This window comes from Billgrantia desiderata (assembly GCF_900108215.1).
Lineage (GTDB): Bacteria > Pseudomonadota > Gammaproteobacteria > Pseudomonadales > Halomonadaceae > Halomonas > Halomonas desiderata.
Genome location: NZ_FNVC01000021.1, coordinates 1 through 95,283 on the forward strand (window position 1 = coordinate 1; position 95,283 = coordinate 95,283).

Genomic DNA, 95,283 nt, shown 5'->3' on the forward strand with positions numbered 1-95,283 from the left:
CGAAGTGCAGTAAACGAGCACCACCCAGACACGACGACGCCCGCCATCGGTCGATGGCGGGCGTCGTCGTATGGGCTTGGGTATTTTAGGGAAGCGCTGAACAAATCGACGAGCGGGATGAAGCGGCTAGGTTCGTTCCCTACGAACCAACGCACTTCCCACATCCCTGTGGGTCGCAAGGCGCACGGAGCACAGTACCGAGCGAAGCGACAAACAGCCGTAGGCTGGCCCCGAAGGGGCGAGAAGCCGAAGGCTGCGAGTCAACCGGAGCCTATGGGGTATAGGTGAGGATTCCGACGGTCCGACGCTTCGGCACCGCGCAACGCAGTGATTCGCTCGCGCAGGCATTTGTGCAGTGTTTCCTTAGCGTCGCAGCAGGTAGCGTCTGATACCGGCCAGGACCAACACGGCCGTTCCCGCGCCCAGGGTGTTGGCCAGGATATCGGCCCAGTCGCCGCCGCTGCGGCCAGGCACGGGGATCTGCAGGTATTCGATGCAAATGCCGTAGAGCACCACGGTGATGAAGGTGCGCACCAGCGGCAGCCCGGCCAGGCCGACCAACCCCGCCAGGCCGGCATAGCCGACGAAGTGGTTGAACTTGTCCCATGGCAGGTTGGTGGGCATCTCGTCGCCGGGGGTCAGGCTACCGATGGCGATGGCCACGGCCGCCAGCACGGCCAGCACCGTCCATAGACGGTGGCGCTTTCTATCTTCACCCCAGGCAAGCCGCTGGAGCCAACGAGACTCAGGCATTCTGGTACTGGATGGCACGGTGGTAGCTCGGGCTCAGGTCGTGCAGCGCCTCCATGAAGGCGGTGACGTTGTCCGGGTTGGTGAACTGGCTGATACCGTGGCCCAGATTGAACACGTGCCCCGGCCCCTGGCCGTAGCTGTCGAGGATGCGCCCCACCTCGGCACGAATGGCCGCCGGCCGGGCGAACAGCACGTTGGGATCGAGGTTGCCCTGCAACGCCACCTTGTGGCCTACCCGGGCGCGCGCATCGGACAGTTCAGTGGTCCAGTCGATACCCACGGCGTCCGGCCCCGCCAGGGCGATGTCCTCGAGCCACTGACCGCCGTTCTTGGTGAACAGGATCACCGGCACGCGGCGTCCGTCGTGCTCGCGGATCAGCCCGGCGACGATCTGCTCCATGTAGCGCAGCGAGAACTCGAGATAGGCCGGCGTGGAGAGCACCCCGCCCCAGGTATCGAAGATCTGCACCGCCTGGGCTCCGGCGCGAATCTGCGCGTTGAGATAGTCGGTGACCGCGCTGGCCAGGGTGTCGAGCAGGTCGTGCATCACGCTGGGCGTGTCGTAGAGCATGGTCTTCACGTGGCGGAAGTCCTTGCTCGAACTGCCCTCCACCATGTAGGTGGCAAGCGTCCAGGGGCTGCCGGAGAAGCCGATCAGCGGCACCCGGCCGTTGAGCTCGCGGCGGATGGTCGACACCGCCCGCATCACGTAGTCCAGGTCGCGCTCGGCGTCGGGTACGCTCAGGGCCGCCACGTCCGCGGCCGTGCGCACCGGCTTGCGGAACTTGGGTCCTTCACCGGTCTCGAAGTAGAGCCCCAGCCCCATGGCGTCGGGGATGGTGAGGATGTCGGAAAACAGGATGGCGGCATCCAGCGGGTAGCGCTCCAGGGGCTGCAGCGTCACCTCGCAGGCCAGGTCGTGGTTGCGGCACAGGTCCATGAAATCGCCGGCTTCGGCGCGGGTCGCACGATACTCGGGCAGGTAGCGGCCGGCCTGACGCATCATCCATACCGGCGTGCGGTCCACCGGCTGACGCAACAGGGCACGCAGAAAACGATCGTTCTTGAGATCCATGCAGGCAGTCATCCACAGGAAATGTCGCCACATTGTAGCGCATCCTTTTCTACGCGGCTTGACCCGGGCCAAGATCGGCGACACCGCCCATTCGTGAGCCGCGCCGGCGTTCCTGCTAGAATGCGGGATTCACTTCCGGCATCGCCGTGGTCTTGACCGAGGTACCCCGTGACCATTCGATTCATCGCCTCCTCTCGGCTGCCCACTCCCTGGGCCACCTTCACCATGCACGGTTTCGAGGACGAAGCCACCGGCAAGGACCACATCGCCCTCACCCTCGGCGACGTGGCCGACGGCGAGCCGGTACTCGGTCGGGTGCATTCGGAGTGCCTGACCGGCGACGCCCTGTTCTCGATGCGCTGCGACTGCGGCTATCAGCTGCAGGAGGCGCTCAAGCGCATCGCCGACGAAGGCCGCGGCGTGCTGCTCTACCTGCGCCAGGAAGGTCGCGGTATCGGCCTGCTCAACAAGATCCGCGCCTACCACCTGCAGGATCAGGGCGCCGACACCGTGGAAGCCAACGAACAACTCGGCTTCGGCGCCGACCTGCGCCGCTACGACCTCTGCGTGCCAATGCTCGAACACCTGGGCATCCAGAGCCTGCGGCTGATGACCAACAACCCGCGCAAGGTCGATGCCCTGACCAAGGCCGGCGTCACCATTGCGGAACGCGTGCCCCTGACCACGGGTCTCAATCCTCATAACGAGCAGTATCTCTCCACCAAGGCGGGCAAGCTCGGCCACATGATGGCGCTGGGCGACTTCACCCAGGCCGGCGACGTGGACATCGAACGCAAGCCCTGAGCCAACGAAGCAGCGGGGCGCTCCTGACGGAAAAGACCCCATGCCAGAAACGCAGCGCACGCTCAATCAACGCCATCACTTCCTCGAGGAACTGCTCAACAGCATCAGCCACGGCATCGGCGCGGCGCTGAGCCTGACCGGCGTCATCGTGCTGCTGGTGCTGGCCAGCATGGCCGCACACGTCGATCCGTGGAAGATCGTCGGTATCAGCCTCTACGGCGTGACCCTGGTCCTGCTCTATACCATCTCGACTCTCTACCACGGCGTTCGCCACCCCCGGCTCAAGCGGCTGTTCCAGCATCTGGACCACTGCGCCATCTACCTGCTGATCGCCGGCACCTACACCCCCTTTCTGCTGGTCAACATGCGCAGCGCCACCGGCTGGACGCTGTTCGCCATCGTCTGGGGGCTGGCGCTGGCCGGCATCGCCTGCAAGCTTGCCTGGCCGCATCGCTTCACCGCCCTGCGAGTCGCCATCTACCTGGTCATGGGCTGGCTGATCGTCTTCGCCGGCGACACGCTGAGTGCCAACCTGCCCACAGCCGGCATCGTGCTGCTCACGGCCGGCGGCATCACCTACACCCTCGGCGTGGTCTTCTTCGCCATCAGCGCGATCCCCTTCAACCACGCCATCTGGCACCTGTTCGTGCTGGGCGGCAGTACCTGCCACTACTTCGCGGTTTACGCCGCGGTGTTGCCGTTCGGGGGGTGAGGCGCGGCCAGCCTCAACCGCTCCAGCCGGGCGTAGAGGTATTCGGTGAAGAAGCCATGCATGAGGAAGCGCTGGCTCAGGTTCCACGGCCCGACCAGGTAGTGCGGGTACTTGTTGTAGGCCATCTCGGCCAGGCTCGGGTCGCCGATCAACTGGCCGACGCGGATGGCGATGGACTGGTCGAGGTTGAAGCCATTGATCGCGTCGCGGTACTCCTCGCGGGTCAGCAGCAGGCAGAACAGGCACATGAACAGCGCATGGGCGCTCTCGAAATCGAGCACCTGGGTACGCCGCCGCGGCAGCTCGAAGTCGCTCTCTGCCAGCGGACGCCAGTGTGCCCAACTGATCGCCTGCGGCGCCAGGGGTGCCGGGCGCTGCCGCCAGTGGCCCATCTCCTCGATCGCCCGGAACAGCTCCTGGTCGTGCTTGACGAAGCTGGCGTCGAGCATGTCCTCGATGCGGCTCGGATAGAGCGTGAGCGGCTCCACCGAGACCTCCGGGCAGTTGTCGATGAGGAAGTTGAGGATGTTGGACTCGGTGGCGAAGTGGCGCAGGATCAATTGATTGGCGCTGGGGCTGACGAAGTGGGTGCAGAACCAGCAGATCAGCCGCTGCAGCAGGCCGTGAGCGCGAAACTGTGGCAGCGGCAGGCGCTTCACGAACCAGATCAGATGCAGCAGCACGGCCAGCAGGAACTGCAGCAGCGGGCGCAGCGACCAGCGCGTGGGGCGCTCCAGGTCGTCCAGCCACAGCCGCACCGCCGCCGGCTCGATGGGCAGGGAGTCGTCGACTGCCAGCGCACGCAGGAAGGGGCTGCGCGGCCTCGGCCGGGTATCAGCCATGCTCGATCTCCTCCAGCTGCAGGGCGTAGAGCCGCGCCACCACCCGCGCGGTGCGCAGGATCGCCTGCTGCTGCTCCGGCGTGCGGCAGACCCGATCGATCAACGTATAGAGCTTGTCCAGGTGGGCGTCGTCGTTCTCGCCGTGGTAGCGCATGAAGCAGGTGTAGCGGCCGTCGCCCTCGGTGGCCTCGTCGATCCGCCGCGCCCAGTCGCTGGCCATCTTCTGCCCCAGCCCTTCGATGATCCACATGGCACCGATCAAATCCACCGGATTGGGCTGGCTGGCGCGATACATCATGAAGGCGTGCAGCGCCTCGCTGCCGGCGTTGCGCCGGCCGGCGCGGATCTCCTCCAACGCGCCGCCTGCCGCCACGAAGTCCGCCTCCAGCATCTCGTAGTCGCGATGCTCCTCCTTGGCGTGACCGATCACTTCCGAACGCACGTCGGCGTAATCGCGCTCGAAGCTGGAGGCGCCACGGGTGATCCAGCGCGCGCCCTCGATCACCTGCTGGCGCAGGTGCAGCAGCAGGTTGCGGTAGTCCTCGCGGGTGAACCTGCCGCGCTCCAGGCGCTGGATGATCGGCACCCGCCCCAGCTGGCGCTCGAAGTCGAACCACACACGCATCAACCCTTGCAGGCACTCCTGCCCCAACTGGGTGGTGATCTTGCTTTCCATGGTTACTCCTCCACGACCGTGAGCTGCATGTAGACGTTATTGAAGCGACCGCTCTCCGGCACCATGCACAGGATGGTGTCGCCGGCTCGATGACTCTGGGTGCGCCGGAACTCATCGAGCATGATGAACATCGAGGCGCAGCCGGTGTTACCGCGGGTATAGAGATTGGTGTACCACTTCTCCTCGGGGATGGCCGCGCCGGCCTGGGTCAACATGTGGAAGATCTTGCCGCGGAAGTAGTGCGACGAGTAATGGCACAGCACGTGGTCGATCCGCCCTACCTCGACCCGTCCCTCGTCGATCAGCCGCAGCAGGCTGTCCACCCCCAGCTTGACGATGTTGTCGAGCAGGCGAACGTCCTGGCGGATCAGCAGGGCGCCGGCGGCCTCCGCCTCGGCGTAGGTGGCGAAGTCCTGCCAGCTGCGCCCATCGCTTTCGGCGCGACCGACGCTCATGCACACCGGGTAGGCGTCGGCGTGGGAGAAGCCGCGAATCCAGTCGATGCGGAAGCAGCGCCGGCGCGGCTCGTTTTCCAGCAGCAGCGCCCCGGCGCCGTCCGACAGCATCCAGCGCAGGAACTCGGCATTGAAGTCGACCTCCTGCGCCACCGCCTCGTAGCGGCTGGCCTTGAACAGCCGCGAGGCCAGCTCGCTGGCGATCACCAGGGCATTGTCGTGCTCGCCGGCCTTGAGCCCGGTGTAGGCCGCCTTGAGCGCCATCATGCTGCTCGAGCAGATGCCGTGGCTGCTGTGCAGCTCCACATCGGCCACACCCAGCTCGGCCTGGACCATGCTGCCGAACCCCGGCAGCACCAGGTCGCCCTGGCTGGTGGCCACGCTGAGCATCTCGAGCCGCGACTTGTCCAGGTAGCTGTCGTCGAGGCAGGCCCGGCCCGCTCGGGCGGCCATCTCGCCGTTGCTGATCAGGGTGTTGTGCTCGGCATCGATGGCGTAGTGGCGCTGGCATATGCCGTTGGACTGCAGTATGCGGCGCTTGAGCCGGCTCGGTTTGCCGTGCACCAGGCCGAGCACCGCCTCGATCCGCTCGTTGTCCACCGGCTCGCCAGGCAGGTAGTGGCCAGTACTGGTGATATAGACGCTCACGCGGGGTTGCCTCCGTGCTTGAGGTAATGACGCAGGCAGCGCAGGTTCTCCTCCATGTAGGGAAACACGCACAGCAGTGCCATGAAGGTCAGGTAATAGGGCAGGTAGCGCTCGCCGCCATGGGGCACCTCGACGGGAATCAGCCGCATTTGCCCGGCCCAGTCGAGGGAGACGAGATCGATCACCACCGGCCAGTTGATCACCATGATCATCGCCAGCATGTAGAACGGCAGGCTGGCCAGGTAGCTGTGTGCGTGCATCTCCCAGATGCTGATGTGACGCCGGGGAGCGGCGTAGTGCACGTCCCAGTGAGCCACGACCTCATGCAGCACCCAGGCCAGCAGGCAGATCAGCAGCACCAGCACGTTGATGCGGTAGAGCAGGCACATGAGGATGGGGATGCCCACCTGAATGCCCATCGCCGAGTGCATCAGGGTCTCTTTCAGCCCCGAGGTCTCCTCGATGTGCGTGGCACGGTGGCAGCACCAGTCGACGAAGCCGGCAATTCCCCATAGCGGCAGGAAGACGTACAGCAGGACATGGATCAACAGCGTGTGAGTATCCATGGCGATTTCCTCTGTTTCAGCGACTCTCACAGCGTTTCTTGCAAGGCGCTTACGTTTCATGGATGATGTTAGGAAACACTGTTCGATAACTAATATCCACCAGGCGCACATCATTTGCAAGCGCCAATCGAATGGAACGAAACATCATGAAACAGGTAACCCACAGGCGAGGCCCGGCTTCGGATAGCGCAGCCGCACCGCAGGCAGTTCGGGATCGCTACCCCGATGCCCTGCGTGCCGGCGCGCTGCTGGTGGTGGTATTCGGCCACTGGATCGCCACCCTGCCGCGACTGGAAAACGGCCTGATGACCACCACCGACCACCTGCTGCTGGTATGGACCTGCGCCGGGGTGCTCACCTGGCTGCTGCAGGTGGTGCCGCTGTTCGTCTTCGTCTCGGCCGCGGTCAGCGCCGACGGCGCCCAGCGTCGGCTGGATCAGGGCCAGCGCCAGCTGCACTGGTGGGCGGGCCGGGCACTGGGTCTGGCCCGCCCCACCGTCACCTACCTGGCGGTGCTGGTGGCCTTCGTCCTGCTGGCGGCCTACACCGGCGGACGCCTGCTCGGCCCGCTCAACCACTCGCTCACCGTTCACCTCTGGTTCCTGATGATGCTGCTGGGCGTGCAGGCCCTGCTGCCGCTGAGCGTGTGGGCCGACAACCGCTGGGGGCTCAAGGCCGTGGCAGGGCTGCTGCTGATCGCCGCTGCCGTGGACCTGCTGCGCGCCGGCATTAGTACTCCCGGCGAGCTGCTGGAGCTGGGCACTCGCGTCACCGCCAACGGTGGCGGCATCGGCTGGCTCAACGCCGCGGTGGTCTGGCTGCTGCCGCAGCAGCTCGGCATCGCCTGGAAGCGCGGGCGCTTCTCCGGCCTGGGCTGCGGCCTCGCCCTGCTACTGCTCGGGCTGGTGTGGCTGGCCGCCGCCGTGGCCTCGGGCTACCCCGTGGCCATGGTCGACGGTGCCTTCGGCGTGCCCAGCAACCTGCTGCCGCCCACTCTGGCGCTGGTCGGCGTGATGTGGGTTCAGGTAGGCGCCGCGCTGACCTTCGAAGCCCCCGTGCGCCGCCTGCTGGAGCGCCGCCGAATCGACCGGACGGTGACGATCCTCGGCGCCCTGGGCATGCCGCTCTACCTCTGGCACAAGCTCGCCGAACTGCCGGCCGCCTGGCTGGGCGAACGCCTGGGCCTGCCCATCGACGCCGGCATACCGGGCGAGGTGGGCTTCTGGCTCGGCCGCCTGTGGTGGATTGCGCTGTGCATCGTGGCCGTTGCCCCGGTGATGATCGCGGTGGTGACCTTCGAGATGCGCCGCAAGCGCGATGTGGTTTCCGCCACCGCCGCACCGGTCATCCTCGCCGGCGGCGCGGCGCTGCTCGGCGGCATCGTCGCCAGCCTGGCACTCGGCGCCCTGCCCGGCGCCATCTTCGGTCTGGCCGGCGTTGCGGCTGCCTCATGGCTACTGCGCGTCCATCCACAGCCGCCAGCGTCAGCGCTCGACGCTTCCCTCTCCAAACAGAAGGAGGTTGAATCGAGCTCCTTGTAAGCCATTTCTTACAAATTTCATCGGCAATTTCTTACAAGCCGCTTGCCCCAGGTTAACGTCGCCGAGCACTGTTAGTTGGCAAAGTAAAACCGTACTGAGCACGGAGGCTCAGCCAGGGACGACCGAGTCAGGAAGACTCACTATCCAGGGATGCTCGGGTGGAAGGATGCTCGAGGTGGAGGTAAGGAAGCGAAGATCCAGCCCGGCCGCAAGGCCGGGCTTTTCGTTTGTCCTACCCGCTGTTCCTACCCGACAAGTGTGCTGGCAGGCCCAACACCATCAGTGACACCGGGTAATATTCAAGCCACCACACCCTGATCGCGATAAGCCTCGGCGAACACTTCTTCGATGGACTGCTGCTGCGGGTCGCGCTGGCGAATCCGCCGAACCTCTTCCGACAGACGCACCAGCTCCTCGCTGGGCTTGGCCCACTGCTCCTTGGGGAGCGGCTTGGACCATTCCACCATCTCCGGTGGCAGCGACTTGGTGCCGGAGCGTCTGAGTAGCCACGTTTCCAACTCAGCCAGATAGCCCGGCAGGGTCCAGAAAGTGAGCAGGTGATAAAGGTACCAACCCAAGGTGTAGCACCAGCCCACCTCTCCGTTACGGCGGCGACGGTGAAGCCGGCGATGGGCGTTGCGGATGGTATGCGCTCCCTCCCAAGGGGGATCCCCCTCTTCCCGGATGGACAGCGGGCTCTGGATCTCATCGAGCGTGTTGATCTCGTACTCCATATAGCCGCGAAGCGCTTCCCATTCAGCAAGGGCCAGAGGCAAAGCCGGCGTCATGAACTCCGTTTTCACCCACTGGTTGGTACCGGGCAACACATAGCCGATCCCCATACCGTACTGTTGCTGCACGCCATATTGAGTGACGCCACGCGTCTCGAATACCCATACGCGCAGCGACTCCCAGGGCACGAAAACCGGCGCCTCATAGCCCTCACCGTTCTTCTTTTCCGGCACAAAGCAGACCTCACGTCGCTGTCGGTGAAAACGTGTCGGAATTACCTTTTTGCGCTTTGAATGGACGGAAATAACACCCCAAAGGCCAGCAATTAGCACAGTGGCCGACATGTATAGGCCATTCCTTATAAAGCCATCAGAGAGAGCATTGAAGAGTCTTTCCGACATAAATGGTGATAGAACTAGAGGCATCACAACAGCCACTAGAAGAAACCCCTTAAAGGCTCCCCCCAGAACTAGTTGGTTGCCAAAAACACCGGGCCAGCCAGCGCCATAGTCTAGCCATGTATCGTTGAGCTCGCTGACTGCCCCTTCGTTTAGCGCCGGCTCTCCCGTCGGGAGGGGTAGCGGCGCCAAGAAGGCGATACGACCCCCTGGTAAAGGCTCGACATCGCCGGCGCGTTGAGGTTGGGTGGGGTCGGGCCTAGAAAAGCCTTTGCGTGGATTGGCCATCGTCAGGCTTCGACACCCTGGCGACGATAGGCCTCGCTGAAGATCTCCTCGATGGAACTGAGGGGATTCTCCGCGCGTAGTCGGCGCACCTCGGCCGATAGGCGCACCAATTCCTCGCTGGGCTTGGCCCACTGTTCTTTGGGGAGTGGCTTGGACCACTCTTCTACTTCCGTCGGACGCAGCTTGGGGCGGCTTTTCATCAGCCGCTTGGCTTCCCACTCGGTCAGGTAACCGGGCAGATTCCATAGTTCAATGACATGGTAGGCATACCAGAAGAAAGCGAAGATCGGCCCCACTTCCCCATTGGCTCGGCGCTCGCGCATTCGGCGGCGCGCATTGCGCAGCGTATGCACCCCTTCCCAAGGTGGATCGTCCTTGCCCCTTGGCAGGTGGGGGTCCTGAATCTCATGCAGCGAGTGGACCTCGTAATCCATATAGGCGCGGATCGCCTCCCAGTTACTGATCGCCAAGGGCAAGCCCGCGGACATGAATTCGAGTTTCAGCCACTTGCCCGTCTCCGGGTGGGCGTACCCGACCCCCATGCCGTACTGCTGTTGCACGCCATACTGAGTGGCTCCACGCGCTTCTACCACCCAGGCCATCAAGGATTCCCATGGCACGTAGACAGTTTCCTGCGTATCGGTCAGGGTAAAGCAGACTTCCCGGCGCTGACGATGGAAGCGGACGGGGATGCTGCGTTTTAAGCGATTCATACCAACGTAATAACCAAGATACGAAATTAGAAAAATCGCTAGCCCGCCAATTATTCCTGTCCAGAAAAAAACTCTAAAAAATAAAAAAAAATCGTCTGAGGAAATATCCGGTATCAGCAGACCAACAATCATGGGGAAAACCAAAACACATATCAATACTATTCCACACACCCCCCCCGTAATAGTCTGCCACACAGATACATTTGGCCACCCACCCCCGAAATCCAGCCAAGCGTCATTAAGCTCACTTACCGCCTTGCTCATATCCAGGGGCGGCTGACCCGTCGATAAGGGCAAGGGCGACAGATAGGTAATTCGCCCACCGGGCACAGCCTGTATATCACCTGCACGATGGGGCTGGGATAGCTCAGGCTGCGGCAAATCCGGCACCTTGTTACGCATATTAAAATTCCTGTTTGTCTCTCACATATAATTCTTTAAACGGTCATAGCATACCAGCTTCCTGGGTCGCCTCGGCGTGGAAATTCTGAAGGGGTATAGCGCTTGCTGCTGCCAACCCCACCGCGTGGGTCGACATAGATATAGACATCGCTTGCCTGATAGCTACCTTCGTCATCAAGGCGCTCCAACCGTACCCCGACCACCCAGCGTTCGGTCTCATATCCCTGGGGTGTCTGCCGGTGGGCCGGGGCCTGTCCCGATAGGGTGATGTGACCACCCTTTTCATCCATGCGGATCACTAGCGCTTCCGCCATCTCGGCGGTCGCTTCCAGCCAGTGCTCGGGCGCCCGTACCGTTCCTTCACGCTGCCATATCTGCATGGGTTGCACCTGCCAGGCCTGGAGTGACAGTCGCACTGGCGGTTTGCCCACAAGGGGTGGCTGCAACGCCTGGAGAGTTAGTCCGGGCAGGTGTAGTTCAATTAGATAGCCGTCGGGGCTACGTAGCCAAGTGGGTCGCCAATTCTCCGTATAGACCTCTTCCAAAGTAATATGGGCGGCTTGACTGATACGCCTTAGCTCGCTGAGATAATGCTCAAGAGATTCATCGCCCTCCTCCGCTCCCCAAGGAGAGTGCAACAGCCATTGATCGTGCTGACTGATATTGTGGCGATTATATAGCCAGGTCCCCCCGAGCTGTAACACCGAAAACGCTAGGCCTATGGCATTAAAACGCACGAATACCGATGCCAGATGAGGGCCTGCTATTGCCCATGTCATCCCGCCCCTCACAGCGAGACCTGTACTGATAGTGGAGTAGAGCCCATACCCGTGCGCACCCATCAAACCGGCATCGCCTACCATCGCTAGTGCGGCCGCGCCCTGTGCATTGCCGTTACCACTGCGCACAGCATCTTGCCAATTAACTCTGTTAGCGTACAAGCCAAATGCCGAAGCAATAAATCCGAACCCATATCCAGCATAGCCAAGCGCATGATGCATTCGCCCTAACTGGGTATATACACCACCTGCCCGGCTGGCATTGAGAGCAGTACCAAAGGCACGCGCCTGAGCCTGAAGCGCTGTATCTCCAATACTTTGGGCTGCTAAGAAACCCGCTGCTGAAGTAGCAGCGATTGCTCCGGACAGTCTAACAACTGCTTGTATTTTTTCACTATTATCTTCACCATCCCGTGCTGCCTGGAATGCCTTTGCAGCTGCCCAGAGCCCCACCGCCTGGCCGACAAATACCAGTAATCCAACACCATCCCCCAATAGTCCCGCTGGCGGAGCGCGATAGATTCCCTGCCGGAGATTGCTGGTCAGCCTTCCAACCGCTGCAGCCTTTCCGGCATCGTCGAATTCAAGCACCAAGCCAGCTCTGCCACTCTCGCCTTGCGACAAGATGAGATCATCGGCTCCCACCTCACCGACCGGACTAAGGGCAGCAGCCAAGCGATGCTCGTTTGCCTCCAGCTGAGCCTGTACGCTGCGACGCTCAGCCCGGACTCGATCACGCTCTGCCCCTGAGGCCTGTCGCCGTCTATTGTTCAAGCTAGTCAGACGCTCTCTCAGCAGCAGGGTGTCTTCAACCAACGCTATCAGTTTCTCGAGACTAGCCGTCGAGAAAACCAAACGCGCTCCGTTCTCTTTAGCTGCATCGACGATACGTGCCCATACCGCAGGCGGTTTCAGCTGACGGAACAGGTCTTCCAACTCCGGCATGTTGAAACCACTCTGCCCGGTGGCCTGTTGCATGTGCTGTATGATATTGGCCAAGCCCGCACCCACTGCCGGTGTCAAGTTGGCTCTCGCACCATTTGCCAATATCTGAACATTTTCAGGCAGTTCCCTCAAGTCGGGAAGTTTTCCACTCTCTGCCTCTTTTAACTTATCCACCCAGCTATCAAGGTGCTTCAATATGTTATAGCCTGCAGAGATGAGCGCAGTATAGTTCTTCTTAAGTTCGGCTTGCTCCTGCAAACTCCGAGTATGAAACAGAGGGCGATCGTACTCAGGATGATCCGTCAGCCATTGTGTAACCCTGTCAACCACCTCATCGCTTCGACATATGTCTTTCACACAGGAATATTCAGCCGAAAACGCTTTCTCTATTTGCTCTTCTTGATCGGAGTCGAAGTACCAGGCCGCCAGATGGAAATAGTTGGAGCACAGCATTTCAGCTCGATCACGGCTGATCGTTTCGAGTAGTGTATTCCAGCGCGATAGCTTTGGCCGCTGCTGCTCAAGAAATTGATCCATGTCGCTGCGGCGAATGAGGTCATTGACACCGCGCTGGCCAAACGACGCTCCTTCCAGAATGTCACGAACACGCCTGCTGTTGGTCCGCTTCAGCCCCAGCAAGGTATCCAGGTGCTGTTCAAGGAAGCCACTATCCGCATCGGCCATCGTTTCTCTAGCATGATATCGGCGAATCTCGGTCTGCTGCCGCTGCAGGATTGCCGAGGCGTTGGCTCGGTTAGCGCCTCGGCTGACCTCAAGCAGCCTAGCTCTGAGCTCATCTGGCAAATCAGGATCATAGGAGCGGGGAAGCTGTTCCTCTCCGTTGAGATAATTCAGAACTGCTTGCCGCGTACGCTCTCTATGCGGCTCATCCAGCCTCTCCAGATCATTCCAAAGAGCACTCTCAGGGGAGCCTTCTTCGCCAGGAACCAAGGAAGCCATGGTTTCTGCCGTCAGCTGCGTGATGGACTCGATATAACAGCCGAGCAGGTAGTTGCGCTGAGTGCGCTTTTCATCTTCTTCCGTCCACTCCTCAATCCACCCCACTACGTTGTCTTGGTACATCGCCAGGTCACGCATGACGCCGATGTCATCCCGCACCACCAAGCACAGGCACTCGTCACGGTCCTCGACCTCATGCTGCTTGAGCAGCTTGCCAAGGCGAGACTTGTGGTAGTAATGGTCGTTTTCCCAGTGGTAGGCCTCGCCTTCCTGCTCATGGCCGCCTTCGGGCTGCTCCAACTCGACATCTTCGGCGAATTCCGCGACCCACTCTTCCGCCTGGGCCGTGGTGATCAAGTGCTCGCCGCCCCCTGTGACGGGATTGGCGCCCGAAAGATCGACTGCCTGCATGAAGGCATCACGATCTTCCTCGCTCTCCAGCACCTGGGCACGCTTGGTGTCGGTCCACTTCACTTCAGAGAAGCAGACATAGAGGGTTCGATCCGTCTCGTATTCGAGCTTGCCACCGGTAATCTCATCACCCTGGTCACGAAACTCGTACTCGGCGAGTTCGTTGGTCTCGCCATCGAGCACATAGAGATAGCCGTTACGCAGCAGGCGAATGCCCAGCGGCCGCGCACTCAGGGTGTAGGGCGTGGAGCATCCGGGTACCAGCTCCTCGACCAGGCCATAACGCAGCGGCAGCAGCTGCACCTTGCCGCTGATCAGCGGGCAAGTGGCGCCTTCCTCGCTATCGCGGCAGGGAAGCTCATAGGCGGCCAGGGCACCATTATCGCGGTCATCATTGGGTCGCTCGAAGGCAGACATGTGACATGCTCCCTATGTCGTAACGTAGGATTGTGAGGTTGTGGCCGCGCTCAGAGCAGCCTCGAGACGCTCGATTCCGCCCAGGCGTTTATCGCTCAACTCGTGATAAAGGGGGGTATCGGTATGGCCATGCCACGTCAGGGTTCCTAGCCGAGCCATCAGGGTGCACAGCAGCGCCCATTCGCGAGGCGTGTTGAAGCCCATGTCGCGGGCTTCGCCGATAACCCGCTCAAGACAGGCATATCGCTGCGATTTCGCCGCGTCCGGCAACCAATCGTTGCAATGACGCTCGACGAAGCACAGCAGTTGGCGTGTATCTCGACGCAGATCGCATGCCTGGAGCCGGGCAAGCTGCACTTCCGACAGCCGGTAGCCTTCGCTGTCCAGTGCAATGGGTTCGGCTTGCACTTGAGCGGGCGAACCATAGCCCCACTCTTCCGTCACGGCATTGGGCGCGACCAGCTGATCGATAGCCCCCCAAGGGACATGTGCCGGTGAGCTTTCAGCGATTAGCAGAGCTGACATGACGGCTGGATCGGCCAGACGCAGCAGCATCGGAACCCCGCCGGGGTGTACGACCTGCACCAGGCGGCGCAGATGATCGGCCACTTCCAGCAGGCTGGCTTGGCCGATGATGAGATAACCCCATTCCGGCTCGAGCCCCTCCTCGAGGAAACGCTGCAATACCGGGTCATCAGGACCAGATAGCCGCACCAGCCAGGGAGAAACGTTACTGACCGTCGCCCAAGGGGTTCCCGCATAGAGCAGATCGGCTTCCAATCGCCCCTCGGACCATTCATAAAGCCGTCGCGGTAGTTCCTGGATACGCACGCCATCGAGCAGCAGGTATACGTGCTGTTCGACGGGCCAACGCCATGGGCCACCCGTCAGCTCTTGGGAAAATGGCCAGCTCACCATATCCGTCACGCGCTACCATCCTTTTCGCATACGGGACACAGCGCTTTCTGTTGCAGCAGCGCCGCTTGCTGAGGAGCCTGTATAGGGGTGAACTCGGGTGCCGCTTCCGCCTCCCGCGGCAGCGCCGGTGCCTGAGCGGCCTGACCGCTGCCGGAGCCGGGGCTGCCTCCGGAGTTGATCTTGACCTGGCTGCCGACGATAGTGACGCCGCTGGGGTCGAGCTTGACGAAGCTGCCTCCGGCCTTGAGGGTGATCTCGGCGCCGGCTTCGATCACCACCTTCATGCCCGCCTTGTGGTGGATCTCCTGGCCGGCTTCGACCAGTTGGGCGCGGCCGTACTTCTCGTGACGGCTGGCGTCGACGATGAGGTGGTCGTCGCCGTCGATCTGGGTGTGGCGGCTGCCGTGCACCGTCAGGTGATCGTCAGCATGGATCTCACCGATGCGGTCGTGGTGCACGGTGAGGAAGCTGTCGTTGCCGATCTCTTCGGTGCGGTCGTTGTTGGTCAGCAGCTCCAGGTCTTTCTGGGCGTGCAGCCAGATCTGCTCTTCGCCGGCCTGGTCCTCGAAGCGAAGTTCGTTAAATCCTTCGCCTTTGTGACTCTGGGTGCGGATGACGGTACGCGTCTTGTGCTCGGGCAGCGCGTAGGGCGGCGTGTTGACGGCGTGGTAGGTGCGCCCGGTGATCAGCGGTTGATCCGGGTCGCCCTCGAGGAACGACACCACCACCTCATGCCCAATCCGGGGTATCGCCATGCTACCGTAGCCGCCGCCGGCCCAGCCCTGGGAGACGCGCACCCAGGCGCTGGCGGTTTCATTGGGTTCGGCGTAGCGATCCCAGGGGAACTGGACCTTGACCCGGCCGTGCTCGTCACAGTGGATCTCTTCGCCCTCGGGGCCGACGACGAAGGCGATCTGCGGGCCGTCGACGCGGGGCTTGGCGTTGGGCGTGGGGCGCCAGGCGCGGTCGGCGGGGGTGAGGATCAGTTCGTTGTCGAACTTGGTCATGCCCATCCCTGCCGCGTCACCTTGAGTGACACCGTCTTCTTCCAGGGCCTGGGGCTGGCTGCCGGTGTGCTTGACCTTGACCACCTGCCAGTCGCGGTTGAGTTCACTGAGGTCGTGGTCGGTGAGGGTGAACTTGACCCCGGGGGCGAGCTCGGGCAGGTCGCTCTCGGCGGCGCAGGTCAGGGCGCCGCTTCTGAGGTGTTCGAGACGGATGCGGGTGAAGGCATCGCCGGAGGCGTCGGCCTTGTAGCGCCCGGGGTAGTCGTAGTGTTCGTAGTCGTCCCTTTGGGCGTGCTCTTCCAGGTCACCCGCAGCGTGCTCGTGAAGCTGCGCATAGGCGGGGTTCTTGAACGAGTAGTCCTTGAGCGTGACCGAGGCCGGGGCGACCCGGGCAAGCTGCTGGAGCTTTCGCACGTGGCGGCTCGGCGGGGTGCCGCCAGCGCGACCGTGGTAGGTACGCTCGCCCAGGTGGGCCAGGGTTTGGGGCGCATCGGCGAACACCAGGCGGTGGGCGCCATTCGGCGCGTCTTCGAATTCGTGGAAGTAGAACAGGCCCTCTTCGGCAGCCAGGCGCTCGACGAAGGCGAGATCGGTTTCCCGGTACTGCACGAGGAACTCTCTTTCCGGCAGTTCGCGGGTGACGGCGAAGGCGACGTCGGTGAGGCCACGCTCGTCGCACAGCGTATTGAGCACGGTGAGCGGCGAGACCTCCTGGAAGATGCGCGAGTTGTGGCGCAGGTCGAGGCGCCACAGCGCCGGGCGGGCGACCAGGGAGTAGAGGGTACGGCGATGGCCGCGGTCGCCACGACCGAACTCGCTGACGATGGCATGCACCCGGCGCAGCACCTCGCCGTCCTGCCAGATCGTCAGGCTCACCGGGCGGTCGAGCAGCTCGGTGGCGGAGAGGCTGCCGTCGCGGCTGGCGAAACGCACCTCGAGGTGGAAGGGCTGCGAGAGTGCCTCTTCCAGGGTGAAGTCGATCACCGCCAGTTCGGCGCTGTCGACCCCGGCGAGATCGAGGGTGAACTGGAGTCCGGTGCGGTCGGCCATGTCAGCTGCCCTCCCCGCTGGCGGAACCGATCACAACGCCGCCGCAATCGACGGCGTGGCCGGTGAGCGCTGCCGGCTTGCCATCGATCAGGATGGTGCCCGAGCCCTCGGCAATGGAGCGCGGGTGCGAGGGGTGCTTGGACTTGTCGTGCGGGGCCAGGGGGTCGCCCAGGCGCGCTGCCGGTTTGCCGTCGATGATCACGGTCGGGCTGCCGGCGGTGACCGGCGTCGGCGGAAAGCCGTCGTGGTCGGTGCCGATGTCACCCACGAGTACCAGTTTGCGTCCCATCTGTCGTTCTCCTGTCGCTATTCGCCTAGTCCCACTCGGCGGGCGCTTCGAAGCTGGCCACCTCGAAGGCATTGACGTGCATGCGTGCGAAACCGGCCTGCTCCAGGCTGCGCACCGCCGACTGGCAGGCCAGCGGCAGCCGGGCATTGAGCGGTACGCCGTTCAGGCTGAGGCGCGCCGCCCGCAGCAGGCGGGCCCCATGTCCGCTGCCCTGCCACTCGGGCTCGACGAAGAAGAAACGCAGCTGCCAGGCCGCTTCGTCATCCGGCCGGCACGCCAGCAGCATGCCCAGGGTAGGGCCTTCGCCGTGGCGCAGCTTGAGCAGCCGCCCCTGCCAGCGGGCGATGTTGCCGCCGTCGCGCTGCAGCCACTGGCCGTGCTGCACGGTGAACTCCAGCGCCCGGCGCAGAGTGGCCAAGCGGGTCTCGTCGCGCAGTACCCAGGGCGAGTGCCCCTTGGTATCGGCGCGCCGGGCCGCCTCGAGGAAGGCGTCGATGTCTTCCATCGAGGCCTCCTCCAACCCTTTCACCGCCTCTTCCGTGCTGGCAGGCGCCGCCGCCTTGCGGCGTTCGCCGCCGAACAGGCGCTTAAAGGCTGCCAACATCGAAGCCTCCTTCGGCATACAGCGCGGTGGGCAGTTGGAAGCCGGCGACCAGTGGGCGGGTGAAGGGGTTGCGCGAGCCGGTGGCGTAGAGGCGATAGCGCGCCGTGCCGCCGTCGACCTGGAAACGCAGCTCCAGGTCGCGCTCGCCGGCGCTGGTGATCTCCGCCTCGTCGAGCAGGCGGAACCAGGCCCAGGCGCCGTCACGGCTGAGGCTGCGCGGCGAGCGGTTGACCTGGCTCGGCACCAGGGTGATGCGGCTCTCGTTGCCGCCGCGCAGGGCGTTGGGCCAGATCATCGAGACCCGCGAGCTGGCGCTGTGGGCGTAGTCGATGATCTGTCCGTCGATGTTGATCACGCTGCGGCGCTTGTCGGCGCTCAGGCTCACCGGCTCCAGGGCGAACTCCACGTCGAGCACGCCGTCGCGGCCGAAGTAGGCCTGGCGGATCTGCTCGGCGCGCTGGAAGGCGGTGAACACGCTCTGACGCAGCAACGGGCTGCCCTCGGCATCGACCAGGAACTCGGGCGCCTCTTCGATGAAGGGCCGCAGGTTCTCCTGGTAGAAGCGGTCGAGGATGCCGCCGCCGGCGAAGAAGGCCTCGAAGTCGGCCAGCGCCACCTCACGCGAGGCGCTGGGCACCAGCGGGTAGCGACCCGCCAGACGCTCCTGATAGGGCCCCACCACCTCGTCGAGCCACTGGTGCTCCAGGTGGCGGATGGCGCTGGCCATCATCAGCTGCCAGCTCTGGTCGGCCAGGCTGTCGAGCATGCGACCCACTGGGGCCGGGGTGTTCTCGGCAATGCGCTTGAGGTTGTGGATGGGGTCGCCGCCGCGCAGCGCCAGACGGTCGCGGGCGCTGAGGAAGGCCGCCCGGCCCGGGTCGCTGGCGCCCTGTACCTGGCGCAGGTAGTCGCGCAGCTCGCCGATGGCCACCTTGATCTCGGCAATGTCGGCCGGGTTGTCGCCGCGGGCGTCGAGCAGCGCGTTGAGGTCGCGGAAGTTGCGCTCGATCTCGCCGGCCAGGCGGTAGCGCGGCGAGCGCTCCAGGGCCTGGCGAGCGGTCTCGTCGTCTTCCGGCAGCTCGGGGTAGAGCCGGGTGTGGCGCGCCACTTCGCCGAGCAGGCGATCCAGCGGACGGCTGGCGCCGAGCAGGGTGTCGGCCACGAACACGGCCTGGTCGATGTCGGGCAGCGGTACCAGATAGAGATCGTCGAGCACCTGACGCCAGGTCACGTGGTAGTCGCTGACGTAGCGCTCGTGCAGGGCGTCGCGCAGCTGGCGCTCGTCGGCGGCACTGAAGGCGATGTCGTCACGCTGGCCCAGCACCCAGAGGTCGATCATCGCCAGCTCGGTGGCCTGTTCGATCTCCTTGAGGAAGTAGCCCTCGAAGCCGTCGCGGGTCACCAGGCTGGGTACCTGCAGGCGCTCCAGCTCGTCGTCGCGGGCCATGAATACGGCGTTGAACGACGGACCCACGCCCTGCGGGAGTTCGAGCACCGCGCCGCTGCGGGTGGAGCTCTCGGCCTTGAGGGTGGCATAGACCCGCTCGTCCATGGGCTGACGCGAGAGTTCCTCCTGAGCGGCTTGCAGACTGCCGCGCAGCGCCGCCATGGCCTGCTCGGCGTGGCGGTCGCCGGAAGCGATCTGGCCTTCGAGGTCGGTGTGCGCCATGGCATAGGCGAGGTGGTCGAGCAGGCGCTCCTGCACGCTGCCGCGCTGCGGGAAGGCGCGCTGCCAGCGCCGCGCCATGTAGGCTTCGACCCGCTCGGGCTGACGCCCGCTGGCGTCGGACATCATGCGCAGCACGCGCAGCAGGGCCAGCTTCTCGTTGCTGCCCGCCTCGGCGCGGTTCATGTCGTCCATGATGCCGATCATCAGCGAGGGCAGGAAGTGGTAGCTGAGCATCGCCAGATAGGCGCTCTCCACCTGGCGGCCCACGGCGTGGCCCTGGTAGAGGCCCATGTCGGCCAGCCACGGCAGGTGCTCGCGATAGTCGCCGAACTCCAGGGTGGCGGCGCGCAGCCGGTCGAGGGGCTCCAGCAGCGCATAGCCGGTGGGGTCGTCGCTGCGCAGCTCGTCGGGCTGGGCGGCGAGGAAGGCCTCGGCCTTCTCCTCCACTGCGGCCAGCGCCTGGGTGTTCTTCTGGTAGAAGTGGCTCCAGCCGCCCACCAGCGCCAGACCTCCCACCAGGCAGGCAAAGGCGCTGGTACGCCGCAGGCGACGCCGCCTCCGGGCGGCACGGGCGTTGTCGCCGGCCAGTCCCGCCTCGGGGTAGATCACCTTCTCGAACAGCTCCTCGGTGAAGTAGAGCGCACTGCGCGCGGCGCGATGGGCCGGCTGGGTGGTATCGGCCATGCCGTAGCGGCGCGCGGCGGCGTCGACGAAGGGGTCTTCCGGCACGCCCTGCTGGTACACCGAGGTGAAGTAGGTGCCACGCACCATGGCGGCGGTGGAGTAGCGGTCGCTGGAGAGCGCCTCGCGCAGGAAGCCGAGCAGCACGTCGCGCAGGCCGGCCAGCTGGCGCACGAAGCGGAACACCGACTCACGCTCCTCGCGGTCGCGGCACTCGGCCAGCAGCGTGGGCAGGCTGCGATTGAGGCGTTCGAGCATGGCATCGTAGGCGTTGGCGAACTCGTCGGCCCACTGGTCGATACGCTCGACGCTCTCGGCGCTGAAGGTGAAGCCCAGCGGCGCCCGGCGTGCGGCGCGCGAGTAGTGACGGAAGAAGTCGTCGAAGCCGTGCAGCAGGTCCATCTTGCTGAAGGTGACGTAGACCGGCAGGCGCGCGCCGTGGCGCTCCATCAGTTCGCGCATGCGCGCACGCAGCAGCGAGGCGTAGGCCTTGCGCACCGCCACTCGGGCATCGCTCAGCCGCGCCAGGTCGAGCACCAGCACCACGCCGTCCAGCGGGCGCTGGGGGCGGTTGTACTCCAGCCAGCCGACAAAGTGATCCCACAGCCGGCTCTGCATCTCCTGGGGCTCGCCCCCTTCCAGCGCACCCTGGGTCAGCAGCTCGCCGTCGGGGTCGATCAGCACCGCCTTGTCGCCGATCCACCAGTCGAAGCCGTATTGATTGCCCTTCTTGCCCTGACCGGAAGCCTTCATCACGTGGGTCAGCGCGAAGTTCTGGCCGGAGCGGTTGATCAGGCTGGTCTTGCCGGCGTTCTCCACGCCCATCACCAGGTACCAGGGCAGCTTGTAGCGTGCGCCGGGACCGGCACCGAGGTTGTCGAGCAGCTCATGCAGGGTGGCGTTCAGCGTCGCTTCCTGCTGCTCCACCTGGGCCAGTACCGGGTCGAGCTGCAGTTGCTCGTTGTGGCGCCGCTCTTCGCTCACCTCACGCAGCCGGCGGGCGAGGCGGATACCCCACACCACCGCCACCAGAGTGGCCAGCGCCAGGGTGGCCAGCAGGCGGTTGAGCCATGGCGCCAGCGGGTAGCTGTCGCGCACCTGCCACATCGGCCCCAGCCACCAGATGGCCGCGACCAGCGCGGCCAGCAGCAGCCACCAGAGCACGGCAGTGAGCTTGCTCGCCTGCTTGCCGATACCCTGAGCCTTGTTGCCGTGCATCTTGGCCCGGTTGAGGTTGCTTTCTGCCCTGGAGGCGCCGGGTACCCAGCGACTCAGACCGGACTTCACACTTTTCCACATGAGCCTTAGCCCTCGTCCCTGTCGATGATGATGATGATGATGTTGTAGGTCGTGATGTTCATTTGCCCTTCCCCACCGCCCGCTCGAGCCGCTCGAGCAGCGCCGGTTCCCACTGTTCCAAGCCCAGGCCGGTCAGCGACTCGCTTACCGCGCGATAGTGCTGGGTAGCCAGCGCCGCGAGGCCGGCATCGCGCAGCAGGTCGGCGCTGGCCAGCCGCCAGTAGGCGACCTCCCGCGGCGAACGGGCCTTGGCCAGGCCGCGGTCCAGCCCTGCCAGCGCCGCCTCGAGGCCCTCTGCAGCGAGTTTTTCGCGCGCCTCGGCGAGCCCCTCCTGCCAGGGGTCGCCGCCGCCTTCCGGGCCACCGGATGCCGCACCGGCCGGCATGGCCTGCAGCCACTGCCGGGTCTCGTCGTCGACGAAGGCGCTGCCGTCGTTGAAGGTCAGCGCTTCGATGCCGGGCAGACGCTCGGCGAAACGGCTCGCTTCGTCGCGAATGGCCGCGGCGCAGCGCGGGTGGCCGAGCCGCTCGGCGGCGCTCGCGCTGAGACGATGTCCTTCCAGCCAGTAAGGGCTGACCGCCAGGCTGTTCTCGATGCGCTTCCACAGCTCGGCGTCGGCGCCGCGGGAGAGCGCCTCGCGATACTCCGCCACCCGGTCGGCGGCTGGCGGCGCCAGTTCGGAACGGACGCCGTCGCGGGTGGCCGGCAGCGCCTGAATCGCGTGCCAGATGGCATGGCGTCGCAGCCGATAGCCGAGCGGGTCGCCAACCGACTGCTCGTTGAGGAAGTCGGCCATCTTCAGCAGCGCCTGGCGGTTGCCGCGCTCGTTGCCCGCTTCCAGGCGCATCTCGGGCAGCTTGGCCGTGGGCGCAGAGGCGCCGCCCACTACGGCACCGGGCGTGACTTCCTCCCGTGACGGCGCGGTGGCGGGCGCCGCAGCCTGGCTGGGGCGGGCCTGACGCAGCAGGCGCTGCAGGTCCACCAGCGGTTCGTCGGGAAGCTCGAGCCCCCGGGCCGCCGCCAGCAGCGCCTCCAGAGCGCCTTCGCAGGCCTGGTGCTCGTCTGCCGCGTTGTCGAAATCGAGGGTTTCCGCCAGCGCCAGCGCCCGCTGGGCGAACTGACGAAACAGCCGCGGCCGCAGCCGCTCGCCCTGCACGCCGCCGTAGGGGTAGGCCTGGCTCCACCAGCCTTCGAGACTGCCGGCGAACAGGCGCAGCGAGAGGGCGAAGCGCACGCCGTCGCCGCCGCGCTGCAGACAGTGCAGCAGGTGGCCCAGCACCTTGAGGTCCTTGCCGGTTTCACTCAGCAGGCGCACGGCGCGGGTCTCGGCGCCCTCCCAATCGACGCCGCCGTGCTGCAGCGAGCCGATCTTCATCATCTCCTCGTCGAGCCAGGCATAGTCGGCGCTGTCGACCACGGGCTTGCCCACGCCCTCCGGGGGGAGTGCGGCCAGCAGGCCTTCCAACTGTGTCTCGTTGACGATTCGCATCTCTACCTCACCAGCGACAGGCGTCGCGCAGCGGCTGAATCGCCTGGCGCAGCCCGGCGGTCTCGAAGCGCAGGCCGTCGAGGGTGGCCTGGTCGCTGCCCAGTGCCAGTTCATCGGCATCCAGCAGTTGCTGCAGCGTGGCGATGGCCGGCAGCCCCCGGCCGCCGCTGACCACGTAGCCACCGTCGCGGGCCTGCCATACCTGCTCCAGTTCGCGTCCTCCGGCCCGCAGGCGTACCTGCACCCGGGGGGCGTCCAGCGCCTGCGGCAGGTGGATCTGGAAGCGGGTGATGGTCTTCTCGCAGGCGATCACCAGCTGCGGCCGCGGCGGCACGCTGCCCAGTGCCGGGGCGCTGATGCGCACGTCCTCGCCCTCTTCGCGTACCAGTAGCCCCATGTCGTCACCCTCGCGCTCGGCCTCCTGGGCGTTGATCGCATGCCACAGGGCGGGACGCAGGTCTTCACTCACCGCCGCATCGTCGCGGGTCAGGAACAGGGCGTCGTAACAGCCCAGCCGCTCCAGGCGCGAGGGCTCGGCCGCGCACTCACGGGCCTGAGCCACCACGGCCTCGGCGGTGTCGCCCCAGGCGTCGGCGGTAACGATCAGGCTCACGGCCAGCACCAACCATGGCGCGCGACGGAAAACAGAGGTCGAACTCATTTGGCATCCAGTTCCAGCAGTCGGCACTTGTGTGCCAGGGTGCGCTTGGGCAGGCCGAGGCTCTCGGCCGCCAGGGCGCGGTTGCCATCGAACAGCAGCAGGCGCTGACGAATCAGCTCCGCTTCGTAGTCGCGCAGGGCGCGACGCAGGTCCTTCACGCTTTCGGCACTCGCCTTGGCGGGCGCTGTCGAGACGCTACCGTCGTCATCGGCCTCGGCATCGGCCTGGGCGGGCAACGCCTCGGGGGCGACATCCTCGCCGGGGCGGGTCATGGCGCAGGCGTAGTCGATCAGGTTCTTCAGCTCGCGCACGTTGCCCGGGTAGTCGCGCTCGCGCAGCTGGCGCAGCGCGGCTGGGGTGATGCCCATCTCGCCGCGCCCCTCACGGATACAGAAATCGGCAACGAAGGCTTCGGCCAGCTCGGCGATGTCCTCGCTGCGTTCGCGCAGCGGCGGCAGGGTCAGCGGAAACTGACCCAGCCGATAGTAGAGATCGGCGCGGAAGCGCTGGTCGCGGATCCGTTCGCGCAGCGGCTGATGCGTGGCCGCCACCAGGCGCAGATCGGCGCGCCGCTCCTCGCTCGAGCCCAGCGGCCGGTAGCGGCCGTTCTCCAGCACCCGCAGCAGCTTGGCCTGCAGCGGCAGCGGCATGTCGCCGATCTCGTCGAGGAACAGGGTGCCGCCGTCGGCCTGACTGATCAGCCCTTCACGAGCGCGATCGGCCCCGGAGAAGGCGCCCTTGGCATGGCCGAACAGCTCCGATTCCAGCAGCGACTCGGGAATCGCCGCACAGTTGATCGCCATGAAGGCGCCTTCGCGCCGTCCCGAGAGGCGATGAATGGCGCGGGCCACGCGATCCTTGCCGGTGCCGGTCTCGCCCTGCAGCAGCACCGCCAGATTGGTCTCCGCCGCCCGTACCACCTGGCTGCGCAGCGCCTGCATGGCCTTTGAGCCGCCCAGCAGATCCGCAGCCAGGCGCTCGGCCAGGGCCTGACGCCGGGCGCCGTCGCTGAGCTGGGCCAGCGACTGGCGCAGGCTCGCCTCGCGCTGGCGCTCGCCCTGGTGGCGGGTGAGCCCCGCCCACAGCCGGCACAGCAGCGCCTCGAAGGCGGCGAACTCGCCGTCCGCCTCGAGCCGGGCGAGGCTGGCCGCTTCCCCGGCCATGGCCAGGGCACCGAGCCACTCGCGCTTGCCGTCCAGCGCCCGCAGCGGACGCACCACCAGCTGCAGCCCGCCGGAAAGCGCCGCCACCTGGGCCTGGAAGTCGGCGTGGTCGAGCCGCGAACGCGCCTCCAGCAGGCCCAGGCGCAACGGCTTGCCCTGGCGAATGGCATGGGCGTAGGGGTGACGGAAGTCGTCGCAGTCGAAGCGCACGTCATTGCCGTCGCTGCCCAGCCAGCGACCGCTGCCGTCGAGGTAGAGACAGCTGACCCAGGCCAGCGCGTGGCTGGCCTGGAGAATGCCGCCGGCACAGGCACGCAGCTCGGCGGGCGAGGCGCTTTCGACCAGCGCCAGCGCACGCGCCATGCCATCGAGGCCGGGCCCCGTCGGCAGGTCGCCTTCGCACCAGCGCATGTCGATCGCCTTCGCCGTCATCGCCTACACCACCTCCGCAGTGAAGGCGCCCGCCTCGTCGACGCCCAGGGCCACCCGGGTCACCGGCTCGCGCCGCGCCAGGCGGTCGAGCAGCGCCCGCGACACCGGCGGCAGCAGCTCGCCGTCGATCACCGACTCGAGCATGCGCGCGCCGTTCTCGCTGCGGGTGGCGCGAGCACAAATGGCGTCGCGCAGGGCCTCGTCGAGCACCACTTCGGCCTGGCGATGGCGCGAGCGGATACGCTCGGCCAGGGTGTCGAGCTTGGCCGCCACGATGTCGCGCAGGGTGTCGGCACCCAGCGGGAAGTAGGGCACCACCTCCATGCGCGCCAGCAGCGCCGGCTTGAAGAAGCCTGCCAGTACCGGGTAGAGCGCGTCGTCCAGCGCTGCGGGCTCGTCGGCGTGGGCAACGATGGCCTCAAAGCCGAGGTTCGAGGTGAGGAAGAACACCACGTTCTTGCAGTCGATCAGGCGCCCTTCCCCATCGGCCAGCTCGCCCTTGTCGAAGGCCTGGTAGAACAGGTTGAGCACGTCCGGGTGGGCCTTCTCGACCTCGTCGAGCAGCACCACCGAATAAGGGCGCTGACGGATCGCCTCGGTCAGCAGACCGCCCTCGCCGAAGCCCACGTAGCCCGGCGGCGAGCCGATCAGCCGCGACACGGTGTGCTTCTCCTGGTACTCGGACATGTTGATGGTGGTGAGGAACTGGCGACCGCCGTAGAGGCGCTCGGCGATCTGCACCACGGTCTCGGTCTTGCCCACACCGCTGGGGCCGACCAGCAGGAAGGCGCCCAGCGGGCGACCGGGACGGCGCAGGTCGGCGCGGGCGGTGAGCAGGTGGCGATGCACGCGCTCGATGGCCACGTCCTGACCCTGCACCAGCCGGCCGAGATGCTCGGGCAGCTCGGTAAGACGGGTCAGTTCGTCGCTGGTCATGCGCTCCACCGGCACCCCGGTCCAGTCGCCGATGACCTGAGCGATCTGCGCCTCCTCGACGCTGGCGTTGACCAGGGCGAACTCCTGCTGCAGCTCGGTCAGGCGCGCCTCGTGGCGGGCCAGGGCTTCGTGCGGGTCCTCGGCGGCGACAGCAGCCTCCTCGGTGCTCTCGCCAGTCCCTGCTTCGGGGCTCTCCTCAAGGCTTGCCTCAAGACCTTCTGCAGGGCTCGCACCGGCGGCATTCGCTGTCGTCACGCCCTCGCTGGCCACCTCGGCCTCGGCAGTCGCAGGCTCGACCTCGGCGTCGTCCTTGCCCGCGTCGAGCAGCTGACGATGCAGGGCGATGATCGCGTCGACGCACTCGCGCTGGTCGACCCAGGCCGCCTCGAGCCGCTCGACCTCCTCCTCCAGACGTGCCAGGCGGGCGTCGAGCTCGGCCTCGCGGGCCGGGTCGGGGCTGCGCCCCAGCAGGCGTTCGCGGTCGAGCTGTTCGCGCTCGCGCTGGGCGGAAATGTGCTCGCTCTTGAGGTGGCTGAGCCGGCGCGGCGGAGTATCCAGCGCCTGGGAGAGCCGCGCGCAGGCGGTGTCGAGCACATCGATGGCCTTGTCGGGCAGCTGGCGGCCGGCCAGGTAGCGCGCCGAAAGCTCGGCGGCGGCGCGCAGGCCGCTGTCGCCCACCAGCACGCCGTGGGCGTTCTCGTAGGTGTCGCGCAGACCGCGCAGGATCATCAGCGCCTGGTCGACGCTGGGCTCGGCCAGGGCCACCGGCTGGAAGCGCCGGGAGAGCGCCGGGTCCTTCTCGAAGTACTTCTTGTACTCGCGCCAGGTGGTGGCGGCGATGGTGCGCAGTTCGCCGCGGGCCAGGGCCGGCTTGAGCAGGTTGGCGGCGTCGCCACCGCCCTCCTGATTGCCGGCGCCGATCAGGGTGTGGGCCTCGTCGATGAACAGCAGGATCGGCCGCGGCGAGGACTTGACCTCCTCGATCACCGCCTTGAGGCGCTTCTCGAACTCGCCCTTGACCGCGGCACCGGCCTGCAGCGCACCGAGATCGAGACTCATCAGCTCGACGTCGGCCAGCGCCGAGGGCACGCGGCCTTCGACGATGCGTGCGGCAAGGCCCTCCACCACGGCGCTCTTGCCCACCCCGGCATCGCCGATGACGATGGGGTTGTTCTTGCGCCGACGCCCGAGGATGTCGAGCATCTGGTCGATTTCCGGATCGCGGCACAGCACCGGGTCGAGCTCGCCGCGCCGGGCCTGCTCGGTGAGCGAGGTGGCAAAGCGTGCCAGGGCGCTGTCGCCCTGAGCGGCCTGGGCCGGACGCCGCCCGGCGTCGCCAGACTCGGCGCGGGGTGCTTCGGCGGAGTCGGCGGCCAGCCGCTCGAAGCCGCGACGCAGCCCCTCACGATTGATCTCGGCCAGCAGCGCGGCGCTGCGCGGCCCCACATAGCGCCCGGTGTTGTGCAGCAGAGCGGTGAAGATCAGGCCGCTGCGCAGGCTGTCATAGCTGAATTCGGTCGTGGCCAGCAGCCAGGCGTCCTGCAGCAGCTCGACCAGCAGCGGCGAGAAGCTCGGCGTGGTGACGGCCAGGTCCCGCGGCGGGCGAGTCTCCTCGGCCAGCCGTGCGCGCAGCTCGTGGAGGTCGACGCCCTGCCCTTCGAGCAGGCAGCGCAGGTCGCACAGCGGCTGATCGATCAGCGCCAGCAGCAGGTGGCCGGCGGTGACCTCGGGAGCCTGCTGCTCGGCGCACAGCACCGCGGCCTGCTCCAGGCCTTGACGGGAAACGGCGTTGAGACGGCCGATGAGCGCGGGAAGCTCTACCCTGAGCATGGGATCTCCTAACGGTAAATCTGATCGAGAAGGGTACCGACCTGGGCCGCTTGTTGATCGAGCGTCCAGGCGAAGCCCAGGTAGGCGCCGACCATGGCGACGGCGAACAGCGCGAACACGCCCCACACCGGCATGCCGCGACCGCGGTGGCGCCGCCCCGGCATGACGTTGTCGAGCGGCCGGGTCAGGCTGTCCTCGGGGGTGTCGCTGAGGGCCGCCAACTGGTCGCCGAGGGTGCGCACGATGTGCTCGTACTCCTCGCGGCCGTGGTCCATGACCTTGTAGCGCCCTTCGAAACCGAGACACAGGCAGAGGTAGATGAACTCCAGCATGTCGCGGTAGCGCTGCGGCTCCTGCTGCAGCCGGGCGAGGATCGAGAAGACCTTCTCGCCGCCCCAGGTCTCGTTGTGGAAACGCGTCAGCAGCGAGTGCTCGGCCCAACTGCTCTGGTGCCCCCAGGGGGTGCCCATCACCGCCTCGTCGATGAACGAGCAGAGCACGTAGCGGAAGGCCAGCAGGGTGGGTCGGTCGTAGCCCTGCTCGGTGAGCTCCACCTCGATGGCGGCGATCTCGTCGACCACCTGACGGTAGAGCCGGTCGAGGTCGCTCATGCCGTCGAGCTGGCGCACCCGCAGCACCATGCCCAGCAGCGAACTGGCGGCGTCGGCCAGCGGGTTGAGGTTGTAGCCGCGCAGGCGGAACCAGTACTCCTCGTCGGCGTCGAGCTGTTCGGCATGGCTGTGGATAAGCCGCTCCAGCCCGCGCTCGTCGATGCGGTCCTCATGGCGGGTGGGGGCATAGCGCGCCACGGCGCCAGCCTCGGGTTCGTATCGCGTGGTGGCAAGTTCTTGCATGGCTTAGCTCCTGATCGCCCAGAACTGCATTTCGAGCCCGGGGAATTCGCCCGCCACATGGAAGGCGAAGCCGCTGGCACCGTCGAGCATGCTCCAGGCCTGACTCTGCCGGTCGAGCCGGAAGTAGCTGTAGCCGGCGTGGTAGGGCAGTTCGCGCGGGGCCACCGGCAGCGGCTCCAGCGGCACACCGGGCAGCTGCAGGCTGATGAGGTCGCGGATGCGCTCCACGCTTGCCACCTTGGTCTGCTGCAGGAACAGCTTGCGCAGCCGCTCGTGGGGCATGTCGGCACGCACCGCGAGGATGAAGTCGGCGCTGTCGAGCAGGGCCGGATCGGCCAGCGGCGCCACCAGCAGGCCGTAGCGGCGCGACTGCAGCTGGATCGCCAGCGCACGCGGCTCGAGCACGGTGGAGAGCGCCTGGCGCAGGCTCTGCATCAGCATGCGGAAGGCCCGCTCGGGGTGGTCGTGGTCGTAGGCCGGATACTCCGGCGGCAACCGCGACTCGTCGGTGAAGGTCGTAAGTTCGCTGGCGGTCTCCAGCATGGTGGCGAACAGCCGCTCCGGGTGCAGGTGACCCAGGCGCGCCAGGTGCTGGAAGCGCGGCTGGGCGCGGTTGAGCAGCTGCAGCAGCATGAAGTCGGAGACGTCGGCCACGCCGGCCTGGTGCGGCGAGGCGAGGCGATGGGCGATATTGCGTGCACGCTCGCGCATCAGCCCGGCCATCTCGCCGACGAAGCGCTGCAGCACCGGCGCCGCCTGCACGTTGAGCAGCGTGGGGATGAACTGCTCGTCGAGCACCAGGCTGCCGTCGGGACGCCGCTCGTGGATGCGCGCCACCGCCAGGCAGGTGTAGGCGCTGCGGTCGTCGCGCTCGAGCAGCAGCCTGGGGGCGACCCGGGCAACATCGAGAATCGCGGTATCGCCGTCGCGGGAGTGCAGATCGCGCACGCTGCGCTGGGCCAGGCGATAGCGGGTCGGCAGGTCGTCGTCGGGCCAGCGCACCTCGCCCACCGCATCGGTGGCCAGCGGCAGGCAGAGGTAGACGAGCTGGTTGGCGATACCGGCGTCGTCGATCTCCAGCGGCTGCGGCTCGATGTCGTCTTCGGGCAGCAGGAACGCCGTACCGTCGGGCATCACGCCGCTGGCACGGCTGATGGCGATGCGTCCGAAGCTCAGGTATTCGGCGTTGAGTTCCAGGGTCTGGAAGCCGTACAGGGCGTGGCTGATGCCGCGCAGGCGCGCCTCGAGCAGACCCTCGAGGCTGCGCTGCTGCTGCTGGAAGTGCTGGGGCTTGATGAACAGCCCCTCGCTCCATACCACTCGGTTGCGGCTGGCCATCAGTCTTCCTTCCTCAGCTCGGCCTCGTCGGCGCGCAGATGCACCAGCAGGTGGTAGTCCTCACTGCGCGAGGCGACCCGGACCACCTTCTTCCATTCGGTCTGGTCGGGGTTGTTGTAGAAGGCGATCAGCCCGATGTAGCGGGTCTCCTCATCGATGTCGAACGGCTCGTAGAACTTCCACTGCCCCGGCAGCAGGGTGAAATCGTCATGCGACAGATAGTTGGTGCCCAGGGCACCTTCCAGGTCGTTGAGCAGCTGCTGGTGGTCGGCCGCCATCAGCATCGAGTCGTCCTTGAGCTGCAGGATCTGGAAGCGCAGCGGCGTTCCCTCGCCCTCGAAGTTGGGATTGACGTCGGGCTCGGCGAGCATGGCCAGGTCGACTCGGGTCGGGCGGTCTTCGGGGTGGCCCACCGGGATCGAGGGATCGCGGATCACCTGCCAGGTCTTGCCGATGGTGGTACAGCCGCTGAGAACCAGCGCCAGCAGCAGCACCGCCAGCCAGCTCAAGGTGCGCCCCGAGGCCTTGCTTGCGCGCAAAAGTCTTGTACTCATGTTTCCTGCGTCCCGTCTTGTTGTGTTCACTTGGCTTCGCGCTGCTGACGTCGCACCGATTGGTCGTAGGCCTGCTCGAACACCTCCCAGAACAGCTTGGCGAAGCCCTGCTGACGGCCGGAGTTGAGCTCCTGGTAGTAATGGCGATACATCTCCCACGCCCAGCTGTCCTCGTCGTCGAGGCGGTTGCCGGCACCGCGGTAGGCGTGGAAGCGCTTGAGCAGGGCATCCGGAGCGAAGGCGTCGAGGATCGCCTGCAGCGCCTCGCCGATGGCCTCCTCCACCGCCGCCTGGTGCTGCCCCTGATGGGTCAGGCACTCGGTGACGGCCGCCGGTGCCGAGAGGTGCACCGGACTGCGGCGGGCGGAGAACAGCGTCTCCACGGTGTCGCGGTAGGGTTGGCCCAGGCGCAGCGGGTTGTCCTCGATCGGCTGCAGGCGGCGGTCGCGCAGCGGATAGCGGCTGTCGTCCTGGGCACGGTGCAGCGCCTGCAGGCCTTCGATGGCGGCGCGCAGGGTCTGGCCGGCCTCGGCCAGGAAGTTCTGCTGCTCTTCGCTGTCGGCAAAACGCAGCTCGGCGCCCAGGGCACGCAGCAGCGGATCGCTGCCGACGGAGCCGGCGCCGACCGGCACGCTGTCCTGCCAGCGCTCCTCGAGCTGTTCGCCTACCGAGCGTTCCAGATCGTCCAGCAGCCCTTCGTCCATTTCCCGGTTCATCTTGGTGTCTTCCTCGTATCGTCGATTGGTCGGCGCCGCTGCGCGCCACTCCAGAGAGCCGTGCTGTCCCGTGTCGCCATGCCGCTGCTCGGCCAGCACGCCGAGCAGCGCATCGTCATCGCCTTGCGCCGCATCATGCTCGTGAGCCAGGGCCGTGAGCGGATCGCGCTGGCTGGCGCCGGGCGTGGCCTCGCCCAGGGCTTCCAGCGGGTCGTCGCGACGCGGCGGCGGAAAGGCGGCCGAGGGCGCGGCCCGGTAAGGCACCACGCCCTGCTCCGCCAGCACCTCCTGCTCGTCGTCGACCAGCGCGGCAAGCGGCTGGGCGCCGGGCAAGCCGGCCTGACGGTCGCCCAGATGCACGCGCACCCGGTACTCGCCGATCCCCAGCTCGTCGCCATCGCGCAGGGCGACCCGACGATCGCGGCCCAGCGGCAGCGTGGCTTGATTGATGAAGGTGTGGCCGCTGCGGTCGATCAGGCAGAACTGGCCGTCGGCCCGGAGGATCTCGGCATGGGCCGGGCGGATCCGCCCGGCGTGGTCCTGCAGCAGCCAGTCGTCGCTCTCGGCGCTGCCCAGGGTGCCCCCCGAGGCCGCAAATACGTAGCTGCTGGTGGAGCGCCCCTCGAGCCGTTCGCTGTTGAGCACCACCAGGGTGACAGCGCTGGCGGCGGCCTGGGGACGGGAAAGATACGTCATCGCGTTACCCTGTCATCTGAATGCGCACCCGGCGCCGCCCTGCGGCGGCACCGGCTTGGGGATTGACGAAAGTGGTCCAGCCGAGCTGGCAGCAGCCGTGGTCGCCAAGACGCATGGGCTGTACGGCGCTCTCCAGCAGCTCCAGTTCGAGGTCGTAGGCCAGCGGCTCGCGCAGCACGAAGCTGACCAGGGTCTTGAGCGGCGCATGTTCACGGCCGTCGGGCAGGAAATCGCGGAAACGCGCCAGGCTGAGCCCCTGCAGGCACAGGGCGAACTTGCCGCCCACATCGGCGACCCGCTCGCCGGCCACCATGTCCTCGCCCAGGGTCATGGCGCCGAGGCCAGTGCGGCTGCGCTGATCCTCGGGAATCTCGACCCAGCGGTGCACCCACTGCTCGACGCTCACGTCGTCGAGGTCGAAGCAGTGGCCGACCACGCTCTCGACCACCTCGGGCGAGCGCGAGCGCCCCGCCAGCAGGCCGGCATAGGCGAGCATCTTGCCCCAGTTGATCGGCGTCTCGCCGCGCAGCTCCTCGTCGGCCAGCCCCACCAGGGCGAACACCGCGGCGGAGAAGCCGTCGCTGGCGCCGTCCTGGTAGCGCACGTAGTGGCGATACTTGCGCCAGCTGCGATGCACCAGGGTCAGCAGGCGGTGGTTGAAGAAGTCGAGGAAATCGCGGGCCACCCCTTCGTGGTGGGCCGCCTCGTGGGCCAGCGATTCCAGGTAGTAGCCGGGCAGCGGCGACTGGGCCCCCTGCAGGCCGAAGAAGCTGACTTCCAGCGCGTATTCGCCGCTCGGGCGGGACTCCAGCGCCACCACGTCGCTGCCTGGGAAGCCCAGCGACGCCGAGGCGCTGAAGCGCACTCGCTCGCGGCCGGGATGCACGTCGGCCACGCGCTCGAGATCGTCTTCATGGTGACGATGCAGCAGCTCGACGAGCTGGTAGAAATCGTAGCGCCGGGCCCCCTCGATCAGGGCCAGCGGCGCTAGATCAGGGGTTGTTGGCCCGACTGTAAGGTCCATGCGTAACGTTCCTGGTTGTGACGATTGACGACGTGGAGTTCGTGGAACGAGTTGATGCTGGCGTAGAGCGAGAAGAATCGTGCCAGCACGCTGCCGAACAGATAGAGGCTGCCCTCGTCGCCGAAGGCCTCCTGATCCAGGGTCATCACCGAGCGCAGGCCGCGTACCGGCAGACCACGCTTGAGTCGGTCGATGGAGCGGGTCTCGATGTTCAGCACACCGGCGAGACGCTTCTGCGACACCCGCTCGGCCTGACGGTCGACCAGGGCGCGGAAGTCGTAGGCGCGCAGCACCGAGCACAGTGCATCGCGCTCGAGCAGCGACAGATAGTTGAGCGAGAGGTTGGAAATCAGCGTCCACAGCAGGCTGCCGTCCAGGGTCGGACGCAGCGCCGGGGTGGGCCGGGTGATGTTGCGATAGGCGGCAAACACCGGGCTGGTGTCGGTGGAAGCGATGATGTCGCCTACCGCCAGACGCTCGGGCAGGGTGCGGTTGCTGCAGGTCAGGCGCAGCGAGATGGTCTCGCGCATGCCGACGCAGGCCTGCTCGTCGCCGCGCACGAAGGCGATGTCGTGGTCGAAGCCGTCGCCGCGCAGGCTGTCGCGCACCCGCACCCGGAAGTAGCGCGCCTCGCGGCCGCGGTCACGCTCGATCTGATGCTGGAAGCTCTCGAACGGCACGTACTGACGCGGCTCGCCGCGCATCTTGCCGCTGTCGCCCTCCAGCCAGCCCTGTACCGCATCGACGCTGAACACCTCGTAGTGCTCCGCCGCGCGGCTGCTGGGCCGAATGCGGTACTCGCTGCGCTCGCCGTTGAGATCGATGGGGTCGGCGTCGTGGCTGAACAGGTTGATCGCCGGGGCGCAATAGAGCGCCAGGTGTTCGTCGCGAACCTTGGCGTCCGCCGGCAGCGTGCGCGAGAAGACGAAGCGCAACACGATACGCGAGGCCTGGCGCGGCGGCAGCAGGCGGCCGAGCCCCATCAGATCGACGAAGTGAAAGGCCTCGGGAAAGCACAGGTACTCCTGCAGGATGCGATAGCCCTGATGCACGTTGCGCGGATAGGGCAGCAGCGCATGCTCGCGCTCGAAACCCACCGGAGCGAGCATGTCGCGGGGCAGCGGTACCACGGCGCCGTCGATCTCCAGCTCCAGGCGCGACAGGTAGTGGCCCAGCCACAGATAGAGCGTGCGTGCGGTATAGCCACCGCCGCCCAGGTGCAGACGCAGGTTGTCGATGCCCAGCGCATCCAGCGACTGATCGCCGTCCACGTCGAGGGCCAGCTCGACGATGGAGGATTCGCGGGAGTGTCGCGCCTCCACGCCGGCATGCATCAGCGGGTAGAGCGCCACGTCGTGGCAGATACGGAAGCGACAGGCGGTGCCGTCGATGGGCCGCGCCGCCAGGGTGGTGCCGGCGGGCACTTCCTGACGTCCGCTGAGAGCCCCCTTGTTGGGCGTGAACTGCATGATCGTCATGCTCGGCACCGGGCGCAGATAGTTGGGCCACAGCATGGAGATCAGCGAGTGGGTGAGTTCGGGGAACTCGTCCTCGACCTTCTCGCGCATGCGCCCGGTGAGAAAGGCGAAGCCTTCCAGCAGCCGCTCGACGTCCGGGTCCGTGCTGCGCTCGGAGAGGAAACGGCTGAGGCCGGGGTTGGCCTCGGCGAACTCCCGCCCCTGCAGCTTCAGGTAATCGAGCTCATCCCGGTAATAACGATTGAGCATGCACGCCTCGCTTCCTGGCTGGGGCTAATCGGCTTGGGTACTCAGTTCAGGCACTGGTAGCGTTTGTCGTTGAGCAATAGATCGATGGTGGCCTGGCCCTGGTCGCGACCGAGATCCACCGTGGCGTGCACCTGGAAGCGCAGCTGCAAGGGGTCGCTGCCGCGTGGCAGCGACTCCACCTCCACCTGCCGCACGCGCGGCTCGAAGCGCTCGATGCACTGACGAATGGCGCGCTGGATGTTGCGCTCCAGGTCGAGCACGCCGATGGTCGCGTCGTTGAAGTCGAGGAGCCCCAGCTCCGGGGCACATTCGCTGTGCCCCGGGTGGCTGTTGAGCAGATCGACCAGATGGCGCTTGATGGACTCGACGATCTCGGCAAGGCTCGCCTCGGCGCCGCTGGCTTCCGGTCGCTCGGGAGTCGCCAGACGCTCGAACAGCCGGTTGCCGAGCACGCCGCCACGGTGGATCGTCATGGCCGCGTCCTCCCCTTACTCCTTGTCCAGACGGCCCACCAGTGACAGCTCGAAGTTGGCGCCCATGTACTTGAAGTGCGGGCGCACCGCCATGGAGACCTGATACCAGCCCGGATCGCCCTCGACGTCGGAGACCTGGATCGAGGCGGCGCGCAGCGGACGACGGCTGCGCACTTCGGCCGGCGGGTTCTCCTGGTCGGCGACGTACTGGCGAATCCACACGTTGAGCTCGCGCTCGAGATCCTGACGCTCCTTCCAGGAGCCGATCTGCTCGCGCTGCAGCACTTTGATGTAGTGCGCCAGGCGGTTGATGATGAACATGTAGGGCAGCTGGGTGCCGAGCTTGTAGTTGGTCTCGGCGGCCTTGCCCTCGGGGGTGTTGGGGAAGACCTTGGGCTTCTGCACCGAGTTGGCCGAGAAGAAGGCGGCGTTGTCGCTGCCCTTGCGCATGGTCAGCGAGATGAAGCCCTCTTCGGCCATCTCGAACTCACGGCGGTCGGTGACCAGCACCTCGGTGGGAATCTTGGCCTGCAGCTGGCCCAGCGCCTCGTAGGTGTGTACCGGCAGGTTCTCCACCGCACCGCCGCTCTGCGGGCCGATGATGTTGGGGCACCAGCGGTACTTGGCGAAGCTGTCGGTGAGGCGCTCGGCGAGCAGGTAGGCGGTGTTGCCCCACAGATAATGCTCGTGGCTCTCGCTGACCGTCTCGCGGTAGTGGAAGGTCTTGACCGGGTTCTCCACCGGGTCGTAGGGCATGCGCAGCAGGAAGCGCGGCGCGGTGAGCCCCAGGTAGCGGGCATCCTCGGACTCGCGCAGGCTGCGCCAGCGGGCGTACTTGGGCCCCTCGAAGATCGCCTTGAAGTCCTTGATGTTGGGCAGCTCCTGGAAGCTGTCGATGCCGAAGAAGCTCGGCGCCACCGAGGAGAGGAACGGTGCGTGGGCCATGGCGCCCACCGCGGCGGTGAACTGCAGCAGCTTGATGTCGGGGGTCGAGGGCGAGAAGTCGTAGTTGCCGATGATGGCGCCTACCGGCTCACCGCCGAACTGACCGTACTCGGCCGCATACACGTGCTGGTAGAGCCCGCTCTGGCTGAGCTCCGGCGCGAACTCGAAGTCCTCCAGCAGCTCCTCCTTGGTGGCGTGCAGCAGGTCGAGCTTGATGTTCTGGCGGAAGTCGGTGCGATCGACCAGCAGCTTGAGCCCGCGCCAGGCCGATTCGATCTGCTGGAAGCCGCGATCGTGCAGGATCTCGTCGACCTGACTGCCGATCTTGCGGTCGAGCTCGACGATCATGCGGTCCACCACCGCCTTGTTGACCTGCGGTGCCGCATCGTCGCTGCGCAGCAGCTCGGCAATGAAGGCGGCCACGCCCTGCTTGGCGATGTCGTAACCGTCCTCGGACGGCGCCAGGCGGGTCTGCGCCATCACCTGATCGAGAAGGGAACCCTCGGCCTGGGCCTCGGCGGCCTGCCCCTGCGTCTGTGCCATTTCGCTCATTGTACGTGCCTCGAATCTTTTGCCTGGCCGGGAACGTCATGCGCATGTCGGCGCGCTCCCGGAATGCCTCAGTGACGCTGGAGCCTCAGCTCTCGGCGTCGTCGCGAGTGTCCAGCAGCTCGAGTTCGGCGAGCAGCTGCGTGCGCGCTTCGTCGCTCTCCATCAGCTTCTGCAGCTGGTCACGGAACGCCGGCACGTTGCCCAGCGGCCCCTTGAGCGCCACCAGCGCCTCGCGCAGCTCGACCAGCTTGCGCAGCTCGGGCACTTGGCGTGCCACGCTGTCGGGGGTGAAGTCCTCGAGCGACTTGAATTCGAGATTGACCGGCAGGTCGCCGGCGTTCTCGCCCTCCTCGAGGCGATTGGGCACGCTGGCCGTCAGGCTGAGACCGGCCTCGCGCATTACCGACTTGAAGTTGTTCTTGTCCACCGAGAGCTTTTCGCGCGCCTCGATCGGCGTGGCCTCGGCACCGCCCTTGAAGTCGCCTACCACCAGCAGCTTGAGCGGCAGCTCGGTTTCCGCCTGCTGGTCGCCGGTAGCCGGCACGTACTTGATGTTGATGCGCTCTTTCGGCGCAACGGTTCCTTCCTTCGCCATTGGAGAAGCTCCCTGATGGACCGCCTTGTTTGGAATCGCAACAGCTGAATCGCTACAGCTGCGTCGACAACGCACCACGCCCTGTCCGCATCGGCCCACTCTCAGGCAGGCAGATGCGGTCAGCATTCAGGTGAGAAACGTTATCGCCCTTGCTCGTGAGGCGAGAGAGTAATCAGGCTTTTGAAATGTGCCAAACGGCCCGGTCGGCCGGTTGACGGTTACAGTTGGGATACAGGACGTCGTTTCGGCTTACACGCAATCCGCCACAACTCCCGCGGCGACGCGGGTCGTTTCTGAATGCAGGCCATTTACGACAAATGGGCGAGCGAATTAACTACAAGGCTTGTAGGAAATCGCTTACACAAATATAAGAAATATAGGGCAAATTGATACGCCATTCGCTTCACCTCGACGTGCGATGAATGGCATTAGCGGTACGGGAAGAACCAGTAGCCCTCAAACGAATCGGCCGGGCAAAAGCCCGGCCGGTTCCCTTTCCGCGACAAGACCTCAACCCAGGCGTGCACGAATCGCCGCTTCGATACCGGCAGCATCGAGACCGCACTCGGTCAACAGTTCGGCGGGCTTGCCGTGCTCGACGAAGGCGTCGGGCAGGCCCAGGTTGAGCAGCGCAGCCTGCACGCCCTCGGCGGCAAGCAGCTCGTTCACGCCGCTGCCGGCACCGCCGGCTACCGCATTCTCCTCCAGGGTGACCAGCAGCTCGTGGTCGGCGGCGGCGGCCAGAATCGCCTCGCGGTCGAGCGGCTTCACCGAGCGCATGTTGAGGTGGGTGGCATCAAGGGATGCGGCGACCTCGGCGGCCGGACCGTTGAGGCTGCCGAAGGCGAGCAGGGCGACCCGCTTGCCGGGCTCGGCGCCGCTCTCGCGGCGCAGCTCGGCCTTGCCGATCTCCAACGGCTCGAGGTGCGAGGGTATCGCCACACCCGGCCCGCTGCCGCGGGGGTAGCGTACCGCGGCGGGGCCCGGATGATGATAGGCAGCGCTGAGCATGGCGCGACACTCGGCCTCATCGGCCGGGGCCAGGATCACCATGCCGGGCACGCAGCGCAGGTAGGAGAGATCCATGCTGCCGTGGTGGGTGGGGCCGTCTTCGCCCACCAGGCCGGCGCGATCGATGGCGAAGGTGACGTCGAGTTCCTGCACCGCCACGTCGTGGATCAACTGGTCGTAGCCGCGCTGCAGGAAGGTGGAGTAGATCGCCACCACCGGCTTGGCCCCTTCACAGGCCATGCCGGCGGCCAGCGTCACCGCATGCTGCTCGGCGATGGCCACGTCGTAGTAACGGTCGGGATACGCCTTGGAGAAGCGGATCAGATCGGAGCCCTCGCGCATCGCCGGGGTGATGCCGATCAGGCGCTGGTCCACGGCGGCCATGTCGCACAGCCACTCACCGAAGACGTTGCAATACTTGGGTTTTTTTCTAGCGGGCACCACCGGCGCAGAGCTGGGGGCATCGCCATTCTTTTCCAGCTTGGTAATGGCATGGTAGCCGATGGGATCGGCCTCGGCGGGCAGGAAGCCGCGCCCCTTGCGGGTCTTCACGTGCAGGAACTGGGGCCCGTCCAGGTCGCGAATGTTGCGCAGGGTCTGGATCAGGGTCGGCAGATCGTGGCCGTCGAGCGGGCCGATGTAGTTGAAGCCCATCTCCTCGAACAGCGTGGCCGGGCTGACCATGCCCTTCATGTGCTCCTCGGTGCGTCGCGCCAGCTCCAGCGCTCCCGGCAGGTGCGACAGCACCCGCTTGCCCTCTTCGCGGATGGCAAGGTAGGGCTTGCTGGAGAGAATGCCGGCCAGGTAGCTGGCAATGCCGCCGACGTTCTCGGAGATCGACATCTCGTTGTCGTTGAGCACCACCAGCAGGTTGGCGTCCAGGTGGCCGGCGTGGGCCAGCGCCTCGAAGGCCATGCCGGCGGTCAGGGCGCCATCGCCGATCACCGCACAGACGCGCCGCTTGTCGCCGCGGGTGGCAGCCGCCAGGGCCATGCCCAGCGCCGCCGAGATCGAGGTGCTGGAGTGGCCCACGCCGAAGGTGTCGTAGGGCGATTCGGCGCGCCGCGGAAACGCTGCCAGGCCGCCATACTGGCGAATGGTCGGCATGGCCTCGCGCCGGCCGGTGAGGATCTTGTGCGGGTAGGCCTGATGGCCGACGTCCCATACCAGGCGGTCGTGGGGCGTCTCCAGGGCATGGTGCAGCGCCACGGTGAGCTCCACCACCCCCAGGCCGGCGCCGAAGTGACCGCCGCTGCGGCCCACGCTGTAGAGCAGGTAAGCGCGCAGTTCGTCGGCTACCTGCAGCAGTTGGGCACTGCTCATGGCGCGCAGTGCCGCCGGGGTGTTCAGCGAATCGAGCAGCGGGGTTACCGGGCGCTCGACAGGGATTATGTCGTAGAGCTTCATTGCGATTCGGTCGTCCTGGCTGTCATGCCGTATGGCGGCTAGTGGTCGCGCTCGATCATGTAGCGGGCCAGCCGGGCCAGCGGGTCGCCCGCCTCGCCCAGCGGCGCCAGCGCCGCCAGCGCTTCGTCGGTCAGCTCTTGGGCCCGGCGACGAGCGCCTTCCAGTCCCAGCAGGGCCGGATAGGTCGGCTTGTCGCGGGCGGCATCGGCACCCGATGCCTTGCCCAGGGTCTGGGTGTCGCCGATGACGTCGAGAACGTCGTCGTGTATCTGAAAGGCCAGACCGAGCGCCTCGGCGTAGCGATCCAGCGCCGCCACACGGGGATCCTGTTCGGGCACGGCCGTCAGCGCCCCCATGCGTACCGCGGCGCAGATCAGCGCGCCGGTCTTGTGGGCGTGCATGGTGGCCAGTGCCTCGACGTCAGGGTGGCCGCCAACGGCCGCCAGGTCCAATGCCTGCCCGCCCACCATGCCGTCGCGACCGGCGGCCACCGCCAGCGTGAGAATCAGCGCCGGCAGGCGCGGGTGTGCGGCACGGGCGAGCACTTCGAAGGCCAGGCTCTGCAGTGCATCGCCGGCAAGTATCGCCGTGGCCTCGTCGAAGGCACGGTGCACCGTAGGCTGCCCCCGGCGCAGGTCGTCGTCATCCATGGCCGGCAGGTCGTCGTGCACCAGCGAGTAGGCATGGATCAGCTCGACGGCGGCGGCCGGGGCATCGAGCGCCTCGTCGCTGGCCCCGAGCGAGCGTCCGGCCAGGTAGACCAGCAGCGGGCGCAGGCGCTTGCCGCCCACCAGCAGCGCGTGGCGCATGGCGGCTTCCAGACGCGGTGCCGGCGGCTGGCGCTGCTCGAAGGCGCGCGCCAGGAAGGCATCGACCCGGGCGCGGTCGACCGCCAGGGTGGCGGAGAGGAAGTCAGTGCTCACTGTCGTCCTCCGCGCTCGGGGCAGCGAAGGGTTCGAAGTCGATGCCACCGTCGGGACGCTCGACCAGGGTGCGCACGCGCAGCTCGGCCTCGTCGAGACGACGCTGGGCATTGCGGGTCAGGCGTACGCCCTGTTCGAAGGCGGCAAGCGAGCCTTCCAGCGTCAGCTCGCCCGACTCCAGCCGCTCCACCAGCTGCTCCAGTCGCTCTACGGCAGCGGCGAAATCGACCTCGGCTTCATCGCCCGCCATCTCGCCCGTCGCTTGCTTGTCACGCTCGGCCATGACACCCCTACTTGGTCACCGCTGTTTTCAGGAGGCACAGTATACACGCACAGCCCTATACGCACTGCCCCAGGGGTCGTCTGCCAGCGCCGAGTCACGTGCAGCGCGCTCATCTTCGCGACGCAGCATTTTCATCTTGACGCGTATCGGTTGTGTTAACATGAGCGCCCTGTTCCCAGCCTGAACACCGGATGGCACCACCCCGTTTCGGCACCCTCCGGTCTTCCAGCACAGCACGCGGCGTACCAAGAAGGGGTTGATTCGACCATGGCCAAAACGTCCCTGGACAAGAGCAAGATCAAGATCCTGCTGCTCGAGGGCGTCCACCAGAGCGCGGTGGACAATTTTCTGAATGCCGGTTACACCAACATCGAGCACCTGCCCACCTCGCTCGACGAGGCGGCGCTGATCGAGAAGGTGCGCGATGCGCACTTCCTCGGCATTCGCTCACGCACTCAGCTCACCGAGCGCGTGTTCGCCGCCGCCGAGAAGCTCAATGCCGTGGGCTGCTTCTGCATCGGCACCAACCAGGTCGACCTCAATGCCGCCCTGATCCGCGGCATCCCGGTATTCAACGCCCCCTACTCCAATACCCGTTCGGTGGCGGAGCTGGTGCTGGCCGAGGCCATCATGCTGCTGCGCGGCATCCCCGAGAAGAACGCTCGCGCCCATCAGGGTGGCTGGCTGAAGAGCGCCAAGAACTCCCACGAGGCCCGCGGCAAGACCCTGGGCATCGTCGGTTACGGCAACATCGGCGCCCAGCTCTCTGTGCTGGCCGAGTCGCTCGGCTTCAACGTCATCTTCTACGACGTGGTGACCAAGCTCGGCATGGGTAACGCCAACCAGGTGGCCAGCCTCGAGGAGCTGCTGGCGCGTGCCGACGTGGTCAGCCTGCACGTGCCCGAGCTGCCCTCCACCAAGTGGATGATCGGCAAGGATCAGCTGGCGCTGATGAAGCCCAGCGGCATCCTGATCAACGCCTCCCGCGGCAGCGTGGTGGTGATCGAGGATCTGGCCGAGGCGCTCCAGGCCGGCCGTCTCTATGGCGCCGCCATCGACGTCTTCCCGGTGGAGCCCAAGGGCAACGACGAGGAGTTCGTCAGCCCGCTGCGCGGCATCCCCAACGTGATCCTCACGCCCCACGTCGGCGGCTCGACGCTGGAAGCCCAGGAGAACATCGGCATCGAGGTTTCCGAGAAGCTGATCACCTACTCCGACAACGGCACCACCGTGACCTCGGTGAACTTCCCCGAGGTGGCGCTGCCGGCCCACCCGGACAAGCATCGCGTGCTGCACATCCACGACAACGTGCCGGGCGTGCTTTCCGAGATCAACCGGGTGCTCTCCGAGAGCGGCATCAACATCTCCGGGCAGTACCTGCAGACCAACGACAAGGTCGGCTACGTGGTCATCGACGTGGACAAGGCCTACGGCGAGCAGGCGCTCGAGGCGCTGCGCAAGGTCAATCACACCCTGCGCGTGCGGGTGCTCTACTCCGAGACCAACTTCGAGGAGTGAGCAAGCGGCTCACCGCGATCAGACCGCCGCGCCTAGCGCGGCGGTCTGCGTTAAAGGCTCTGAATGTCGATGACGTAGCCGATGATCGGGTAGCCGGCCTGCTTGGCCGCCTTCTCGGCTTCCAACTGGGCCTCGAGCTTGGAAATGCTGGTCGAACGGTGCTCGAAGACGGTATCGGCTTCCAGCTTGCGCGTCCTCACCGCAAGCCGGACCAGGTGTCCTGTCTTGTAGGACTGGGCGGACTGCTCGGCTGCCCCCGCCCTGGCGCTGCTCTTCTTCTTGCCACGTCCCTTGTGTCCGCTCGCCTTGCCGATCGGCAGGTCACGGGCCGGCGACGGCTCGTGGCCGGGCTTCATGAAGGCATCGATCTCGCGCTTGATGCTCCGCTCGAACTCGCTCAGTTCGTCGCTCATTCGTCCTCCAATGACAGATGTTCGCGCCCCGTTTGGAACATATCAGAACCTCTCCGCAGAAATTGCTAACCCAGGTTATGTCCGACAAAAAGCGCCGCGCCTCAGCGCTGACGACGGAACGTCAGGAACTCGGCAAGGGAGCCTCGCTCAGCGCCTGCAGGTAGCGCGCCGGGCCGCCTGACCGTAGCAGCAGTCGCAAGCCCACCCACAGGCTCACCTGATTCGCCGTCAGCACCATCCGGCCAGCCTCGTGCTGCATCGTCTCGACCAGCTCCAGGGTGTTGATTGCCGTGTCGGGCACCAGCAGGGGATTGCGCGACGCCCTGTGCTCGCTGGCAAAGTCGCTCACCGCCGTGACGATGTCGAGCCGGTGGGAGTCGGCCGCGTAGGGGCAGTCCAGCGCCTGCAGATTTTCCACCTTCACGCCACTGTCGTGCAGGAATTGCACCAGTCGTTCCGTGACCGCTGGCGGGTAGGGGCTCAGCAGGTCGACCCGGGACTGGTCGAGGGCGGCCAGGGCGGCGCGAAATGCCAGAGCGGTACTCGTGACGGGCACGCCGAGCCGCTGCGAGAGCTCGCGGGACTGGGCGAGAGACCACTCCAACCCACCGATGAAACTGCCGCTGGTGCAGGCCCAGACCACCGCCCGAGCCGCCGAGTCCCTGACCAGGGGCTCCCCCACCGCAGCGAGGCGGTCGGTGGCGCCAAGCGCCATCAGGGCGGTGTGTTCATGATGACCATCGCTGATGACCTTGCCCACGGCGATGCTCGGCAATCCATTGGCGACAGGGTCGCACTGCCGGTCCAAGCCATACCATTCGTAATCGGGCGGGCCATCCTCGGGTAGCAGGATACCCAGACACTGCGTGTCTTTCATCAATACCTCCCGGTCGCTGGGAATGGAAATGTCGGCCGGTTAGACGCGACAGCCCTTGCTGTGCTAATCATTTCTTTTCAAAACGTATACTGCCGCCTTCACAAGGAAAAGTGCATGCCGACTAGCGCCGCCTACCTGATCGTAGTGCTGGTGTGGGCCACCACGCCACTGGCCATCAAGTGGAGCGCCGAGGCGGGAGCGCCCGTAGGCAGCGTGCTGCTGCGCATGGCGATCGCCTTGCTGGCGGGGCTTGTGGTGCTGGTGGCAATGCGCCGCGGACTGCGCAGGGACCGGCACGCCATGGCCAGCTACGCGGCAGCGGTTCCCGGGGTATTCGGGGCCATGGCCTTGAGCTATCACGCCTCGATGACGCTGCCCTCCGGCATGATGTCGGTGATCTTCGGCATGGCACCGCTGATCTCGGGGCTGATCCTGCAGCTGCTGCCCGGCGCCGTGAAGCTGCGTCGCTGGCACTGGTTCGGCTGCACCCTCGGCCTGGCGGGGCTGGGCGTGGTGTTTGCCGACAGCCTGGTGCTGGGCAGCGACCAGTTGCCGGCCCTGCTGATGATGGTCATTGCCGTGACCCTGTTCAGCGGCAGCGGTATCGCCGTGCAGCGGGTGGCGGCCGGGCTCGGCCCACTGGAGCAGACCCTGGGCGCGCTGGCCCTGAGCCTGCCCTGTTTCTTCATCCTGTGGCTGGCCAGCGGCGAGCCCATGGCGATACCGCTCAGCACACGCGGCCTGTGGTCGGTGATCTACCTGGCGCTGTTCGGCTCGCTGCTGGGCTTCCTCTGCTATTTCCTGATCCTGTCGCGGCTCTCGGCCGCCAGCGTGGCCCTCGTCACCTTGATCACCCCGGTGCTGGCGCTGGGCCTGGGCATGACGCTCAATCAGGAACAGCCATCGTCCTCCATGCTGGCGGGAGCGGTGCTGATCCTGGTGGCGCTCGGCGCCTACCTGTTCGGCGACCGCCTGGCTCGACTGAAGGCCGAGCGTGAGGCCATGCCCTCCTGAGCCGACATGAATCCCGGCTTTGCCTAGAATAAGGTCTGCATCACCTCGACCACTTCCAGCCGCTCATCGACGCGGCAAACCCGCCGCCACTTGTCGAAGGTCAAACAGGGATGTGATGCGCCGAAGGCGACGATGTCGCCGACCCGCACCCTGCCGTTGCCCACCTCGGGCTCATCTTCGTCCTGAGGCAGATGCACGAAGGCGTGCTGATCCATCAGCTTGGTCACGCGCCACCCAGCCACCGAAAGCGTGCGCCCCGGTCGCTCGTCGCCTTCGCGGTAGCGGCGCAGCGGCTCGGGCAACTGGTCGTGGCCGATGTCGCGCTTGCCCATGCCGACGATGGCCAGCCCCGGCTCCGGCAGCGACAGCACCTGGGCGAACACTTCGAGCGCCGGCTTGAGCCCGCGCTCGAGTTCCGGCCGGCGTCCGAGGATGTCATGCTGGGCCTGACGATAGATGCCGTGGTCGTGCACCACGTAGCAGCCGGGGCGCAGCACCGGCACGAACTGCTTCCCCAGATGCGCCTCACGGAACACCTCGGCGATCATGTCATACCAGGCCGAGCCGGAAGCAGTAATCAGCGGCTGGGGGCTCTCGATCAGCGCGTCCTTGTCCAGCGCCTGGGCCGCTTCCACCAGCTGCCAGGCGTAGGCGCGCACGGCACGCTCGGGCTCGTTGCCGTGCACCACCCCTTCGTAGCCTTCGAGCCCGCAGAGCACCAGCGCCTGCTCGCTGTCGATGCGCTCGGCGAGCGCCATCACATCGTCGGTATCGCGGCAGCCGCAGCGCCCACCCGGCACGCCCAGCTCGATCAGCACCTGGAGACGCAGGCCGCGAGCGGTGAAGTAGCGGGCCAGCTGGTCGGCGTTCGCGACGCTGTCGACCACACAGTAGAAGTCGGCGCCCGCCTCGATGAGCTCGGCGACGATGGCCATGTTGGCTTCGCCGACGAGCTGGTTGGCCATCAGCAGACGGTTGATGCCGTGGCGGAAGGCTGCCCGACACTGCGGCGCGGTAGCCAGGGTGATGCCCCAGGCACCGGCGGCAAGCTGACGCTGGAACAGCTCGGGGCACATGGTGGTCTTGCCGTGCGGGGCCAGCCGCGCGCCGTGGTCTTCACAAAAACGCTGCATCCAGGCTAGGTTGTGGGCCAGCGCCGGCTCGTGGATCACCGCCGCCGGCAGGCTGACGCCCGACAGCAGGCTGGTCCCGACTTCCGGCATGCCTTTGTGCTGGGTCTCGAGGTCGGAAAACGTGTGGTTCATGCTTCACTCTCGCTGGGTGGACACAGGAAGCGCGGCACACCGCCTTTGGTCGCAGAGGTATCGAAATGTGCACGTGTCAGGCTAGTCTGGTGCAGGGCACGTTGCTACAGGATACGACAATGACTACTACCGTCGACGAGCGCCCGGTAATTCGTCGCGACCACCGCGGTGTCGCCACCCTGACGCTGAACCGTCCGCACCAGTTCAATGCGCTGTCCGAGGCTCTGCTCAAGGCCCTGGGCGGCGAGCTTTCCCGCCTGGCCAACGACGGTTCGGTGCGCTGTGTGGTCATCGCCGCCGAGGGGCGCGCCTTCTGCGCCGGGCACGACCTCAAGGAGATGCGCGCCACCCCCGACAAGGCTTACTACCAGGCGCTGTTCGCCCAGTGCGGCGAGGTGATGCAGCGTATCGTCGAGCTGCCGGTACCGGTGATCGCCCGGGTACAGGGCCTGGCCACCGCCGCCGGCTGCCAGCTGGTGGCCAGCTGCGACCTGGCGGTGGCGGCACGCTCGGCCCGCTTCGCGGTGTCGGGCATCAACGTCGGGCTGTTCTGCTCGACCCCCGCGGTGGCGCTGTCGCGCAACATCGGCCGCAAGCGCGCCATGGAGATGCTGTTCACCGGCGAGTTCATCGATGCCGAGCAGGCGCTCGACTGGGGGCTGATCAATCGCGTCGCCGACGACGAGGCGCTGGACGAAGTGCTCGAAGCGCTCACCGCCAGCCTGTGCGCCAAGAGCGCCGTGGCCCTGCGCACCGGCAAGGCCCTGTTCCAGCGTCAGCTGCAGATGCCGCTGCGCGAGGCCTACGCGCTGGCCGGCGAGACCATGGCCTGCAACATGATGGCCGAGGACGTCGCCGAGGGTATCGATGCCTTTATCGAGAAACGCTCGCCCCAGTGGCGCCATCGCTAGCCGCCCCACCCTGCGAAAGAAGAGTGGAAGCCATTTCCGCAATCGAGACAAGCTCGCGCCGAGCGGGTATCCTGTTGCAGGCCTTGCGGCCCAGGTCAACGCAGAGGATATACGCAGGTGAGTGAAGTCAAACGCAGAACGGCGGGGCGCCCGCCCGGCCCTGGCAAGAGCGCCAGCGGCCATAGTCAGTCGCTGGTGCGCGGCCTCAATCTGCTCGAGCGCCTGGCCGCCACTCCCGGTGGGCTGGCGCTCTCCGAGCTGGCGGAGATGGTCGACCTGGCCCCCTCCACCACGCACCGCCTGCTGCAGGCGCTGCAGGGGCAGGGGTTCATCACCCAGGACGCCGCCCTCGGCGTATGGAAGATCGACGTCAAGACCTTCCGTATCGGCAACAGCTTTCTCGAAGCGCGCGACTTCGTTGCCGCCAGTCGTCCCTTCCTGCGCCGCCTTACCGCCCAGACCGGCGAAACCGCCAACCTGGGCATCCGCGATGGCGCCACGGCAGTGTTCCTGGCCCAGAGCGAGTCGCCGCAGATGATGCGCATGATCACCCGGCTCGGTTCCCGCGCGCCGCTGCACGCCTCAGGAGTGGGCAAGGCGCTGATGGCGTGGCTGCCCGACGACGAGTTCGAACGGGTGCTGGCCGAGCGCGGCCTGGCGCGAGTCACCGAGAACACCTTGCATACCCCCGAGTCGCTGCGCGCCAACCTGGCTGAAGTACGTCGCCAGGGCTTCGCCTGCGACCGCGAGGAGCATGCCATCGGCTTGCACTGCGTGGCCGCCTGTCTGCACGACGAACACGGCACGCCGCTGGCGGCGATCTCGGTATCGGGCCCGGTGGCACGCATTCCCGAGTCGCGGCTGCCGGAGCTGGGTGAGCTGGTGCGCGACACCGCCGCCGAAATCACCGCCCGCCTGGGCGGGCGCGTGCCCAGCCCCAGCGAGGCATCGGCAGAAGAAGCATGAAGCGGCGTCTGGTGCCGGCCTAACCCTTGTCGCCGATCCGTTCCAACTGACGCTCGAGCTTGCGCATCACGTTGAGCAGGTCGCGGTACTCACCGGCGGTAAGGGTCGCCACCAGCTCCGCCTCCCAGGCCTGAGCCTCGGGAATCAGCTTGGTCAACAGCTTGCGCCCGACAGCGGTAAGGTGCAGATCCTGCTGGCGCTGATCCTCCGGCGCCGGCGTACGGCTGATCAGGCCACGCTCCTCCAGCGCCTGGATCGCCCGCGACACGCGGGCCTTGTCCATGTTGGTATAGGCACAGATCTTCTTTGCCGTCAGCTCGTCGCAGTGGCTGAGCCAGGCCAGTACCCGCCACTGGGCGATATTGAGCTGATAGCGCTCCTCGTAGAGCTCGGCCAGCGCCTGGCTGATGCGATCGGCCAGGCTGTTGAGCCGATAAGGCAGGAACTGGTTGAGATCCAGCTCTTGCTTGGTCGGCGGCCCGGCCAGGTCCTCGTCGCCCTCCATGGCGAGACCGGCCTGGCGTTCTTCTTCTGCATTCATCTCGAGACTCCTCACCCCGCGCTTGGCAGCGGTCAATAGAGCAGTTGCGGCAGGAACAGCACGATACCCGGGAACACCAGCACCAGCAACGCGCGCGCCATGCCGGCCACCCAGAACGGCGTCACGCCGCGGAAGATCGTGCCCGTGGAGACGTCCGGCAACACCGCCCGCAGCACGAACACGTTCATTCCCACCGGCGGCGTGATCAGACTGATCTCGATCACGATCACCACCAGGATGCCGAACCACACCAGGTCGAAGCCGAGCCCCGCCACCACCGGGAAGAACACCGGCACGGTGAGCAGCAGCATCGACATGCTCTCGAACACGCAGCCGAGCAGCACGTAGATGGCCAGTATCACCAGAATGACCATGAACGGAGCGATGTTGAGCCCGTTGACGAAGGCCAGCAGGTCGTTGGGCAACCCCGCCCGGTTGATGAAGTTGGCAAAGATCAGCGCGGTGAGCACCACGGCGAACAGCATGGCGGTGGTGCGCACGGTGTCCATCAGCACGTTCATCAGCACCTGAGGGGTGAGCGCCCGCCGCAGCAGGGCGATGATGAAGGCGCCCATGGCGCCGATGCCCGCCGCCTCGGTGGGGGTGAACACGCCGAGGTAGATGCCGCCGATCACCAGTACGAACAGGGCCAGGGTGCTGCCCACGCTCTTGAGCGCCTGGAAGCGCTCGGGCCACGGTACCTTCTCGCCGGCGGGGCCGGCGTCCGGGTCGCGCCACAGCACCCACTTCACCGCCACCAGGTAGAGGATGATGCCGAGAATGCCGGGAATGAAGCCGGCGGCGAACAGTTCGCGGATGCTGGTTTCGGTGAGAATGCCGTAGATCACCAGCATCACGCTGGGGGGAATCAGGATGCCCAGGGTGCCGCCGGCAGCGATGGAGGCCGAGGCCAGGGTGTCCTTGTAACCGTACTTGCGCATCTGCGGCATGGCGACCCGGCCCATGGTGGCGGCGGTGGCCAGACTCGAGCCGCAGATGGCACTGAAGCCGCCGCAGGCGACGATGGTGGCCATGGCCTGACCGCCCTTGCGGTGGCCGAGGAAGCCGTTGGAGGCGCGGAACAGCGCATCGGACAGCCCGGCGTGGGAGACCAGGTTGCCCATCAGGATGAACAGCGGGATCACCGACAGGCCGTAGTCCATGGCGGTATCCACCACGCGCCGCGCGGCCATGGCCTCGGCGGCGTTCCAGTTGCCGGTGAGGAAGTAGAAGCCGGCGAAGCCGACGATGCCCATGGCAAACGCCAGGGGGACACGCAAAAAGGCCAGCAGCAGCAGGGCGGCGAACCCATACAGCGCTTCAGTCATGATCGCCTCCCTTGCCTTTCTCGGGGCTGAGCGGGCCGCCGCGTTCGAGCACGCCCACGCCTTCCAGCAGGTAGCCGATGGCGCGCAGCAGTGTCAGCACGGCCGAGACGGCCAGCATGACCGAGATGAGATAGATGAGATAGCCGTTGGGGATGCGCAGAAACTCGGTCACGTCGCCCCACTCCATGGCGCGCTCGGCCAGCGCCCAGATGCGCCGCGCCATGATCCACAGCGCCCCGGTGACGATCAGGTTGACCAGCACCTGGCGGATCCAGATCAGGCGCGCCGGAAACACGCTGTCGAGCAGATCGACGCTGACGTGCTCCTCGCGCCAGCACACCACCGGCAGCGACAGGAACACCAGCGCGGCCAGCATCAGCTGAGTCAGCTCGACGGTGCCGAGAATCGGCGAGTTGAAGAAGTAGCGTCCGGTCACGTCCGCCGTGGTCAGCAGCATCATGGCGAAGAGGGTGGCACCGGCCACCCCCTCCAGCGTCAGCTGCATGACACGACCGACCCGCAACCAGAGCGTGGACGAGGTCGGCATGGTCAAGCCTCCAGATAAAGGTGCAGCGGGTTACTGGCGCACGACGCGCTCGGCGATACCTTCACTCTCGGCCGCCAGGGCCAGTTGCTCGCGGAAGTGCGCCAGGGCCGCCTCGGCATCGACGCCGCGATCCGCCACGGCATTCGACCACTCGGCGATCAGCTGCTCGGTCACACCGCGCAGCCGCTCGATATCCGCTTCGGGCGCCTGGGTGAAGGTGGCGCCGCGCTCCTGGCCGAACTCGACCCCGCTCTCGTCGGAAACGTCCATCATGTAGCCGAACAGCCGCGACAGGTGCTCACCGGAAACGGCCTCGATCGCCTCGCGATCTTCGGGCGAGACCTGATCCCAGAACATCGGATTCATGACGATGGCGAAGCTGCCGCGATAGAAGCCGCCATCGACGGTCAGGGTGTGCGGCGCCACTTCGGCCACACGGAAGCTGCGCAGGCTCTCCAGGGTCAGCATGGCGCCGTCGACCACGCCCTGGGAGGCGGCTTCGTAGACGCCGGTGGGCGGCAGCGCCACGCCGGTCACGCGCATGGCGTCGGCCAGCCCGCTCATCACCCCGCCGCCGACCCGCAGGCGCTTGCCCGCCAGGTCGTCGATGGAGCCGATCTGGTCGCGGGTGAAGATCTGCCCCGGCCCGTGCACGCCCATGGCCAGCACGTCGACGCCGCGATGCTCGCCCGCCTGGGCCAGATATTCCTGATGCGTGTGCCAGTAGGCCGCGGCGGCATCCTCGGAGGAGAACTCCTCGAAAGTGGGGAATTCCGGCAGTTGGGTGGCCAGGAAGCGGCCGGCCATGTGGGCGTGGAAGATCCAGCTGGCATCGGCGATACCGTCGGCGACGATCTCCATCTGCGCCGCCGGCGGGCCCATGTCGTGCACCACTTCGACGGTCACGCGGCCTTCGGTGGCGTCCTCGATCCAGGCTTTCCAGGTCGGCCAGACGATGGTGTTGACGCCGTGGTTGGGGCCGCCCCAGGTGCTGACGGTGATGGTGGTCTGGGCCAGCGCAGGCGTGCCGAGGCTGAACCCGAGCGCCGCGACGGCGCCGATCATGAGGCGGTTGGTGATTTTCATTGTGTGCTCCTGGTCGTCACGGGTGGCGCACTCGCGCCACGTGATGGCTTTGTGTTGTTGTAATGCGAGCGTCGCTGCCTTCGGGTGCACTCGCCGGGGGCAACGCAGCCTATGTTTTGTCAGCCTCACCTTGCCGCTAGTTAATTTCCTGTGCAACTAATTTTGCAACGATTCGTTATTAGACTTAGGTCGCAAAAAAACGTTAAACCCATGATCCAAGGCAAATTCCGGCCATTTTCCCGCCGCTTGATTTAGGGATTGGTCCGTGATTTGCTGGACATATAGTTTCAAACAAAACTATGCTGAACGACATTCCGGCACCACTGGTGGGCGGGACACGGCCTACGTGACGACCCTGACGACCCTGGAGGAACCATGAGCAAGAAGTTCGCTTCCCACGCCGATACCGAAGAGAAGCAGGTCAGCTTCACCCAACTGGCCGAGGGCCTGTACGCCTATACCGCCGAGGGCGACCCCAACACCGGCGTGGTGATCGGCGACGACAGCGTGATGGTGATCGACACCCAGGCCACGCCGATCATGGCCCAGGACGTGATCCGTCGGATTCGCGAGGTCACCGACCTGCCGATCAAGCACGTGGTGATGAGCCACTACCACGCCGTGCGCGTGCTCGGCGCCTCGGCCTACGGTGCCGAGAACATCTATGCCAGCCAGCACACCTACGACCTGATCGTCGAGCGCGGCCAGCAGGACTACGAGTCAGAGGTCGGCCGCTTTCCGCGCCTGTTCAAGGGCGTCGACTCGGTGCCCGGCCTGACCTGGCCCAACATCGTGTTCCAGCAGGAGCTCACGGTGTTCATGGGCAAGCGCGAAGTACGCATCATCCACCTCGGTCGCGGCCACACCAAGGGCGACACCATCGTCTGGCTGCCCGAGGAGAAGGTGATGTTCTCCGGCGACCTGGTCGAGTACGGCGCCACCCCCTACACCGGCGACGCCTATCACGAGGACTGGCCCACCACCCTCGACCGCCTGCAGGCGATGGCCCCGCAGAAGCTGGTACCGGGGCGCGGCGAGGCGCTCACCACCCCCGAGCAGTGCCAGGAGGCGATCCAGGGCACCCGCGACTTCCTCGCCGACATGTACGGCAGCGTCAAGGCGGGCAAGGCCGCCGGCAAGTCGCTCTCCGAGTGCTACGCCGAGACCTACGCCAAGCTCAAGCCGAAGTACGGCCACTGGGTGATCTTCGACCACTGTCTGCCGTTCGACATCACCCGCTGCTATGACGAGGCCGGCGGCGAATATCCCGACCCACGCATCTGGACCGCCGAGCGCGACACCGCCATGTGGCACTCGCTGCAGGAAGTGGTCGAGAACCAGTAACGACACGATACCCCGGGACGTCCCGGAACAGACCTGCCGCCGGGACGCCACCCGGCGGCAGGTGCCGAGGGGAGCACGATGCCAACGACCTACAACAATCCCGTCTATCCGTACCGGCGCCCACCGGAGCTCGACCGCACCGACGTGCGCCACTGCCCGGTGGTGATCGTCGGCGCCGGACCCACCGGCCTGGCCATGGCCATCGACCTGGCCCAGCAGGGCATCGCCAGCGTGGTGCTCGACGACAATAACACCGTCAGCGTCGGCTCGCGGGCGATCTGCTTCGCCAAGCGCACCCTGGAGATCCTCGACCGCCTGGGCTGCGCCCAGCCAATGGTCGACAAGGGCGTGACCTGGCAGCGCGGCCGGGTGTTCTTCCAAGCGCGTGAGGTCTACGACTTCGACCTGCTGCCGGAAGCGGGCCACCGCATGCCCGCCTTCATCAACCTGCAGCAGTACTACTTCGAGGAGTACCTGGTCGATCGTGCCAATGAGCTCAACGAGCTGATCGACCTGCGCTGGCTGCACAAGGTCACCGCAGTGGACAGCCAGGCCGAGCGCAGCGAGGTGCTGGTCAGCACCGAGGACGGCAACTACCGCCTCGCCTGCGACTACCTGCTGGTGGCCGACGGCGCCAACAGCAAGATTCGCGACATGCTGGGCCTGGAGAGCAAGGGCCAGGTGTTCCAGGACCGCTTCCTGATCGCCGACGTGATCATGAAGGCCGACTTCCCCACCGAACGCTGGTTCTGGTTCGACCCGCCCTTCCACCCCAACCAGTCGGTGCTGCTGCACCGTCAGCCGGACAACGTCTGGCGCATCGACTTCCAGCTCGGCTGGGATGCCGACCCGGAAGAGGAGAAGAAGGAGGAGAACATCCGCCCCCGCGTGCAGGCGATGCTCGGCGCAGACGTGGAGTTCGAGCTGGAGTGGGCCAGCGTCTACACCTTCCGCTGCCGCAAGATGGACAGCTACATCCACCGGCGGGTGTTCTTCATGGGCGACGCCGCCCATCAGGTATCCCCCTTCGGAGCCCGAGGCGCCAACGGCGCGCTGCAGAGCACCGAGAACCTGGCCTGGAAGCTGGCCCGGGTGCTCAAGGGCCAGGCCCCGGAAGCGCTGCTCGCCACCTACGACGACGAGCGCCAGCACGGCGCCGCCGAGAACATCTTGAACTCGACGCGGGCCACCGACTTCATCACCCCCAAGAGTCGCGTGAGCCGCCTGTTCCGCGACAGCGTGCTGGAGCTGGCCGAGCACTACCCCTTCGCCCGCCGTCTGGTCAACAGCGGTCGCCTCTCCATGCCATGCCGCTACGACGGCTCGCCGCTCAACGGCCATGAGGCCGAGGGCCTGCCCCTCGAGCTGCGCCCCGGCAGCCCGGCCAAGGACGCGCCGATCGGCCTGGCCGGCCGCCGCGCCTGGCTGCTCAACCAGCTCGGCGAGCGCTTCGTGCTGCTGCTCGATGGTCGTGTCGACAGCGCCCGGGCCGAAGCCCTCAGGGCCGAACTCGCCCCGCTGCTCGAGGAGCGGGCCGACCTCGACCTGCTGGTCGTCGGCCCCGCGCCCCACGCCCTGACCGAGCTGCCGCGCAGCCGCCAGGTCGAGGACGTGGAGAACCTGATCGGCGAGCGCTACGGCCTCGGCGCCGGCATCGCCTACCTGATCCGCCCCGACCAGCACGTCACCGCCCGCTGGCACACCGTCACGGCGGCCGCGGTCGGCGAGGCGATGGACCGCGCCCTGGGCGCCTATCTCGCTCCTTCCACCGTTCAGGGAGGCACCCATGCCACGGCTTGAGCTCAACCCCAACTTCACCGACCCGGACGCCTTCTATGCCGCGCTGACCGAGCTGCATCGCGAGCGCAGCGAGGCCGAGAGCGAGCGCATCAATGCCCGGCTGATCCTGCTGCTGGCCAACCACATCGGCGACCAGCAGGTGCTCGAGGAGGCGCTGGCCATCGCCGGCCAGGCCACGACACAGCCAAGCGAACGGCTTGAGTCAGCAAAAGATTCGACAGGACGTTGAAACAGAGGACCCCCAACATGACGACCCAGACGCTCGAGTACCAGAGCGGTTTTCGCAACCACTTCGCCAGCGAGGCGCTGCCCGGCGCGCTGCCGAGCGGGCAGAACTCGCCGCAGAAGTGCGCCTACGGCCTCTACGCCGAGCAGCTCACCGGCTCGGCCTTCACCGCGCCGCGCCACGCCAACCTGCGCAGCTGGCTCTACCGCATCCGCCCCTCGGTGGTGCAGAGCGCCTATACGCCGCTGGAGAACGGCCGGGTAGCCACCTCGCCGCTGGCCAGGCCCGCCGCCGACCCCAACCAGATGCGCTGGGATCCGCTGCCGATTCCCGCCGAGCCCACCGACTTCGTCGACGGCCTGCTGACGATTGCCGTCAACGGCGATGCCGGCACCCAGGCCGGCTGCGGCGTGCACGTCTATGCCTTCAACCGCGACATGACCGAGCGCTTCTTCTACGACGCTGACGGCGAGCTGTTGATCGTGCCGCAGCAGGGCACCCTGCGCCTGCGCACCGAACTCGGCGAGCTCGAGGTCAAGGGCGGCGAGATCGCGGTGATTCCCCGCGGCATGAAGTTCCAGGTGCGCCTGGCCGAGGGCTCTGACGCCGCCCGCGGCTACGTCTGCGAGAACTACGGCAGCCCCCTGGAGTTGCCCGGCCTCGGCCCCATCGGCGCCAACGGCCTGGCCAACCCGCGCGACTTCGAGAGCCCGGTGGCCGCCTTCGAGGACATCGAGGGCGACTTCGAGCTGGTGGCCAAGTTCTCCGGCCGCTTCTGGGTGACCAAGCTCGGCCATTCGCCGCTCGACGTGGTGGCCTGGCACGGCAACTACGCGCCCTACAAGTACGACCTGGCCAAGTTCAACACCATCAACACGGTGAGCTTCGATCACCCCGACCCCTCGATCTTCACCGTGCTGACCTCACCCTCCGACACCCCGGGCATGGCCAACATCGACTTCGTGATCTTCCCGCCGCGCTGGATGGTGGCCGAGAACACCTTCCGCCCGCCCTACTTCCATCGCAACCTGATGAGCGAGTTCATGGGCCTGATCCACGGCGAGTACGACGCCAAGGCCGAGGGCTTCCTGCCCGGCGGCGCCAGCCTGCACAACTGCATGTCGCCCCACGGCCCCGATGCCGAGACCTTCGAGAAGGCCTCCAACGCCGAGCTGACACCGCAGCGCCTGGATGCGACCCTGGCCTTCATGTTCGAGAGCCGCTACGTCTACCACCCGACCGAAGCGGCGCTGAACGCGGACATCCGCCAGCGCGACTACGTCGACGTGTGGTCGACGCTGCGCTCGCACTTCGATCCCAGGCAGCCTTAGAAGGCCGAGAGACGAAACGCTGAACCGGACGGAGCCGACGAGCTCCGCCCCTGACGAAAGGATTGAGCCAAGATGAAACTCGCCACTTTGAAAAACGGCCGCGACGGCAAACTGCTGGTGGTCTCCCGCGACCTCACCCGCGCGGTTTCCGCCACCGACATCGCCGCCACCCTGCAGCAGGCGCTCGAGAACTGGGACGCCGTCAGCCCCAGGCTGGAGGCGCGCTACGCCGAGCTCAACGACGGCAGCGCCGAGGGCGCCTTCAGCCTGGATCAGGGCCAGTTGCACTCGCCGCTGCCGCGCAGCTATCACTGGGCCGACGGCTCCGCCTATCTCAACCACGTCAAGCTGGTGCGCCAGGCCCGCGGCGCCGAGCTGCCGGAGAGCTTCTGGAACGACCCGCTGATGTACCAGGGCGGCGGCGACAAGTTTCTCGCCCCCACCGAGGAGATCGAGGCGGTCAGCGAGGAGCACGGCATCGACTTCGAGGGCGAGATCGCGGTGATCACCGACGACGTGCCCATGGCGGTCACGCCGGAACAGGCCGCCGGCCACATCAAGCTGATCATGCTGGTCAACGACGTCAGCCTGCGCGGGCTGATTCCCGGCGAGCTGGCCAAGGGCTTCGGCTTCTTCCAGGCCAAGCCGGCCTCGAGCTTCTCGCCGATCTGCGTCACTCCCGACGAGCTGGGCGATGCTTGGCAGGGTGGCAAGGTCCATCTGCCGCTGACCGTGCATCTCAACGGCGAGAAGTTCGGCGAGCCGGAGGCCGGCCCCGACATGATCTTCGGTTTCCCCGAGCTGGTCGCCCATGCCGCCCGCACCCGCTACCTGGGCGCAGGCGCCATCATCGGCTCTGGCACCGTCTCCAACCCCGACCCCGACGGCGGCCCCGGCAAGCCGATCGTCGACGGCGGCGTGGGCTACAGCTGCCTGGCCGAGGTGCGCATGGTGGAGCAGATCCTGCACGGCGCGGCCAAGACGCCCTTCCTGCGCTTCGGCGACCGGGTGCGTATCGAGATGTTCGACCGTGCCGGCAACAGCATCTTCGGCGCCATCGACCAGCAGGTGGTCAAGTACCAGCCGAAGTGACGCGACACAAGGAGCCACGCATGACCACGCTATATGGCTATTTCCGCTCCTCGGCGGCGTATCGGGTGCGTATCGCGCTCAATCTCAAGGGGCTGGCGTACGAGCAGGTGGCGGTCAATCTGGTCAAGGGCGAGCAGCGGGCTGAGGAGAACCTGGCCCGCAACCCCCAGGGGCTGGTGCCGGTGCTCGAGACCGACGACGGCACCCGGCTGACCCAGTCGCTGGCGATCTGCGAGTACCTGGAAGAGCGCCACCCCGAGCCGGCGCTGCTGCCGGGGGACCCCGCGGGCCGCGCCCGGGTGCGCTCGCTGGCCCAGCTGGTGGCCTGCGAGATCCACCCGCTCAACAACCTCAAGGTGCTCAAGTACCTGGTGCACGAGCTGAAGCTGGACGAAGCGGCCAAGCTGGCCTGGTACCGCCACTGGATCGCCGAGGGTTTCACCGCGCTGGAAGCGAGGCTTTCGGGCGAGGCCGCCACCGGCGCGTTCTGCCACGGCGACAGCCCGAGCCTGGCGGATGTCTGCCTGGTGCCGCAGGTATTCAATGCCGAGCGCTTCGAGTGCGACCTCTCGGCGTATCCGACGATCCGCCGCATCGCCGAGCGCTGCCGCGCGATGGAAGCCTTCGCCAAGGCCGCTCCGGGGGCACAGCCGGATGCAGGTTGAGCAACGCCGCGCTAATTAGGCTATATTAAGCAAGCTAACGACTGGCGGGCGCCGCCCCTCCCTGTTCCGAGCCGGAGCGGGAGAAGCGGCGCCCGTCGGTCGTTGTCTTTCGCCCCCGAGCGCCCTTCGAGACGCCCTTCGAGAATGAGGTCAATGTGCTGAGGCTGAAGTCCCCTGCCACGGTGATCACCTTGGCGGCCCTGACCGCGCTGGGCCCACTGGCCACCGACATGTATCTGCCGGCCATGCCGGCCATGGCCGAAGCGCTCGATACCGGGCCCGATCAGGTGCAGCTGACCCTAAGCCTGTACATGGCCGGCTTCGCCGCCGCCCAGCTGTTCTGCGGCCCCTTCTCCGACCGCTTCGGGCGCAAGCCGGTGATGATCTTCGGCTTCAGTCTGTTCCTGGTGGCGAGCCTGCTGTGCGCCTTCGCCCCCAGCATAGAATGGCTGCTGGCCGGGCGCTTCCTGCAGGCGCTGGGCGGCGCTACCGGACCGGTGCTGGGGCGGGCGGCGGTACGCGACATCTACGGCCCCCTCGAGGCCGGACGCATTCTCTCCTACATGGCCAGCACCATGTCGCTGGCCCCGGCGGTGGCGCCCATCGTAGGTGCCGGTCTGCTGCTGCTGTGGGGCTGGGAGTCGGTGTTCGTGCTGCTGGCACTCTACGCCGCCGCCATGCTGCCGCTGCTGATCCTGGCGCTGCCTGAGCCGCTGCCGCCGGAGCGGCGTCAGTCGATCCACCCCAAGGTCATCGTGGCCAATTTCCGCATGCTGCTCGGCCAGCGCACCTTCATGGGCTATACCCTGACCAACGCGGCGGCCTTCTCGGGGCTGTTCGCCTATCTCTCGGGGTCGTCGTTCGTGCTGATCGACTTCCTCGGCGTCTCGCCGTTCCAGTACGGGCTGTTCTTCACCCTGATCGTGGCCGGCTTCTTCGTCGGCACCCTGCTCAGCGGCCGCTATAGCCACCGGCTGGGCCGCGAGCGGCTGGTCGGTCTGGCCAGCCTGATCTGTGCGCTGGGCGGCAGCTTCATGCTGATCCTGGCGCTCTTCGGGGTGTATGCCGCCTGGGCGGTGGTCGGCCCGCACGTGCTGTTCATGGTCGGCATGGGCATCTTGATGCCGCAATCGATGACCGGCGCCCTGGCGCCCAACCCCCACTGCGCCGGCTCGGCCTCGTCGCTGTTCGGCTTCCTGCAGATGAGCATCGCCGCCGCGATCGGCAGTGCCGTGGCCCAGTTGCACGACGGTACCTCACGCACCATGGCCATCGTGGTGGCGCTGGGCGGCCTGATGGCCGTGGCCAGTTTCCTGGGGCTGGTGCTGCCCGCCGAGCGGGCCATGAGGGTGGAGCAGGCCGAAGGGGGCAAGCCATGAGTGCTGCCTCGCCCCCCAGCCGTCTCGTCATCCTGCTGCTGGCCCTGGCGGGCTTTGCCAGCATGGCTTCGATGCGGGTCACCGATGCCATGCTGCCGGCGCTGTCCCAGGCCTTCTCCCGACCGGTGGCCGACGTGGCGCAGAACATCACCCTGTTCGCCATTGCCTACGGCATCATGCAGCTCGCCTATGGCCCGCTGGGCGATCGCCACGGCACTCTGCGGGTGATCGGCCTGGCCACCCTGGCCTGCGCCGTGGGTGCGCTGGGCTCGGCGCTCTCCGAGTCGCTCTCGATGCTGCTGCTGTTCCGCACCCTGAACGGCGCCACCGCCGCCGCCATCATCCCGCTCTCCATGGCCTGGGTGGGCGACAACGTGCCCTACGAACAGCGCCAGGTGACCCTGGCGCACATGCTTTCCGGCGCGGTGCTGGGGCTGATCTCGGGGCAGGTGGCGGGCGGCTTCCTGGCCGACACGCTGGGCTGGCAGGCGGCCTTCGTGCTGCTCACGCTGCTGTTCCTCGGCGCCGGCGGGCTGCTGCTCACGACCCTGCACCGCCAGCCGGCGCTGTCGCCACCCAAGGCCGAGCAGGGTCGCATCGCCTTCTTCTCGCGCATCCGCGAGGTACTGCTGATTTCCCGCGCCCGACGCATCCTGGCGCTGGTATTCCTCGAGGGCATCGCCGCCTTCGGTGCGCTGGCCTTCGTTGCCAGCCACCTCTATGCCCGGCTGGAGGTCTCACTGACCCAGGCCGGGCTGATGGTGGCGCTGTTCGGCGTGGGCGGGCTGATCTTCGCCGCCCTGGCCAGGCCGCTGGTCGCCCGCCTGGGCGAGCCGGGCCTGGCGGCGGGCGGCGGCGTGCTGATGGGGCTCGGCTTCGTCGGCCTGGCGCTGGCGCCAGGCCCGGCCCTGGCCACTGCCAGCGCCTTCGCCGCCGGGCTGGGTTTCTACATGATGCACAGCACGCTGCAGATCAACGCCACCCAGATGGCTCCCGCCATGCGCGGCACCGCCATGGCGGTATTCGCCGGCTGTCTGTTCCTCGGCCAGTCGGTGGGGGTCAGCCTCGGCGGGCTGGTGCTGCGCCTGGCCGACAGCCTGTGGCTGCTGGCCGGCGCCGGCGTATGGTTGCTGGCCCTGGGGCTCATCTTCGCCTGGCTGCTGCGTCAATGGCACGGCGAACGGGCCGCTGCCACTGCGGCCTCATAGCCTGCCGCGCATCAAATCGCTGCGAAAGCCGGCGACCCAACGCATGGCCTCTTCCAGCTCGCCGTGATGGAACACACGCATCTCGGTGTGTGGAAACAGCTTGTCGGCCAGCTTGGTAGTGGTCTCGATCCAGCGCTTGTCGGCGATCACCGCGGCACGCTTGAAACGGTGGTACTCACCCAGCTTGCTCAGGGCATAGGAGAGATCGCGCAGCAGGGCGCCAGGGGTCATGTGGTCGAACTCGGTCATATCGGCCAGCACGCCGATCTGCTCGTTGTGCTCGAGTTTCGACTCGATGGCGGGAATCAGGATGTCATAGTCCTTGCTGTGCAGCGTGCCGGATATGCGGAACGCCGCGACGTATTCCGGGGCGGGCAATGTCTCGATCATGGCGGGCTCCTCCTTGGCTGCCGGACTCAGGTCTTGTCTTTAGGATAGTCGCCTCCGGCGGCGGTTCCCTGCTGCCGATATCAGCGCCAGAATGGCTTGCGCACCTCACGCTCGACCGTGGCCCGGTCGAGGCCGATGTCGGCCAGCAGGTGGTCGTCGAGGTGGCGCAGGTCGTAGCGGGTACGGTGGCGCTGCTGCCGGCTCCTGAGCCAGCGGGAGAGATGAACGAAGCGTGAGAGAGTCATGGCGGCATCTCCTGTCGGTGGGTTCTGACAGGCTATGGCCGAGAGAAAAATCAATACAGATTCACCATTGAAATAGTTTTGCAGTACAGATAGAGCTATTCTCTTTCTGTATCGTCCCTCCAAACGCCTTCTGTACCGGAAGAAACAAGGCTAGTGGAATCTGTCATGAAACGTTACGACCAGGTAGCGCAGACCCTGACCCGGCGCATCGAGCAGGGCCAGTACCGCGTAGGCGATCGGCTGCCCTCCGTACGTATGCTGTGCGGCGAGCTGGGGGTCAGCGTCTCCACCGTGCAGGAGGCCTACCGTCGCCTCGAGGAGGCCGGCCTGGCGGAGGCACGCCCGCGCTCGGGCTACTATGTGCTGCCCCGGCCGACCCCGAGCCTGCTACCGAAGGTGTCGCGCCCAGCCCAACGCCCACTCGACGTTTCCCAGTGGGACCAGGTGCTGGAGCTGGTAGCCCGCTCTCCCGATGAGGACCGTCTGCTGATGCTGGGGCGCGGCATTCCCGACCTCGCTGCCGCCAGCCTGCGCCCTTTGCAGCGTCAGTTGGGGACGCTGCACCGCCACGTGGCGGCCCACGGCCTCAATTATGACAGCCTGCAGGGCAGCCTCGCACTGCGCCGCCAGGTCGTGCGGCTGGCCGCCAAATCGGGCTGCCTGCTGCACCCCGACGACGTGCTGATCACCACCGGCTGCCAGGAAGCGCTCTCGCTGGCCCTGCGCATCCTGACCGAACCCGGCGACGTGGTGGCGGTGGATTCGCCGAGCTTCTACGGCACCATGCAGATTCTCAAGGCGCAGAAGCTCAAGGCGCTGGAGATCCCCACCGACCCGCGTACGGGCATCAGTCTGGAGGCGCTGGAACTGGCACTCGAGCAGTGGCCGATCAAGGCGATCCAGATCACACCCACCTGCAACAATCCGCTCGGCTATACCATGCCCGAGGCGCGCAAGCGCGCCCTGGTCGCCCTGGCCCAGCGCTTCGACGTGGCCATCGTCGAGGACGACATCTACGGCGATCTCTCCTTCGAGGCGCCGCGGCCACGCACGCTCAAGAGCTTCGACGACGACGGCCGGGTGCTGCTGTGCAGTGCCTTCTCCAAGACGCTGGTGCCGGGGCTGCGGGTCGGCTGGATGGCGCCGGGACGCTATCGCGACCAGGCCCTGCACATGAAGTACGTCTCCACCGGTGCCTCGGCCACACTGCCGCAGCTCGCCGTGGCCGAGTTCGTCGAGCACGGCCATTACGAGCGCCACCTGCGCGAGATGCTGCGCCAGTACCGCCGCCACCGCGACATCATGATCGACTGGGTCACGCGCTACTTTCCGGCAGGTACCGGGGTCAGCTTCCCCCAGGGCGGTTTTCTGCTGTGGCTGGAGCTACCGGGCGACATCGACTGCGTGCGCCTCAAGGAGCAGCTGGCGAACGAGGGCCTGCACATCACCCCGGGCTCGCTGTTCTCCGCCTCGGGGAAGTTTCGCCACTGCCTGCGGCTGAACTATGCCGCGGCGATGACGCCCACCGTCGAGGCCGGCATCAAGCGCGTCGGCGAAGCGGTGGCGGCGCTGCTGGAGCAGGAAGTATCGGCCTGACCGAGCCTTGTACCAAATGCCTAGGACGCGGGACCGCTGTTCGTCCTTGCCGTCGTCGTCAGCTGCGCCTCGCTGCCTCGTAGTGCCGGCAACAGATAACGCTGCCACAGGGTCTGCTCATGCTCCGGGCGGAAGAAGCCGAAGTGGCCGATACGGGACAGGCCCGCCTCCCGGGGCTGGATACGCAGCAAGGTACAGGGCGCGTTGGCGTAGAAGCCATGCAACGACTCGGTGTTACGCGCCGACATGAAGTCGTCGTCGCTGAAGGAGAGCGACACCACCGGCGTACGCACGGCGGCGAAGCGTTCACGCACGCCGGGCTCCACCCCCACCGCATACTCCGGATGCAGGCACCAGCGCCGCCACTGCTCGACCACGCCGCGGGGCAGGTCGCCGACCATGTTGAGCCGCTTGCCGGGAAAATAGCCCAGCAACGGCGTGAGCAGCGGCACGGCACCGAACCAGAACAGCCACACGCGCCGCTTCAGTGCCGGCGCGTTCTCACGCCAGTAGCCGCTGCCGCAGGCCACGGTGACGATGCGTTCGAGCCGCTCGTGCCCCGCCACCAGCGGCAGTATCTGCCCGCCCAGGCTGTGGCCGATCCAGTAGCACGGCAGCCCCGGCGCCTGATGCTCCAGCGCCCCGAGCACGGCCGACGCATCGAGCTGGGCCCAGTCCATGATGGTGGCCGGAAAACCGCTCAACCGCGCCGGCCGCGACGCTCCCATACCGCGATAATCGAAGGTGGCCACGGCCATCCCTTGCCCTGCCAGCCACTGTGCCAGCGGGGCATAGAAGCGCTGGGACACGCCCATGGCCGGGGCGATCAGTACCGCCGCCGTGGGATTCGCCGGGGTGACGAAGCGGGCGGCAATGGTCACGCCGTCGCTGGCCTGTAGCTGTCGCTCCTCGAGCTGGGGTGCCATCTCGTTGTCTCCTCACCATGTCGGAACTGCCGCCGTGCGGGCCTCTCGAACCATGGTAAGGTGTGGAGCCAACTCCACAGTCAAGGAGTTTCCGTATGCTGATCGGCGAGCTGGAAAAAGCCAGCGGGCTTGGCCGTGACACCATCCGCTTCTACGAAAGGCGTGGCCTGATCACGCCCCCGTCGCGACGCGACAACGGCTATCGCGACTACACCGAGCTGACCCTGGCGGAGCTGCGCTTCGTGAGGCGAGCCCGCGAACTGGAATTCAGCCTCGACGAGATTCGCGAAGCGATGCCGCGCTTTCACCCCGAGCCCCCCTTCTGCGACGAGCTGGAAACCCGCCTGAGAAAGAAGCGCGAGGCGTTTCAGGCCCAGATACGTGAGGCCGAAGCCAAGATCGGCATGATCGACGATCTGCTGGCACGACTGGCTGCCGCTGCTGTCTGAGCCATGCGGAAGCGCTTGCGCATGGCTCAGTCTGCTGGCCGCCGCGTGACCCAGCCAACGAACGTCTCGGCATTGGGGCAGAAGCTCGTGCACTCTTCCAACGAGGCGTCATGGCGCAGCGCCAGCCAGCACCCCGCCACCTTGGGGCAGGCGCTGCACACGGTGCGCAGGGAATGAATGTCCGGGTCGCGGCCGCAGGCGACGGGGTCGAGGCCGAAGCGTCGCATCATCACCGGCAGCAGGGTTTCCGCAGGGGCGAAGCCTTCCAGCTCCCTGCCGGCCAGACAGCGGGCGATGGCCTGCTCCAGCGAGGGGCTCATGGGGTGTGCCAGGTCATGGATCAGCGCGCTCAGCGCCTTCGGCTTGCAGCAGCGCAGTTCGAGCAGGGCACGCTCGCCTTCGAGATAGTCGTGCAGCTGCGCCTCTCCACCTGGGGGTGGCGGGCGCTTTTGCGGAGGTCGAGGTTTACTCATCGAGGCGCTCCTCTATGACAATTCTTACCGTAGCGCCTCTGCCGAATCTCGCCTTGACCCCGCTCAAGCCATGGCCAATGAAGTGAGCCATTGCTCACTGATGCCCCTTTTGCAACATCAGTGAGCGGTGCCCCCGCCTCGCCTCAAAACGCCTCCCATTCGGCTTCGCCCTGGTGACGCTTCGTGCTCTGCGGGCGCGGCAAAGCGGCCGTCGGCAGTGATGCAGCCGGGGCCATGGCAGCAGCGCTCGCCGGCTGTCGTTGCGCTCTCTGCCCGCTGATCCTGAATACCGCCACGGCCTGTTCCAGCCGATTGGCCTGCTCCTCAAGGGAGGCCGCCGCCGCTGATGCTTCCTGCACCAGGGCCGCGTTCTGCTGGGTTACCTGATCCATCTGGCCGACCGCCGTGGTGACCTGCTCGATGCCGTCGCTCTGCTCCTGCGATGCCGCCGAGATCTCGTCCATGATGTCGGTGACGCGGCGCACGGCGGACACGACTTCCTGCATGGTCGCCCCCGCCTGCTCCACCAGGGCGGAGCCCGCCTGCACCTGCACCACCGAACTCTCGATCAGGGCCTTGATCTCCCGGGCCGCATCGGCACTGCGGCTGGCCAGATGACGCACCTCTCCCGCCACCACGGCGAAGCCGCGGCCCTGCTCGCCCGCCCGGGCGGCCTCGACGGACGCATTGAGTGCCAGGATATTGGTCTGGAAGGCGATCGAGTCGATCACGCCGGTGATATCCGCGATCTTGCTCGAGCTCCCCGCGATGCCATGCATGGTTTCGACCACGCGGTTCACCACTTCGCCGCCGCGCTCGGCGGTGGACGAAGCATCCCGCGCCAGGCCACTCGCCTGCCGGGAGTTGTCGGCGTTCTGTTTCACAGTCGCAGTCAGCTCCTCCATGCTCGAAGCGGTCTGTTCCAATGCGGCCGCCTGCTGCTCGGTCCGGGTGGAAAGATCCGTATTCCCGGCCGCAATCTCACGCGTGCCGAGATGGATGGAAGCGCTGCTCTCGCGCACCTCGGTGATGATGCTGGAAAGCTGCTCCACCATGCGCTTCATGGCGAACAGCACGCTATGGCTGTCGCCGGGGCGTGTCCTGATCTCCAGAGCGAGGTTCTGATTGGCGACATGATTGGCGATCTCGGCCACGTAAGCCGGCTCGGCGCCAAGGCTTCGGCTGATACCGGAAATGATGTACCAGGCCAGGAAAATACCCAGCAAGAGCGCCCCCGCCATGGTGGCAAGGAAGACGATCTGCATGAAATCATAGAGCTCGGTACCGCTGACGTATTCCGCCTCCGCCACGTCGAGCTGAACCTCCATCAGCTCGCCGAAGGCATCGGTTACCGGATCGATCGTCTGGTAGAGTTCATCGACGATGAAGGCTCTGAGCGCGGCAACATCCTCCTGCTGCAGGATCTGCTGCAAACGGGCCACGGCAGCATCGGCCAATTCCAGACGAGGTCGCGTTTGCGCAATGATTCTGAGCTCCGCCTCGACCAGGTAGGTTCCCAGGTAGGCTGCCCAAGTCTCGGCGATGTCCTGGCGGGCCATCGCCACGCTGCGCTGCCCCTCTTCCCAACTGATGTTGCCGTTGGCCACCTTGTGCGAGGCATCGACAATGTTGACCGCGTACTGATCGGCTATCTGCGAGAGTTGCCGTAGCGGAATCACCCTGTCCTCGTAGACCGACTTCAGGCTATCCAGTGTCGTGCTCTTGCCGTGAAGCCCGAAACCCCCGATGCCGACCATGGCAGCCAGCAGAATGGCGACGAGTATCGTCAGTTGATGCGAGATCCTGATCTTTTTGAGCGTGTGCCTCACCCCTTTCCAAGCGCCGTAGGCGTTATGGGCGGTGCGGACCTCTACTCGCTTCGCTGCCCGAGCGACAACGAGTCACCGCCCTGCTCCTTCACTGTAATCCTCGCCATGACACTCAGCGGGCTTCGGATCAACGCTAATTCCAAGGCGCTCAACGCAGCGAGGCGCATGGGGCACTCGGCTTCAAGGAATGGAAAACAGCGCACGTGCGGTATCCCATTCATGGGCGCTGCCCATCACGCCATCTCGGCCAGCCTTTCGAAGGCTGCCGCATTGGGGCAGAAGGCGCGGCACTCGTCGACCCCGGCGTCGCGGCGCATGGCGCCCCAGCAGTAGCCGGCCACCGGGCAGGCGTTGCAGTTGCCGCGCAGGCTGGGGTAGCTGACATGCTCGGTGGCCGTCACCTGCTCGATACCGAAGCGTGCGAGCATGGCCGGCATCAGGGTATCGGCGGGCACGAAGGCACGATAGCCGCCACGGTCGAGATGTCTGGCGACTTCACGCTCGAAGGCGGGCTCCAGAGGAGTGTTCAGATCCTGCAGCATTTCGCTGTAGACGCCGGGCGATTCCGCCTCGATCTCGCGGACCAGGCGCCGCGTGGAAGCGCGATAGCTGCCTTCGCAGAGGCGGTTCCACCAGGAGGTTTGCGGTGTCTTGCTCATGATGCTTCTCCCCAAGGGTATGTTTGCCTCAGTATCGGCCCTCGCCCCTCTGGCAGCATTGACCGGGATCAAAATAGTTTCATTTGAAACTTAAGACGAATATCCCATAACGCAGCGAGCGCGGCCGGGGCCGCGCTCGCAGAATGGAGAGGTGACGTGAGCTCAGGCTTCGGGGTCGATCACCTCGTCGGCGGAGAGCCCCTCTTCTCCCTGAGCGGCATCGAGCTGCTCGAAGAAGTAGGCATGGGCGGCCTGGCCATCGATGCCCTTGGCGCCGGCCGCTTCCATCCACTCGCCGGGCAGCTCGGCGGCCATCTGCTGGAAGCGCTCGATCTCCTCGGCGGGCAGCTCGACGAAGGTGTTGCCGCGCTGCTCGGCGAACTCGATGCCGCGCACGTCGACCACGTCCATCATGTAGCCGAACAGGCGTGAGAGCTTCTCGCCGGAGACGCTCTCGATTGCCTCACGGTCTTCTTCGGAGAGCGAGGCCCAGGTGTCGGGGTTCATCACCAGCGAGAAGCTGCCGCGATAGAAGCCGCCCGGCATCTGTACCGTGTAGGGCAGCACCTCGGCCAGGCGGAAGCTCCTGAGGCCCTCGAGCGTGAGCATGGCACCGTCGATCACGCCTTGGGTGGCCGCCTCGTAGGTGCTGGCCGGCGGCAGCGCCACGCCCGTCAGCGCCAGCGCACTGGAGATATCGCCCATCACCCCGCCGCCGATACGCACCCGCTTGCCACGCAGATCGTCGAGGCTGTCGATGGACTGGTTGAGGAACAGCGACCCTGGACCGTGCACGCCCACGCCGATCACTTCGACCCCGCGATGCTCACCGGCGCCGGCGAAGTACTCGTTGTGGGTGCGCCAGTAGGCCACCGAGGCGGCCTCCGAGGAGAAGTCCTCGAAGGTGGGCAACTCGGGCAGCTTGGTCAGCTCGAAGCGCCCCGGCATCAGGCCGTGAAACAGCCAGGTGACGTCGGCCACACCATCGGCGATCAGCTCCATCTGGGCGTTGGGCGGGCCCATGTCGTGTACCACGTTGACGCTCACTCGCCCTTCGGTGGCCTCCTCGACCCAACTGGCCCAGGTCGGCCAGACGATGGTGTTGACGCCGTGGTTGGGGCCCGCCCAGGTACTCACCGTGAGTTCGGTGGCCGCGGCGCTGTGGAAGGCCCCCAGGGAGAGCGCGGTAAGCGTGGTCAGTGTCGCGAGCTTGTGCATTTTCATTGTCGTTCCTCGTGAGTCCCGGTTGTCAGGGTTGGCGTAGGTCTTGCGTGTTGTTGGTTGTGTTGGGATTAGAGGGCCAGCACCAGTTTCTTGCCCTTGGCACGTGAGCAACAGCTCATCAGCCGATCCTGGCCGGCACGCTCGGCGGCGGTGAGCACCTTGTCGCGATGATCGATTTCGCCCTCGATCACTTCGACCTGGCAGGAGCCACACAGCCCCTCTTCGCAGTCGCTGGGCACGTCGACACCGGCGGCGCGCAGCGTCTGCAGCAGGGTGCGGTCCGCCGCCACCTCGACCACCAGCTCGGAGTCGGCGAGCTCGACTTCGAAGGCATGCTCGTTCTGCGGATCCAGCAGCGCGCCTTCGGCGGTGAAATGCTCCACGTGCAGGCTGCCTTGCGGCCAGTGGGCGGTGCCGGCCTCCAGCGCGGCGAGCAGGCGCTCGGGGCCGCAGGCGTAGAGCAGCGTGCCTGCATCAGGCTCGGCAAGCAGCGAGGCGAGATCGAGCCGTGCGCCCTCATCCTTGGGGTAGAGCCGCAGCGCTTCACCGTGGTCGCGCTCGAGCCGCTCGACGAAGGCCATGCTGGCGCGCGCGCGACCGGCATAGTGCAGTTCGAAGGGCTTGCCCAGCCGCTTGAGGCGGTCGGCCATGGCGATGATCGGGGTGATACCGATACCGCCGGCGATCAGCACGTAGCGCTCGGCCGTCTCGTCGAGGCGGAAGTGGTTCTTGGGCCCGCGCACGCGCAGCTCGAGCCCCTCGCGCACCGTGTCGTGGACCCAGCGCGAGCCGCCGCGACCGGCTTCTTCGCGCAGCACCGCGATCTGCCAGTCACCCGATGTCGGCGGGCCGCACAGCGAGTACTTGCGCGCCTCGCCGCCGGGCAGCACCACGTCGAGGTGCGAGCCCGACGTCCAGGCGGGCAGGTCACGCCCGGCCGGATCGGCCAGGGTCACGCCGAGCACCCCTTCGGCCTCGGGCTCGGCGCGGGTCACGCGGACGCGGCGCACGATGGTGCGTGCCTCCGGGGCGCCGACGGGAAAGTCGCGCTGGGCACTGCGTACCGCCGGGTCGCGGCGCTCCGGGTTCTGCGCCGGGTCCCAGCGCACCCACAGCGCCTCGGGACCGCGAAACGAGGTGTTGGGCAGGAAGGTGAACTCCTGCTCCTCGAGCTCGAGGTGCGGCAGGCGCCGGGTGAACTCCTCGAGGAAGATGCGCATCTCCATGCGCCCCAGGTTCTTGCCCATGCACTGGTGGCTGCCGTAGCCGAAGGTGAGGTGGTCGACGGCGTTGTCGCGGTAGATGTCGAGCTCGTCGGGGTTCTCGAAGTGGGCCGGGTCGTGGTTGGCCGAGGCGGTGACCATCAGGATCTTGCCGCCCTCGGGGATGGTCACGCCGCCCACTTCCACCTCGCGAGTGGCGATGCGCCGCCAGGCCACCACCGAACCGGAGTGGCGCAGGCACTCCTCGGCCGCGGCGGGAATCAGCTCGGGATTGGCGCACAGCTCGGCCCACACCGCGGGGCGCGAGAGCAGCTGGCGGAAGGCGTTGGCGGTGGCCAGCGCCGTGGTCTCGTGGGCGGCGACGATGATCGCCATCATCATCGAGTGCAGGTAATTGTCGGTGACGACATCCGGCTTCTGCCGGTTCTTCTCGATCATGTCGTACATCCAGCCGTGGCCATGCGGCTGCTCCTGCATCTTCTTGAGTACCTGCCCGGAGTACTGCCAGAACTTGCCGACCCCCTCGGCCACCTCGACCTGCTGCTCCGGCGAGGGGCGGCCCCAGGTGTTGAGCGTGTGGGCCACCGAGAAGCGGCGCAGCTGCTCCATGTCCTCCTCGGGCACGCCGAGGAAGTGCAGCGCCACGGTGAGCGGCACCTCCCAGAACATCTCGGCCACCAGGTCGGCGCGGCCGCGCTCGACGATGGCATCGAGCTTCTCGCGCACCAGACGGCGCACCATCGGCGCATGGGCTTCCAGCGCCTCGGGAGTGAAGGCCTCCAGCAGCTCGCGGCGCCGCGCCATGTGGGCCGGCTCGTCCTCATTCACCAGGGTACGGTTCATGCCGTAGTCGTAGCGCTCCAGCACCGCCTGGGCCTCGCGGCTGGCCGGGGTGATCTTCTCCAGCGCGATCGACGGCGAGAAGGTGAGGTTGTCGCGGAAGATCGTCTTGATGTCGGCATAGCGGCTCACCACCCAATAGCCGAGCCTGGGGCTGTAGAACACCGGCTCCTGCTCGCGCGACCAGCGCAGCGCCTCGGCGGGGTCGAGCTGGTAGGGCGAGTCGAAGGGATCGAAGGCCGCCGCCTGCGCTGACACGGGGCAGCCGTTGGGCGCCATCGGCGATTCAGCGGCGGCGTGGAAGGGGCAGCCGCCTGCACCGTTGGTGGTCCGCTGTGTTGCTGATGTCATCAGGCCTCCCCAGGCTGTCATCCGAGTCGTTCGAAGTCATTGCTGTGTTCGAAGTCATTGCTGGCATGCATGGCGGCGCTTTGCCATTCATGTTTTACTTTTATCGCACACTTGATATCGTTTAACGAACACACGAGGAAACATAGGCAGTTTGTGTGGGGGCGTCAATCCCCGCCGGCTGCGCTACCATGCTCTGCCACCATCCACCGAGGGACGTCGTTCGATGGCCACTACGTTGCAAACCCTGGATCGCGGCCTGCGCGCGCTCGAGATCGTCGCCGAGCATGCCGAGGGCATCAGCGTTGCCGAGCTGGCCGAGCGGCTCGACGTGCATCGCGCCATCGCCTATCGCATCGTCACCACCCTGGAACAGCACGGGCTGGTGGCACGCTCCACCGAGGGTCCGCTGCGCCTGGGGGCGGGTATTTCCCTGCTGGCGGCACGCTTCGAGCCGCAGCTGCGCGCGGTGGCCCAACCGCTGCTGCAGGCGCTGGCCAAGGCCACCCGGGCCACCGCTTTCGTCTCGGTGGCCCAGGGCGAGGAGTGCGTGGTGATCCTGGTGGCGGAGCCCGACGAGGGGCTGCTGCGGGTGGGCTACCGGGTCGGCAGCCGCCATCCGCTGTCGCTGGGGGCAGCGGGTATCGCCATTCTGGCCGGACGCCCGCCGCGCGCAGACGACAGCGAGGCGGTGCGTCAGGCCCGCAGCGACGGCTACAGCCTGACCCGCGGCCAGCTGCAACTCGGCGCAGTGGGAGTGGCCAGCCCCGTGGCCACGCCGCAGTTCCGCCCCGGGGTGGAGGCCTGCGTGGGCGTGGTGGCGATGGACGATCTCGACACCGAACGGGCCATACGCGAAGTGAAGGCTCACGCCCACCAGCTGGCCGAGCTGCTCGGTCGCTGAGCGGCACGCCGTCGCGGCCCGTGAAGCCCGGCTCCGGTAGCGTTACACTACGGACCATCCTCCGCCGCCACCTTCGAGGCCCTCGATGAGTCGCCACCTGCTCTCCGTCGATTCCCTGACCCGCGATAGCGTCAACCACCTGATGCATGTCGCCGCCCGCATGGAACCCATCGCCCAGCGCCGCCAGGTCACCCGGGTGCTGGAGGGCGCCGTGCTCGGCAACCTGTTCTTCGAGGCCAGCACCCGTACCCGGGTCAGCTTCCACACCGCCTTCTGTCGCCTGGGCGGCAGCGTGTGCGACACCACCGGCTTCACCTTCTCCTCCATGGCCAAGGGCGAGTCGCTCTACGACACCAGCCGGGTGATGAGCGGCTACTGCGACGCCATCGTCATGCGCCACCCCGACCAGGGCTCGGTGGCCGAGTTCGCCGCCGCCACCCACGTGCCGGTGATCAACGGCGGCGACGGCCCCGGCGAGCACCCCAGCCAGGCGCTGCTCGACTTCTACACCATCGACAAGGAGTTCACCCGGCTGGGCAAGAAGCTGGCCGGTGCCCACGTGCTGCTCACCGGCGACCTCAAGTACGGGCGTACCGTGCACTCGCTGATCAAGCTGCTGTCGCTCTACGACCCCATGCGCATCACCTTGGTGGCGCCGCCGGGACTGGAGATGCCCGATTACCTCATCGACCTGGTCGCCTCCCGCGGCCACCGCATCGAGCAGCGCACCAGCCTGGCCGACGACTACGCGGACGTGGACGTGGTCTACACCACGCGCATCCAGAAGGAGCGCTTCACCGCCGAGATGAGCGAGGGCTTCAGCCTGTCGCGGGACTTCACCGTCGACCGTGCCTTCATGGACAAGCGCTGCGGCCGCGACACCATCGTCATGCACCCGCTGCCGCGCGACAGCCGACCGGAGGCCAACGACCTCGACGTGGATCTCAACGGCGACCCGCGCCTGGCAATCTTCCGCCAGACCGACAACGGCATCCCGGTGCGCATGGCGATCTTCGCCACCCTGCTGCAGGTGGACGAGCTGATCGAGAAGGACCTGCGTCCGGTACGCTGGTTCGTGCCCGAGCGGGTGGGAGTGGACGACAGCGCACTCTGACGATGCTGCAACCAACGCTGGGCATCGCTATGCTGTTCAGTAACGAGTAATGTAAGAGAGAGCACGAATAACAACGGCGTTGCCGCCCACGGCAACCGTAGAGAGGAGATGTGACGCATGACTCTGGAACGCGCTTACATATTGTTGGCGGTCTTCTACAGCGCCCTGGTGGCGATCGGCGCCATCGCCCTGCTGGTGGGTGGCGGCCCGGTCTGGGGCGTGGCGATACTGCTGCTCGGCGCCCTGGTGGCTGCCGGCCTGTGGGGCCAGACCCTGGGCAAGCCGGTGATGAACCCACGCATGTGGCGCCCGCTGGCGGGCATTCTGGCCGTCGGCTTCGTGCTGCAGCTGTTCGCCGTGTTCTCGCTCTCGCTCTCCGGGGCCGAGCTCACCTGGCTGCTCACCGGTGCCATCTTCTCCGTTCTGCCGGCCATCATGCTGTTCCAGTACGGCAAGCGGGACCAGGAAGTGTGGGCCACGCCCGAGGAGTGCGAGGGCGGCAAGATGCTGCGTGAGCTACTGGCCAGGCAGCGCGAGCTGGTGCTGGAAAAGCAGGAGGCCGACCGCCAGGCCACGGTCAAGTTGACCAAGGAGGGCGACACCTACCGCGCCAGCGTCACTCGCGGCAACGGCGTCGAGGTGGAGCGTTTCGAAGAGCGGTTCGCCTGCCCCGCCACCCTGGCCTTCTTCGTCATCAAATACACCTGCATCTCGGTGAACGACATCGCCGCCCAGTATGCCGAGGAGCGCGTGCTGGCGACCTGAACGGCTCGTTCGCCCGCTTGCATTCGTCTCGTTTCGAACGGACCCCGACGGGGTCCGTTCTGCGTTTGTCCGTCACCCACCCCGGCCTCTCGACCACGGACACTTGTGGTTTTCGGATATCCAGACGTGTTCTGCGACCATGGCGCCGCCTGCTCCCCGGGTCAACACTGAAGCGGACGGGGTGACGACGAGACGCCCGTCGCCTCGATACCGACAACAACAATCGCGGAGCGCACGATGGCGGAGGCAATCATCGAGACCCGACAGCTGACCAAGAGCTTCCGGGGCTTCAAGGCGGTCAATGACATCTCCATCCGGGTCGAGCCCGGCACCATTCACGCCCTGATCGGCGCCAACGGCGCCGGCAAGACCACCTGTTTCAACCTGCTCACCAAGTTCCTCGAGCCCAGCGCGGGCAGCATCTTCTTCAAGGGCCGAGACATCACCCGACTCAAGCCGGACCAGGTGGCCCGGCTGGGCATGGTGCGCTCGTTCCAGATCTCGGCGGTCTTCAGCCAGCTGACGGTGCTCGAAAACGTCAAGCTGGCGTTGCAGCGTCGGCGCGGCGAGTCCTACGACTTCTGGGCCACCCAGCGTCGGCTCGACGAATACCGCGAGCGTGCCATGGACCTGCTGGAGGAGGTGGGCTTGAGCGAGTGGGCCGATACCCCGGCCGCCGAACTGCCCTACGGCCGCAAGCGCGCCCTGGAGCTCGCCACTACCCTGGCCCTGGACCCCGAGCTGATGCTGCTCGACGAGCCGCTGGCCGGCATGGGCACCGAAGACGTGGGCCGTACCGCCGAGCTGATCCGCCGTGTGGCCGCACAGCGCACGGTGCTGATGGTGGAACACAACCTGGGGGTGGTGGCCGAGCTCTGCGACCGCATTACCGTGCTGGCGCGGGGCGAGGTGCTGGTGGAGGGCGATTACGCCACGGTCTCGCGGGACGAGCGGGTGATCGAGTCCTATATCGGGGGAGCGCAGCATGACTGAAGCCGCCATCGCACACCACGCCGAACCCATGCTGGCCATTCGCGATCTTCACGCCTGGTACGGCGAGAGCCACGTGCTGCACGGCATCGACCTGGAGGTGCTGCCGGGCCAGGTGGTGACGCTACTGGGCCGCAACGGCGCCGGCAAGTCGACCACGCTGAAGTCGATCATGGGCATCGTGCCACGGCGCCAGGGTCATATTCGCCTGCAGGGCAGCGAAACCATCGCCATGCGCCCCTTTCAGATCGCTCGCCAAGGCGTGGCGTACTGCCCGGAGGATCGCGGCATCTACGCCACGCTCGATGTCCGCGAGCACCTCGAGCTGCCGCCCCTGGTCGACGACAGCGGCTTGAGCACCGAGCAGGTGTTGAGCCTGTTTCCCAACCTGCGCGAGCGGCTGCACAGCCCCGGCAGCAAGCTTTCCGGCGGCGAGCAGCAGATGCTGGCCATCGGCCGCACCCTGCGCACCGGTGCCAGGCTGCTGCTGCTCGATGAGCCCACCGAGGGGCTCGCGCCCAGCATCGTGGAGCAGATCGGTCGCACCATCCACCAGCTCAAGGAGCAGGGCTACACGATCCTGCTGGTGGAACAGAACCTGCGCTTTGCCTTGAGCGTGGCCGATCACTTCTACCTCATCGATCACGGTCGGGTGGCCGCCCGCTACGACCGCAAGGGCATCGAGCAGGATGCCGACGAGCTGATGGCACGGCTGGGCGTCTAGCCGGGTCAGCTACGGGAACGATGGCGAAAGTGCGAGGGCGAGATGCCGTTCATGCGCTTGAAGGTCTTGGAAAAGGCGAAGGCGCTGCGATAGCCCACCCGTTCGGCGATCTCCTCGATCGGCAGGTCGCTGGTCGCCAGCAGGTGCGTGGCATGCTGCATGCGCAGCTGGGTGAGCTGCTGCATCGGGCTGCGCCCGAAGACCTTGCGGCTGATGCGGCGCAGGTGCTCGGTGCTGACATGGGCGATCTCGGCCATCTCCTCGATGGTCCAGTGCCGCTCCAGCGTCGGGATCACGGCATCGAAGACCGCCACGATGCGGGCATCCCGCCGCCAGGGGTCGGCAAAGCGCGCGATGTAGTTCTCGATGGTGTCGATCCACATCACGCAGCTGGCCGGGTCGGCCTGACCGTGGAACACCTCGCTGTAAAGCCCCATCACGGCGTGTTTCATCGGTTCGGGGTCGAAGTGCTGCATGATCGGGGCGATGGTGCCGACCACCGAGCGCGGGGCGCTGGGCAGGTAGCGCAGCCAGCAGTACTGCCAGCGTTTCCCGGGTACGGCATGAAAGGCATGCAGCGCATGAGCCGGAGCGAAGGACATCATGCTGCCGCGCATGGTGCACCAGCGCCCGTCGAGCAGCATGCGCCCCTCGCCGCCGAGGGAGCCGTGGATGTAGGCGCCGCTCAGCCGGGTACGCACGATGCGGTAGGGCACCGCGGCATCCCCCACGCCGACGTGGGAGATATGCCGCTGCTCGAGCGCAGCGCAATCCTCGGCGCGCACGATCCACTGCTGGGTATCGTCACCGACGATGTGGGTTTCGGATAGCTGTTCGTGTTCTGCGGCCATGGCGCGTTCGCCCATGTTGGCTCTAACTGATAAAGGCCCAACGGTACCTACCGTTCGAAACAACGCAAAACCAAAACAATAGCGAGTCGAGAAACAGGAGACATAACAATGCCAGCCAAACACTCCTTCAAGACCCTGGCCCTTTCCTCCGCGCTGCTGGGCCTCGGCGGCTTCACCAGCGCCATGGCCAGCGAGGGCTATTCCGACGGCGTGGTGCGAATCGGCGTGCTGACGGACATGTCGGGGATCTACACCGACCTGTCCGGCGAGGCGGCGGTGGAAGCCGTGCGCATGGCCGTCGAGGACTTCGGCGGTGAGGTCGACGGCGTGCCCATCGAGGTCATCCATGGCGACCACCGCAATCGTGCCGACACCGGCGCCAGCCGTGCCCGGGAATGGTACAACAACGACGGCGTCGACATGATCAACGATCTCTCCAACTCCGGCGTCGCACTGGCGGTGGCTGCCGTGGCCGACGAGCTGCAGCGCCACGCCATCGTCAATTCGTCATCCAACATCGGCCTGACCAACGACTACTGCTCGCCCTTCGTGACCCACTACACCTACGACGCCTACTCCCTGGCACAGGGCACCGGACAGTCGATCGTCGAGGATGGCGGCGACACCTGGTTCTTCCTCACGGTGGACTTCGCCTTCGGCATCGGGCTCGAGGAGCAGGTGTCCCAGGTGGTGCGCAACGCCGGCGGCCAGGTCGTCGGGGCTGCACGTCATCCGCTCGACACCACCGACTTCTCCTCCTACGCGCTGCAGGCCCAGGCCTCGGGCGCGGAGATCATCGGCATCGCTTCGACCGGCGCCGACGCCATCAACGCCATCAATGCCCTGGCCGAATTCGGTGTCACGCCCGACCAGCGCCCGGCCGCCCTGCTGCTGTGGTACGACGACATCGTCAGCCTGGGGCTGGAGACCGCCCAAGGCCTGATGCTGACCAACGCCTTCTACTGGGACGCCAACGACCAGACCCGCGAGTTCTCGCAGCGTTTTTACGAGCGCACCGGCCGCATGCCCAACATGGCGCACGCCGGCAACTACTCCTCCACCATGCACTACCTGAGAGCGGTCGAAGCCGCCGGCACCGACGATGCGACGGCGGTCTCCGAGAAGATGCGGGAACTGGAGATCAACGATTTCTTCGCCTCGGGCGGCTATATCCGTCCCAATGGCCGCATGGTCCACGACCAGTATCTGTGGGAGGTGAAGTCGCCAGAGGAGTCGGAGTACGACTACGACTTCCTGCGCCTGTTGGCCACCATTCCCGGTGAAGACGCCTTTCAGCCGCTCGAAGAGAGCACCTGTCACCTGCTCAACGGCAACTGATGACTTACCGCGCATGCCGGCCCGCGGCTCGGCATGCGCCCCCTACTTCGTTGATCTTGTGAGCAAGTGATCATGGACATTTTCGGCATTCCCATTCAGGCCCTGCTGGGGCAGCTCATGCTGGGCATCGTCAACGGCTCCTTCTACGCGGTGCTCAGCCTCGGGCTGGCGATCATCTTCGGGGTACTCAAGATCGTCAATTTCGCCCATGGCGCCTTCTTCATGCTGGGGGCCTTCACCGCCTTTCTGCTCGCCCAGTACATGGGGCTCGACTATTGGGTCACGCTGCTGGTGGCCCCGCTGCTGGTGGCCGCCTTCGGCATGGTGTTCGAGTTCCTGTTCCTGCGCCGGCTCTACGGGCTCGACCCGATCTACGGCCTGCTGCTGACCTTCAGCCTGGTGCTGGTGCTGGAGGGGGGCTTCCGCGTCGCCTTCGGCTCCTCCGGCCAACCCTTCGCCACCCCGGAGCAGCTGCGCGGTACCATCAACCTGGGCTTCATGATCCTGCCGCTCTATCGCGGCTTCGTGATCGCCTCGGCGCTGCTGGTGTGCCTGGCCACCTGGTTCGTCATCGAACGCACCTCGCTGGGTGCCAGCCTGCGCGCCGCCACGGAGCGCTCGGAGCTGACCCAGGCCTTCGGTATCAACGTGCCGCGCCTGATCACCCTGACCTACGGCGTCGGCGTCGGCCTGGCGGCCTTCGCCGGGGTGCTGGCCGCGCCCATCTTCCACGTCAATCCTTCCATGGGCTCCAGTCTGGTCATCATCATCTTCGCCGTGGTGGTGATCGGCGGGCTGGGCTCGATCATGGGTGCCATCGTCACCGGCCTGGGCCTGGGCGTGGTAGAGGGCTTCACCCGGGTGTTCTACTCCGAGTTCTCCTCCACCATCGTCTTCCTGGTCATGGTGCTGGTGCTGCTGCTGCGCCCGGCCGGCCTCTTCGGCAGGGAGGAGGGCTGACATGCGCACCCTGTCCTACACGGCCCTCGCCCTGCTGGTGCTGGCACTGCTGGTCATTCCCTTCGTGCCGCAGCTGATCTACATCGTCTTCGTCATGAAGACGCTGTGCTTCGTGCTCTTCGCCTGCTCCTTCAACCTGCTGCTGGGCCATACCGGCATCCTCTCCTTCGGTCACGCCGCCTTCTTCGGTACGGGGGCCTACGTGACCGGACAGCTGGTCAAAGCGTACGGCGTCCCCACCGATCTGGGCATCCTGGCCGGCGGCCTGGTGGCGGCCGTCCTGGGGGCGATAGTCGGCAGTCTGGCCATCCGCCGCAGCGGCATCTACCTGGCCATGATCACCCTGGCGCTGTCGCAGCTGGTCTACTTCTTCTTCCTGCAGGCCCCGTTCACCGGCGCCGAGGACGGCCTGCAGCGGATCCCCCGTGGCACCTTCCTGGGGGTGATCGATCTGCGCAGCGACACGGCGCTCTACTACGTGGTGCTGGGTATCGTCGCTGCCGGGCTATGGCTGGTATGGCGTACCGTCCATTCGCCGTTCGGCAATGTGCTGCGGGCCATCCGCGAGCATGAGCCGAGAGCGATCTCGCTGGGCTACCCCGTGGCGCGCTACAAGGTCCTGGTGTTCACCATCTCCGCCGGCCTGGCCGGTATCGCCGGCTCGCTCAAGGCCATCGTGTTCCAGTTGGCCGCCCTCTACGACGTGCACTGGCACACCTCGGGCGACGTGATCCTGATGACCTTGCTGGGCGGCATGAACACGGTATTCGGTCCCGCGGTAGGCGCTGCCCTGGTCTCCGCGCTCAACCACTACATGGACCCTTTCGGCGCCTGGGTCACGGTCATCACCGGGCTGGTCTTCATGACCTGCGTGCTGACCTTCCGCCAGGGCGTGGTCGGCCAGCTCGGCCAATGGCTCCGCACACGCCGCACCCCGGCACCTTCCGCCAAGGTTCAGCACCGCTCACACGCTCAGCAGCAGCACTGACAAGGAGTACTTACATGCCCGTTTTCGACCGCAACACTCTCATGACCCGCTTCCAGGAGATGGTCGCCCGCGGCCAGCCGATCATCGGCGGCGGCGCCGGCACCGGCATCTCGGCCAAGTGCGAGGAGGCCGGCGGCATCGACTTGATCGTCATCTACAACTCCGGCCGCTACCGCATGGCGGGCCGCGCCTCCTCCGCCGGCCTGCTGGCCTACGGCAATGCCAACCAGATCGTCCAGGAGATGGCGCTGGAGGTGCTGCCGGTGGTCAAGCGCACCCCGGTACTGGCCGGAGTCAACGGTACCGACCCCTTCGTGATCATGCCCAAGCTGCTGCGCGAGCTGAAGGAGCTGGGCTTCTCCGGGGTGCAGAACTTCCCCACCGTGGGCCTGATCGACGGGACCTTTCGCGTCAGTCTGGAGGAGACGGGGATCTCCTACGGCAGCGAAGTGGACATGATTCGCCTGGCCCATGAAATGGACATGCTCACCACGCCCTACGTGTTTTCGGCCGACGAGGCCGTGGCCATGGCGGAGGCGGGCGCCGACATCATCGTGGCGCACATGGGCGTCACCGTGGGCGGCACCATCGGCGCCGAGTCGGCCAAGAGCCTCGCCGAGTCGGTACGCCTCATCGATGACTGGGCCGAAGCAGCCAGGCGGGTGCGGCGGGACGTGATCATCCTGTGCCACGGCGGCCCTATCGCCACCCCGGAAGATGCCGCCTACGTGATGCGCGAGAGCGAACATTGCAACGGCTTCTACGGTGCCAGCAGCATGGAGCGACTGCCCACGGAGATCGCGCTCACCGAGCAGATTCGCCGTTTCAAGGCCATCGCCTGATCATCCCAGGAGGACACCATGACCCGAGTCTATGTCAGCGCCGTCATCCCCATCACGCTGGAGCAGGCCTGGAGCGTGCTGCGCGATTTCAACGGCCTGCCGAACTACCATCCCTTCTTCGCCAGGAGCGAGATCGAGGAGGGCAAGCCGGCCGACCAGGTCGGCTGCGTGCGTCATTTCCACGACCACGACGGCAACTTCATCCGTGAGGAGCTGCTCACGCTCTCGGACCGCGAACACCGCTGCTGCTACCGCATTCTCGAGGCCCCGGCGCTGCCGGTGCGGGACTACGTGGCGGAAATGTGCCTCAAGCCGATCACCACCAGCGGGCATTGCTTCGGCGAATGGTGGGCGGAGTTCGAGGTGGCCGAGGCCGATCGCGAGGATGTCGTGCAGCGGGTCTCGGATACCTTCCGCCTCGCCTTCGAGGGCGCCGCCGAGCGGTTCACCTGCTGAAAGCAGCATGACGGATAGCGGATCCCCCTGGCCGATCCATCCGCCAGGGGGCTTGCCTCCGCTAGACCGAGACGCCCAGATAGCGCCCTAGGGTAGCTTCGTCGGACATCGACTCGCCGTCGGCGGTTTCGTGAACGATTCGGCCCTCGGCCATGAAGTAGGCGCGATCCGCCGCCAGCACGGCGGCCTTGACGTTCTGCTCGATCAACAGTACCGCCACCCCTTCACGGCTGAGCTCCCTGAGGCTCAGGGCAACGTCTTCGACCACCGCTGGCGCCAACCCCTCGGTGGGCTCGTCGAGAATCAGGCAGCCCGGGTTGGTGACCAGGGCGCGACCGATGGCCAGCATCGAGCGCTCGCCCCCGGAGATCTGGTCGCCGTAGGCCCGGCGCCGGCGTCCCAGGGAAGGGAACAGCTCGAACACGCGGCTGGCCGTCCAGCGCTGGCCGGCCGGGCCCTTGCGGGTGTTGAGCTGCAGATGCTCATCGACGCTGAGCGAGGGAAACAGGCGGCGGCCCTGGGGCACGTAGCCTACGCCCAGCCGCGCGATGCGATGCGGCGACCAGCCCAGCACCTGCTGACCAAGCAGCTCCACCGAACCGCGCGCCTGGGGCGGATCGAGCCCCATCAGCGTCCTCGCCAAGGTGGTCTTGCCCACCCCGTTGCGCCCCATCACCGCCACGCACTCCCTGCCCACGTGAAGGTTGAGTTCTTGCAGCGCGTGTCCGAGGCCATAGTGGGCCTCGAGACCCTCCACGCGTATCATCGTTTCAGCCATTGGCACGCCCCAGGTAGATGTCGCGCACGCCTTCGTGGGCGGCGATTTCGTCAGGACTGCCCTCGGCGAACATCTCGCCCTGGTGCAGCACGGATATCTGGTCGCTGAGCGCCAGCACCATCTCCATATCGTGTTCGATCATCAGCAGGGTCACCTCCTGAGGCAGGTCGCGCAGGATCCCCTGCAGCACCTGGCGCTCGGCATGGGAGAGGCCGGCGGCCGGCTCGTCGAGCAGCAGCAGCCGGGGCCGCTGCGCCATCACCATGGCGAGCTCCAGCTGGCGCAGGGTGCCATACGACAGGTTGGCCACCGTCTCGTCGAGCACCGGCGTCAGGCCGAGCTGGTCGGCCGTGCTCATCAGATCGTCATCCAGGCGCGACTGCCAGGGCTGCCACAGCGACGGCAGACGGCCGTTGCCCCGGGCCAGGGCCAGGTTCTCCCTGACCGTGACCGAGGGCACCAGGGTGGAGACCTGGTAGGTGCGACCAAGCCCCTTGAGGGTGCGCTGAATAACCGTGTCGTCACTGATGTCGTCACCGAAGAAGCGGATCGATCCGCGGTCGGGCTTGAGTTCGCCGGCGATCATGTTGAACAGGGTGGTCTTGCCGGCGCCGTTGACACCGATCAGCCCGCGCCGCTCGCCGGGCTGCACCCGCAGATTGACGTCGCTGGCCACCGTCAGCGAGCCGAAGGACTTGGCCAGGCCGGCGACCTCCAGCGCCGGCACCAGGCTCATCGAGGGCTGTGCTTCAGTCATAGTAGGGATCCGAACAGTCTCCCGGGGGAAAGTCGCGGCTGTCGGGCTCGCCGGCGAGGTACTCCTCGGGGTCGAAGGGCCCGAACTGGCTGACCTCCTCGTAGGTCTTGATTGGCACATTGACCAGCCGGCCGTCCACTTCCTGGACTTCGTTGATATAGATGTTCTGCACCGGATTGCCGTACTCGTCGAGGTAGAACGGACCGCGCGGCGCGTCGGGCATTTCGGTCTCGCGCAGGGCGGCAATCAGCGCATCGCGATCCCCGCCGTTGGCGCTCTCAAAGGCATTCACCGCCATCTTGAAGGCGACATAGCCGTGCTCGGCCGGCGCCAGCGGCATGACGTCGTCACCGTGCATGTCCCAGAAGGCGTCGCGGAAGGCCACGAACTCATCCGTCTCCAGCCCTTCGGCATACTGCAGCGCCGACAGCCCGCCGATGGCCTCCTCGCCCATTTCCGGCAGGTCGCCCACGGCGAAGAAGTTGGAGCCGCCGAGCAGCGGCATGCGCGCATCGATACCGAAGTCGTGGTACTGCTGGAAAAACGCCAGGCCGTCGCTGCCGGCACCGTTGTAGAGCACCGCATCGCCGTCCGGCAAGGTCGCCAGGATGGAGCTGTAGTCGGAGGTGCCGGTGGGGTGCCAGATGCGTTCCACCGACTCGCCGCCCGCGGCACAGAAGCCCTTGAGGAAACCGCCCAGCTGGTTGTAGGGGAAGGAGTAGTCCTGGCCCACCGCGATGATGTGCTGGTGGCCCAGTTCCTCGGCCACGTACTGGCCGAAGGCGAACATCGGCTGCGCCCCGGTCCAGCCGGCCCGCACCACATTCTCGGCGCGGTCGCGCATGGTGATGTCCTCGGGCGCCGAATAGGAAATCACCATCGGCATGCCCGACCCCTTGGCCCACTCCAGCCCAGCCAGGCCGGTGCCGCCCAGTACCGGGCCTACCACCAGGTCGACGTCGTCGCGCGACTCCATGGCCCGCAGGCGGTCCACGGTGGTCTCGGCATCGCCCTGGGAGTCATAGAACCGGACTTCCAGGTCGAGCGCTTCGAGGCGGTCGGCAAGTTCCTCCATGGCCAGCTCAACGCCCATGCGCTGCTGCTCGCCGAAGAAGGAGAACACCCCGGTGGTGGGCCCGATCACCCCGACACGCAGGCCGTCGTCAGCCTGAAGATGGGCGGCGGAGCCCACCGCCAGGGCGGACATGCCGCTGATGATGAGCGTCTTGGCGTGCTTCATGGCTCTTCTCCTCGGGTTGTTGTTGTCACGGAAGCCTGTGGCTTCGACTTGCGCTTGAAATACTGCTCGAACACCTCTGCCAGACCGCGCGGCATGAGGAGTATGGAGAGCAGCAGGACCAGACCGATCACCATCATGTGCCGGTCGGTGTACTGGGAGACCAGGGTCTCCAGAGCGATCAGCACGGCCACCCCCAGGGCGGGGCCCAGCAGGGTGCGGTAGCCGCCCAGCACCGCGGCTGTCAGCACCCACACGGCGTGTCCCAGCCCCAGCGGTGAAGGCGACATGATGCCCATGTCGTAGACCAGGAAGACCCCCGCCACGCCGCCGATCATCCCGGCCAGCACGAAGGCGGTGAAACGCGCCAGGTAGACGGGGTGGCCCAGGGCGCGCATGCGCTGTTCGTTCTCTTGGATGCCCAGCAGCAGCAGCCCGAAGGGCGAGCGATACAGCCGCCACACAGCGAGGAATATCGCCACCGTGACCGTGGCCACCAGGATGTAGAAGACCCGGGTATCGTTGAGGTTGAGGCCGCCGTAGGCCGGCATGCGCACCCCGGCGATGCCGTTGTAGCCGCCGGTGACGTCGACCCACTGGAACGACAGCGCCCACACCATCTGCCCCAGCGCCAGCGTCAGCATCAGAAAACTCACCTGGCGCGAGCGCACGGTGAGCAGGCCGAAGATGACCGCGCTCACCGCGGTGAACAGCAACGCCAGGGTCACCACCAGCGGGAAGGGCAGGCCGTAGCGCACGCCGAGGATGGCGATGGTGTAGCCGCTGATGCCAGCGAAGGTGGTCTGGCACAGCGAGAACCAGCCCAGCCGCCCCGCCAGCAGCGAGAAGCTCAGCGCCGCCAGGGCGTAGATCATCGCCCGGTTGGCCTGGGAGACCGCATAGTTGCCCATCAACAGCGGCCAGGCCACCAGCGCGGCGACGATTCCCAGAATGATCAGGTGATCACGTTTCATGCAGTCCTCCCGAACAGTCCCTGGGGCCGGAAGACCAGGATCAGCGTCATGGGTAGAAACAGGAAGAAGAGGGCGAACTGCGGCAGATAGCCGGTGGCGAAGCTCGACACCATACCGGTGATCAGCGCCCCCACGGCGGCGCCCTTGAGCGAGCCCATGCCGCCGATGATGATCACCACCAGCGAGAGCATCAGGACCCGCACGTCCAGCCCCTGGGTCAGCGACATGTAAGAGGTGCCCACCACGCCGGCGATACCCGCCAGGAAACTGGCCACGGCGAAGACGCCGCCGAACAGCAGCGGCACATTGATGCCCTGGGCCATGGCGGTCTCGCGGTCGTCGACCCCGGCGCGGATGGCCGCGCCGATACGGGTGTAGGTCATCACCAGCCACAGCGCGATGCCCAGCAGCACGGCGAAGATCATGATCAGGACCCGGAAGTAGGGATACATCATGACGCCGAGGTCCACCGGCGCGCGCAGCTCGCGGGGCAGCGGCAGGCTCACCGGCTGCCCGCCGTAGACCACCAGCAGGGCGTCGGCGATGATCAGGCCCACGGCGATGGTCAGCAGCGCCTCGGAAAGGTCCATGCCGCGCACCCGCTGCAGCAGGAAGCGCTCCATCAGCAGCCCGCCTGCCAGGGCGGCGAGGCCGCCGGCCAGGATGCCCAGCGTCAGGCTGCCGGTGTCCCGAATCACCTGAACGCCGATATAGCCGCCCAGCAGGTAGAAGGCGCCGTGAGCCAGGTTGACCACCCGCATCAGGCCGAAGGCCAGGGTCAGGCCGCTGGCCATGATGAACAGCAGTGCGGCCATGGTCAGGCCGTTGAGAGTGAGGAAGTAGAAGGTGTTCATGGTGTCACCTCCCGCTGGGTGGCGTGTGGCGCCGACGTGCCGTTGTTGTCATTGGTGCACATGGCGGCTCAGCCTCGACGCACGTTCTTGAAGGCGCGGGTCTGCTCGGTCAGGGCGCGCTCCGTGGGCAGTCGCTCCATGCTCGAGGCGCCGTAGAAGCCGTGGCAGTACGAGCAGCGCGCGAGCACGTATTCGGCATCCTCGGGGTCGGCGATGGGCCCGCCATGGCAGAGCACGATGACATCTTCACGCACCGCCCGGGCCGCCGCCGCCCACTCGTTGATGGCCGCGACGCAGTCGTCCAGGCTCATGGCGGTCTCGGCACCGATGCTGCCCCCGGTGGTGAGGCCCATGTGGCAGACGATGATATCGGCACCGGCCTCGGTCATGGCCCGGGCATTCGCGGCGCTGAAGACGTAGGGCGTGGTGAGAAGTCCGGCCTTGCGCGCCTGGCGGATCATCTCCACCTCCTGGGCGTAGCTCATGCCGGTCTCCTCGAGGTTGGCGCGGAAGGTGCCGTCGATCAGGCCCACGGTGGGAAAGTTCTGCACCCCGGCAAAGCCCATCGCCTTGAGCTCGGCGAGAAACGGCTCCATGAAGACGAAGGGGTCGGTGCCGCAGACGCCCGCCAGCACCGGGGTCTTCTGGGTCACCGGGAGCACCTCCCGGGCCATCTCCTTGACGATCTCGTTGGCGTTGCCATAGGGCATGATGCCGGCCAGCGAGCCACGCCCCGCCATGCGATAGCGCCCCGAGTTGTAGATCACGATAAGGTCGATGCCACCGGCCTCCTCGCACTTGGCCGACAGCCCGGTACCGGCCCCGCCGCCCACGATCACCTCACCGCGCTCCACCATGGCGTGAAACTGCGCCATCAGTTCTTCTCGATTCCACTTTCTCAAGGATGCCTCCTGGGGTCTGTCGCCATGACTTCCTGAAAATGCTCGACCAGGGCGGCGGCAAATTCGGGATCGTTGATATGGAAGGGGTAACGGATCAGCTGACGCTCGGGGGTCTGCACGACGGTCTGCTCCAGCGCCTCGAACAGGGCGGCATCGGCGGCCGGGTCGTGAAAGGGCTGGCCGGGCGCGTCGAGCATCGACACACCGCTCTCCGGCAGCAGAAAGCGCACCGGCCCCTGGCAGCGGTTGAGCTTCTCGCCGATCCAGCGACCCATGCGCGCATTCTCTTCCGGCGTGGTGCGCATCAGTGTGATCTGGGGGTTGTGCTCGTACAGCAGGCGTTGGCGATAGATGGCCGGCACCGTGTCCAGGGCGCCAAAGTTGACCATGTCCAGCGCCCCCACCGAGCCGACATAGGGAACCGAGGTGCGCGCGACGACATCGAGGCGCTCCTCGCCGGCGCTGAACACGCCGCCCATGAACAGGTCGCAGATCTCGGTGGTGGTGACATCCAGCAAGCCGGTGATCATGCCGCTGGCGACCAGCTTCTCCATGGACTGACCGCCCGTGCCGGTGGCATGAAAGACCAGGCAGTCGTACTCCGCTGCCAGGGCTCGGGTCGCCTGCGTGACACAGTCGGTGGTCACCCCGAACATGCTCAGGCCGATAGCCGGCTTGCCGCCTTCCCCCTCCGGAATGCGGCCCTGCAACATGCCGGCCAGGGCATTGGCCGCATTGCCGAGGACCCGCCGGGAAATCCGATTGAGGCCGGCCACATCGGTGACCGAGTACATCATGGCGATATCACTGGGGCCGACATAAGGCCCCACGTTGCCGGAAGCCACCGTCGAGACCATGATCTTGGGCACGCCGACATCTAAATCCCGCATCGCCGGGGTGATCAACGCCGTCCCGCCCGAGCCACCCAGGCCGATGACGCCGCCGACGTCGGAGCGGCTGGCAAGCAGACGACGCAAGGCTTCGGACATGGCAGCGACCGCGCGACCACGGTCGTTGACGAACACCTCTTCGGGTCCATCGGGGTGGCTGGCGGCGACATCCGCGGCGCGTATGTCGGCGGTATCGCTGTCTTCACCGCGGGTACTGACGTCGACCACCACGGTGTCCAGGCCTGCCGCCTGGAGTAGACTGCGAACGTAGCGCAGCTCAGCGGCTTTCGTGTCGCAGGTGCCGATGATGTAAGCTTTCGAACTCATGGCGTGTCTCCTTTTTGCCGCCGTCACTGCAGCGGTCTCTTTGTTTTCGTTCAATGACGTTGCAGTAAGCGTGCCAAGTTCGCTTAGCCCGCCCCAGCGCGGTTCTTTGCCCTATGGACACCTGACGGAACGGGTAAAGTCGAGTAGCCATTACCCGAAATGACACGATTTGACCCATGGGTACCCGATGACCTTGCCAAGCCCAGATGCCTTCGGACGGTTGGTGGCCAGTCTCGAAGAGGCACGTCGTCACGACGATGTCGCCACTCTCTTGAGCCCCATCACCGCCCGCCTCCCGGCACCGCTGGCCGACCTGGCCAGCAGCTTGCCGATCGGCGATGCCAACGGTGAACTGCTGGAGTCGCTGCGTGGCCGTGGCGACTTTCCCGCGCGAACCGTTGCCGGGGTACTGGCCACCGACCCGTTTCGTCTCGCGGACGACCTGCTCGAGATGCTGCGTCAACGAGGCTGCAACCGGGTGGCCAACTGGCCCAGTACCGCCATGCTCGGGGGCGAGCTTGAGCAGGCGCTGGCCCATTCGGGGCTGGGCTACGCGGAGGAAATGGGGTTCTTGGCCCGGGCGCGCCAGCAAGGCTTCGAGACCCTGGCGGTCATCACTCGGGAGCAGCAGCTCGTTTCGGCGTTGGCGGCCCAGCCCTCGCGGCTATTGATCGCCGTTGCGCTCGAGGCCGCCGAGGGCCCGGCGGAGCGGGAGGGTGCCCGCCTGGCGAGCTTGGCGGAAAGGATTCGAGACGCGGGCTACCCGCTGTGGCTTTATGAGCATGACGGGGTAAAAGCCGCGACGGCGAGCCTCCATCCCTGGGCGGAAGCCGTGATCCGTCATCCCGATGGGGCCGACGACGGCCGCGCGACGGCTCCCGGGTAGGCCAGGCGCAGACGCGGTCCAGCCAGGCCTAGAGCAGGCCGTAGCGCCGCATCTTGTTGTAGAGGGTCTTGCGCGACAGTCCCAGCTCGACCGCCGTGGCCTGGCGGCGGAAACGATTGCGTCGCAGTGCGTCGAGAATCCATTCGCGCTCGGTCTCGGGCAGCGCGACTGCGGGGATGGCATGCCCGGTGTCGGGCCGAGGGCTCGGCGGCGGTGGCATGCGGCTGTCCAATGGCGGCAGATCGTCGATCGTGACCACGACGTCATCGCACATGACCACGGCACGCTCGAGCACGTTACGCAGCTCACGCACGTTACCCGGCCACGGGTGCTGCATCAACACCCGGTAAGCCGAAGCATCCATCTCGCGCACACGCGGATTCACCTCATCGGCGATGCGCGGCAGCAGGTGGCGCACCAGCAGCGGGATGTCCTCGATACGCTCGCGCAATGGCGGCAGGCGTATCTCGACGCTATTGAGGCGGTACAGCAGGTCTTCACGGAAGCGCCCCTCGGCCACCATGGCGTGCAGGGAGCGATTGGTGGCACAGATCAGCCGGGCATCGGAGTGACGCGGCGTATTGCTGCCCAGCCGCTCGAAGATACCGTCTTCCAATACCCGTAACAGCTTGGCTTGCAATGCCAGCTCGAGATCGCCGATCTCGTCGAGCATCAGAGAGGTACCGTGCGCCTGTTCGAAGCGTCCGATGCGGGCCTTGTGGGCTCCGGTGAAGGCACCGGCTTCATGACCGAACAGCTCACTTTCGAGCAACTCCCGGGGAATCGCCGCGCAATTGACCGCCACCAGCCGCTGGTGGCGACGCGGGCTGCTGAGATGAATGGCGCGCGCCGCCAGTTCCTTGCCAGTGCCGTTCTCGCCGGTTACCAACACCGAGATGTCGCTCTGAGCCACCTTGCGAATCATCTTCACCACTTCGGTGATGGCGGCGGAACGGCCAATCAGACCGAACTCATGGCCGTCTCCCAGCCACTCGCTCTTGAGGTTGTGCAAGTGATGCTGCAATTGGGCGACGGCCTTGTAGGCGGAGGTCGTCTCGGCCACTGCAGCCTCCAGGGGAATACGGTCGATGGTCGAGCCGCCGATGTAGCCATTGGCCCCGGACACCTGCGCGACCTTCTTGGCCTCGTCGGGTGTGGTGATGGGCCCCCCCTCAACGGTACAGCGTACTGCCGGATGCCGGGCTCGCACGGCTTCACAGATCACACGAGCGTGTTCGGCCGCTTCGTCCAGGCTGAAACGGCTGGGCACGCCGCTGACGCCGCCAGCGTTCCAGCCGTAGTTGATGCACAGCATATCGATGCCGGCATCGGCCATCGCCAGCGCTTCGTCCAGCTCGCGTACGTAGCCGCAGGTCTTCAGCCCCACCTGCCGTGCGAGCTGGAGCAGGTGCACCTCCCTTGCCAGCCCCACCCCGTTGCGTTCGAGCCGGGCGCGCATGGCGCCGTCGAAATGAACCACAGTGGGGAAATTGCAGATGCCCTGAAAGCCGGCTTCTGCGACCTGCTGCACCAGCCTCTCGAGATCGCAGTCGGGGTCGAAGATACAGGCGCCGAAATAGACCGGCAGCGCCACACGCGTGAGGATTTCCGCTCGTGAGAAACTCATCACCGCGCGATTGTTATCGGCGAGCGGCAGCATGCATGAAATGGAGGGGCCGCCCTGCACACGCAGGCGGCCGGCGTTGAGTGCCAGCAGGAAGTCGGCGCCCCCTTGGGCGGCGGCCTTTGCCGTCATGCCGGTGCCGGTGGCGGCGCCCACCAGGAAACGACGGTTGTCGAGAGTCGATGCGTTGGCCATGAGCGTCATTAGAGCCCGGCAGCGACTCCTCCACAAGAGCGGCGCCGGGGGTCAACGCGCCGGCAGCCCCTCCTGACGGGCGAACCAGCTCTCGAGGATCAAGACGGCGGCAATGCCGTCGACGCCGTCGTCACGGTAGCTCTTGGCGGGATTGCGCAACAGCCCGGACTCCCGCGCGATGGCCTTGGCCTCCCGGGTGGAGCCGCGCTCGTCGACCATCTCGCAGGGCTTGCCGTAGCGGCCGTAGAGCCGCTTGCCGAACTTGCGCGCCCTGGCACTCATCACCGATTCGCTGCCGTCCATGTTGAGCGGCAGCCCGACCACGAACAGGTCCGGCTGCCACTCATCGATCAGCCGCGTGACGACGTTCCAGTCGGGGATGCCGTCGCGGGCCGGCAGCGGCTCGAGCTGGCGGGCGCTGGCGAGCAGCTCGTTGCCCACGGCCACCCCGATCCGGCGGGTGCCGAAGTCGAAGGCGAGAATCAGGCGCTTTCCCGCAGCGCTCATCAGGAGTGCCCGGCTTCCCGCGACATCAGATTGAGATCCACCCCGAGGATGCCGGCGGCGGCGCTCAGGCGCTGCTCGGCCGGCACCTTGAACAGGATGTCGCCCTCCGCCTCGACGGTGAGCCAGGCGTTGTCCTTGAGCTCCTGCTCAAGCTGGCCCGCCTCCCAGCCGGCACAGCCCAGACACACCAGGAACTCCTCGGGCCCTCGGCCGGCGGCCAGCGCCAGCAGGATGTCCATGGAGGTGGTCAGGGCGATGTCGTCCTCCACCTGGATGCTGGAATCCCACGGGGTGCTGGAGCCGCGATGCAGGATGAAGCCGCGGTCCTTGTGGGTCGGGCCGCCGTAGTAGACCGGCGCGTTGCGATGCGGGCTCTCCTCGCCGTCGAGCTCGAGCTGCTCGAACAGCGCGTCCAGCGTGATCTCCAGCGGGCGGTTGACGATCACGCCCATGGTGCCGTTCTCATCGTGATCGCACAGATAGCTGAGGCTGCCGGCGAAGTTGGGATCTTCCAGGTGCGGCATCGCCAGCAGGAAATGACCTCTCAAGCCTAGGTTTTGCACGGATTGCATGGGACTCCCGGGCGGTGGGCAGTCGTCCTAGCGCACGCCACCGAAATGATTGCCTTGCCCGAACCGCCAGACGCGGGTGATCGAGAGACTGTCGAGCTCCCCCATGGTGCTGTCGAAGGGCCGATAGGGCCCGGCACCGTGCACGGTATTCAGCGCCGCCTGATCGAGTTCGGTATGTCCTGAGGATTGTACCACCTCCGCCTGACGAAGCTGACCATCTCGACCGATCACCACGCGAATGCGCAGCTGGCCGTGCAGGTGGCTCGGCGCAGGATGCACCCGGTTGCCGTAGTCCTCGACGCGGCGGGTCCAGTCGTCGATGTAGCGTGCCTCGGCGGCCCGCTGGGCCGCGCTGCGCGGCGCGTCGTCGGCCGGCCCGGCCAGGTGCTGGTCGAGCCCCTGCTGACGAATGCTGCTGGTGGCCTGGGCCAGCAGATCGCGCCCCGACGCCGAGGGCGCCGCCACGGCCGGCTCCGACGGCGACTCCGTGGCCTGAGGGGCGCTCTCGCGCGGCTCCGCCGCAGGCTGGGCCGGGCGCTCCTGCGCGGCGTCGGCGGGCACCTCGTCGACCGCCTCGGGCTCGGTGGCGGAGCGTTCCGCCGGCTCGGCCTCGGCCGGGGTGGTGGGGTCCACGGCGCTCTCCGCCGCCTCGAGCACCGGCAGCTCGTCGAGCGGTGCCGCACGCTGCTCGGCCGGCGCCTCCTCGGCCTGCTCGCCGGCGGCCTGCTGGTCGGCCTCGGCAATGGCCTGCGCCGCCTCGGGCGCCTCGGCCGGGCGGGTCACCAGTATCACGTCCAGGCTGGAGCGCTCCGCCGGTGCCGGGGCGAACTGCCAGCTCGCCACCAGCCCGATCAGCAGCAGATGCAACAGCAGCGCGACCGACAGCGCCAGCCAGCGGCGATAGGGCCGCGTGACCGGAGCATAGTGGATCGGGTCGCTGATCGGGGCCACCATGGGTGGGAGGGGTCCTCTTGGTATTACATGAAAAGCCTAGCTGGAGCGTGACAGGCGCCGCTCGATGGCGTCCATCAGCAGGCCGGCGATGTCGGTACCGCGCTGGTCGTCGATCTCACGCACGCAGGTGGGGCTGGTCACGTTGATCTCGGTGACGTAGTCGCCGATCACGTCGAGGCCGACGAACATCAGCCCCTTCTCACGAATCATCGGCTGCACCTGCTCGATCAGCCAGTGATCGCGGGCGGTCAGCTCACGGCTGACACCGGTGCCGCCGGCCGCCAGGTTGCCACGGGTCTCGCCGGCCATGGGCACCCGGGCCAGGCCGTAGGGTACCGGCTCGCCGTCCACCAGCAGAATGCGCGTATCGCCATCCTTGATCTCGGGGATGTAGCGCTGGGCCATGATCTGGCGACGGCCACGCTCGGTCAGCGTCTCGATGATGGCGCCCAGATTGCGCCCCTCGGGCTGCACGTGGAAGATCCCGCTGCCGCCCATGCCGTCCAGCGGCTTGAAGATCACGTCGCGGTGCTCGGCGTGGAAGGCGCGCAGTACCGCTTCGCTGCACGACACCACGGTGGGCGTGCAGCACTGCGGGAACTGCTGGGCGAACAGCTTCTCGTTGCACTCCAGCAGCGCCCGTGTGGGATTGACCACCAGCACGCCCTCGCGTTCCGCAAAGCCCAGCAGATGCACGGCATTGAGGAAGTGTGCGTCGACCGGCGGATCCTTGCGCATCAGGATCACGTCGAGTTCGGCCAGCGGGCGCTCCTCCGGCGCCCCCAGCGCATACCAGTCGTCCGGATTGCGAAAGGCGGCGAGGTCGCGCATGCGCGCGTTGGCGCGGCCATCGCGCAGGTAGAGGTCCTCCTGCTCCATGTAATGCAGCGACCAACCACGCTGCTGGGCCGCCCACAGCATGGCCAGGGTGGTGTCCTTCTTGTAGGTGAGATGGGCGATGGAGTCCATCACCACCCCCACCCGCAGGGATCGTGCGCTCGTCTGTCGGCTCATCGGCAGCGTTCCATCATGATCGGGGAAATGAGCGCAGTATGACGCAGGCTTCCCGGCAACACCAAGGCGGCTTGACACGGCACGGGGGCGCCTCTATTTTTAGTTTCAAATGAAACTAAAAAGACAAGAGCAGGCCCTGACGTTCCCCAGCCCACCACCGCGAGCCCCGTCATGATCCAGATCCAGCAGATTCACCACGTCGCCTATCGTTGCCGCGACGCCAAGGAAACCGTCGAGTGGTACCAGGACAAGCTCAACATGGCGTTCCTGGTCGCCATCGCCGAGGACCGCGTGCCCTCCACCAAGGCCCCCGACCCCTATATGCACCTGTTCCTGGATGCCGGCAACGGCAACATCCTGGCCTTCTTCGAGCTGCCCAACTCCCCCGAGATGGGTCGCGACCCCAACACCCCGGAGTGGGTGCAGCACATCGCCTTCCGCGTCGCCGACGAAGCGGCCCTGCTGGCAGCCAAGGCAGAGCTGGAAAGCAAGGGCGTGGAAGTGATCGGCCCCACCGAACACGGCATCATCCGCTCGATCTACTTCTTCGACCCCAACGGCCATCGCCTGGAGCTGACCTACGTGAAGGGCACGCCGGAGCAGATGCGCCAGCTCAAGGAGGTGGCGCCGGCCATGATCGAGGAGTGGTCGAAGACCAAGCGCGCCCCCAAGCATGCCGCCTGGCTGCACGAGGAGGAGTTCAAGGCGCTCGGCTGAGCGCCTCATTCCTGCCCGGGCTCAGCCCGGCTCGGCGGTGGCCCCCGGCACCAGGCGGATGCCGTGGGCCTCGATGACGATCAGGCGCCGCTTGTAGAGCCGCCCGATGGCCTGTTTGAAGGCGTTCTTGCTCACCCCCAGGCGGGACTTGATCGCAGCAGCGTCGCTGTTGTCGGAGAGCGGCAGATAGCCGCCGCTCTCGCGCAGCGCCTTGAGCACCTGCTCACCCACCACGTCGAGGCGCGCCGGCCCCGGCGGCAACAGCGAGAGGTCCAGGCGCCCATCGTCGCGCACCCGCTTGACGTAGCCCCGGGTGCGCTGCCCGCGCCGCAGCGGGCGAGTGACGTCGTCGCGATAGAGCAGCCCCCAGAAGCGATGATTGACCACCGTCTTGTAGCCCAGGTCGGTGGCGTCGGCGACGATCAGTTCGACCTCGTCGCCCGGCGCCAGCCCCGTCGCCTCGTCCTGCACGAAGCGGTCGAGCTTCTGCGAGGCCACCGGCCGCCCCTGCTGATCCTCGTAGAGCCGCACCAGCACCCGCTTGCCCGGCGTGGGCCTAAAGCGCTGCTCGCCGAAAGGCAGCAGCACGTCGCGCGGGTGGCCCCAATCGAGAAAGGCGCCGGTCTCGTTGACCGTGACCACCTCCAGATAAGCCACCTCGCCAATCTGGGCCTTGGGCACACGTGAGGCACGCTCGCGCGTACCGGACGCGGTGGGCCGAGAAGAAGTCGGGCGACCCTGGCGGCGATCGTTGGGGGAAGAGGCCATGCACAGCTCCACAGGTGGGTAGGGAGCCATTATGGCAAATGCGAGAGAAAAAAGGCGGCCCGAAGGCCGCCAAAGGTTCCAGGGAGAATAGGAGAGAGGGAAACGCTACGGCTCGCGCTTGCCGTCTACGAGTCGGCTCACGCCCCAGGGGTTGCCGTCGCGCAGCGGTTCGGGCAGCAGGCCCTGCGGCAATGCCTGGTAGCACACCGGGCGCAGGAAGCGGAAGATCGCCGCGCTGCCCACCGAGGTGGTGCGGGAATCCGAGGTGGCCGGGAACGGGCCGCCGTGGACCATGGCGTGACACACCTCGACCCCGGTGGGCCAGCCGTTGGCCAGAATGCGCCCCGCCTTGCGCTCGAGGATCGGCAGCAGCTGCCTGGCGGCGTCCAGGTCGCCGTCGTCCATCTGCAGGGTGGCGGTGAGCTGGCCTTCCAGGTGG

Annotated in this window: 88 protein-coding genes and 1 pseudogene; 29 read left to right on the forward strand and 60 right to left on the reverse strand. The window is 66.5% G+C overall.

All coding sequences use genetic code 11. From position 1 onward, the window contains the following. Window positions 1-363: 363 nt before the first annotated feature. Together C4S71_RS16610 and hemE are read right to left on the reverse strand one after the other, a co-directional pair. Entirely contained in the window at window positions 364-753 is a 390-nt protein-coding gene (locus C4S71_RS16610) for a VanZ family protein (RefSeq protein WP_086510605.1), read from the reverse strand. Further along, complete coding sequence (gene hemE / locus C4S71_RS16615) at window positions 746-1,828, reverse strand: uroporphyrinogen decarboxylase (protein ID WP_103969971.1); 1,083 nt, start codon at window positions 1,826-1,828, stop codon at window positions 746-748. The genes C4S71_RS16610 and hemE overlap by 8 nt, the downstream gene beginning before the upstream one ends. A gap of 168 nt (window positions 1,829-1,996) precedes the next feature. On the opposite strand from hemE, the gene ribA reads away from it, so the two are divergent. Together ribA and trhA are read left to right on the forward strand one after the other, a co-directional pair. Beyond that, window positions 1,997-2,632, forward strand: a complete 636-nt coding sequence (gene ribA / locus C4S71_RS16620) for a GTP cyclohydrolase II (RefSeq protein ID WP_103969912.1) — start codon at window positions 1,997-1,999, stop codon at window positions 2,630-2,632. A gap of 40 nt (window positions 2,633-2,672) precedes the next feature. Next, window positions 2,673-3,344, forward strand: coding sequence for a PAQR family membrane homeostasis protein TrhA (trhA, locus tag C4S71_RS16625; RefSeq protein ID WP_103969913.1), 672 nt, complete (start codon window positions 2,673-2,675; stop codon window positions 3,342-3,344). Here trhA and C4S71_RS16630 read toward each other — a convergent pair. From C4S71_RS16630 to C4S71_RS16645, 4 genes are read right to left on the reverse strand one after another with little or no spacing between them, the layout of a single operon-like run. After that, a complete protein-coding gene (locus C4S71_RS16630; protein WP_103969914.1) occupies window positions 3,314-4,186 on the reverse strand; it encodes a DUF6999 family protein in 873 nt (290 codons plus the stop codon). The two genes, trhA and C4S71_RS16630, sit on opposite strands and share 31 nt — an antisense overlap. After that, a complete protein-coding gene (locus C4S71_RS16635; RefSeq protein WP_103969915.1) occupies window positions 4,179-4,862 on the reverse strand; it encodes an iron-containing redox enzyme family protein in 684 nt (227 codons plus the stop codon). Before C4S71_RS16635 ends, C4S71_RS16630 begins: the two co-directional genes overlap by 8 nt. Before the next feature lie 2 nt (window positions 4,863-4,864). After that, a complete protein-coding gene (locus C4S71_RS16640; RefSeq protein ID WP_103969916.1) occupies window positions 4,865-5,965 on the reverse strand; it encodes a beta-ketoacyl-ACP synthase III in 1,101 nt (366 codons plus the stop codon). Next, window positions 5,962-6,531, reverse strand: a complete 570-nt coding sequence (locus C4S71_RS16645; protein WP_086510611.1) for a diguanylate cyclase — start codon at window positions 6,529-6,531, stop codon at window positions 5,962-5,964. The genes C4S71_RS16640 and C4S71_RS16645 overlap by 4 nt, the downstream gene beginning before the upstream one ends. A gap of 146 nt (window positions 6,532-6,677) precedes the next feature. On the opposite strand from C4S71_RS16645, the gene C4S71_RS16650 reads away from it, so the two are divergent. Then, window positions 6,678-8,072, forward strand: coding sequence for an acyltransferase family protein (locus C4S71_RS16650; protein WP_160113402.1), 1,395 nt, complete (start codon window positions 6,678-6,680; stop codon window positions 8,070-8,072). Window positions 8,073-8,371: 299 nt separating this feature from the next. Here C4S71_RS16650 and C4S71_RS16655 read toward each other — a convergent pair whose 3' ends face one another. From C4S71_RS16655 to C4S71_RS16770, 24 genes are all read right to left on the reverse strand, one after another. After that, window positions 8,372-9,148 (reverse strand): hypothetical protein, encoded by a 777-nt coding sequence (locus C4S71_RS16655; protein ID WP_235014596.1) that lies wholly within the window; start codon window positions 9,146-9,148, stop codon window positions 8,372-8,374. A gap of 344 nt (window positions 9,149-9,492) precedes the next feature. Beyond that, on the reverse strand, window positions 9,493-10,605 hold the full coding sequence (locus C4S71_RS22770; RefSeq protein WP_235014598.1) for a hypothetical protein: 1,113 nt from the start codon (window positions 10,603-10,605) through the stop codon (window positions 9,493-9,495). A 35-nt stretch (window positions 10,606-10,640) separates the two neighbouring features. Then, window positions 10,641-14,117 (reverse strand): toxin VasX, encoded by a 3,477-nt coding sequence (locus tag C4S71_RS16665; protein WP_103969919.1) that lies wholly within the window; start codon window positions 14,115-14,117, stop codon window positions 10,641-10,643. 12 nt (window positions 14,118-14,129) lie between these two features. After that, the gene (locus C4S71_RS16670) at window positions 14,130-15,035 is read right to left on the reverse strand and encodes a DUF4123 domain-containing protein (RefSeq protein WP_235014601.1); all 906 of its coding nucleotides are present in this window, start codon (window positions 15,033-15,035) and stop codon (window positions 14,130-14,132) included. Between the two features lie 5 nt (window positions 15,036-15,040). After that, the gene (locus C4S71_RS16675; RefSeq protein ID WP_103969921.1) at window positions 15,041-17,092 is read right to left on the reverse strand and encodes a type VI secretion system Vgr family protein; all 2,052 of its coding nucleotides are present in this window, start codon (window positions 17,090-17,092) and stop codon (window positions 15,041-15,043) included. Window position 17,093: 1 nt separating this feature from the next. Continuing rightward, window positions 17,094-17,381, reverse strand: a complete 288-nt coding sequence (locus tag C4S71_RS16680; protein WP_103969922.1) for a type VI secretion system PAAR protein — start codon at window positions 17,379-17,381, stop codon at window positions 17,094-17,096. Between the two features lie 25 nt (window positions 17,382-17,406). Beyond that, on the reverse strand, window positions 17,407-17,985 hold the full coding sequence (locus tag C4S71_RS16685; RefSeq protein WP_103969923.1) for a GNAT family N-acetyltransferase: 579 nt from the start codon (window positions 17,983-17,985) through the stop codon (window positions 17,407-17,409). Further along, window positions 17,969-21,634 (reverse strand): type VI secretion system membrane subunit TssM, encoded by a 3,666-nt coding sequence (tssM, locus tag C4S71_RS16690; RefSeq protein WP_103969924.1) that lies wholly within the window; start codon window positions 21,632-21,634, stop codon window positions 17,969-17,971. Before tssM ends, C4S71_RS16685 begins: the two co-directional genes overlap by 17 nt. Window positions 21,635-21,692: 58 nt before the next feature. Continuing rightward, entirely contained in the window at window positions 21,693-23,123 is a 1,431-nt protein-coding gene (tssA, locus tag C4S71_RS16695) for a type VI secretion system protein TssA (RefSeq protein WP_103969925.1), read from the reverse strand. A 7-nt stretch (window positions 23,124-23,130) separates the two neighbouring features. Continuing rightward, window positions 23,131-23,784 (reverse strand): type VI secretion system-associated protein VasI, encoded by a 654-nt coding sequence (gene vasI, locus C4S71_RS16700; protein ID WP_103969926.1) that lies wholly within the window; start codon window positions 23,782-23,784, stop codon window positions 23,131-23,133. Continuing rightward, window positions 23,781-25,379, reverse strand: a complete 1,599-nt coding sequence (locus C4S71_RS16705; RefSeq protein WP_103969927.1) for a sigma-54 interaction domain-containing protein — start codon at window positions 25,377-25,379, stop codon at window positions 23,781-23,783. The genes vasI and C4S71_RS16705 overlap by 4 nt, the downstream gene beginning before the upstream one ends. 3 nt (window positions 25,380-25,382) lie before the next feature. Next, entirely contained in the window at window positions 25,383-28,145 is a 2,763-nt protein-coding gene (gene tssH, locus C4S71_RS16710; protein ID WP_103969928.1) for a type VI secretion system ATPase TssH, read from the reverse strand. An 8-nt stretch (window positions 28,146-28,153) separates the two neighbouring features. After that, window positions 28,154-28,999: a type IVB secretion system protein IcmH/DotU gene (icmH, locus tag C4S71_RS16715; RefSeq protein ID WP_086510628.1), complete on the reverse strand. Its 846-nt coding sequence runs from the start codon at window positions 28,997-28,999 to the stop codon at window positions 28,154-28,156. 3 nt (window positions 29,000-29,002) lie between these two features. After that, on the reverse strand, window positions 29,003-30,337 hold the full coding sequence (tssK, locus tag C4S71_RS16720) for a type VI secretion system baseplate subunit TssK (protein WP_103969929.1): 1,335 nt from the start codon (window positions 30,335-30,337) through the stop codon (window positions 29,003-29,005). Next, window positions 30,337-30,891: a type VI secretion system lipoprotein TssJ gene (tssJ, locus tag C4S71_RS16725; protein ID WP_191222936.1), complete on the reverse strand. Its 555-nt coding sequence runs from the start codon at window positions 30,889-30,891 to the stop codon at window positions 30,337-30,339. The genes tssK and tssJ overlap by 1 nt, the downstream gene beginning before the upstream one ends. 26 nt (window positions 30,892-30,917) lie before the next feature. Next, the gene (gene tagH, locus C4S71_RS16730) at window positions 30,918-32,303 is read right to left on the reverse strand and encodes a type VI secretion system-associated FHA domain protein TagH (protein WP_103969931.1); all 1,386 of its coding nucleotides are present in this window, start codon (window positions 32,301-32,303) and stop codon (window positions 30,918-30,920) included. A gap of 4 nt (window positions 32,304-32,307) precedes the next feature. Next, window positions 32,308-33,327 carry a type VI secretion system baseplate subunit TssG gene (gene tssG / locus C4S71_RS16735; RefSeq protein WP_103969932.1) on the reverse strand — a complete coding sequence of 340 codons (1,020 nt, stop codon included), beginning with the start codon at window positions 33,325-33,327 and terminating at the stop codon, window positions 32,308-32,310. After that, window positions 33,291-35,054 (reverse strand): type VI secretion system baseplate subunit TssF, encoded by a 1,764-nt coding sequence (gene tssF / locus C4S71_RS16740; RefSeq protein WP_103969933.1) that lies wholly within the window; start codon window positions 35,052-35,054, stop codon window positions 33,291-33,293. Before tssF ends, tssG begins: the two co-directional genes overlap by 37 nt. A 41-nt stretch (window positions 35,055-35,095) precedes the next feature. Next, on the reverse strand, window positions 35,096-35,527 hold the full coding sequence (tssE, locus tag C4S71_RS16745) for a type VI secretion system baseplate subunit TssE (RefSeq protein ID WP_103969934.1): 432 nt from the start codon (window positions 35,525-35,527) through the stop codon (window positions 35,096-35,098). 15 nt (window positions 35,528-35,542) lie between these two features. Continuing rightward, window positions 35,543-37,024 carry a type VI secretion system contractile sheath large subunit gene (gene tssC, locus C4S71_RS16750; protein ID WP_086510635.1) on the reverse strand — a complete coding sequence of 494 codons (1,482 nt, stop codon included), beginning with the start codon at window positions 37,022-37,024 and terminating at the stop codon, window positions 35,543-35,545. Window positions 37,025-37,109: 85 nt separating this feature from the next. Beyond that, window positions 37,110-37,619: a type VI secretion system contractile sheath small subunit gene (tssB, locus tag C4S71_RS16755; RefSeq protein WP_103969935.1), complete on the reverse strand. Its 510-nt coding sequence runs from the start codon at window positions 37,617-37,619 to the stop codon at window positions 37,110-37,112. A gap of 510 nt (window positions 37,620-38,129) precedes the next feature. Continuing rightward, window positions 38,130-40,037 carry a 1-deoxy-D-xylulose-5-phosphate synthase gene (dxs, locus tag C4S71_RS16760; protein WP_176342889.1) on the reverse strand — a complete coding sequence of 636 codons (1,908 nt, stop codon included), beginning with the start codon at window positions 40,035-40,037 and terminating at the stop codon, window positions 38,130-38,132. Between the two features lie 38 nt (window positions 40,038-40,075). After that, window positions 40,076-40,960 carry a (2E,6E)-farnesyl diphosphate synthase gene (gene ispA, locus C4S71_RS16765; protein WP_103969936.1) on the reverse strand — a complete coding sequence of 295 codons (885 nt, stop codon included), beginning with the start codon at window positions 40,958-40,960 and terminating at the stop codon, window positions 40,076-40,078. After that, a complete protein-coding gene (locus C4S71_RS16770) occupies window positions 40,950-41,243 on the reverse strand; it encodes an exodeoxyribonuclease VII small subunit (RefSeq protein WP_086510639.1) in 294 nt (97 codons plus the stop codon). The genes ispA and C4S71_RS16770 overlap by 11 nt, the downstream gene beginning before the upstream one ends. Window positions 41,244-41,510: 267 nt before the next feature. Between C4S71_RS16770 and serA the strand changes: the two genes are divergently transcribed. Next, the gene (gene serA / locus C4S71_RS16775; RefSeq protein ID WP_103969937.1) at window positions 41,511-42,761 is read left to right on the forward strand and encodes a phosphoglycerate dehydrogenase; all 1,251 of its coding nucleotides are present in this window, start codon (window positions 41,511-41,513) and stop codon (window positions 42,759-42,761) included. Window positions 42,762-42,811: 50 nt separating this feature from the next. Here the strand turns inward: serA and C4S71_RS16780 are convergent, their stop codons facing one another. Both C4S71_RS16780 and C4S71_RS16785 read right to left on the reverse strand, forming a co-directional pair. After that, complete coding sequence (locus C4S71_RS16780) at window positions 42,812-43,174, reverse strand: hypothetical protein (protein ID WP_086510641.1); 363 nt, start codon at window positions 43,172-43,174, stop codon at window positions 42,812-42,814. A 121-nt stretch (window positions 43,175-43,295) separates the two neighbouring features. Further along, on the reverse strand, window positions 43,296-44,051 hold the full coding sequence (locus tag C4S71_RS16785) for an aspartate racemase/maleate isomerase family protein (RefSeq protein ID WP_103969938.1): 756 nt from the start codon (window positions 44,049-44,051) through the stop codon (window positions 43,296-43,298). Window positions 44,052-44,165: 114 nt separating this feature from the next. Between C4S71_RS16785 and C4S71_RS16790 the strand changes: the two genes are divergently transcribed. Then, the gene (locus tag C4S71_RS16790) at window positions 44,166-45,065 is read left to right on the forward strand and encodes a DMT family transporter (protein WP_103969939.1); all 900 of its coding nucleotides are present in this window, start codon (window positions 44,166-44,168) and stop codon (window positions 45,063-45,065) included. Between the two features lie 23 nt (window positions 45,066-45,088). Here the strand turns inward: C4S71_RS16790 and C4S71_RS16795 are convergent, their stop codons facing one another. Beyond that, window positions 45,089-46,330 carry an amino acid deaminase gene (locus C4S71_RS16795; RefSeq protein ID WP_103969940.1) on the reverse strand — a complete coding sequence of 414 codons (1,242 nt, stop codon included), beginning with the start codon at window positions 46,328-46,330 and terminating at the stop codon, window positions 45,089-45,091. A gap of 119 nt (window positions 46,331-46,449) precedes the next feature. On the opposite strand from C4S71_RS16795, the gene C4S71_RS16800 reads away from it, so the two are divergent. Together C4S71_RS16800 and C4S71_RS16805 are read left to right on the forward strand one after the other, a co-directional pair. After that, the gene (locus tag C4S71_RS16800) at window positions 46,450-47,241 is read left to right on the forward strand and encodes an enoyl-CoA hydratase (protein WP_086510649.1); all 792 of its coding nucleotides are present in this window, start codon (window positions 46,450-46,452) and stop codon (window positions 47,239-47,241) included. A gap of 117 nt (window positions 47,242-47,358) precedes the next feature. Then, entirely contained in the window at window positions 47,359-48,207 is an 849-nt protein-coding gene (locus C4S71_RS16805; protein ID WP_086510650.1) for an IclR family transcriptional regulator, read from the forward strand. Between the two features lie 19 nt (window positions 48,208-48,226). On the opposite strand, the gene C4S71_RS16810 is transcribed toward C4S71_RS16805, so the two are convergent. The 4 genes from C4S71_RS16810 to C4S71_RS16825 all read right to left on the reverse strand — a co-directional run bounded on the left by C4S71_RS16810 (window position 48,227) and on the right by C4S71_RS16825 (window position 51,709). After that, window positions 48,227-48,712, reverse strand: a complete 486-nt coding sequence (locus tag C4S71_RS16810; RefSeq protein WP_086510651.1) for a MarR family winged helix-turn-helix transcriptional regulator — start codon at window positions 48,710-48,712, stop codon at window positions 48,227-48,229. A gap of 68 nt (window positions 48,713-48,780) precedes the next feature. Further along, a complete protein-coding gene (locus tag C4S71_RS16815) occupies window positions 48,781-50,076 on the reverse strand; it encodes a TRAP transporter large permease (RefSeq protein ID WP_103969941.1) in 1,296 nt (431 codons plus the stop codon). Continuing rightward, window positions 50,069-50,623, reverse strand: coding sequence for a TRAP transporter small permease (locus C4S71_RS16820; RefSeq protein WP_086509176.1), 555 nt, complete (start codon window positions 50,621-50,623; stop codon window positions 50,069-50,071). Before C4S71_RS16820 ends, C4S71_RS16815 begins: the two co-directional genes overlap by 8 nt. Before the next feature lie 30 nt (window positions 50,624-50,653). Next, complete coding sequence (locus C4S71_RS16825; RefSeq protein ID WP_103969942.1) at window positions 50,654-51,709, reverse strand: TRAP transporter substrate-binding protein; 1,056 nt, start codon at window positions 51,707-51,709, stop codon at window positions 50,654-50,656. A gap of 375 nt (window positions 51,710-52,084) precedes the next feature. On the opposite strand from C4S71_RS16825, the gene C4S71_RS16830 reads away from it, so the two are divergent. The 8 genes from C4S71_RS16830 to C4S71_RS16865 all read left to right on the forward strand — a co-directional run bounded on the left by C4S71_RS16830 (window position 52,085) and on the right by C4S71_RS16865 (window position 60,754). Further along, on the forward strand, window positions 52,085-53,053 hold the full coding sequence (locus tag C4S71_RS16830) for an MBL fold metallo-hydrolase (protein WP_086509178.1): 969 nt from the start codon (window positions 52,085-52,087) through the stop codon (window positions 53,051-53,053). Between the two features lie 78 nt (window positions 53,054-53,131). Next, complete coding sequence (locus tag C4S71_RS16835) at window positions 53,132-54,853, forward strand: FAD-dependent oxidoreductase (protein WP_103969943.1); 1,722 nt, start codon at window positions 53,132-53,134, stop codon at window positions 54,851-54,853. Continuing rightward, window positions 54,840-55,082: a DUF2783 domain-containing protein gene (locus C4S71_RS16840; protein ID WP_103969944.1), complete on the forward strand. Its 243-nt coding sequence runs from the start codon at window positions 54,840-54,842 to the stop codon at window positions 55,080-55,082. Before C4S71_RS16835 ends, C4S71_RS16840 begins: the two co-directional genes overlap by 14 nt. Window positions 55,083-55,099: 17 nt before the next feature. Then, complete coding sequence (hmgA, locus tag C4S71_RS16845) at window positions 55,100-56,410, forward strand: homogentisate 1,2-dioxygenase (protein ID WP_103969945.1); 1,311 nt, start codon at window positions 55,100-55,102, stop codon at window positions 56,408-56,410. Window positions 56,411-56,482: 72 nt separating this feature from the next. Beyond that, a complete protein-coding gene (locus tag C4S71_RS16850) occupies window positions 56,483-57,502 on the forward strand; it encodes a fumarylacetoacetate hydrolase family protein (RefSeq protein ID WP_103969946.1) in 1,020 nt (339 codons plus the stop codon). A gap of 20 nt (window positions 57,503-57,522) precedes the next feature. Further along, entirely contained in the window at window positions 57,523-58,167 is a 645-nt protein-coding gene (gene maiA / locus C4S71_RS16855; protein ID WP_086509183.1) for a maleylacetoacetate isomerase, read from the forward strand. Window positions 58,168-58,322: 155 nt separating this feature from the next. After that, on the forward strand, window positions 58,323-59,546 hold the full coding sequence (locus tag C4S71_RS16860; RefSeq protein ID WP_103969947.1) for a multidrug effflux MFS transporter: 1,224 nt from the start codon (window positions 58,323-58,325) through the stop codon (window positions 59,544-59,546). Next, on the forward strand, window positions 59,543-60,754 hold the full coding sequence (locus C4S71_RS16865) for an MFS transporter (protein WP_103969948.1): 1,212 nt from the start codon (window positions 59,543-59,545) through the stop codon (window positions 60,752-60,754). The genes C4S71_RS16860 and C4S71_RS16865 overlap by 4 nt, the downstream gene beginning before the upstream one ends. Here the strand turns inward: C4S71_RS16865 and C4S71_RS16870 are convergent. Next, window positions 60,749-61,144, reverse strand: a complete 396-nt coding sequence (locus C4S71_RS16870; protein WP_086509186.1) for a SpoIIAA family protein — start codon at window positions 61,142-61,144, stop codon at window positions 60,749-60,751. The two genes, C4S71_RS16865 and C4S71_RS16870, sit on opposite strands and share 6 nt — an antisense overlap. An 80-nt stretch (window positions 61,145-61,224) precedes the next feature. Next, window positions 61,225-61,389 carry a DUF1127 domain-containing protein gene (locus C4S71_RS16875; RefSeq protein WP_103969949.1) on the reverse strand — a complete coding sequence of 55 codons (165 nt, stop codon included), beginning with the start codon at window positions 61,387-61,389 and terminating at the stop codon, window positions 61,225-61,227. Window positions 61,390-61,554: 165 nt separating this feature from the next. Between C4S71_RS16875 and C4S71_RS16880 the strand changes: the two genes are divergently transcribed. Next, window positions 61,555-62,985 (forward strand): aminotransferase-like domain-containing protein, encoded by a 1,431-nt coding sequence (locus C4S71_RS16880; protein WP_103969950.1) that lies wholly within the window; start codon window positions 61,555-61,557, stop codon window positions 62,983-62,985. Between the two features lie 20 nt (window positions 62,986-63,005). On the opposite strand, the gene C4S71_RS16885 is transcribed toward C4S71_RS16880, so the two are convergent. After that, entirely contained in the window at window positions 63,006-63,911 is a 906-nt protein-coding gene (locus C4S71_RS16885; protein ID WP_103969951.1) for an alpha/beta hydrolase family protein, read from the reverse strand. A 95-nt stretch (window positions 63,912-64,006) separates the two neighbouring features. Here C4S71_RS16885 and C4S71_RS16890 point away from each other — a divergent pair, with 95 nt between their 5' ends. Beyond that, complete coding sequence (locus tag C4S71_RS16890; RefSeq protein ID WP_086509190.1) at window positions 64,007-64,360, forward strand: MerR family transcriptional regulator; 354 nt, start codon at window positions 64,007-64,009, stop codon at window positions 64,358-64,360. A 26-nt stretch (window positions 64,361-64,386) separates the two neighbouring features. Here the strand turns inward: C4S71_RS16890 and C4S71_RS16895 are convergent, their stop codons facing one another. The 5 genes from C4S71_RS16895 to C4S71_RS16915 form a co-directional block, all read right to left on the reverse strand. Beyond that, on the reverse strand, window positions 64,387-64,833 hold the full coding sequence (locus C4S71_RS16895; RefSeq protein WP_103969952.1) for a hypothetical protein: 447 nt from the start codon (window positions 64,831-64,833) through the stop codon (window positions 64,387-64,389). A 143-nt stretch (window positions 64,834-64,976) separates the two neighbouring features. After that, window positions 64,977-66,662, reverse strand: coding sequence for a methyl-accepting chemotaxis protein (locus tag C4S71_RS22950; RefSeq protein WP_103969953.1), 1,686 nt, complete (start codon window positions 66,660-66,662; stop codon window positions 64,977-64,979). A gap of 233 nt (window positions 66,663-66,895) precedes the next feature. Next, window positions 66,896-67,321 carry a hypothetical protein gene (locus C4S71_RS16905; RefSeq protein WP_103969954.1) on the reverse strand — a complete coding sequence of 142 codons (426 nt, stop codon included), beginning with the start codon at window positions 67,319-67,321 and terminating at the stop codon, window positions 66,896-66,898. 162 nt (window positions 67,322-67,483) lie between these two features. Beyond that, the gene (locus tag C4S71_RS16910) at window positions 67,484-68,539 is read right to left on the reverse strand and encodes a TRAP transporter substrate-binding protein (protein WP_103969973.1); all 1,056 of its coding nucleotides are present in this window, start codon (window positions 68,537-68,539) and stop codon (window positions 67,484-67,486) included. 74 nt (window positions 68,540-68,613) lie between these two features. Continuing rightward, entirely contained in the window at window positions 68,614-70,959 is a 2,346-nt protein-coding gene (locus C4S71_RS16915) for a cytochrome P450/oxidoreductase (protein ID WP_086510654.1), read from the reverse strand. Window positions 70,960-71,182: 223 nt separating this feature from the next. Between C4S71_RS16915 and C4S71_RS16920 the strand changes: the two genes are divergently transcribed. The 5 genes from C4S71_RS16920 (at window position 71,183) to C4S71_RS16940 (ending at window position 75,453) form a co-directional block, all read left to right on the forward strand. Next, the gene (locus tag C4S71_RS16920; protein ID WP_103969955.1) at window positions 71,183-71,860 is read left to right on the forward strand and encodes an IclR family transcriptional regulator; all 678 of its coding nucleotides are present in this window, start codon (window positions 71,183-71,185) and stop codon (window positions 71,858-71,860) included. Window positions 71,861-71,945: 85 nt separating this feature from the next. Next, window positions 71,946-72,974, forward strand: a complete 1,029-nt coding sequence (locus tag C4S71_RS16925; RefSeq protein WP_086510656.1) for an aspartate carbamoyltransferase — start codon at window positions 71,946-71,948, stop codon at window positions 72,972-72,974. A 117-nt stretch (window positions 72,975-73,091) separates the two neighbouring features. Next, complete coding sequence (locus tag C4S71_RS16930; protein ID WP_103969956.1) at window positions 73,092-73,739, forward strand: DUF5336 domain-containing protein; 648 nt, start codon at window positions 73,092-73,094, stop codon at window positions 73,737-73,739. Between the two features lie 237 nt (window positions 73,740-73,976). After that, the gene (locus C4S71_RS16935; protein ID WP_086510658.1) at window positions 73,977-74,732 is read left to right on the forward strand and encodes an ABC transporter ATP-binding protein; all 756 of its coding nucleotides are present in this window, start codon (window positions 73,977-73,979) and stop codon (window positions 74,730-74,732) included. Further along, on the forward strand, window positions 74,725-75,453 hold the full coding sequence (locus C4S71_RS16940; RefSeq protein ID WP_086510659.1) for an ABC transporter ATP-binding protein: 729 nt from the start codon (window positions 74,725-74,727) through the stop codon (window positions 75,451-75,453). Before C4S71_RS16935 ends, C4S71_RS16940 begins: the two co-directional genes overlap by 8 nt. Before the next feature lie 5 nt (window positions 75,454-75,458). Here the strand turns inward: C4S71_RS16940 and C4S71_RS16945 are convergent, their stop codons facing one another. Next, entirely contained in the window at window positions 75,459-76,304 is an 846-nt protein-coding gene (locus tag C4S71_RS16945; RefSeq protein ID WP_035589846.1) for a helix-turn-helix transcriptional regulator, read from the reverse strand. A 108-nt stretch (window positions 76,305-76,412) separates the two neighbouring features. Between C4S71_RS16945 and C4S71_RS16950 the strand changes: the two genes are divergently transcribed. The 5 genes from C4S71_RS16950 to C4S71_RS16970 all read left to right on the forward strand — a co-directional run bounded on the left by C4S71_RS16950 (window position 76,413) and on the right by C4S71_RS16970 (window position 80,888). Continuing rightward, window positions 76,413-77,642, forward strand: a complete 1,230-nt coding sequence (locus C4S71_RS16950; RefSeq protein WP_103969957.1) for an ABC transporter substrate-binding protein — start codon at window positions 76,413-76,415, stop codon at window positions 77,640-77,642. 72 nt (window positions 77,643-77,714) lie between these two features. Then, entirely contained in the window at window positions 77,715-78,602 is an 888-nt protein-coding gene (locus C4S71_RS16955; protein ID WP_103969958.1) for a branched-chain amino acid ABC transporter permease, read from the forward strand. A gap of 1 nt (window position 78,603) precedes the next feature. Next, on the forward strand, window positions 78,604-79,590 hold the full coding sequence (locus tag C4S71_RS16960; protein ID WP_086510663.1) for a branched-chain amino acid ABC transporter permease: 987 nt from the start codon (window positions 78,604-78,606) through the stop codon (window positions 79,588-79,590). A 14-nt stretch (window positions 79,591-79,604) separates the two neighbouring features. Next, the gene (locus C4S71_RS16965; protein WP_103969959.1) at window positions 79,605-80,432 is read left to right on the forward strand and encodes a phosphoenolpyruvate hydrolase family protein; all 828 of its coding nucleotides are present in this window, start codon (window positions 79,605-79,607) and stop codon (window positions 80,430-80,432) included. 18 nt (window positions 80,433-80,450) lie between these two features. After that, window positions 80,451-80,888, forward strand: a complete 438-nt coding sequence (locus C4S71_RS16970) for an SRPBCC family protein (protein WP_103969960.1) — start codon at window positions 80,451-80,453, stop codon at window positions 80,886-80,888. Between the two features lie 61 nt (window positions 80,889-80,949). Here the strand turns inward: C4S71_RS16970 and C4S71_RS16975 are convergent, their stop codons facing one another. The 7 genes from C4S71_RS16975 to C4S71_RS17005 all read right to left on the reverse strand — a co-directional run bounded on the left by C4S71_RS16975 (window position 80,950) and on the right by C4S71_RS17005 (window position 87,607). Further along, window positions 80,950-81,666 carry an ABC transporter ATP-binding protein gene (locus C4S71_RS16975; RefSeq protein WP_200825313.1) on the reverse strand — a complete coding sequence of 239 codons (717 nt, stop codon included), beginning with the start codon at window positions 81,664-81,666 and terminating at the stop codon, window positions 80,950-80,952. Next, window positions 81,659-82,423 carry an ABC transporter ATP-binding protein gene (locus C4S71_RS16980; protein WP_200825314.1) on the reverse strand — a complete coding sequence of 255 codons (765 nt, stop codon included), beginning with the start codon at window positions 82,421-82,423 and terminating at the stop codon, window positions 81,659-81,661. Before C4S71_RS16980 ends, C4S71_RS16975 begins: the two co-directional genes overlap by 8 nt. Continuing rightward, window positions 82,416-83,663, reverse strand: a complete 1,248-nt coding sequence (locus tag C4S71_RS16985) for an ABC transporter substrate-binding protein (RefSeq protein WP_103969961.1) — start codon at window positions 83,661-83,663, stop codon at window positions 82,416-82,418. Before C4S71_RS16985 ends, C4S71_RS16980 begins: the two co-directional genes overlap by 8 nt. Further along, the gene (locus C4S71_RS16990; RefSeq protein WP_103969962.1) at window positions 83,660-84,634 is read right to left on the reverse strand and encodes a branched-chain amino acid ABC transporter permease; all 975 of its coding nucleotides are present in this window, start codon (window positions 84,632-84,634) and stop codon (window positions 83,660-83,662) included. The genes C4S71_RS16985 and C4S71_RS16990 overlap by 4 nt, the downstream gene beginning before the upstream one ends. After that, a complete protein-coding gene (locus C4S71_RS16995) occupies window positions 84,631-85,488 on the reverse strand; it encodes a branched-chain amino acid ABC transporter permease (RefSeq protein ID WP_103969963.1) in 858 nt (285 codons plus the stop codon). Before C4S71_RS16995 ends, C4S71_RS16990 begins: the two co-directional genes overlap by 4 nt. Before the next feature lie 68 nt (window positions 85,489-85,556). Continuing rightward, complete coding sequence (locus C4S71_RS17000; protein ID WP_103969964.1) at window positions 85,557-86,363, reverse strand: phosphoenolpyruvate hydrolase family protein; 807 nt, start codon at window positions 86,361-86,363, stop codon at window positions 85,557-85,559. Window positions 86,364-86,386: 23 nt separating this feature from the next. After that, entirely contained in the window at window positions 86,387-87,607 is a 1,221-nt protein-coding gene (locus C4S71_RS17005; protein WP_103969965.1) for a Tm-1-like ATP-binding domain-containing protein, read from the reverse strand. 187 nt (window positions 87,608-87,794) lie between these two features. Here C4S71_RS17005 and C4S71_RS17010 point away from each other — a divergent pair, with 187 nt between their 5' ends. Continuing rightward, complete coding sequence (locus tag C4S71_RS17010; protein WP_103969966.1) at window positions 87,795-88,493, forward strand: phosphoenolpyruvate hydrolase family protein; 699 nt, start codon at window positions 87,795-87,797, stop codon at window positions 88,491-88,493. A gap of 28 nt (window positions 88,494-88,521) precedes the next feature. Here the strand turns inward: C4S71_RS17010 and C4S71_RS17015 are convergent, their stop codons facing one another. Genes C4S71_RS17015 through gshB form a run of 5 tightly spaced genes read right to left on the reverse strand, consistent with a single transcriptional unit; the run spans window position 88,522 to window position 93,359 of the window. After that, a complete protein-coding gene (locus tag C4S71_RS17015; RefSeq protein WP_160113403.1) occupies window positions 88,522-90,312 on the reverse strand; it encodes a phosphoenolpyruvate hydrolase family protein in 1,791 nt (596 codons plus the stop codon). Between the two features lie 51 nt (window positions 90,313-90,363). Next, complete coding sequence (ruvX, locus tag C4S71_RS17020) at window positions 90,364-90,819, reverse strand: Holliday junction resolvase RuvX (protein ID WP_103969968.1); 456 nt, start codon at window positions 90,817-90,819, stop codon at window positions 90,364-90,366. Beyond that, window positions 90,819-91,391 (reverse strand): YqgE/AlgH family protein, encoded by a 573-nt coding sequence (locus C4S71_RS17025; protein WP_010626050.1) that lies wholly within the window; start codon window positions 91,389-91,391, stop codon window positions 90,819-90,821. The genes ruvX and C4S71_RS17025 overlap by 1 nt, the downstream gene beginning before the upstream one ends. Window positions 91,392-91,418: 27 nt before the next feature. Continuing rightward, entirely contained in the window at window positions 91,419-92,345 is a 927-nt protein-coding gene (locus C4S71_RS17030) for an energy transducer TonB (RefSeq protein WP_103969969.1), read from the reverse strand. Window positions 92,346-92,381: 36 nt separating this feature from the next. Further along, on the reverse strand, window positions 92,382-93,359 hold the full coding sequence (gene gshB / locus C4S71_RS17035; protein ID WP_103969970.1) for a glutathione synthase: 978 nt from the start codon (window positions 93,357-93,359) through the stop codon (window positions 92,382-92,384). A gap of 171 nt (window positions 93,360-93,530) precedes the next feature. Between gshB and C4S71_RS17040 the strand changes: the two genes are divergently transcribed. After that, complete coding sequence (locus tag C4S71_RS17040) at window positions 93,531-94,076, forward strand: VOC family protein (protein ID WP_086510670.1); 546 nt, start codon at window positions 93,531-93,533, stop codon at window positions 94,074-94,076. Between the two features lie 21 nt (window positions 94,077-94,097). Here the strand turns inward: C4S71_RS17040 and C4S71_RS17045 are convergent, their stop codons facing one another. Next, window positions 94,098-94,844 carry a CvfB family protein gene (locus tag C4S71_RS17045; RefSeq protein ID WP_234244279.1) on the reverse strand — a complete coding sequence of 249 codons (747 nt, stop codon included), beginning with the start codon at window positions 94,842-94,844 and terminating at the stop codon, window positions 94,098-94,100. 105 nt (window positions 94,845-94,949) lie between these two features. Next, a pseudogene (locus tag C4S71_RS17050) lies at window positions 94,950-95,283 on the reverse strand (aldehyde dehydrogenase (NADP(+))); the annotation flags it as partial.

Excerpts from the sequence above, each read along its gene's own strand:
- C4S71_RS16810 (WP_086510651.1), bottom strand. The coding sequence starts at position 48,712 with ATGGAGGGCGACGAGGACCTGGCCGGGCCGCCGACCAAGCAAGAGCTG.
- C4S71_RS16770 (WP_086510639.1), bottom strand. The coding sequence starts at position 41,243 with ATGGCCGAGCGTGACAAGCAAGCGACGGGCGAGATGGCGGGCGATGAA.
- vasI (WP_103969926.1), bottom strand. The coding sequence starts at position 23,784 with ATGAGTTCGACCTCTGTTTTCCGTCGCGCGCCATGGTTGGTGCTGGCC.
- C4S71_RS16680 (WP_103969922.1), bottom strand. The coding sequence starts at position 17,381 with ATGGGACGCAAACTGGTACTCGTGGGTGACATCGGCACCGACCACGAC.
- hemE (WP_103969971.1), bottom strand. The coding sequence starts at position 1,828 with ATGGATCTCAAGAACGATCGTTTTCTGCGTGCCCTGTTGCGTCAGCCG.
- C4S71_RS16705 (WP_103969927.1), bottom strand. The coding sequence starts at position 25,379 with ATGACGGCGAAGGCGATCGACATGCGCTGGTGCGAAGGCGACCTGCCG.
- C4S71_RS16905 (WP_103969954.1), bottom strand. The coding sequence starts at position 67,321 with ATGAGCAAGACACCGCAAACCTCCTGGTGGAACCGCCTCTGCGAAGGC.
- tssB (WP_103969935.1), bottom strand. The coding sequence starts at position 37,619 with ATGGCGAAGGAAGGAACCGTTGCGCCGAAAGAGCGCATCAACATCAAG.
- C4S71_RS16920 (WP_103969955.1), top strand. The coding sequence starts at position 71,183 with ATGGCCACTACGTTGCAAACCCTGGATCGCGGCCTGCGCGCGCTCGAG.
- C4S71_RS16835 (WP_103969943.1), top strand. The coding sequence starts at position 53,132 with ATGCCAACGACCTACAACAATCCCGTCTATCCGTACCGGCGCCCACCG.
- tssH (WP_103969928.1), bottom strand. The coding sequence starts at position 28,145 with ATGCTCAGGGTAGAGCTTCCCGCGCTCATCGGCCGTCTCAACGCCGTT.
- C4S71_RS16665 (WP_103969919.1), bottom strand. The coding sequence starts at position 14,117 with ATGTCTGCCTTCGAGCGACCCAATGATGACCGCGATAATGGTGCCCTG.
- C4S71_RS16915 (WP_086510654.1), bottom strand. The coding sequence starts at position 70,959 with ATGACATCAGCAACACAGCGGACCACCAACGGTGCAGGCGGCTGCCCC.
- C4S71_RS16885 (WP_103969951.1), bottom strand. The coding sequence starts at position 63,911 with ATGGCACCCCAGCTCGAGGAGCGACAGCTACAGGCCAGCGACGGCGTG.
- tssA (WP_103969925.1), bottom strand. The coding sequence starts at position 23,123 with ATGCGAATCGTCAACGAGACACAGTTGGAAGGCCTGCTGGCCGCACTC.
- tssC (WP_086510635.1), bottom strand. The coding sequence starts at position 37,024 with ATGAGCGAAATGGCACAGACGCAGGGGCAGGCCGCCGAGGCCCAGGCC.
- trhA (WP_103969913.1), top strand. The coding sequence starts at position 2,673 with ATGCCAGAAACGCAGCGCACGCTCAATCAACGCCATCACTTCCTCGAG.
- icmH (WP_086510628.1), bottom strand. The coding sequence starts at position 28,999 with ATGCAAGAACTTGCCACCACGCGATACGAACCCGAGGCTGGCGCCGTG.
- C4S71_RS16890 (WP_086509190.1), top strand. The coding sequence starts at position 64,007 with ATGCTGATCGGCGAGCTGGAAAAAGCCAGCGGGCTTGGCCGTGACACC.
- C4S71_RS16670 (WP_235014601.1), bottom strand. The coding sequence starts at position 15,035 with ATGGTGAGCTGGCCATTTTCCCAAGAGCTGACGGGTGGCCCATGGCGT.
- C4S71_RS16945 (WP_035589846.1), bottom strand. The coding sequence starts at position 76,304 with ATGGCCGCAGAACACGAACAGCTATCCGAAACCCACATCGTCGGTGAC.
- C4S71_RS16785 (WP_103969938.1), bottom strand. The coding sequence starts at position 44,051 with ATGAAAGACACGCAGTGTCTGGGTATCCTGCTACCCGAGGATGGCCCG.
- C4S71_RS17040 (WP_086510670.1), top strand. The coding sequence starts at position 93,531 with ATGATCCAGATCCAGCAGATTCACCACGTCGCCTATCGTTGCCGCGAC.
- C4S71_RS16630 (WP_103969914.1), bottom strand. The coding sequence starts at position 4,186 with ATGGCTGATACCCGGCCGAGGCCGCGCAGCCCCTTCCTGCGTGCGCTG.
- C4S71_RS16935 (WP_086510658.1), top strand. The coding sequence starts at position 73,977 with ATGGCGGAGGCAATCATCGAGACCCGACAGCTGACCAAGAGCTTCCGG.
- C4S71_RS16840 (WP_103969944.1), top strand. The coding sequence starts at position 54,840 with ATGCCACGGCTTGAGCTCAACCCCAACTTCACCGACCCGGACGCCTTC.
- C4S71_RS16795 (WP_103969940.1), bottom strand. The coding sequence starts at position 46,330 with ATGAACCACACGTTTTCCGACCTCGAGACCCAGCACAAAGGCATGCCG.
- C4S71_RS17030 (WP_103969969.1), bottom strand. The coding sequence starts at position 92,345 with ATGGTGGCCCCGATCAGCGACCCGATCCACTATGCTCCGGTCACGCGG.
- C4S71_RS16635 (WP_103969915.1), bottom strand. The coding sequence starts at position 4,862 with ATGGAAAGCAAGATCACCACCCAGTTGGGGCAGGAGTGCCTGCAAGGG.
- C4S71_RS16650 (WP_160113402.1), top strand. The coding sequence starts at position 6,678 with ATGAAACAGGTAACCCACAGGCGAGGCCCGGCTTCGGATAGCGCAGCC.
- C4S71_RS16850 (WP_103969946.1), top strand. The coding sequence starts at position 56,483 with ATGAAACTCGCCACTTTGAAAAACGGCCGCGACGGCAAACTGCTGGTG.
- dxs (WP_176342889.1), bottom strand. The coding sequence starts at position 40,037 with ATGAAGCTCTACGACATAATCCCTGTCGAGCGCCCGGTAACCCCGCTG.
- C4S71_RS17010 (WP_103969966.1), top strand. The coding sequence starts at position 87,795 with ATGACCTTGCCAAGCCCAGATGCCTTCGGACGGTTGGTGGCCAGTCTC.
- C4S71_RS16950 (WP_103969957.1), top strand. The coding sequence starts at position 76,413 with ATGCCAGCCAAACACTCCTTCAAGACCCTGGCCCTTTCCTCCGCGCTG.
- C4S71_RS16655 (WP_235014596.1), bottom strand. The coding sequence starts at position 9,148 with ATGTCGGCCACTGTGCTAATTGCTGGCCTTTGGGGTGTTATTTCCGTC.
- C4S71_RS16645 (WP_086510611.1), bottom strand. The coding sequence starts at position 6,531 with ATGGATACTCACACGCTGTTGATCCATGTCCTGCTGTACGTCTTCCTG.
- C4S71_RS16815 (WP_103969941.1), bottom strand. The coding sequence starts at position 50,076 with ATGACTGAAGCGCTGTATGGGTTCGCCGCCCTGCTGCTGCTGGCCTTT.
- C4S71_RS16895 (WP_103969952.1), bottom strand. The coding sequence starts at position 64,833 with ATGAGTAAACCTCGACCTCCGCAAAAGCGCCCGCCACCCCCAGGTGGA.
- C4S71_RS16980 (WP_200825314.1), bottom strand. The coding sequence starts at position 82,423 with ATGACTGAAGCACAGCCCTCGATGAGCCTGGTGCCGGCGCTGGAGGTC.
- tssM (WP_103969924.1), bottom strand. The coding sequence starts at position 21,634 with ATGTGGAAAAGTGTGAAGTCCGGTCTGAGTCGCTGGGTACCCGGCGCC.
- tssJ (WP_191222936.1), bottom strand. The coding sequence starts at position 30,891 with ATGAGTACAAGACTTTTGCGCGCAAGCAAGGCCTCGGGGCGCACCTTG.
- C4S71_RS16790 (WP_103969939.1), top strand. The coding sequence starts at position 44,166 with ATGCCGACTAGCGCCGCCTACCTGATCGTAGTGCTGGTGTGGGCCACC.
- tssF (WP_103969933.1), bottom strand. The coding sequence starts at position 35,054 with ATGCTCAATCGTTATTACCGGGATGAGCTCGATTACCTGAAGCTGCAG.
- C4S71_RS16870 (WP_086509186.1), bottom strand. The coding sequence starts at position 61,144 with ATGATCGAGACATTGCCCGCCCCGGAATACGTCGCGGCGTTCCGCATA.
- C4S71_RS16930 (WP_103969956.1), top strand. The coding sequence starts at position 73,092 with ATGACTCTGGAACGCGCTTACATATTGTTGGCGGTCTTCTACAGCGCC.
- ruvX (WP_103969968.1), bottom strand. The coding sequence starts at position 90,819 with ATGAGCGCTGCGGGAAAGCGCCTGATTCTCGCCTTCGACTTCGGCACC.
- C4S71_RS17015 (WP_160113403.1), bottom strand. The coding sequence starts at position 90,312 with ATGGCCAACGCATCGACTCTCGACAACCGTCGTTTCCTGGTGGGCGCC.
- serA (WP_103969937.1), top strand. The coding sequence starts at position 41,511 with ATGGCCAAAACGTCCCTGGACAAGAGCAAGATCAAGATCCTGCTGCTC.
- tssE (WP_103969934.1), bottom strand. The coding sequence starts at position 35,527 with ATGACGATCCACCGTGGCGGCGTGCTCGGCAACCGGCTGTTCGAGCGT.
- C4S71_RS16940 (WP_086510659.1), top strand. The coding sequence starts at position 74,725 with ATGACTGAAGCCGCCATCGCACACCACGCCGAACCCATGCTGGCCATT.
- C4S71_RS16975 (WP_200825313.1), bottom strand. The coding sequence starts at position 81,666 with ATGGCTGAAACGATGATACGCGTGGAGGGTCTCGAGGCCCACTATGGC.
- C4S71_RS16880 (WP_103969950.1), top strand. The coding sequence starts at position 61,555 with ATGAAACGTTACGACCAGGTAGCGCAGACCCTGACCCGGCGCATCGAG.
- gshB (WP_103969970.1), bottom strand. The coding sequence starts at position 93,359 with ATGAGCCGACAGACGAGCGCACGATCCCTGCGGGTGGGGGTGGTGATG.
- C4S71_RS16875 (WP_103969949.1), bottom strand. The coding sequence starts at position 61,389 with ATGACTCTCTCACGCTTCGTTCATCTCTCCCGCTGGCTCAGGAGCCGG.
- maiA (WP_086509183.1), top strand. The coding sequence starts at position 57,523 with ATGACCACGCTATATGGCTATTTCCGCTCCTCGGCGGCGTATCGGGTG.
- C4S71_RS16830 (WP_086509178.1), top strand. The coding sequence starts at position 52,085 with ATGAGCAAGAAGTTCGCTTCCCACGCCGATACCGAAGAGAAGCAGGTC.
- C4S71_RS17005 (WP_103969965.1), bottom strand. The coding sequence starts at position 87,607 with ATGAGTTCGAAAGCTTACATCATCGGCACCTGCGACACGAAAGCCGCT.
- C4S71_RS16780 (WP_086510641.1), bottom strand. The coding sequence starts at position 43,174 with ATGAGCGACGAACTGAGCGAGTTCGAGCGGAGCATCAAGCGCGAGATC.
- tagH (WP_103969931.1), bottom strand. The coding sequence starts at position 32,303 with ATGACGTATCTTTCCCGTCCCCAGGCCGCCGCCAGCGCTGTCACCCTG.
- C4S71_RS22770 (WP_235014598.1), bottom strand. The coding sequence starts at position 10,605 with ATGCGTAACAAGGTGCCGGATTTGCCGCAGCCTGAGCTATCCCAGCCC.
- C4S71_RS16610 (WP_086510605.1), bottom strand. The coding sequence starts at position 753 with ATGCCTGAGTCTCGTTGGCTCCAGCGGCTTGCCTGGGGTGAAGATAGA.
- C4S71_RS16825 (WP_103969942.1), bottom strand. The coding sequence starts at position 51,709 with ATGAAAATCACCAACCGCCTCATGATCGGCGCCGTCGCGGCGCTCGGG.
- tssG (WP_103969932.1), bottom strand. The coding sequence starts at position 33,327 with ATGGACCTTACAGTCGGGCCAACAACCCCTGATCTAGCGCCGCTGGCC.
- C4S71_RS17000 (WP_103969964.1), bottom strand. The coding sequence starts at position 86,363 with ATGGCGCAGTTTCACGCCATGGTGGAGCGCGGTGAGGTGATCGTGGGC.
- C4S71_RS16960 (WP_086510663.1), top strand. The coding sequence starts at position 78,604 with ATGCGCACCCTGTCCTACACGGCCCTCGCCCTGCTGGTGCTGGCACTG.
- C4S71_RS16965 (WP_103969959.1), top strand. The coding sequence starts at position 79,605 with ATGCCCGTTTTCGACCGCAACACTCTCATGACCCGCTTCCAGGAGATG.
- C4S71_RS16990 (WP_103969962.1), bottom strand. The coding sequence starts at position 84,634 with ATGAAACGTGATCACCTGATCATTCTGGGAATCGTCGCCGCGCTGGTG.
- C4S71_RS16910 (WP_103969973.1), bottom strand. The coding sequence starts at position 68,539 with ATGCACAAGCTCGCGACACTGACCACGCTTACCGCGCTCTCCCTGGGG.
- C4S71_RS16985 (WP_103969961.1), bottom strand. The coding sequence starts at position 83,663 with ATGAAGCACGCCAAGACGCTCATCATCAGCGGCATGTCCGCCCTGGCG.
- C4S71_RS16800 (WP_086510649.1), top strand. The coding sequence starts at position 46,450 with ATGACTACTACCGTCGACGAGCGCCCGGTAATTCGTCGCGACCACCGC.
- C4S71_RS16675 (WP_103969921.1), bottom strand. The coding sequence starts at position 17,092 with ATGGCCGACCGCACCGGACTCCAGTTCACCCTCGATCTCGCCGGGGTC.
- C4S71_RS16955 (WP_103969958.1), top strand. The coding sequence starts at position 77,715 with ATGGACATTTTCGGCATTCCCATTCAGGCCCTGCTGGGGCAGCTCATG.
- C4S71_RS16820 (WP_086509176.1), bottom strand. The coding sequence starts at position 50,623 with ATGCCGACCTCGTCCACGCTCTGGTTGCGGGTCGGTCGTGTCATGCAG.
- C4S71_RS16685 (WP_103969923.1), bottom strand. The coding sequence starts at position 17,985 with ATGTTGGCAGCCTTTAAGCGCCTGTTCGGCGGCGAACGCCGCAAGGCG.
- tssK (WP_103969929.1), bottom strand. The coding sequence starts at position 30,337 with ATGGCCAGCCGCAACCGAGTGGTATGGAGCGAGGGGCTGTTCATCAAG.
- C4S71_RS16925 (WP_086510656.1), top strand. The coding sequence starts at position 71,946 with ATGAGTCGCCACCTGCTCTCCGTCGATTCCCTGACCCGCGATAGCGTC.
- C4S71_RS17045 (WP_234244279.1), bottom strand. The coding sequence starts at position 94,844 with ATGGCCTCTTCCCCCAACGATCGCCGCCAGGGTCGCCCGACTTCTTCT.
- C4S71_RS16970 (WP_103969960.1), top strand. The coding sequence starts at position 80,451 with ATGACCCGAGTCTATGTCAGCGCCGTCATCCCCATCACGCTGGAGCAG.
- hmgA (WP_103969945.1), top strand. The coding sequence starts at position 55,100 with ATGACGACCCAGACGCTCGAGTACCAGAGCGGTTTTCGCAACCACTTC.
- C4S71_RS16995 (WP_103969963.1), bottom strand. The coding sequence starts at position 85,488 with ATGAACACCTTCTACTTCCTCACTCTCAACGGCCTGACCATGGCCGCA.
- C4S71_RS17025 (WP_010626050.1), bottom strand. The coding sequence starts at position 91,391 with ATGCAATCCGTGCAAAACCTAGGCTTGAGAGGTCATTTCCTGCTGGCG.
- C4S71_RS16865 (WP_103969948.1), top strand. The coding sequence starts at position 59,543 with ATGAGTGCTGCCTCGCCCCCCAGCCGTCTCGTCATCCTGCTGCTGGCC.